This window comes from Janthinobacterium sp. UMAB-60, assembly GCF_900095235.1.
Lineage (GTDB): Bacteria > Pseudomonadota > Gammaproteobacteria > Burkholderiales > Burkholderiaceae_D > Janthinobacterium.
Genome location: NZ_LT607485.1, coordinates 18,075 through 129,626, shown reverse-complemented (window position 1 = coordinate 129,626; position 111,552 = coordinate 18,075). Strand labels below are relative to the sequence as shown.

Sequence of the window (111,552 nt, the reverse complement as noted above, 5' to 3'; positions counted from 1 at the left end):
TTAATCGATGTTCAAGCAACACACACGTGCCGCAGCCATCGGCATGGCGGTGGCGCTCGCCTGCAAGGCATCGTGACCGCTCGTTGACGACGCTCAAAAAGGAGACACACCGATATCTGGAATATCGATATTGAGTTAAAACTGATATCGATCATGATATGATTTATTCATGGATACCCTCAACCCCAACTGGTTCTTGCGAGCCCGCCTGAAGACGCGGCAATTGCTGCTGTTGATCGCCCTTGACGAGCAGCGCAACATCCATCGCGCGGCGGAAGAATTGCACATGACGCAGCCGGCCGCGTCCAAGCAAATCAAGGACCTGGAAGAGATGCTGGACGTGCGCCTGTTCGATAGGTTGCCGCGTGGCATGGAACCGACCATCTACGGCGAAACGATGATACGCCACGCGCGCATGGCCCTGACGAGCCTGTCCTTGGCGCATGACGACATCGTCGCGCTTAAATCTGGCCTGACGGGCCAGGTGGAAGTGGGCGTGATCATGACGCCGGCCATGGCCTTGCTGCCGCGCGCGATTGCCCGCATCAAGCAGCAGGCGCCGCTGATGCGCATCGGCGTGCATTTGGAGCACAGCAACACCCTGATGGACATGCTGCAGCATGGCACGCTCGATTTCATGATCGGGCGCATCCTGGAAAAGGAAAGCAGCGCCGGTCTCATCTACGAGGAATTGACGGAAGAGCCGGCCAGCGCCGTGGCGCGCAATGGTCACCCGCTGCTGTCGCGCAAGAATCTGCAATTGAAGGATCTGGCGGGCCAGCCGTGGATCCTGCCGCCGCAAGGCAGCATCCTGCGCCACCGCTTCGACATGATGTTCCGCCGCGCCAGCCTGGAACCGCCCGTCGACGTCGTCGACACCACCGCCTTGCTGCTGATCACGTCCCTGCTGCAGCAGACGGATTCGCTGCACGTGATGCCGACGGAAGTGGCCCATTACTATGAATCGTTGAACGTGCTGAGCATCCTGCCCATCGAACTGCCGTGCAAGATGGATGCGTTCGGCATCATCCGCCAGCAGGATCATCTGCTGTCGCCGGGGGCGGATATGCTGTTGAAAGCTGTACGCGCCACGGCTGCGGACATGTATTGACACGACGCGGTGGTGGTTGTGTCGGATTACGCCTTCCGCTAATCCGACCTACACATGGCACGGTGACAGGTAGGTCGGATTAGCCCGCAGGGCGTAATCCGACAATATCCGTGCAGCATGCTCAATCGGGCACTTCAAAGAAAAACAGCTGCACCAATCGGCCATTCTCCGGCGTGTCGCCAAACACATTGCTGATCGAGTGGAAGTAGTGGCCCTTGTACACGATCAATCGGTTGTGGCGCATGGGCACTTCCAGCAACGCTTGCCAACTGTCGCGCTGTTCCTGCAAGTCGTTGAATTTCTGCACTTTACTGTTCGGCAGCCAGCGTTTCTGGAAATCCTTGAAGCTGGCGTAGCCGCCCGCTTTCACGTCCGCCTCGGGCAGGCGCCGGTACCAGCCGCTGGGCTGGTGGCGCCAGAACGTGGTGCCGCCCTGGCACTGCTCGGGCGGATTCAGATACAGCACGCCCGCATAGAAATTGAAGTTATTCCCCGTCTCATTGTCCACGTGGATATCCGTGCGCGCCATCGCGTCCTCATAGCTGAGGCGATACGAGCCATTGTCGGGCGAAATGAAACGGATGGGGCGGCCCAGCGCCGTGGCGATGCGTTCCATGATGACCTGGCTGGGCTGGCCGGCCGTCTGGCTGCCCGGATAGTTCTGTCCCGCATAGCGCTGCTGCTCGAACGGTAAATTGAGCGCCTGGGCGCGCCAGGCGGCCGGATCGGGCAGGAAGTCGTCGAGGATGTGCAGGTCGGTTTCACGGATAAAATCGTGTATGTCTTCCGGCACATTGAGCGTCGTCAAAGTTTCGGCGTGTTCCGCTTGCGCACTGGCAAAGCCGATGCGGCAGGTTTGCGCCAGCGCCGGGTGCAGCGCCAGCGCTTGCGCATAGCGCGCCAAGGCTAGTTCCTGCTGTCCCGTGCGGTAATACAGCTCGGCCAGGCCCTGCAGGGTTTGCCAGCGCTGCGGGCGCAGGACGTGGGCCCGTTCCAGTTCCGCGATGGTCTCCATCAGCCGCTGTTTTCCCATCAGCAATTCGGCATGAAGAATCGCGAAATCGTGCTCGTGCGGGGCCAGCCGCGCCGCCGTGGCGTAGCTGGCCAGCGCCGCCTCGCTGTCCGTACCGCGCAGCACGTTGCCGAGGTTGTAGTGGAACAGGGCGTTCTCCGGCTGCTGCCTGAGCGACAGTTTTAACAGGCCCAGGCCGATGGTGCCCTGGCCCAGCTCCAGCATGGCCAGGCCCTGGAAATGCTGCGCTTCGGCCAGGGCCGGGTCCTGTTGATACGCGGCCTGGTAGGCGTTGATCGCTTCGATCAGCTTGCCTTGCTGCTGCAGTTGCCGGCCCTTGGCCAGCTGTTGTTCCGCCAGTGTCTGTTCGCCCATGTCTCACTCTCGATGTTGTTGGCAAATAGTGTAACTGCAAGTGGCGAGGTCGTGAACCCAAACGAAGGCTGGGGTCGGACCCTGCGGGGGAAAGCGCCCCAATGGGGCACTTTCCGATCGCGCAGCGACCGACCCCGGTACCTGCCCTTGGGTTTACAGCGCTTGCTGCACAGGAATTTCCTGCCCGTTCAGCTTGATCGCCACCTTGACGATCTGCGCCTTGACCTGGTTGCTGGCCATGTCCGCTTCCTGGGCGTAGGCATACACGACGATGGCAAAGTCCTTGTAGCCGCTGCGCGCCGCCTCGATCTTGCGCGCCGCCTCCTGGTCCACTTTCAGCAGCGAGTAGCCGTCGCCATTCGTGAACGCCAGCTTGTAGTCGCCATTGTCGTACATGTAGTAATACGTGCCCGCTTCGGCGAACTTGGCGGGAAATGCGGCCTTGTCCATGACGTACGGCGACAGCGCGCCCTGGCCATTGATCTGGTAGCGCAGGTAGCGCTTCGTTTTGGCTTCATTGACCTTGGCGTCGATCTGCGGTTTCAGCGCGTCGAGCACTTCCTGCTTGCGAAAGGCGTCGTTGCTGCCCGCATATTCGCGCGAGATGCGCTGCGCCACGGCCGCATAGTCGGGCGGCACGCCGGACAGGGCGATGTAGCTGTACATCAGCTGGTTGCCGCTGGTGATGTCGATATAGCTGGCGCTTGGCGTGGCAGCGTCCGCTTGCGGCAGGCTGGCGGCGGCCGCCTTGACTTGCGCCTTGGCGGCCATGTCGGCGACATTCGCGGCGACGGGGGCGGAGGCGGCCGGTGTGGCGGTGTCGGTCTTGCCGCAGGCGGACAGGATTACGGCGATGGCGAGCAGGGCGGGCAGGGTACGGTTCATGATATTTCCTTTAGTGAATGTGTGAGGTGACTTAGCCGATGGTTTTACGTTTGTATTCGCCGATGCCGTAAGCGGCCAGGACAATGCTGGCCGCCAGCACCAGGTAAAAGCCGATGCCGAACGAGAGTCCCTGCCACACTTGTCCCAGCATTTCGCTGGCCATCTGCTCGGCCATGCGGGCCGCGCGCGTACCCATGATGCCGCCCATGGCGTTGCCCGCATCGCTGACGGCGCCCTTGATCTTGATGAACAGCAAGCTGCTGTGGATGACGACGAACAGCAGCGGCGCGCACTTGCCCAGCGCCGCTTTCGGGTGGCTGCTGGCCATGGTGGCGCAGCAGGCGGCAATGGCCAGCAGGAAGAAAAATTGTGCGGAGGTAAAACCGCCGCCACCATCGCGGGCAAAGCTTTCCAGGCTGTCGGCGGACAGGCCCAGCAGCTGCCAATAGGTGCGCGAGACGGAGGCGAACAGGCGGATGCCGATGGTGTTGAAGATAAAGGCGCCGGCGATCAGCACGCCAAGCGCCCCCAGCACCTGGATGCCGAGCGCCGAGACGGCCTGGCCCCATAGTTGCTGGCCCTTGTCGCGCGCCAGCTTGGCCGCGCCGGCCATCTCTTCCTGTGCCAGTTGCTGCGTTGCCACGGCGCTGACGGTGGCGAGGCTGCCGGCGTCATCGAAGCGCACGTCGACGACGGCATTGATGGCGGGCGCCACGTCCGAGCGCCAGTGCGTGGCCACGTCGAAGGCATGTTGAATGCCGGCCACGCTGACGGAACCTTGTCCGCTCGGTTGGTAGGCGAGAATGCGGCCCCGTTGGCCGGTGGTAATGGTTGCTGCTGGGCTGGATGCTTGCATGGGATTTCCCTGGTCACTGTCATGCTGTATTGCATGTACCCACGGATAACGGGGGCAGTTCAGGGAAATCCAAAATTATTTCAAATTATTTTTTCGGCGGCTGTAATACATCCTTGGCGGCGCCCTGGTAATCCTTCATCAAGCCCATGAAGGCATCCTGCAAATGGCGGGCCGCATCCTGCGGCGGCGCGCCCGTGCGGCGGGCCAGGTCGAATTTGTAGGCGTGCGCGGCCGTATAGCCCGTCTGCGAGGCGGCGTCCAGCAGCACGCCGGCGCGTTTTAATGAGGCCGGGTCGCCCTTGACCATCAGCAATTCGGCCAGATAGGTCTGGGCAATCGGGAAATCCTTGGCGGCCGCCTTTTCCAGCCATTGCATGCCCGCCTTCGGCTGTTTCACACCAGCATCGCCGCCGCCGATACCGTAACCGAGGGCCGTCAGCGCCACCAGATCGCCGCCGCGCGCGCGCTTTTCCAGCTGCTGGCGGGGAAATGGCCGCGCCGCGATCTGCATGCGGATTTCATAGTTGATGTCTTGCAATACATTACCTGGCCACACCTTGGCGCCGGGGGCGGCCGGCTTTTCCACCGCTGGCGCAGGCGCGCGCGCGCCGCCCAGGCCTTGCGAGCCGGCCAGCACGCTGGCTGGAGGCTGGCTGACGCCCTTGCCGCTGCCCATGTTCAGCACCAGGCGCGCCGACGTTTCGCCGAACGAGACGCGCGGTTTTTGCACATCGTGCGTCATGGCGGCGACCCGCGCTGCCACTTGCGAAAAGACGTCGCTCATCGGCAAGCCCGGTGCATCGAGCGCGTCGAGCAGGGCGCTGGTATACGGGCTGTTGCGCGAATCGGGCGACCAGAAATCGCGCGCCAGGGCGCCCGGTCCCGCCGAATAGGCGATCACCACGCCGCGTGGCGCGTGCGTGTCGGCAAAACCGTGGCTGGCCGCACTGCCGCCGGGCACCATCACGGCGCCGCCGCGCGTATATTCCTGACGGCAAGCATCAAGGATCAGCACGGCGCCGCGCGCGCCCGTGCGCTGCAAGTCGCCCGCCAGGCTGGAGACGGACACGCCCTGGGCGGAGATGGCGGCAGCGCTGAGCGCATTCATGTTGGCGCCCAGCGGCAGCACGTAATTGGCTTCGCCCGCCTGCGCGCCGTGACCCGCGTAAAACACGAGGGCGATATCGGCGCCGCGTGCCTGCGTGGAAAACTCGGCCGACGCCTTTTGCAGCTGCGCCGCATTGATGTCCGTGCGCAATAGCACTTCAAAGCCCAGGCGGCGCAAGCGCTCGGCCATGGCGCGCGCATCGTTCACGGGATTCAATAGTGGTTGCGGATAGGCCGCGTTGCCGATCACCAGGGCGATGCGCTTGCCGGGAGCCGCCGGCACGGCGGCGTGCGCGATGTTGCTGCCCAGCAAAAAGAACAGGCTCATAAACAGGGGAATCAGGCGATGCATGGGCGTCTCGGGAATTGTCGTGAAAGTAACAAAAGTTAGCGATTTTCACTGTGATATGAGAAAATTGCTTAAATGCATTTTACCTTACTGACAAGTTTCTCTTGTCTGGCCGGCGCACGGCGCGTCGCCGCCGGCCAGTGGCGCGTGGCGCCCAACACACGATCGGACCGGCTGTGCAATCGGAACAATTTGAACGCATTCATGACTTCTGGACGCGCCGCCAGCGGCTGACACAAAGCGAACTGGGCGAGTTTTACCAGCGCGTCATCGCCGCGCTGACCCCATGCCGCCCGCGCGAAGCGGCCTCGCTCGGCGATTCGCTGGCCGATTTGCGCCACCAGTTTTTCATCGAAAAAGTCTTGCATAGCGACAGCGATGCGGCGCCCCACCACGTCGGTGCTTTGTTCCTGTACTTCAAGCGCTTCATCATCGACCAGCTGCGCAAGCAGCGCGATGACGAGGACGCCGATGCGCAAGAAGGCTGCGAGCTGCGCGCGCCCGACGCGTATGCGGAACCGCTGCGCGACTACCAGCTCACGCCGCAGCAAGTGCGCGACGCGGCCGACGTGTTCATCGCCACCTTGCCCCGCGATTTGATCTTGCTGCTGCGCCATTGCGGCTGTGGCGGCATGCCCGTCAGGGAATTGGCCGAGCAGATCGCTTCCGCGCATTACCACGGCGGCAAGCTGGGCCTGGTGCACAGGCAGAAGGGTGACGCGGACAGCGCCGGGCGCCAGATCGTCGAAGCGGCCCACCGTTCTACTCTGCTGGGCAGCTGGGTCTTGACCCTGCTCAAGCTGCGCGTGGGCGATGCCCTGACCGCGCGCGATATGCAGGCGGCGCAAATAGTTTTGGATATTTTGTGCGTGGCCGCGTTATCCCTGCACATGGATCCCGTGTCCACCTCCCCGAACCCTGATGAAAGGCCACCGGCATGACTGCATTGACGCCCTCGCTGGCCATCGTTGCCGCGCGCCTGCCATCGCCCCCAGCGTCCGCCGAATTGCTGGACGCGGAGGTGAGCGGCGATACCCCCGACTGGCGCGGCATTGCCGTACCGGAACATTTAATGGAACGCTTTGCGCGCCGCAGCGATGCCGTGCCCTTGGCCGCGCGGCCCATCGCGGGCGGACAGATCCACCTGCTGGCGCGCTGTCCCGGCTTTGGCGCCGTGCTGCTCGATGCCTGGGACAGCTCGCGGCAGCGCTGGCGCGGCTGGCTCGTTACGCCAGATGCTTCGTATGCGGATGCCTGCGGCCTGGTGGTCGAGCAGCGCGACGCGCCCGCCGACCCGCGCGCGGGCCTGGTGCTGTGCGACATGCCGGTGACCCTGGCCGTGACGGACCTGGGCGCCTGCCTGGGCGTGTTCAGCCAGGAGCGCCTGCAGGCGGCGCGCTGGCTGGAAACGCATGGCCGCGCCAATGCCGCCACGGCGGCGCCCGGCGTGATCGCCCGCGTGTCCTTGCCCGGCGACGATTACGCCTTGACGGGCACGCCGCTGTCGAGCGAGCTGGGCAAGGATGGCCGCGTGGCGTACCGGCAATTGCTGCGCCAAGGGCTGCAGCAGTTGCAGATCGCTTCGGCCGATGCCGGCGCGCCACAGATGACGCCAATCAAGCCGGCCAATGCCAGCCGCTGGCTGAAGATCGTCACGGCCGTGGCCGCCAGCGTGATGGTGGTGCAATCGGCCTGGCTGTTCCTGCCGAAAGAGAATGCTGTCGTCGGTAATGCCGAATTCCGCAACGGCGGCAGCGGCGTCGAGACGGGCGTGCGCACGCGCGTGCTGTTCCGTGCCGACGCAACGGAAGCGGAAATCCGCACGTGGCTGCAGCGCGAGCAGCTGGAAATCGTCGCCGGTCCCGATACGCTCGGCGCCTTTACCCTGCTGTCGCGCGACCGCCAGAAAGTCTTGCCGCCGCCAGGACCGGACAATCCCCTGGCCGTGATCAATCCCTGAATTGTGAAATAAGAGAAAGTTATCAAGCATGACAACGTATAAGAATTTTGCATCCGCGCACTGGCGCACACTGGCCCTGAGCGTGGCCGCCGGTATCCTGTTGACGGGCTGCGCCATGACGCCGAACGGCCGTGGCGGCGTGATGGTGGGCCTCGATACGGCCGAGCTGTTCGGCACGCCGCTGTCCACCTTCCGCTTGCGCGACGGTACGGAAGGCACCTTGCGCAAGGACCCGCAAGGCAAGTATTCGATCAAGCTGTCGCAGGCGTTTCGCGTCGTGCCGCTGGCCAATGCCATCACGGCCCGCGTGGCGCGCGTGGAAAACGTGGGCGAGCGCACCGTGGTGATCGTCGAAACGCAGGAGCGCGGCTGCGCCTACCGCTATGAAGTGCTGGCCTTCCAGGGCACGGATGTGCTGCAGTGGACGGTGGGCAATTGCAAGGACCGCCCCCGCGTGGAGCTGGCGGCGGACGCGAAATCGCTGAATATCGACTTCCCCAACTACAACCGCCTGGCGCGCATGATCTACACGGACAACCGCCTGCTCAACGCCAGCGTGGCCGTGCCGCCCGGCGTCGATACGCGCGCCCAGCCGTTTGCCGACGACGCCTTGCGCGCCACCGGCCCCGTCATCGCCACCGTGCCTGGCAGCGGCGGCGATAGCGGGCGCGTGATTCCCGCGCCGCCGGCAGCCGCTCCGGCCCCCGCCGCCACGCCGAAAGCGGGCAGCCGCGCCAGCGCCAGGCCGCGCCGCCAGGAGGCCCCGGCCAGGGCGGCGGCGCCTGCCATCAGCCTGCCTGCAGCACGCAGCGCGGCGGCTACCCCTGCGGCGCCGATGATCTTCCAGGCCGAAGAGATCAAGCCCGTCGTCATCGATCTGAGGAAATAAGATGGCCGCGAGTTTGCGCAGTCTGCAAATCCGGCAGACCTTGATCCTGATCGTCCTGACGATCATGTACCTGTGCTTCGAGCTGGGCTTCAATGCCCGTTTGCTCGACGTGGTGGGCGGCGACGTCAAGCCGCACGACGTGGAGGGCGTGGAATTCTATGGCCGCAGCCTGTCGGGCATCGCCGCCGCGCTGGTGGTGCTGCAACTGATGTGGCGCCGCCGGCTGAAGAACAATGGCAGCGGCCCCAGCTGGAAAAAGATCATCTTCTGCTGCGTCGCCACGGCGGCGGTCGTGTTCGGCATTTTGAAGACCACGGTCACGGTGCTGGTCGAAACGCGCGATGCGCAATTTCGCCGCCTGGCCTTCAACACCACCCTGATGCAGCGCTCGCTGGTGGGCGGCAGCCTGCAATTGCAGGGGCTGGTCGATGATCCCACCCTGTTTGCCAAGCCCGAAGGCAAGGCTTTCCTGGCCCTGTTCCCCTTCCTGGCCGTCTCGGTCGGCCACCTCGACGAGCGCATGGAGCCAGCCAAGGAGCAGTTGATCAATTTTAATGTCCGCAAGATCGCGGGCGGCGCGGCCGGTTACTACGACAAGTACCAGCAGGCGATAGGCGAAGTGCATGACAAGTGGAAATTGTATTCGGGCATCATTCCCGACGACGACGCGGGCTTGCGCCAGCAGCAGGAATCGGCCTGGAGCGATTACCGGCAAAGCCTGTCGCGCCACGGCTGGCAGCCGGAATCGGTGCCGGCGCGCCGGCGCGCGGCGGTGGTCAACAATGTGCGTAAAAAGGTGCCCGTGTCGGCCAACTGGCATCCTGCCGATCAATTGAGTTTCCGCGCCGCCGTCAAGCGCCGCTACGCGTCGGAAGCGGCCAACAAAGGCTTGAGCATCAAGGGCGAGCGCATTCCGCCTGGCTTGTCCTTCCCCGCCTTCGTGGCGCGCCCCGGCATCCAGGCCGTGCTGCGCGACGGACCGGACGGTGGCGACGGCAGCGAAACGAGCAAGGGCTTGCGCTTGCCCAAGGGCGCCGTGGTGCAGGACGCGTATGCGAGTCCGGCCGAGTTCAGCCGTCTGTTCGACCAGTTCGCCGCGCGCCAGACGGCGGAAAAGCTGGTGGAATACCGTGCCAGCCGCAGCGACTTCGAAGTGGGCGGCAAGTATTACGCAGAGGGCAAGGAAGCGGCGCGCGCGGCCATCGTGCCGCCCGTGGCCCTGTTTTTCTCCTTGCTGGGCGCCATCGGCCACTTTTCGAAACTGCTGTACCTGATCGCCACCGTGGGCTTGCTGGTGCTGGCGGCGCGCCGTGGCGAGCAGGCGGGCGCCGATGGCCAGCTGAGCCGCCGTTCCGCCTGGATCGCCACGGGCGTGCTGGCCGGCGCCTTCCTGGGAACCTGGGGCATCTTGTCCTTGCTCGACAACAACGTCACGCGCAGCGACTTGTTCCGCCAGATGCTGGATTGGAACCGCCAGGCGGCCGATGACAGCACGCGCTGGCAAATCGCCGGCAAGGGCTTGCTGGCCAATATCACGCACGTCGTGGCGGTGGGGCAGGGCTACAGCTACCCCGTCAACGAAGCGATCCGCATCCATGTTTTGCAAGGAATTCACTATGGCTATCATCCGCAACAAAAATAAGGCGGCCGCCCTGGCCTTGCTGCTCTGCATGGCCAGCACAGCCGTCCAGGCCGACTGCCTGGGCATGAAGGTGCACGCCCACCGGGGTGCCGGCAATGCGCCGGAAAACTCGCTGAGCGCGCTGCGCAACACGTATTTCGGCACCTGGGACGGTGTCGAGACGGATTTGCAACTGCTGGGCGACGGCAGCTGGGTGGTGCACCACGACCTGCTCACGGGCCGGGTCGTCGACACGGGATCGCCCCGCACCGTGAAACAACTGACGGCCGACGACTGGCGCGCCGCCAGCATGAAGAACCGCGGCGTGCCGACGGCGGAAACGCCGCCCTTCGTCAGCGATGTCGCCGACCTGGCGACGGCCTTCCCGAACAAGACCCTGAATGCGGAAATCAAGGATGTCGTGGCGTCGTGCGCGCCCATCGCGACCCTGGTGGGGCAGTTGCGCGCCAACATCAAGCACGGCAACTGGTTCCTCACGTCGGGCGTGCCTAACAACCTGGCGTGCGCGCGCCGCGCCGATCCGCAGGGCTATCTGGGCCTGCTCGTGTTTGACGCGCGCAATGCACAGGCGGCCGGCGCCAACCGGGTCAGCCGCTACATCGCGAAAAATGCCCGTCCGCCCAAGCTCGACAAGCCGTGGCTGCAGCGCGTGCAGCAGCAGATCGGCATGCCCGCCGGCGTGCACGTGGACGCGCGCAGTCTCGACGCCAATCCGAATTTACTCAGCGACGCCGCTGGCCTGAACATGCCCGTCTTCGTCTACGCCGTCGATGGCGACTCGGCCCTGGCCGCATCCTTGCTGCGCGCCCAGCAGCGCAGCCACCGCTGGCCCAGCGGCGTCATTCTTGACGGCAATCCCGAAACGTTTTGCGCGATGATGAAGTAAGTTATCCCTGATCTGCTGCACGGTGGTTTTGCCGTGCAGCAGAGCGCCTTGCAGCCCCAGAAATAGCAGCGTCCAACGGCCCGACCCGGGCCGGTTTTTGCACATCTTTTGCGCACCGCAGCATCGATAATGTTTGCATCGCGCGCGTGACTGGCCTATAAATGTAATCGATTACATTTATGTGAAAAGCCCCATGCCGCCAGCCGTCCCGTCTTCTTTGCCGACAGAAACCGTCTCCATCAGCGCCGTCGCCGCGCATGCGGGGGTGTCGGTGGCCACCGTCTCGCGCGTGATGAACGAGCAGGCCGGGGTACGGGCGCCCACGCGCGACAAGGTGCTCGCGTCCGTGGCGGCGCTCGGCTACCGCATGAATCACCTGGCGCGCAGCCTGCGCACGGCCGAGAGCCGCATGCTGCTCACCATGGTGCCCGATGTGGGCAACCCGTTTTATGCGCAGATCGTGCGCGGCATCGATACGGTGGCGCGCGAACATGGCTATTTCGTGCTGCTGTGCGACACGGGCGCCGATGCGGGCCGCGAGCGCTCCTATTTCGACTTGCTGCGCATGCACCGCGCCGACGGCGCCATCTGCCTCGACCCGGACACGGTGCAACATGCCCTGTCGCATGAATCCGTCAGCCTGCCGTGGGTGGCCTGCTGCGAATTCGATCCCGCCGTGGCCGTGCCCTATGTCGGCATCGACAACCACCGCGCCGCCTCCGACGCCGTCGCGCATCTGCTGTCGCGCGGCCATACGCGCATCGGCCTGATCAATTCCGATGAACGCTATCTGTACGCGCGGCAACGCCAGCAAGGCTATCTGGACACCCTGGCGGGCGCCGGCTTGCCCGTGCGGCCGCAGTGGGTGCACACGGTGCAAAGCCTCGATTACGAAGCGGGCACGGCCGCCACCTTGCGCATGATGGAGGGACCGGATGCGCCGACGGCCATCTTTGCCGTCTCCGACACCCTGGCCATCGGCGTCTTGAGCGCATTGCGCCAGCTGAAAAAACGCGTGCCGGAAGACGTGGCCGTGATCGGCTTCGACGATATCGCCATCGCCGCGCAGATCGATCCGGGATTGACCACCATCGCGCAGCCGATGCGCGAGCTGGGCGAGACGGCGGCACGCTTATTGCTGCAGCGGCTGGCCAACCCGGCGGCCAGCGTGCCTGGCGTGCTGCTGCAACACCGATTAATTCTGCGAGGGAGTGCATAGTGAGCGTTGCCGTCGGTTTCGAGGGGGTGTGCAAGGATTTCGGCTCCGTGCGCGTCTTGCATGGCGTCAGTTTTACCCTGTCGCCCGGGCGCGTGTATGGCTTGCTGGGCGAAAACGGCGCCGGCAAGTCGACCCTGATGAAAATCCTCGCCGGCTACGAGGGCGTGAGCGAAGGGCAGTTGCTGATCGATGGCCAGCCCCGGCGCTTTGCCAGTTCGCGCGCGGCGGAAAGCGCGGGCATCGTGCTGATCCACCAGGAATTCAACCTGGCCGAGCACCTGACGGTGGCGCAGAACATGTTCCTCGGCCATGAGAAAACGCGCGGCTGGCTGCTGGACGAGGCCGCCATGCGCGAAGAAGCGTCGCGCTACCTGAAGCAGGTGGGCCTGGACGTGTCGCCGGACACGAAAATCCGCGACCTGATCGTCGCCGAGAAACAGCTGGTGGAGATCGCCAAGGCCCTGTCGCGCCGCGCCCGCTTCCTGATCATGGACGAGCCGACGGCCACCCTGACGTCGTCGGAAACCCAGCGCCTGTTTGCCGTCATGGCGCAGTTGAAAAGCGATGGCGTCACCATCCTGTATATCTCCCACAAGCTCGACGAAGTGGAGCGCAACACGGACGAGGTCATCGTCATGCGCGACGGACGTTTCGTCACGCGCGAACCGACGGCCAGCCTCACGCGCCAGCAAATGGCGAACCTGATGGTGGGACGCGAATTGTCCGACATGTTCCCGGCGAAAGTGCCGCTGGCGCCGGATGCGCCCGTTCTCCTGAAAGTCGGGGGATTGTCTGTTCCCGGCTGGTCGAAAGACCTGTCGTTCGAGGTGCGCGCCGGCGAAGTGCTGGGCTTTGCGGGCCTGGTGGGCGCGGGGCGCACGGAATCGTTCGAAGCGGTGCTGGGCTTGCGCCCGCGCAGCGCGGGCAAGATCCATCTCAATGGCCAGCAGGTCGATATCCGCACGCCCAGGCAAGCCATGCAGCACGGCATGACGTATTTGAGCGAAGACCGCAAGGGCAAGGGCTTGCACGTCAACCTGGGCTTGCGCGAAAACCTCACCATGATGACGATGGAGCGCTATGCGCGGCCCTGGCTCGATGTGAAGGGCGAGAAGCAGGCGCTGGCCAGGGCGGTTGAAGACTTCAACATCCGCACGGGCGACCTGGACAGCCGCGCGCGCATGTTGTCCGGCGGCAACCAGCAAAAGCTGGCGCTGGCGAAATACCTGCATTCCGACCCCCGTGTCGTCGTGCTCGATGAGCCCAGCCGTGGCGTGGACGTGGGCGCCAAGCGCGACATTTACTTTTTGATCCACCGCCTGGCCGCCGAAGGGCGTGCCGTGATCGTGATTTCATCGGAATTGATCGAATTGATCGGCCTGTGCCACCGCGTTGCCGTGATGCGCGCCGGCACCTTGCAAGCCACCCTGTCTGCTGACCACCTGACCGAAGAGGAGTTGATTGCCCATGCAACCGGCACGCACTGACACCACCGTATCCCCGCTTGCCACCGCCGTTGCCCGCTTCGGCGCGCGCATCAAGGGCTTTGGCCCCGTGCTGGGCTTGTTATCGCTGTGCATCGCGGGCACCTTGCTCAACGGCGACTTCGCCACCCTGGATAACCTGATGAACGTGCTCACGCGCACGGCCTTCATCGGCATCATCGCCGTGGGCATGACTTTCGTCATCATCTCGGGGGGCATCGATTTATCGGTCGGCTCGATGGCGGCCCTGATCGCCGGCTGCATGATCTATTTCATGAATACGCTGGCGCAAGGCGCGGGGGGCAACTTGGCGCCCATCACCATGCTGGTGCTGGGCATCGCCATGGCCTTGATCCTCGGTGCCGGATTCGGCCTGATGCACGGTTTATTAATCAGCAAGGGCAATATCGAACCGTTCATTGTTACCCTGGGCACCCTCGGCATCTTCCGCGCCGTGCTGACCTACCTGGCCGATGGCGGCGCGCTGACCCTGGATGCCACCCTGTCCGAGCTGTACAGCCCTGTGTATTACACGAGCGTGCTGGGCGCGCCGATACCCATCTGGATCTTTCTGTTCGTCGCGGCGGCCGGCGCCATCATTCTCAATCGCACCACCTTTGGCCGCCACGTGCAGGCGATTGGTTCCAACGAGCAAGTGGCGCGCTATGCGGCCATCAACGTCGATAGAGTCAAGATCGCCACCTACATGCTGCTGGGCATCTGCGTGGGCATCGCCACGGTGCTGTACGTGCCGCGCCTGGGCTCGGCCACGCCGACCACGGGCTTGCTGTGGGAACTCGAAGCGATCGCCGCCGTCGTCGTGGGCGGCACGGCCCTCAAAGGGGGAGAAGGGCGCATCGTCGGCACCGTCATCGGCGCCATTTTGTTGTCCGTGATCAGCAATATCCTGAATTTGACCAGCATCATCAGTGTCTACCTGAATGCCGCAGTGCAAGGCGTGGTGATCATCGCCGTCGCCTTCCTGCAGCGAGGCCGCAAATAAAAACACAGCGGCGTTCTGAAAGGGCAGCCAACGGGCGCCCACAACCTTGGAGGAGAGCAGCATGAAGAGCTTTATACGGGTAGCAGGGATGGCAGTGCTGGTGATGCAGGCGTGGGCGCTGCCGATGGGGCCGGCGCAAGCGGCCGAGAAGCTGGTGGTCGGCGTCGCCATACCCACGGCCACGCACAGTTTCACGTCCGGCATCGTCTGGTGGGCGAACCAGGCCAAGGCGGAGCTGGAAAAAGCCCATCCAGGGCTGAAAATCATCGTCAAGACGGCCGCCACGGCGCCCGAGCAGGCGAACCAGTTGCAGGATATGTTGACGGTGAACAAGATCAACACCCTGGTCATCTTCCCCATCGAGTCGGCCTCGCTGACGCAGCCCGTGGCGCAAGTGAAAAACAAGGGCGTGTACGTGACGGTGGTGGACCGTGGCTTGACGAACACGCAGTCGCAGGATGCGTACATCGCCGGCGACAACACGGCGTTTGGCAAGCTGCCGGCCGAGTATCTGGCGAAAAGTCTGAATGGCAAGGGCAATATCGTCGTGCTGCGCGGCATGCCGACCACGCTCGATAACGAGCGCTACGACGCGTTTTCTGCTGTCATGAAAGGCCATCCCGAGATCAAGGTGCTCGATGCCAAGTACGGCAACTGGAACCGCGACGATGCCTTCAAGGTCATGCAGGATTACCTGACCCGCTTCAAGCACATCGACGCCGTCTGGGCCGCCGATGACGACATGGCCATCGGCGTGCAAAAAGCCATCGCGCAAGCCAAGCGCACGGACATCAAGCAAGTGTTCGGCGGTGCGGGCGCGAAGGGCGCCGTGAAAAAAATCATGGACGGTTCCGATCCGCTGATCGTCGCCGATGTGTCCTACTCGCCGAAGTTCATGTACGACGCCATCAAGCTGACGACGGAAGCGCGCCTGAAAGGTGATAAATTGCCGGCCAACACCATCATCCCCTCGGTGCTGATCACGCGCGAGAATGCCAAGCAGTTCTACTTTCCGAACTCGCCTTTTTAATTTAAGTCATACCCCGAAGGGCAAGAATCCGGGGTCGGACCCTAAGGGTCCGACCCCAGAACTTTGCCTCAAGGGTTAATTTTTACAGGATACCCATGAAAACCATCCAGGGCCCGGCCATTTTCCTGGCCCAGTTTCTCGGCGACGAGCCGCCGTTCGACTCGCTCGAGCACCTGGCGCAGTGGGCGGCCGGACTGGGCTACAAGGGCTTGCAGCTGCCCACGGCGCCACGCCTGTTTGATCTGGAACAAGCGGCCAATAGCCAGCAGTACTGCGACGACGTGAAAACCCTGCTGGCGCGCCACGGCTTGCAGGTGACGGAACTGTCGACGCATTTGCAGGGCCAGCTGATCGCCGTGCATCCCGCCTATGACGCGCTGTTCGACGGCTTTGCGCCCGAGCACGTGCGTGGCGACTCTGCCGCGCGCACGGCCTGGGCCACGCAGCAGCTGCTGTGGGCGGCCAGCGCCTCGCAGCGCCTGGGGCTGAAGGCGCACGTGACGTTTTCCGGCGCGCTGGCCTGGCCGTACCTGTATCCGTGGCCGCAGCGCCCGGCGGGCCTGGTGGAAACGGCATTTGCGGAACTGGCGAAACGCTGGCTGCCCATCCTCGATGCGTTCGATGCGGCTGGCGTGGACCTCTGCTATGAACTGCATCCGGGCGAGGATTTGCACGATGGCGTGACCTTCGAGCGTTTCCTGGCCGCCGTCCACGATCACCCGCGCGCGTCGATTCTGTACGACCCCAGCCACTTCGTGCTGCAGCAGCTCGATTACCTGGCCTTCATTGACATTTATCATGCGCGCATCAAGGCCTTCCACGTCAAGGACGCGGAATTCCGGCCCAACGGGCGCCAGGGCGTGTATGGCGGCTATGGCGACTGGCAAGACCGGGCCGGGCGCTTCCGTTCGCTGGGTGACGGGCAGATCGACTTCAAGGCGATCTTTTCGAAGCTGGCGCAGTACGACTTTCCAGGCTGGGCCGTGCTGGAGTGGGAATGCTGTTTGAAACACCCGGAGGACGGGGCGGCCGAAGGCGCGCGTTTCATCCGCGAACATATCATCCACGTGGCCGAACGCGCGTTCGACGATTTCGCGGGCAGCGCCGTGGATCAACATCAAATCAATCACTTGCTTGGCTTGAAATAAGGAAACGACATGCAGCGACGCTTACGGCTGGGCATGGTAGGGGGCGGGCAGGGCGCGTTCATTGGCGCCGTGCACCGCATCGCGGCGCGCATCGACGACCAGTATGAACTGGTGGCGGGCGCCCTGTCGTCCGACCCGCAGCGCGCGCGCGACAGCGGCGCCGCGCTGCATCTTTCTCCGGATCGCTGCTACAGCGATTACCGCGCCATGGCGCAGGCCGAAAGCACTCGCCCGGACGGCATCGAGGCCGTGGCCATCGTCACGCCGAATCACTTGCACGCACCCGTCGCCACGGCGTTCATGGAAGCGGGCATCCACGTGATCTGCGACAAGCCGCTAGGCATTTCTTTGGCGGAAGGCCAGGCGCTGGCGGCGCTGGCAGAGCAGAAAAACTTGCTGTTTGCGCTCACGCATACCTACAGCGGCTATCCCTTGCTGCGTCATGCGAAAGCCATGGTCGAGGCGGGCGACATCGGCGAATTGCGCCTCGTGCAGGTGGAATACTCGCAGGACTGGCTGGCCGATGCGATACACGCGGGTGGCATGAGCGAGGGCAACTGGCATAACGACCCGCACAAGGCCGGCCCTGGCGGCACCCTGCTCGACGTGGGCTTGCACGCGTATCACCTGGCGCAGTTCGTCAGCGGACTCACGCCGCACGCCGTGCTGGCGGAACTGTCGACTTTTGTTCCGCAGCGCACGCTGGACGACCACGTGCAGGTGATGCTGCGCTATGCGAATGGCGCCAAGGGCACCTTGTGGGCCAGCCAGGTGGCGACCGGTTGCGAAAACACGGTGCGCCTGCGCCTGTTCGGCAGCAAGGCGCAGCTCGATTTCGATCAGGAACAACCAAACGCGTTATGGTTCACGCCGCAGGGCGGCAACCGCCAGTTGCTGCGCCCGGGCCGGGTCGACAGTGCGGCCGCGCGCCACGCCACGCGCATGCCGGCCGGCCATCCGGAAGGCTACCTGGAAGCGTTCGCGCAGCTGTACCTGGATGCGGCCCTGGCCATCCGCGCCCTGCAAGCGGGCTTGCCCGTGCCCGAGGAAGCCAGCTGGCTGCCGACGGTGTTTGACGGCGTGGCGGGCCTGGCCTTTGCCGAAGCCGTGTTGCGCAGCCATGCGGCTGGCGCGAGCTGGACCACCTTGGCGGACTGTTAAACTGGGCGCATGAGCGCGCCCTTTACCATCACCACCTTTACTATTACCATCGTCCCGCAAGGCTGGCAATTCACGGCCGAGGCCGGCACCACCGTGCTGGCCGCCGCCGAGCTGGCCGGCATCCGCCTGCTCAGTTCCTGCCGCAACGGCACCTGCCGCACCTGCCTGTGCCACATGCCCGAAGGAAAAATACGCTACACGGTGGACTGGCCCGGCATCAGCCCCGATGAACGGCTCGACGGCTACATCCTGCCCTGCGTGGCCGTGGCCGAAAGCGATCTCACCGTGCAGGCGCGGGCCGTGCGCCACCCTTGACGTTACCCTGCGCTGGTGACAATGTGTGATATTTTGCACATTTTTTCATGTTAAAAGATTCGATGGGTTTTGCATCCTGCCATGGGGGCGGATGGGAAAACCCGGACATGGAAGATACATGACTATAACGATGCAAGGAGCGTATCGCGCCGCAGCATTGCCTGCCCTGATGCTGGCGTTGTTGTCCATCGCCGGCTGTGGTGGCGGGGGTGGATTTTTTGAACTCGAAGACCGTCGCGTGCTGCACCTGTCTGAAGTGAGCAGCAACTGCAACATGGCGCCGGGTGAAGCCTGTACCGACGTGAACGTGGTGGTGCGCAGCGATTTGGCCGAGCGTCCGCTGTGGAGCGCCACCGACGCGAACGGCGTGACTGTTTTCCAGTTATCGGATCATCAGAAACTGTCGGACAACAGCTGGCGCATCACCTTCAAGCCCGTGCCTGGCCTGGCGCCTGGCACCTATACGGGACGGATTACGCTGTCTCCCCTGAATTTGTTCGAACTTAAATATAAAAATCTGCCCGAAAGCATCCCGTACAAGGTGGTGGTGGCGCCACTCAAGGGCAATATGCCGGCCCTGGCCGCGTTGCCGGGTGCGGGCGACTGGGAAGGCACGAATGGCAATGCGGCACACACGGGTCTGGTGCCCGTCGATCTTGATGCGGGCAAATTTTCGCGCCGCTGGACGTGGGAATATGCTGGCGGAGAAAAAACTTATCGTATGAGCCCGCCAGTGGCCGCGAATGGTCTCGTGTATTTTTCGCTGGAGCAATCCGCGGCGGATAGCCAGGATGCGAAGAAAATCATCTATACCAATACCTTGATGGCCCTGTCCGAGCACGACAGCAGCGTGCAATGGCGCACGCCGCAGACGCTCGATGGCGCACTGAGCGCGCCTGGCGTGTCGGGCCCACGCCTGGCGATGGCGGGCTTGGCCAGCGTCCATACGTTTGACGCCGTGAGCGGCGTCAAACTGGCCACCGCCACGCAGCCGCAGACGAACGGCATCCTGACGGCGACCTCGCCGCTGACCGCTCCCACGCTGGCAGGCGCAAGCGTCTATGTCGGCGGCAACAACGACGTCATCAGCGCGGAGACCACGACGGCCGGGAATCTGTGGTCCGCCAGCCTGGGATTATCGAGGCTGGGCAATGTCGACGAGTGGACGCCGGCCGTGAATGCCAGCACGGTGTACAGCAATACGGCGGGTACCTTGCGCGCCTTCAATCGTGCCGATGGCGCGCAGCAATGGAGCGTGACCGTGCCGGGACAGGTGGTGGGTGGCTTGAGCAGGAGCAGCCTGTATCAGGCACCCGTGCTGGCCGATGCGCACAGCGTGCTGCTGCTGAACCAGCGTCTTCCTGCAGGTTTTGCCGTTGACAACAGCCTGACCCTGGTCGATACGGATAGCCGCCAGGTACGCTGGAGCGTCAACGGCCAGTTCACCACGCAGCCGGTAGCGGCGCAGGGCGTGTTGTATGTGGGCAATCATGCCACGGCATCGCTCGAAGCGCGCAGCCTGGCCACGGGCGCCGTACTGTGGAGCTGGCCGTTGTCGGCCGTCAAGGAAGAGCGCTTTGGCGGCGACCTGATCGCGACCAACAAGCTGCTGTTTGTCGCGGGTCAAAAGGGCACGTATGCGCTGGACCTGGCCAGCCAAAAAGCGGTCTGGAGTTTCCGGATTGCCGGCAAGCTGGCGTTGTCGCGCAATGGCGTACTCTACATCCGTTCGGTGAGTGACAACGGCAACGGCATGTCGCGCGTGACGGCCATCAACTTGCAGTAAACGAGGGCGCTGCTGCGGCAGGCTGTCAGGGCTTGCCGCCCTTCAGCCGCTGTAGCAGCGCGTCCACGCTGTCGCTCACGGGCAAGCCGTGGCGGCGCAGCAGCTGCACGTGCAGCACCAGGTTTTCCAGCACCAGCTTGGCCGCCACGGCCAGCAGGGCCAGGTTGCGGTCTTCCGGGCTGAAACTTTCCATGGCATCGGCCATCTCGCACAGGTGGTTGGCGATCAGTCCGCGCAATTCCTGCTCGTCGAAGGGCAGGTCGGCAAAATCGATGGGATCGGCCACTTCCACTTCCTGCATCAGCACCGCTAGTTCTTCCGGGGTAATCGTCATGCCTGACCTCCTTGTGTGCTTGCCGCTATTTTAATTGTATTGGCCGCAAAGCGGACTAGAATGAGTCGAGGCCGACGACGTCGAAGGGCAGCATGGCGCATCTGCATTTTACGCAACAACTGGCACGCTACCTGGACGTCCCCACCGTGGAGGTGGCCGCGCCACGCCTGCGCGCCGCTCTCGATGCCGCGTTTGTGCTGCAGCCACGCCTGCGCGGCTACGTGCTCGACGAGCAAGGGGCCTTGCGCCCCAACGTGGTGATCTTCATCGACGGCGCGCGCTGCCGCGAACGGCGCGTGCTGGACGACGTCTTGCGGCCCGACAGCCAGGTGTATATCTTGCAGGCACTTTCAGGAGGTTGACGCCATGACAGCAGTCCCGCAACGCGCGTATCTCGGCACCCGCAAGGGCTTGTTCCAGTTCGATGTCGATGCGGCCGGCACCTGGCAGCTGGCGCTGGTGCAGTTCGCCGGCGATCCCGTCTCCATGCTGCTGCACGATGGCCGCGACGGCACCCTGTACGCGGCCCTGAACCTCGGGCACTTCGCCGCCAAGCTGCACCGCCTCGACGCAGGCGCCAGCGCGTGGCAAGAAGTCGCCGTGCCCGCCTATCCCGCCAAGCCCGAGGACAGCACCGATACGTTGGACTGGACCTTGCGGCAGATCTGGTCGCTGGCGGCCGGTGGCGCGGACCAGCCCGGCGTGCTGTGGGCCGGGACTTTACCTGGCGGCCTGTTCCGCTCAAGCGACCGCGGCGACAGCTGGCAGCTGGTCGAGTCCTTGTGGCACGTGCCGCAGCGGGCGCAATGGTTTGGCGGCGGCTACGACGTGCCCGGCATCCACAGCATTTGCGTCGATCCGCGCGACAGCCATACCGTGCTGGTCGGCGTGTCCTGCGGCGGCGTCTGGCAAACGCTTGATGGCGGCGCCAGCTGGGCCTTGAGCGCGACGGGCATGCGCGCCGACTACATGCCGCCCGGGCTCGATGAAAACGAGGCCGTGCAAGACCCGCACCGCATCGTGCGCAGCGCCGGCACGCCCGAGGCGCTGTGGTGCCAGCACCATAACGGCATCTGGCGCTCGCAGGACGCGGGCTGGCACTGGCAGGAAGTGAGCACGGCGCCGCTGTCGCATTTCGGCTTTGCCGTGGCTGTGCATCCGCGCGATGGCGACACGGCCTGGTTCGTGCCCGCGCAGGCGGACGTGCTGCGCATACCCATCGATGGCGCGCTGGCCGTGACGCGCACGCGCGATGGTGGCAAGACGTTTGAGGTGTTGCGCGCGGGATTGCCGCAGCGGCATTGCTACGACCTCATCTACCGCCACGGGCTGGCGCTGGCCGACGATGGGCGTGGTTTATTGATGGCGTCGACGACGGGCGGCGCCTGGTATTCGAGCGACGAGGGCGAGCATTGGCAGAGCATCTCTGCCCACTTGCCGCCCGTTTATGCCGTCTGTTTTGCCACGCCGTAGTAGCACAGGAAGATATCGACGGCCAGTTCCGCCACTTCGCGCTGGCGTGCCGGGCCCAGCAGAGGCTCACCGAGGGTGATCTGTGGCCAGAAGGCAAAGGTTTTTAATGGCGACATCAGCAGGTGGGCCACTTCCACCGTCTCGCCCGCCTTGATGCGCCCATCTTGCTGTGCCGCGCGGATCCAGAGATACAGGCCCGTTTCCTTTTCATTCAGGCGCGCCACCATCGCTTGCGCGCGCGCGGGCGAGTGGATGGTTTCACCAAAGATCACGCGCGCCAGGTCGATGAAGGCCGGGTCGCACAGCAAGCCCATTTTCTGCTCGACCAGGGCCAGCACCTGCGGGCGCAGCGGCTGGTCCGCAAGATAGGGTACGGCGGGCTGGGCCACGCTGCTTTCCCACATGCGCCGCAGGATTTCCGCGAACAGTTCGTCCTTGCTGGGGAAATGGTTGTACACGGTGCGCTTGGAAACGGCGGCCGTGGCGGCGATCCTGTCCATGCTGGTCGCGTCAAAACCGTGCTCGCGGAACTCGGCGATGGCGGCATCGACGATGGCGACGCGCTTGCGGTCGGTGAGGCGTTGCGGTGCGGCCATGGCGGGAAATCTCCTTTGAAAACAATATTTTACACCTCCTGGTTTACTTTGCCAGAAATAGGAACTACACTGTGTAGTGTAATTTAATCCTTGTGTTTTATTGAGCGGATCGCATATGCATCGCATCTTATTCTTGGGAGTCCTGATCATCATGAGTTCTTGCACCTTGCGCGCCGCGCCTGTCGCGCCCGCTTCTTCCTCAACCTTGTCGCCACAACGCCACGACGGCAAGTTCCGCAATCCCGTGCAGATGCACAAGCTGGGCACGGCGGCCACGCTCAAGCTGATGTGGACCTTTTTCTTTGACAAGCCCGACAGCACAGTGCCGGCCGCTGCCGTGCCCGTGCAAGCCTTGAGCCAGGCGCAATTGCTGGCCGCACCGGACAACAGCCTGTTTCGCCTCGGCCACTCGACCCTGCTGTTGAAACTCAACAACGAATTCTTCCTCACCGATCCCGTGTTTTCCGAGCGTGCCTCGCCCGTGCAATGGGCAGGGCCGAAGCGTTTCCACCAGCCGCCCATCAGCATCGCTGACTTACCGCCGATCAAGGCCGTCATCCTGTCGCATGACCATTATGACCACCTCGACCATGCCGCCGTGCTGCAACTGGCCGCCAAGACCGAACATTTTGTTGCGCCGCTGGGCGTGGGCGATACCCTGGTTGCCTGGGGTGTGCCGAAGGAGAAGGTGCAGCAATTCGACTGGTGGCAGGGCACGACGATAGCCGGCGTGAAACTCGTCGCCACGCCCTCGCAGCATTTCTCGGGACGCGGCTTGTTTGATGGCAATCAAACCCTGTGGGCGTCGTGGGTCATCGACGCGCCGGACGTGCGCGTGTTTTTCAGTGGCGACTCCGGCTATTTCGGCGGTTTCAAACAGATCGGCGACAAGTACGGGCCGTTCGACGTGACCATGATCGAGACGGGTGCCTACGACAAGCTGTGGCCGGACGTGCACATGCAGCCGGAGGAAACCCTGCAAGCCCACCTGGACTTGCGCGGCAAGTGGCTGATGCCCGTGCATAACGGCACCTTTGACCTGGGGCTGCATGCCTGGCATGAACCGTTCGACCGCATCACGGGGCTGGCGGCCAAGCAGGGCGTGCACCTGGCCACGCCGCAAATGGGCGAGACGGTGGATTTACGGCAGCCGAAGCAGGGCGAGAAGTGGTGGTTGGCGATGCTGGAAGAAGAGATGCTTCGGTAATTTAGGCCGTCACGTCGATCAGGCGGCCCAGGGTCTGGCCATAGCTGTTCAGCTGGGGCGTGCTGTGCGGCGTGGCGGGGAGCGCTTGCCGCGGCACGGCCACCTTGATCGCCTGGTCCAGCTGCGGCGCCTTCACGGTGGCAGGGGCATCGGCCTGCGCTTGCTGGCTGCTGCGCTGCGTCTGGCTCAGCGACTCCTGTTCCCGCGCCAGCGACTGGCGGCTTTGCGCCAGCTGTTCGCTGTCGCGCTGTACCTGGTTCTGGCCTTGCTCGACCCGGCGCTGCGCCGTGGCCAGCGAGGCTTGCAGATTGTTGACGGACGTTAGCGTGACCACATTGTTCACCTTTGAAAGTATGTCCAGGCGTGCGCAGAAGAGGAAGAATGCGGGCCGGGGGGCGAGACATGTCTGCAGGTAATCTTTACCTGAATCAAGAGTAGGACAAATTCTCGCACAGTTCCAGTTAATTATGTTTTCTTGATAATTTTTTGTGCGCTCCCTGTGTTGCCGCACTGGCATGCCGAAGCTGGCGACGCTATGGTCAAAGTGAGTGCACGCTTCCTTTACTTTCCCTTGCCAGTCTGCCACGGACGATGGCCCGCGGCGAAGATGGCAGGGCTGGTCACATTTAAAACATTGCTTTTTAAATAGTTAATATGTTGTTGTTTTTCTACCATGTCGACGCACGGTAATGCGCGGCCTGCGTGGCGCTCTGGGCTATAATTGACGGTCAGAGTTGGTTTTTTTTGCCATACAGACAGGTAGTTAACACATGAATCTCAAGAGCCTCGCAATTGCCCTCGGCATGTCGAAAACGACAGTCAGCAGGGCGTTGAACGGCTATCCGGAAGTCAATTCCCGCACCCGTGAAATCGTCCTGGCCGCCGCCAAGAAAGTCGGCTATCGGCCCAACCCGCTGGCGCGCAGCCTGGCCGTCGGCCGTACCAATGTACTGGGCATGATCTATCCCCTGCTGCCCAGCGACCTGGGCGACAGCGTCTTCCTTTCCGTGGTGAATGGCATGTCGGACGCCGTGGAAGCGTCGAAGATGAGTCTCATCATCGCCCCCGTGTCGCCGCAGAACGAACAGCCCTCGTATGAAAACATGGTGCGCGGGCGCCAGGTCGATGGCCTGGTGGTGGGCCGCACCAAGGTGGTCGACGAGCGCATCGCCTACCTGACGAAGGTGGGCTTTCCCTTTGTCGCGAATGGCCGCACGCGCATCGACGCGCCGTATGCGTATTTTGATTACGATAACGACACGGGCATCGACCTGGCCGTGTCCTTTCTGGCGGCGCACGGCCACCAGCGCATCGCCCTGCTGAGCGCGCCGCTGGACTTGCATTTCGCCTATGAGCGCAAGGAAAGCTTTATCCGCTGCATGGCGCAAGCGGGCTTGCCGCAGGAGCCCGCCTATCTGCTCGACAACACCTTCGATCGCCGCAGCGGCTACCAGGCCATGCAGCAATTGCTGGCTTGCTCGCCCCGTCCCACGGCCGTCATCGTCGACAACCACCTGTCCGGCGTGGGCGTGGTGCGCGCGCTGATGGATGCGGGCATCGAAATCGGCAAGGAAATCTCCGTCATCGTCTGGGGCAATGTGGAAGATACCTTGATCGGCATCAACGTCACTACCATCGACCAGCCCGACCTGCGCCGCGCCGGCGCCAAGATGGTGGAAATGCTGCAATCGCTGCTGGCCGGCACGCCACCGGAACGGCTGCAGGAAATCTGGCAACCGGTGCTGTTGCCGGGGGCCACCGTGGGGCGCTGTCCAGAATAAAAAAAGCAGAGCCGAGGCTCTGCGTTGTCTTTTATGCCGCGTACTTGCTTCCATCCGCGAGCACCGCCAGCAACCTCGCCTTGTCCTTGCGGTAAGTATCGACAGCCGCTTCCTTGACGTGGCCGAAGCCGCGGATTTTTTCGGGCAAGGATGCCAGTTCCACGCAGGTGCCGAGGTTGTCCGCCGTCAGGTTCGCCAGCAGGCCGGCCAGCAGTTCGCGGTACTCGACGATCAGCGCGCGCTCCATCTTGCGTTCAGCTGTGTAGCCGAAGACGTCGAAGGTGCCGCCGCGTAAGCCTTTTGCTTTGGCCAGCAGCTGGAAGGCGCGCCACATCCAGGAACCGAACTCCGCTTTCACTAGGTGCCCCTTTGCATCTTTCTTGGCGAACAGCGGCGGCGCGAGGTTGAATTTGACGGAGAAATTCCCCTCGAACTGCTGCTGCAACTGCTCCACGAAACGGCCATCCGTGTACAAACGCGCCACTTCATACTCGTCCTTGTAGGCCAGCAATTTGAAGTAGTTTTTCGCCACGGCCGTCGACAGCTTCTGGTCCAGTCCCAGGGTGTTTTCCCGGTCGCGCACCTGTTTGACCAGGGTCAAATAACCGTCCGCATACGCGGCATTTTGATACGCGGTGAGGAACTCCACTCTTTTCTTGATGACGCTATCGAGGCTTTGCGGCATTTGCACGAGGATCGCCTGCGACGGCGTGGCGATCTGCGTGACACGGCGCACATCGACGGCGGCACGGCGGCCCCACAAAAAGCTCTTCTTGTTCGACTCGATGCCCACGCCATTGAGTTCAATGGCGCGCAGCAGCGCCGCTTCCGTCAAGGGGATGCGGCCCTTTTGCCAGGCGTAACCGAGCATGAACAGATTGGCGGCAATCGAGTCGCCCATCAGCGCGGTAGCCAGTTTCGTGGCGTCGATGAAGTCGGCCGCGTCCGCGCCGCCCACGGATTCCTCGATCAGCTGGCGCACCTCGGCCGTCGGATATTGCCAATCGGCATTTTGCGCAAACGTGCCCGGCGGCTGCTCGTGCAGGTTGACGACGGCCAGGCTTCTACCAGGACGCATTTTCGACACGGCATCCTGCGCGCCGGCCGTCAGCATGTCGCAGCCTAAAATCAGGTCCGCTTCGCCCGTGGCGATGCGCTGCGCGCGGATGTGCGCGGGCGACTTGGCGATTTTCACGTGCGAAGTGACGGAACCGTTCTTTTGCGACATGCCCGTCATGTCCAGCACGGAGGCGCCCTTGCCTTCCAGGTGCGCCGCCATGCCCATCAGCGCGCCCACGGTGATGACGCCCGTGCCGCCGATGCCATTGATGAGGATGTTGTACGGCGCGTCGCAGGCGGGTAATACAGGTTCCGGCAGCGGGCCGAAGTTGTCCGTCTCGCCCGGCTTGCTCGCGCCCGTTTTTGTCTTCTTCAGGCTGCCGCCTTCGACGGTGACGAAGCTGGGGCAAAAGCCCTTGGCGCACGAGTAATCCTTGTTGCACGAGGATTGGTCGATGGTGCGCTTGCGGCCAAATTCCGTTTCCTTCGGCAGGATCGATACGCAGTTCGACTGCACGCCGCAGTCGCCGCAGCCTTCGCAGACGGCGTCGTTGATGACCATGCGTTTGGCCACGTCAGGATACTCGCCTTTTTTTCTTCTCCGGCGTTTCTCTGCCGCACAGGTCTGGTCGTAGATCAGCACGGACACGCCTTGCACTTCGCGCAGTTCGCGCTGCACGGCATCCATGTCCTTGCGGTCGTGCAAGGTCACGTGGGCGGGCAGGTTGCTGCGGTCGCTGTAGCGTGATAAATCTTCCGTGACCAGCGCGATGCGGGCGATGCCTTCGGCGGCCACTTGCTGCGCCATCATCGGCACGGTGATGAGGCCGTCCACGGGCTGGCCGCCCGTCATGGCGACGGCGTCGTTGTACAGGATTTTGTAGGTGATGTTGACCTTGGCCGCCTGCGCGGCGCGGATGGCCAGATAGCCGGAATGGAAATACGTGCCGTCACCGAGGTTCTGGAACACGTGCGGCAGTTCCGAGAAGGCGGCCTGGCCGATCCACGGCGCGCCTTCGCCGCCCATGTGCGTGGTCAGCTTGTTCATTTCCGGGTAAATCGAGGTGGCCATCACGTGGCAGCCGATGCCGGCCAGCGCCAGGCTGCCGTCCGGCACCTTGGTCGAGGTGTTGTGCGGGCAGCCGGAGCAGTAGAACGCGGGACGGAACGGCGTGTTCACGGCCTTTTTCAATACCGCATCCTTGGCGTCGAGGAAACTGAGTCGAGCCTTGATCAGGTCGCAGGTGACGGGGTCGGAAATCAGGCGCGCGATGCGGCTGGCGATGACCCGTGCCACTTGCGAGACGGAAAAATCGGCCTTCGAGGTGAGCAGCCATTCGCCGCGCGGCGCCACCCATTCGCCCTTCTCGTCGAACTTGCCGATCACGCGGGGGCGCACGTCGTCGCGCCAGTTGTACAGCTGCTCTTTTAATTGGTATTCGACGATTTGCCGCTTCTCTTCGACCACGAGGATTTCATCGAGGCCTTGCGCGAATTCGCGCACGCTGTCCGGTTCCAGCGGCCACGGCATGGCCACCTTGAACAGCCGCATGCCGACATCGGCTGCCATCTGCTCGTCGATGCCCAGCTCTTCCAGCGCTTCGAGCACGTCCAGGTAGGACTTGCCGGACGCGATGATGCCCAGCTTGGCGTTCGGGCTGTCGATGGTGGTGTGGTTGAGCTTGTTTTCGCGCGCGTAAGCCAGCGCCGCATAGATCTTGTAGTCCTGCATCAGCGCTTCCTGGTTGCGCGCCTGCTGGCCCAGCGGGATGCTCGACAGGCGCGCGTTCAGGCCGCCTTCGGGCATGATGAAATCTTGCGGAATCTTGACTTCCACGCGGAACGGGTCGGCATCGATGGAGGCCGACGATTCGACCGTGTCGGCCAGGGCCTTGAAGGCCACCGTGCAGCCGGAAAAGCGCGACATGGCCCAGCCGTGGATGCCCAGGTCCAGGTATTCCTGCACATTGCACGGATACAGGACGGGGATCATCGAGGCGGAGAACAAATGGTCGGACTGGTGCGGCAGGGTCGACGAGTATGCGCCATGGTCATCGCCGGCCACCAGCAGCACGCCGCCCAGTTTCGATGTTCCCGCATGGTTCATGTGCTTGAAGACATCGCCGCAGCGGTCCACGCCCGGGCCCTTGCCGTACCACATGGCGAACACGCCGTCGTACTTGGCCGGGCCGATCAGGTCCACCTGCTGCGAACCCCAGACGGCCGTGGCAGCCAGGTCTTCGTTGACGCCGGGCACGAACTGCACGTGGTGCGCTTCCAGCTGCTTCTTGGCTTTCCACAGGTTTTCGTCGAGGCCGCCCAGGGGCGAGCCGCGGTAGCCGGAGATGAAACCGGCCGTGTTCAGTCCGGCGGCCTGGTCGCGCAGGCGCTGCATCATCGGCAGGCGCACGAGGGCCTGGATGCCGGACAGGAAGATGGCGCCGGAAGTGGCCGTGTATTTGTCGTCGAGGCTGACGCTGGTCAAACGGGAAGTGTCGGGGGGCGTAGATGGCGCGGCACCGGCGTTTCTAACGAACGCTGCGGAGCCGTTTTCCGTGGTCACGGACATGGCTGTCTCCAAAAGGGTGTTTCAGATAGCGGCTGTACAAGGGGCGCACCCGGTAAGGCGCGCGCTGTGCAGACGGGATGGCCGCGTGTGGGCGGCACATAACTATTTTAAATTTAAAATAGTTAATGTGGTCAGTGTAGAGCGACCGAGGGGAAGGGGCAAATACGCTTTGACGATGGGGGTATAAGAAATACTTATGCCATAGGCGAGAGCACGTGCGCCCCCACCCAGCGTCCGCTGCCGCACAGCTCTGCAGCCACTTGCAGCACGAGGTTTTTCACGGCGTTGCCCGCGTTCGTCAGGGGAATGTTCTTCGACGCACACAGGGCCACGGTGCGCGACAGCACGGGGCTGTGGATGGCATAGCTGCGCATGGCGCCGCTGTCCAGTTCGGCCAGCAGGGGGGCGGCCGGCAGGATGGTGGCGCCCATGCCGGCCAGGATGGCCGATTTCAGGATGGCGATCGAGTTGATCTCGATCACGTTCGCCGTCTCCAGGCCCAGTTCGCGGGCGCGGCTGTCGATGCGCGGCCGCACGCCATGCTGCAAGCCCGGCAGGATCAGGGTGGCGCTCAACGCTTGCGGGAACGACACGGCATGGCCGGCGGGCGCGAACGGCGAATCGCTGCGGCAAATGAAACGCATCTCTTCTTCCACCAGCGGGCAGCAGGAAAACGGCGTCAGCTGGCCATCGTCGAACAATACGGCCAGGTTGATGCGGCCCGATCTGAGCTGTTCATTGAGGTTGCCCGTGATTTCTTCCGTCAGCTGCAGGGTGATTTCGGGGTAGCGTTCGCGCGCGGCCAGCAGCAGGGGCAGGGCCAGCGCGCCGGAGATACTGTGCGGCAAGCCCAGGGTGACATTGCCGGACGGGCGCGTGGCGCTTTGCGTGACGGCCGAGCGGGCGTCGGCCACCTGTTTCAGGATCGCTTGCGCGTGTTCGTAAAATACCTTGCCCGCGTCTGTGCTGAGCACGCCCTGGGCCGAGCGGTGCAGCAGCTGCACCCCCAGTTCTTCTTCCAGCTGGCGCAGCTGCTGCGTCAGGGCCGGCTGCGCCACATGCAGCACCAGGGCCGCGCGCGACAGCGAGCCGTGGTCAACGATGGCAACAAAGTAACGTAATTGGCGCAGTTCCATGGGTCCCAAGAGCGGTGCGTTGCGGGTGCGGTGATCGGAAAAAACAGGATGTTGCGCCGCAGCGCCGAACGCGGCCAGCAGAATAACAATTTTGTTATACTCATTCTAGCGCCTTCGGTGCTCCAGACGCGTACTTGTGGGATGACAGCATGCTCAAGAAAGTTGATTCGTCTCAATTAAAAGTGGGCATGTATGTCCACGACCTCAGCTGCGACTGGATGACCCATCCGTTCGTGCGCAACCGTTTCCTGTTGCGCAGCGATGATGAAATCCGCAAGATCGTGCAAGCCGGCATCCACGACGTGGTGATCGACAGCGGCAAGGGCCTCGATGTGCAGGATGCGCCCACCGTGGCCCAGGCGCGGGCCGAGACGGAACGCGAACTGGTGCAGATCGCTGCGGCGGCGCCGCAGGTGGTCACGCGCGTGTCGCTGAGCATGGAACTGGCGCGCGCCACGCAGGTGCGGCGGCAGGCATCGAGCCTGGTGCGCACGGTGATGGCCGATGTACGCCTGGGCAAGGCCGTCGAGATCGACCGCGTGCAGCACACGGTGCAAGATATTACCGAATCGATTCTGCGCAATCCCGGCGCCCTTGTCGGCTTGTTGCGCATCAAGAACAAGGACGACTACACCTTCCTGCACTCCGTCAGCGTATGCGCGTTGCTGGTGGCGTTTTGCCGCTCGCGGGGCATCGATGGCGCCACCACGCACCAGGCGGGTCTGGGCGGCTTGCTGCACGACACAGGCAAGGCGCTGGTGCCCGATAGCGTGCTGAACAAACCCGGCCCCCTGACGCCGGAAGAATTTGCCCTGATCAAGCGCCATCCGCGCGATGGCTACGATATCCTGTGCCGCTCGCCCGAGCTGGGCGCCATTCCCCTCGACATCGCCTTGCACCACCATGAGCGGCGCGACGGCAGCGGCTACCCGGACAAGCTGGTCGGCGACGCCATCAGCGAGCTGGCGCAGATGGCCGCCATCGTCGACGTGTATGACGCGCTGACGTCGGACCGCAGCTACCACAAGGGCATCGCCGCCGCCGAAGCCTTGCGCAAGATTTATGAGTGGAGCAAATTCCATTTCAACCCCGTGTTTGCACAGGATTTCATGCGCTGCGTGGGCATCTATCCGGTGGGCACCATGGTGATGCTGGAATCGGGCCGCCTGGCCGTCGTCATCGAGGCGCACGAAAGCAACCTGCTGGCGCCGAAGGTGAATGTGTTTTTCAGTACGAAGAGCAATGCCTACATCAAGCCCGAGACAGTCGACCTGTCGCGCGGCTTCGGCTTCGGCGGCGGCGACAAGATCGTCGGCCATGAGTCGGCTGCCAAGTGGCAGGTCGATCCCATGCGCTTTTTATCGCTGGCGGATGCCTAGAAGAACTCTGCCGTATCGTTCGAGGCGATAGTCGTTAACAGGCCCTTGGCGACCAGTTCATCGTAGTGGCAAGCCAGGTTGCGGCCATGGCTTTTCGCGTAATACAGCGCCTGGTCGGCGCGCCCGAGGATGATGACGGGCGCCTCATAGGCGTTGATGCTGACGAAGCCCACGCTGACGGTGACTCTGCCCACTTGCGGGAAGTCGTGCGCTTCGACATTGGTGCGGAAGCGGTCGATGATTTTCTGCGCATTGTCCAGGGTGATCGAGCGCAGCAGCACGACGAATTCCTCGCCGCCGAAGCGGAAGATGCGGTCTTGCGAGCGGAACGACGATTGCAGCTGGTTGGCGATCAGGATCAGCACTTCATCGCCATACAGGTGGCCAAATTTATCGTTGACCAGTTTGAAATGATCGACGTCGATCACGGCCAGCCATTGCCGTTCCGTGTCCGTATGGTGGCGCCGTTCTTCATCGATGGGACGCGGCTTCTCCGCTTCCGGTTCGCCGCGGCTTTGCAGGATTTTCGCCAGCTGGTCGTCGAAGGTCTTGCGATTCAACAAGCCGGTGAGCGAATCGCGTTCGCTGTAGTCGAGCAGGTTCTGGAAATTGCGGTACACGCTGACGATGCCGCCAATCACCTGGATGGTGGCGCCCGTGTAGGGCGTGGGGTTGGTGATTTCCAGGCAAGTGGTGACCTGGTCGCCGATCCAGATGGGCAGCCACAGCAGGTGGCGGCCGTCGGCGCACAGGGTATCGGCGCTCGCTTCATGGCGCGCGATGCAGGTGGCCAGCGCCGGATAGTCGGACAGCGGTTCGCCTGGCAGGGTAGGGTCGTTATGCTCTTCCATGCGGGCCACGCTGCCTGCCACGATGATGGCCCGCGACCGCACGAACACCTGGCCACGCACGCTGGTCAGGGCCAGCACACGGGTCTGCGACGCGGCAGCGAGCTCCTGCACCGCCGAGATCACGGAGATGTCGAGCATCGTGTGGTCGCGGTGCCCGGTCATGTCCACCATGTGTTTCAGTAGGGAATCCATTGTCGATCTCTGGAAAGTAGTCACACAAGTGTCGTCATAGCAGCATTGCATCAAGCAAGAGCATGTTCGCGTCCGTCTACAAGAAGCCAAGATTTATTTGGTGGCATGACGCTCTTTACCGCAGGGCGAGAGGCCTTTCCAAAGAAGAGCTAAGCAGGATAATGTCTTTTTGCCTAATAGGCAATTAACGTATGCAATATTTCATGTAAATACATGAGATTCATGCATGGCGTTGCAAAAAACTTGCCTTGACGCAGACTTTCAATCCTGATCGCAACATTTGTTTGCGTCAGCCGTCATTTCAACAAGGTTTGATAATTTCCATATGGAAACTTGTGGCGCGTCAATTTGCCAAACCGTGGACGCTTTATAGTCAATGCAATGGCGCAGAAATTTACGGCAGGAAACATATTAGCAGGAATGGGCAATGTTTCACACCCGATTGCGCCAGGGACTTGTGATTCACTTTTGGGAGCTTGTCATGCATACCTTCCTGTCGGCAGTACAGCAGTTTGTCCAAGATGAGGACGGGATTACGGCAATCGAATACGGCTTGATTGCGGCCTTGATGGCGACCGCCATCACGGCCGGTTTCTTGCTGATCAAGACCAACCTGCTGAACGTCCTCACCGAAATTTCGTCGAACCTGGTGTTGACGCCCTAAGCGGGTGCCCGCCGCTGGCCGGCCGGTGGCGGGTTTTTTTTCAGGAGGTATGCCATGCCTGCAACTGCCTTGTGCGACCTGCTGTTGTTGTGTTTTGTGACGGGGGCCGCCGTCAGTGATTTGATCCGCCGCAAGATACCGAATGGTTTGGTACTGTCCGGCATCCTCGCCGCGCTGGCCTTGCACCTGTGGCTGTGGCCGCACAGCGTGCCGTCGTTGTGGCTGGGCGGCATGGCGACGGGTTTCTTCCTGTTTCTTCCTTTATATGTGCTGCGCGGCATGGCCGCCGGCGACGTCAAGCTGATCGCCATGGTGGGCGCCTTTGCCGGCCCGTGGCCCGTGCTGCAGATCTGTTTCGCCACCTTTGTGCTGGGCGGCCTGATGGCCGTGCTGATGATCACGTACCAGGGCAAGTGGCGCGCCTGCCTGGGCAATCTGCGCCAGCTGCTGTGGCCGATGATCGCGCGCATGGCCGGCATTCCGCTGGCGCCCGCCGCATTAGGCAGCGGCACCAGCGTGGGCAACATGCCGTACGGACTGGCCATTGCCCTGGGTTGCCTGGTGGTGCAAGGGCGGCATTATTTCTGATTGTTATTCATTGCTCTGAATCAATGGGCGCCAGTCCCCGCTGGCTAGAATGAATTCTGTTCAATGCAGTCTTAACCGGCTTGGAGACACAGGATGAGCGAGGTCGACTATTCCATGAGCACCGAGAGTGCGCCGCGCCCCGCCGACGCGAACCTGATGCCGCCCTTGCCGCCGCAGCCGAAGAGCTTGCGCGAAACGGGCCTGGAGCGGCCGCTCGTGGTTGAACTGATCGCCAAGCTGATGTTTGTGAGCGGCAAGACGCACCTGTCCGCCATGACGACGCGCTTGCGCCTGTCGATCAATGTCTTGCGCGAAGTGCTCGATTTCATGGTGGCCGAGCAGATGGCCGAAGTGGCCTGGCGCGGCGAATCCGAGATTGACGTGCAGTACCAGCTGACGGGCGCCGGCAAGCAGCGCGCCAGCGCCTTCCTTGAGCGCTGCGCGTATATCGGCGCCGCCCCCGTCACCCTGGAAGCGTACCGCGCCATGGTGGCGCGCCAGTCGTGGCTGGCACAGGAACAGCGCGTCGGCAGCGATGACCTGGCCGCCGTGCTGGGTAGCGCCCATGCGGGGCCGGGCATGCTCGACGTGGTCGGCGCGGCCCTGCATTCGGGGCGCTCGCTGCTGCTGTACGGTCCGCCCGGCAGCGGCAAGTCGACCCTGGCGCTGCAACTGGGCCAATTGCTGCACGGTCTCGTCGCCGTGCCCTACGCCATCGTCGTCGGCCAGGACATCATTCAATTGTACGATCCGGCGCAGCACCTGCCGCCCGCGCCGCAGCATGTCAGCCATGCGCGCCAGGCGCTCGAGCGGCGCAGCACCGATATTCGCTGGGTGTTGTGCCAGCGTCCCGTGATTCACGTGGGCGCCGAGCTCGACGCGGGCATGCTGGAGCTGCGCCATGACGCCAGCGGCGGCTGCTACCAGGCGCCGCCCCATGTGCGGGCGAATAACGGCATGCTGATCATCGACGACCTGGGTTGCCAGCGCCTGGGCGCGCAAGAACTGCTGACGCGGCTGATGCAGCCGCTGGCACGGGGCAGCGACCAGCTGGGCCTGCCCGGCGGCGTGCAGATCAGCGTGCCGTTCGACAATGCCCTGGTGCTGGCCACGAACGTGCCGCCGGGCGAACTGTTCGATCCTGCCTTGCTGCGCCGCATCGGCTACAAGGTGCAGGTGGGGCCGCTGGCCGAGAGCGCCTATCGCGCCCTGTTCCGCCAGCAATGCCGTCTGGCCGGCATGGCCATCGACGAGCTGGTCCTGAATCACCTGCTGCAGCTGCATGGCGCGCAGGGACGGCCCTTGCTGGCCAGCTATCCTGGTGAATTGCTGGCGCGCATAGGCGACTTTGCGGGCTTTGCCGGTTGCGAAGCGCGCCTGACGGTGGCCGCCCTGGAACAGGCCTGGAGCAGCCTGTTTGCCAGCTGCGACATGCCGGCCGCCAGCCTGTGCGAGCGTATCGCATGAAAAACCGGCGCGCCCTCCTGATGATGGGTCTGGCTGTGGTGCTGGGCCTGCTGGCCGTGTTGCTGGCCTCGCACTGGCTGCTGCGCCAGACGCCGGCCGGCAAGGGCAAGATCGTCGTCGCCGCCAGCGATGTCAACCTGGGCCAGCGCCTGACGCCCGAGATGCTGCGCCTGGCCGAATGGCCTGCGGAAAGCTTGCCGCAAGGCGCGCTGCAAGACCCGGCGCCACTGGCGGGACGGGTGCTGAAAACCAGCGTGCTGCGCGGCGAACCGCTGAGCGAAGCCAAGCTGGCACCGGTGGGCACCCTGGGCGGCCTGTCGGCCCTGATCACGGAAGGGCGGCGCGCCATCACCGTGCGCGTCAACGACGTGATCGGCGTGGCCGGCTTCGCCTTGCCGGGCAACTATGTCGACATCATCGTGAGCACCCAGCAGGATGCGGGCGACCGCGCGTTTCCGCAAAGCCGCAACATTTCCAAGATCGTGCTCGAACGCATCCTGGTGCTGGCCGTGGCGCAGGAGGTGGGGCGTGACGAGACCAAGCCGCGCGTGGTCAATGCGGTGACCCTGGAAGTGACGCCGGAACAGGCTGAAAACCTGGACCTGGCGCGCAGCGTGGGCAGCCTGTCGCTGGTGCTGCGCAACCAGGTCGACCCGCAGCCGGGTGTGACGGCGGGCGCCACCAAGCTGACCCTGCTGGGTGGGCCGCACGAAGCCGAGCCCGCTCCTGCCGCTGCCCCCGTGCTGGCCGTGCCACCACGCCCGGTGCGCGTGGCGAAGGCGCCGGCGGAGCCACAGCGCCAGTGCAGCGGCGTCATCGACGGGACGCGCCAGTCACGCGAATGTTTTTAGCCAACCATGGACACGCTCATGAACCGCGCCCTGCTGACACTGTGCTGCCTGTTGTTGCCGCTTGCCGGCGCGGCGGCCGATCCTGGCCCGCGCTGCGGCGGCAAAGCGGCTACCCCCGGCAACTTGCAGCTGCAGGTGGGCAAGTCGAGCATGCTGCGTCTGCCTGAAGCGGTACAACAGCGCAGCGTCGGCAATCCGGCCGTGCTGCAAGCCATGCTGGTGGCGCCCGACACTTTATATGTGGTCGGCGTCGATGTGGGCAGCACCAACATGATCATCCAGGGCAAGAGCGGCGTGTGCAGCGTGGTGAATGTCAGCGTCAGCATGGACCCGGCCGGCTTGCAAGCGACCCTGGCGGCCCTGATGCCGGAAGAAAAAGCCATCCGTGTGACAGCCGTGGCCGATACCCTGGTGCTGTCGGGCACGGTGCAGGATGCGGGTGCCGTGCTGCGCGCCGTCGAGCTGGCGCACGCGTATGTGCGCCGCGCTACGCATCCGCTGGCGTTGCCCAAGCCCGCCGATGGCGCCGCCTTGCCTGTCGCCGCAGCGGCGCCCGGTGGCGGCACGGGCGGCGCGAGCAGCCGCATCATCAATATGCTCGACGTCAGTGCGCCGCAGCAGGTGATGCTGGCCGTGCAGATCGCCGAAGTGTCGAAGTCGCTGCTGGAACGGCTGGAAGTGGGCGCCACCCTGCGCTTCGCCTCCGGCAGCTGGGCCACCACCTTGCTGTCGAATTTCCTCAGCGGCACGGCCAATGGCTTGCTCGACGTGCGCAAGTCGAATGGCCAGCAGCTGACCATCGAGGCGCAGAAACAGGATGGCCTGGTGCGCATCCTGGCCGAGCCGACGGTGATGGCGATCAGCGGGCAGGAAGGCAGTTTTTTGGCTGGCGGCAAGATCTTCATTCCCGTCGGCCAGGACAACAACAAGATTACGCTGGAAGAGCGCGAATATGGCGTCGGCTTGCGTTTTACGCCCACTGTGCTGTCGGGCGGGCGCATCAACCTGAAGGTGGCGCCGGAAGTGTCGGAACTGTCGCGCGAGGGGGTGGGCATTTCCGCCGCCGGCGTCAGCGGGCGCTCGATTTTGCCCGTCATCACCACGCGGCGCGCCTCGACCACGGTGCAGCTGTACGACGGCCAGAGCTACGCCATCGGCGGCTTGATCAAGAACAACCAGGTGAGCAACATCACGGGCGTGCCCTGGCTCAGCGAAGTGCCCATCCTCGGCGCGCTGTTTCGCAGCACGGATTTCCAGCATGACCGCACGGAATTGCTGTTCGTCATTACCGCGCACCTGGTCAAGCCCTTGCCGGCGGAGGCCGTGCTGCCGACGGCGCAGCTGGCGCCCCCTTCGCGCACGGACTTGATGTTGGGCGGCAAGATGGAAGGGGCGCTGGCGCCGCCGTCCGTGCCGCCGCCCGTGCCGCCACTGCGCGCGGCCAACGGTTTTGAGCTGAAATGAGACGGGGAGACATGCCATGCCGAACTCGCTTTTGATGTCGCTGCGGCGCCTGGCGGCACTGCTGCTGGTACTGCAGCTGGCCGCCTGCGCGCACGGCAGCACGCCGCAGCTGGACGGGCGCTTTGGCGACGCCGTGCGCCTGGCCATGGCGCAGCAGGTGCGCGATCCGGCCAGCGCCGGCAATCGCACCCCGGCCGATGGCCTCGATGGCCCCAGCGCGCACGCCGTCATGCAGCGCTACCGCGCCTCGTTTGCCGAACCGAACGGCCAGGCGTCGCAGCCGGTGCAATTCATGCTGGGAGGCGGCAATGGCAAATAGACGCCAGCGCGGGGCGATGCTGATCGCTTTTTCCATCCTGCTCATCGTGGTGCTGGGCTTTATCGGCCTGGCGCTCGACGTGGGGCAAGTCATCGGCCGCAAGACGGAACTGCAGAACCTGGCCGACAACGCGGCGCTGGCCGCGGCGGCGGAACTGGCGGGCACGCCTGAAGGCTTGCTCGCTGCCGTGGACAAAGCCAAGCACAGTGCGGCCGACAAGAGCGCCTGGCGGCGCCGCATGCAGGGCGCCGTCCTGTCGGACGCCAGCATCCGTTTCGCGGCAGCGCCCGACGCGTCCGCCAGCGAGTGGCATGTGGCGGGCGCCGTGCCCGATGCCGCCAGGGCGCTGTTCGTGCGCATCGATACGCAGGCCAACGAACCGGCGCTGGGGCGGGTGGCGACGGCGTTCCTGGGCGCCTGGTCGCCGGCCCTGCGCACGCTCGACACGGGTGCGCGCGCCGTCGCCGGGCGTACCGGCCTGAACCTGACGCCGCTGGCCATTTGCGCGCTGTCGTCCAGCGCGGCCAGTCCGCGCACGAATGCGGCGCTGCTGCCGGCCGTCGAACTGCTCGAATATGGCTTTCGCCGCGGCGTGGCGTATAACTTGTTGAAGCTCAATCCGCAGGGCGCCACGGCCGAGCATTTCGTGCTCAATCCGCTGGGCCAGCCGGGGACGGTGGGCGCGTCGGCGCAGGTCAGCGATGCCGCCATCCTGCCCTTCGTCTGCTCGGGCAGCGTGCTGTTCCCGCGCATCGGCAGCGCGCAAGTGCACGTGCACCGGCCCTTTCCCGCGGCGCTGTGGCCAGCTTTCAATGCGCGCTTCAACCAGCATGCGGGCAGCGGCTGCCATGCCGTCACGGCGCCGCCCGACGCGAGCATCCGCCCCTTTCCGAACGCGGCCGCGAACTGGTGGATGACGAATACGCCCGACGCTCCCAGCGCGCTGAGCACCGGCAACCCGCTGCTGTCCGTGGCCGACCCGGAATCGAACGCGACGCCGCCCGCCGTCGGCAGCTACGGGCCGCTGTGGTCGTTCGCCCGGGCGGCGAAGTACAGCAGCGTCAAGCCGGCCGGCGGCTATCTGCCGTTTGCCACCAGCGACTGGCCCAAGCTGTATCCGGCTAGCCCGGCCGCGCCGGCCGCCAAGTCCGTCTACCCCGCCAGCAGCACTCCCTACCTGACGCTGGGTTTCCAGACTGCGCCGAGCGGCAACACGGGCGTGGCGCAGCGGCGCCTGTTGCATATCGCCTTATTGGCCTGTCCTGTGCCGGCCGGCAGCGACGTGCTGGCCCAGGTGCGCGGCATCGGCCGCTTCTTCATGACGGCGCCGGCCAGCAATGGCGTGCTGAGCGCTGAATTTGCCGGCATCGTGCCGGAGCAGGCGCTGGGCAGTCCCGTGGAGCTGCTGCAATGAGGCCGCCTTGCCGCACGCCACGTCGCCAGGACGGCGTGGCCGCCATCGAGTTGGCGCTGATCATGGTGTTCTTCATGGGACTGCTGCCCGTCGTGCTGCTGTTCGGCCGCGCGCTGCTGGTGTACACGGCCCTGCAAAAAAGTACGCACGATGCGGCGCGCTACCTGGCCACCATGCCGCTGTCGCAGATGGCCAAGGGCGACACGGCGAACCAGGGTGCCGTGTTTGTCCGGCAGATGGTGGTCGATGCGATGGCGGAAAGCTGGCCGGCCATGCAGCCATACCTGATCAGCGTGGAATGCGTGTATGCCGACGATTCCTACAGCTGCGGCAGCTACGCGACGGCGCCGCTGCAGGTGCGCATCAAGGTGACCGTTGACATGCCCGTCACCTTCCTGCCCGACCTGGCGCGCGCGTGGCTGCCGCAGCTGGCGCCGATCCCGTTGCGTGCGAATGCGACATTGCGCTATGTTAATTAACCTGCGCCGGCACCTCCAGCGGCAGCGCCAGGGCGGCGTTTTTGCCGTCGAGTTCGCCATGCTGGCATTGCTGTTCTTCCTGTTCCTGTTCGCCATGCTGGAAGTGGCGCGCGCCGTGTATCTGTGGAACATGGTGCACGAGATCACCCGGCGCGCCGCGCGCGGCGCGGCCGTCACCGATTTCACCAATGCCGGCGCGCTGCAGGCCGTGCGGACGCAAGCCGTGTTGCGCGCCGCACCGGGCGCGCTGCCGCTCGGCGGCGGCATCAGCGACGCGTATGTGCGCATCGATTATCTGTCGCTGTCCGACAGCGGCGCGGCGCTGGCGGCGCTGCCGGTCAGCGTGATGCCAGGCTGTCCGCAGCGCAACCGCATCAATTGCATCGACAACCCGCATGGCGCCAGCTGCATCCGCTTCGTGCGCGCGCGCCTGTGCGTGCCCGGTGATGGCGCGCGCTGCGAAAGCGTGCCGTACCGGCCCGTCCTGCCCCTGCTTGGGATGATGTTTCCCTCCGGTGCAAGGGCCGTGCGTTTGCCCAGCGGGAGCACCATGGCGGTGGCCGAGTCGCTGGGCTATCCGGGCAATCCGAATTCCTGTCCCTGAGCGCCGCGTGGCGGTGCAGCCGACTGTGTAGACCTGAAAGAAGCGAGGAAGTGCGATGAAAGCCTTGATGATTAGCCGCGACGCCAGCTTGCACGAAGAAATCGCCGCGCAAGGCGCGGCCCGCATGCCGGTGCTGCGTCTGCTGGAGCGGCGCAGCGGCCTGCGCGACGCCGTCGAACGCATGCTGCCCGAAGCGCCCGAGCTGGTGATCGTCGACGCCAGCGGCCTTGACGCCGAGGAGGCGGACTTGCTGGAGCGGCTGGCGCGCCAGTATCCGCTGGCCGTGCTGATGCTGCTCACGCGTGGCCAGCAACAGGATGTGCTGATCCGCGCCATGCGCGCCGGCATGCGCGAAGTGCTGCAGCTGCCGCTGGTGCACAAGGCCTTTCACGAGGCGATGGACCGGGTCGACATCCAGGCCGGCGTGACGCAGATGCGCGACGGCAAAGTGCTCGCCTTCATCTCTTGCAAGGGTGGCAGCGGCGCCACCTTCCTGTCGACGAATTTTTCCTACGCGCTGGCCAGCCTGGCCGGCTGCAAGGTGCTGCTGATCGACCTGCACGGCCAGTTCGGCGACGCCACGTTGTACGTGTCGGACCAGAAGCCGGCCATGACCCTGTCCGACATCTGCGCCCAGATCGCGCGCATGGATGGCGCCTTTCTCGCCTCGTGCCTGGTGCACGTGACGCCGAACTTCGGCGTGCTGGCGGCGGCCGACGACCCCGCGCACAAGGTCGACATGCAGCCCGAGCACATGGACCGCATCCTGGCCGTGGCGCGCCAGCACTACGACTACATCGTGCTCGACGTGGGGCGCCAGATCGATGCGCTGTCGCTGCGCGCGCTCGACAACGCCGACGCCATCTATCCGGTGCTGCAACTGGCCCTGCCCGACATCCGCGACGGCCGGCGCCTGCTCGACATCTTTCGCTCGCTCGGCTATCCGGGCGAGCGCCTGCGCCTGATCGTCAACCGCTATGAAAAGGGCGGGCGCCTGCGCCTGGCGGACCTGGAGCAGGCGCTGGGCGCGGAAGTGGTGCACACGGTGCCCAACGATTACATCGCCGCCACCGATTCCGTCAACCAGGGCATTCCGCTGCTGCAGCTATCGCGTACCAGCGCCGTGGCGCGCAGCCTGGCCGAGCTGGTGGAGCTGGTGACGGCGCGCCGCGTGACGGAAAGCCGCGGCCTGTTCGACCGCCTGTTCAGCCGCAGCGAGGCTTGACGGGGCGGCAGCTGAATTGTGTCAAGGCTCCCGCCGGGAGCCATCATGGGAGCCGAGATGACTTTACGCGAACGCCTGGCGGCGAATGAAACGGTGCGCCCCGCCACGAATGGACAAGGCGCGCTGGCGCTGCACGCCTACCAGGAACTGAAAAAGACCATGCACCAGACGATACTCGACCGTATCGACCTGGAGCGGTTAAAGCGCCTGACGGCGGAGCAGTTCAAGCACGAGTTGGCGCTGCTGGTGCAGCGCGTGATCGAGGAAGAGCGCATCGTGCTGAACCAGCACGAGCGGCATAGCCTGGTGCTCGATATCCAGCACGAGATGCTGGGCTTTGGCCCGCTCGAACCCTTGCTGGCCGACGCCAGCGTGTCCGACATCCTCGTCAATACCTGCGACAAGGTGTATGTCGAGCGGGGTGGGCGGCTGCAGCTGACGGACGTGACGTTCCACGACAATGCGCACCTGATGAAGATCATCGAAAAGATCGTCTCGCGCGTGGGACGGCGCGTCGATGAATCGAGCCCGATGGTCGACGCGCGCCTGCCGGACGGATCGCGCGTGAATGCCATCATTCCGCCGCTGGCCGTCGATGGCCCGATATTGTCGATCCGGCGCTTCGCCGTGCAGCCTTTGAGCATCGCCAACCTGCTCGACTACAAGAGCCTGACGCCGCCCATGGTGCAGGTTCTGCAGGCGCTGGGCCAGGCCAAGGTCAACATCCTGATCTCGGGCGGCACGGGCAGCGGCAAGACGACCCTGCTCAACGTGCTGTCCGGCTTCATTCCCGGCAGCGAACGCATCGTCACCATCGAGGATGCGGCCGAACTGGCGCTGCGCCAGCCGCACGTGGTGCGCCTGGAAACGCGCCCGCCGAACATCGAGGGCAAGGGCGAAGTGAGCCAGCGCGCGCTGGTGCGCAATGCGCTGCGCATGCGCCCCGACCGCATCATCCTGGGCGAGGTGCGCGGCGCCGAGGCGCTCGACATGCTGCAGGCGATGAACACGGGCCATGAAGGTTCGCTGGCGACCATCCACTCGAACACGGCGCGCGACGCGCTGGCGCGGCTGGAAAACATGGTCGGCATGGCCAGCGTGAACCTGACGCCACGCGCCACGCGCCAGCAGATCTGTTCGGCCGTGACGGTGGTGATGCAGGTGTCGCGCCTGACGGATGGCGCGCGCAAGCTGGTCAGCCTGCAGGAGGTGACGGGCATGGAAGGCGACATCATCGCCATGCATGAAATCTTCCGCTTCGAGCAGACGGGCGTCGATGCCGAGGGCAAGGTGCAGGGCCACTTCTGCGCCACGGGCGTGCGGCCCCGCTTCACGGAGCGCTTGCGCATGTTTGGCGCGCCCGTGCCTGATAGCGTGTTCGACCCCGACCGCATTTACGAGTAAGGGAGAGGGATCATGGACCTGGTGTTCTACGGCTTTGCCGTGCTGCTGTTTGCCGCCTGCATCCTGATGGTGGAAGGTGCCTGGCTGTGGTGGTCGGGCACGCACGGCAGCGCGGCGCGGCGCATCAACCGGCGCTTGCGGCTGATGGCGGCGCGCGGCGAGGCGGGCGGCGAGCGGGTCTCCATCCTCAAGCAGCGCCGCTATGCGCGTGCGCCCGGGCTGGAGCGCTTGCTGCGGCGCGCGCCGCGGGCGGCGCAGCTGGACCACCTGCTGTTGCAATCGGGCCTGTCCTGGTCGGTGGCGCAATTCCTCGGCGTCACGGGTGCCCTGTTGCTGGCGGCCTTGCTGCTGCTGGCGGCCTGGTCCATGCCTTTTCCCGGTGCCTTGCTGCTGCTGGCCAGCGCCATGAGCGGACCGTGCCTGTTCGTGCTGCGCGCGCGCGCGGCGCGGCTGAAAAAGATCGAGGCGCAACTGCCGGAAGCGGCCGATTTCCTGGCCCGCGCGCTGCGCGCCGGGCACTCGTTTTCGAATGTGCTGCAGATGGTGGGCGATGAACTCAATGAACCGATCAGCGGCGAATTCAAAATGGCGCACGAGGAAATCAATTACGGCGTGCCGATGAACGAGGCGCTGCAAAACCTGGCCGCGCGCATTCCGCTGACGGACTTGCGCTACCTCGTCATCGCCGTGCTGGTGCAGCGCGAATCGGGGGGGAACTTGGCCGAAGTGCTGGTCAGCATCGCGCGCATCATCCGCGCCCGTTTGAAACTGCTGGGGCAGGTGCGCGTGCTGTCGGCCGAGGGGCGCATGTCGGCCTGGGTGCTGGGACTGATGCCGGTGGTGATGATCGGCGTCATGGCGCTGGTCAACCCGCAATACATCCGCCTGCTGTGGACCGATCCCAGCGGCATCAAATTGCTGTGGTACGCGGCCGGCATGGTGGCCTTGGGTGTCGTCTGGATGCGCAATGTGATCCGCATCCGTATCTAACGTGGAGAAAACGCCATGACTGGCCCGCAACTGCTGTTCCTGTTGATCGTCTTTGCCGTGGTGGTGGCACTGGCCCTGCTGGCGTGGCTGATCTTCTTTCCCGGCACCTTGCGCCAGCGCCTGTTCGGCGCCACGGCGCCTGCGACCAGCGATGCGGTGGCCGACTCTGGCTGGGTGGAGCGCGTGGCGCGCGTGGCGCAGCCGTTCAGCAAGCTGTCGCTGCCGGAAGAGGGCTGGGAGCGCTCGCCGCTGCGCACGCGCTTCATGAATGCGGGCTGGCGGCAAGCGAGCGCGCCCGCCCTGTACTTCGCGGCGAAAACCGTGCTGGCCCTGCTGTTTCCCACCGTGCTGGGGCTGTACGCGGCCAGCGCCATGGCGGCACAGCTGCGCAGCGTGCTGCTGTTGCTGCTGTGCGTCAGCGCCACCATCGGCTATTACCTGCCGAACCTGGTGCTGGCCAGCACGGCCAAGCGGCGCCAGCGCGACATCTTTGAAAATATCCCCGATGCGCTCGACTTGCTGACCGTGTGCGTGGAAGCGGGCCTGAGCCTGGAGCGCGCGCTGGTCAAGGTATCGGGTGAGATCCACATCAAAAGCGTGGTGCTGGCGCAGGAATTGCAACTGGTGCTGATGGAAATGCGCGCCGGCTTTTCCAAGGAAAAGGCGCTGCGCAACCTGGCCCTGCGCAGCGGCGTGGAAGATGTCGACACCCTGGTCGCCATGCTGATTCAATCGGAACGTTTCGGCACCAGCATGGGCGATTCATTGCGCGTGCATTCGGAAAACCTGCGCGGCAAGCGCAGCCTGCTGGCCGAGGAGGCGGCGGCGAAGATCGCGTTAAAACTGCTGTTCCCGCTGATCTTTTGCGTCTTTCCCACCCTGATGCTGGTGCTCATGGGGCCGGCCGTGATCGAAGTCTATCGCGTGCTCGTGCCGGCCATGGCCAGCCGCTGAAAGGAGTCACCATGCGCTTGACGCTCTCCCGCCTGGCCGCCGCCTGTGCCTGCCTTGGACTGGCCGCCTGTACCACGCAACTGGCCCAGGCACCGGTGCCGGCGTGGCCTGACGCCGATGCCGCCTATGTCGCGGGGCGCCAGCATTTCGAGCGGGGCGACCTGCCCGCCGCGCAGGCGGCCTATGAACAGGCGCTGCGCCATGCGCCGCGCCACGTGAATGCGCGCAACGGCCTGGCCGTGCTGCATGCGCAGCGGGGCGAGCACGCCGCCGCCATCGCCCAGTGGCAGGCACTGACGCAGGAAACGGGTATGGCGCTGCCGCAGCAGGCCTATCTGTTCAGCAATCTGGGCCATGCCTATTATCTGAGCGGGCGCGACGCGCAAGCGTTGACTGCGCTGGAACAGGCGTGCCTGCTCGATCCGTTCAATGCGCTGGCCTGGCAGCATCTGGCGCAGGTGCTGGAGCGCCTGGGACAGCACGAGCGCGCCGCCCTCATGCGGCGCCAGGCGCTGAGCCTGCAGGAACATGACTTGCGGCGCGACCTGGCGGTCTTGCGCGGCGAGGCGGCGCCGAAGGTTGTGCCCGTGCCCGCGCCGCTGCCGGAGGCGCCCGCCATGGCGCGCGTGGAGATCACGCAGAGCGATGGCATGGCCCAGCTGCAGCGTGTGCCAGCGACGGCGACGGCGCGCAGCGTACCCGCCGCAGTGCCCGAGCGGCCCATGCCGGCGGCGGTCGCGCCGCGCCCGCGCCTGGAAATTGTGAATGGCAACGGCGTGCCGGGCATGGCCGCCGCGCTGGCGCGCAGCCTGGCCGTCGCTCCCGTGCAAGTGGTGCGCCTGGCCAATGAAACCAGCTTCCAGGTGGCGCGCACGCGCGTCGAATACCGGCCCGCGCAAGAGCAGGCGGCGCGTCAGCTAGCCCGCCAGCTTGGGACGCAGGTGCAGACCCAGGCCGCCGACTGCCCGGCCAGCGAGCTGCGCCTGGTACTGGGGCGCGACCTGAGCGATCCGGCCATGCTGCACCGCTATTATCTGCAGCAGTTGCAACTGGCGCGCCAGGCACTGGCGCGGCTCGGTTAAAACGCCGCTGTGGAGGCAAAAAAAACGGCGCCCATGAGGCGCCGCGTGTTTTGCATGCTGCTGATTACTTCGACTGGCGCCGGCGCGTGAACGCCAGGGCCGCCAGTCCCGTGCCCAACAGGAACAGCGTGCCTGGCTCAGGGACGACCAGGGGATCGATGACGACGATATCGGTGCGCGTGGACTTGGAGAAATTCAAGGTATAGCTGCCGGCGGGCATGGCGAAATTCGAGGTCAGGGAAAACATCGCAAAGCCATTCGTGAAGGCGCGCCCGGTGGCCGGGTCGTTGGTGCCGGCCGTCATGTTCAGGCTGAACGGGTCGAGGCTGCCGGCGCCATGGTTGCCGTTGATATCGCTGCCATTGTTCGGGTTGCCGTCGGGAGCGAACTGGAAGATCACGCCATCGACGTTCGCGTTCGACAGGCAGCCGGCGGGGCTGGCGGCATTGCACGAGATATTGAAGATATCCATGATCGACACGTTCGACTTGTCGCCCATGGTCGTCACGCTGGTGCGCAAGTCGCGCCGTCCCATGAAGCTGAAGGTGATGAAGCCGGCGCTCGACAGGGTCAGATTGATGGAACCGGTGAGCGTGTCGCCGGCCGTGGCCGTGGCGGCACCGACCGTGTTGCGCTGTGCTTCCGCAACAGCGCTCACGGTGGAGCCGGTGGCCGTGAGCATATTGCCGAAGGAGTGCGCATCGCCGCGCGCGAATTCCAGGGTGGAGCTGGGACTGGGTGCGTAGCGGTTTTGCGGCAAGCCGCTGCAGCCGCTCCCCGAACACACTTGCAGCACGTCGGCGTTGGCGGCCGGCCCCGTATTGACGGCGCGCGGATTGACGGCCGCGCCACCTTCGAAGAAGGCGCTGTCGCTGGCATTGCGGTTGGCGCCGGCCAGCGACAAGCTGCCGGCACTGGTGGTGATGCGGAAATTGTTCAACTCATTGACGGCCAGGCCGTACGCGCCGGCCTGCGCCTGGCCGCTGGCCAGCAGGCTTGCCGCCGCCAGTGCGCCTAGCCAGCCCAGGGTCTTGCTTCGTGTGTGATCGACGTTCATCGCAGCCTCTTATCGTAGTCAGTCTCGGAAAATCCGGGGGACAAAGAATCCAGAATGACTTGCCTGGATTCATCTCGTAGACAGGGATAAGCAGCTTGCGTGCCATATAAAAAAAGCTTATTTAATCAAATACTTGCCTAAAGCGGGCTGAGCTGGAAGAGGTCAACTGTAAGAAAGGCCGACGCCGCTTGGCGGGCGGCGTCGGCCAGCCTCAGGTACCACGGTGATAGCCCAGGTGGCCACCCGAATTGCTTGCGCAACCGCAACCGATGCGCGCCACTTCCTCGCCTTCCGTCAATTTCCAGTTGGTAATGGTCGTGTGCTGCCAATCGATGTCGCTTTTCTTGACAGGTTTGACCGTCAAGGTGCGTTGCGCCACATCCGTGTATTCCATCAGCTCTTCGTCGTCGGCGATGTCGAAATGGCGGTGGATCAGGGAAATGCCGAAGCGGTCGAGTGCGCCATAGCGCTGCAGCACGTCGCGCAATTCACGAAAGCAGGCCAGATCCGCGGGCAGCAGCGGGTCGACGGCGGAAATATCGGCAACGGGTTGCCATTGCATGGCATGGATGTTCAGGCTGTGCATGATAGGCTCCTGTGCCCCGTGATGAGTGGCCCAGGCTGCCGGAGGGGCGCCGGCACGCCTGGCGAAATACCCATCGTGGCCGCAAAGCCGGTGCGGCGCTTGCGCCAGATCAAAGGTGCGGCACATCGCGCCACGCCCGGTAAAATAGGCCATGGCAAACAAAACTCCCACTTTCCCCGGCGCACGCACGGGCCGCGGCCAGGTCCTGGCCGTGCTGCTGTCGAACCGCGACCAGTCCGGCGCCGAACCGCTGCAAGGCCGCGTCTCCCTGGCCGCCATCGTGAAAGCGCTGAAACGCAAGTACCACTGGCCCATCGAGACGCACAGTTTCCCCGCGAATACGCAGGATGGCCGCGCCAGTTGGGCAACGGTATATAGCTTGCCGGAAAAGGTGATCGAGGCCGCGCTGGAGGCCGGCGGCCGTGAGTGGCTGGAGAGCCGGGCAGTGGCCGGGCGGCGGTGATGAACGCGCCGCTTTGCGTTATTCCAGTCGGAAGCCGACCTTCAGCGTGACCTGGAAGTGCGCCACCTTGCCATCGACGATATGGCCGCGCGATTCCGTCACTTCATACCAGTCCATATGCTTGACCGTCAGCGCCGCCTTGGCAATGGCATCGCGTATCGCCTGATCGCTGCTCTCGGTCGATGTGCCGACCAGCTCGATCAGCTTGTAAGTGTGTGCGGACATGATGTTTCCCCAGTAGGCAAGCCAGACATCGGGAGCCTGCTTTGCGCAGGCATGTGCTCATCTTGCGCCTAAACGTGCTGATAGTCATTGCGCGGTGCAGCAATGCGATTGCGAATCTGGCGAAGGCTGCCATCATGCTGGCAACATTGCTGTCGGTTAAAACCGGGACTTCAGTTGGTCTTGTCGGCGTGTGGGTGGAGATAGTCCGCGTTGCGTCCCACGCTATGCGCTCACTTCGGGTCGCGATGAGCGTCAATGGCGCCAGGAGCATCCTGCAGGCGCCTGGGAAGAAAAAAGGTTAGCTACACAACTAAATTGGTAGTCGTTTGAAGGCACCCTTCGTGAACTTCGATGCATTCAGCCCGGCTTTGATCTCTGAAAAAGGCGGGTCTCCGCAAGGACGGTGCACACGAAACACCCCGCTCTCCACCAATTGCGACAATGTTGCCGCAGGCTCCAGTCGAGTATGCTTGTAGGCGATGTGACTGCGATGCTCTACGAAAGGATGGCTTCCGACCTGAAGCTCACAAGTTGCATCGAACGGGACGTTCGGATAGGTCGAACAAACGCATACCAGCGCACACATGTTGTCAGGATAGCCATTGATGAGCGCCGGGTCATTTAGTACTATAAATAAATGAAACATACCACCAGGACCAGATGGTATGAGGAGTGTTTCCTTGGCTCGCGGTAACCAACCGGACATCATGCCGCCGATATAAAAGCGGCGTTGATCGCCTGCTGCTCGCGCAATTGTTTTTTCAGTAACCGTGTCTGTTCATTATTAAATTTAAGTACTTCGAACAATTTTTCTAACGTGATGGGTACTGATGAGCCTTCAGGATCTTCCCACTCAGGGCAAATTTTGTGAGTGAGGTCGCGAATCTGATATTTGCTCAAGTGACCAAAATCTTTCCAAGTTTCTGCGAGAACTTCAAACTCGGCTTCAGATAATTCCAGAAGGTCTTGCTCTGGTGAGCGAATCCGACTTCCGTCACGCAAAGCCACAGCATGATCCTCACGATCCGCGATCCACGCATCCCACCCATTATCTTCAGATGAGGACATTCCGTTAATGCGATTCAATGTTTGAGACAGAACAGGTCCGTGATCCATAGAAACAAGCTTGTCGCCAATGATCGGATCGCCGTACATCTCATATGAGCGCCGCTCTGCTAGATAAAGCAACTTCATCAGCTTAAGTACAGGAAGGCGGCCTTGGGCTTGAAATAGGAAGTAAGCGGCAACCTGCGCGGCTTTCTTTTCGGAATATAAGTTTGGCATAATTTTGAGCCTCCATCGCATCAATTTTGAGCAATTTGGATAGCTATTCGAGATCAATCTACGCACAAAGTACATCGCTGTCAACATATTGCCGTGCATGATGCTCTGGCCCATGCAACATGTGCGGAAAGTGGATGAAATCAGTTTAACTGTATAAATGTACAGTAGTTTTGATAATTGTCAAACGAAATCGATAAGCGCCAGCGTATCGGCTGGATGGTTTTGCCGCTAGACGGCGAGGTCGGCCAACGTGCTTCTGTATGTCGTTATGCGGCAAAAAGGGTTCCACCTTGCACCAGCCTGGAAACCACACTGATTTATGCCTATCTTTGCCGGGAACGTCGACAAGAAGCCACGCTGGAAAGTAGTACGTGAGGTGTGATTGCTTGTAATCAAGAGAGGCGCAACTATAAGTTGGCGTTGTCACTTGCTTGCTACTGATCCAAAAGAAAAGGGCTTACATTTCTGTAAGCCCTTGATATTCTGGTGCCGACTGCCGGTTTCGAACTGGCCACCTGATGATTACAAATCAACTGCTCTACCAAATGAGCTAAGTCGGCAAAAACTGTGCGTTGCGAATTATACGCTATTTAATGCGTGTCAGGGTCGGGCGGCCGCCTTTTTTTGGTGGCTCGTCGTCGCCGGGCGTGGCGTTGTCGCGTTGTTCGGGGGAACTGGTCGGCACGGACGACAGGGTCGGGGCGCTGGAGACCGGGGCCAGCGCTGGCGGCGGCAGGTCGGCCGAGGCCGGGCTGTCCGTCGGTTGCGCGTCCGGATCATCGTTGCCCAGCACGGGCTCGAAAGCCATGCCCTGGCCGTTTTCGTTGGCGTAGATGGCCATCACGTTGTCGACCGGTACGTAGATTTCGCGCGAGACGCCGCCAAAGCGGGCGTGGAAGCGGACGGCGTCGTTGTCCATCTTCAGGCCGCTGGTGGCGCCGAAGCTGATGTTGAGCACGATTTCGCCCTTTTTCACGTATTCCATCGGTACCGTGGTGCGCGAATCGACTTTGACCGCGAGATAAGGCGTGTAGCCGCTATCGGTGCACCACTCATAGATGGCGCGCAGCATATAAGGTTTGGTTGAGATTTCAGACATGGTAGGCACTGTGAGGCGGGAGCGCCCCCATCAAGCATGAGGCGGGCGCACCGGTAGTTCAAAAGACTGGGACAGCGCAAAAAACAACTTTAACACATGGCCCAAGATGTCCCGGCAAGCGTGGCTTGCCGGGCCTATCTTTTAGCGGCGCATCACTTTCTCGGATGGCGTCAGCGCTTCGATGTACGCAGGACGCGAGAAGATGCGTTCGGCGTATTTCATCAGCGGCGCGGCCGTCTTCGACAGTTCGATGCCGTAGTGGTCCAGGCGCCACAGCAGCGGCGCGACAGCCACGTCGAGCATCGAGAATTCGTCGCCCAGCATGTACTTGTTTTTCAGGAACAGCGGCGCCAGGGTCGTCAGGCGGTCGCGGATTTCCGCGCGTGCCTTGTCGTGGGCCTTGTCGTTGCTCTTGGCGCGTTCGCTTTCCAGCACGTGCACGTGCACGAACAGTTCTTTTTCGAAATTGAACAGCATCAGGCGCGCGCGGGCACGCATCAGCGGATCGGCCGGCATCAGTTGCGGATGCGGGAAGCGCTCATCGATGTACTCGTTGATGATGTTCGATTCATACAGGATCAGTTCGCGCTCGACCAGGATAGGCACCTGGCCATACGGGTTCATGGTCGAGATGTCTTCCGGTTTGTTGAACAGGTCGACGTCGCGCACTTCGAAGTCCATGCCTTTTTCAAACAGGACCAGGCGGCAGCGTTGCGAAAATGGGCAGGTTGTACCCGAATAGAGAACCATCATTTTTTATAGTTCCTTAGAAACAAAGGGGGTGAAGCCGCGAACGGCTCACCCCAGGTCGCTTGTCCACTCATGCGGACAACGCAGAAACAGGCATAAACCGGCCTATGGCCGGCGCCTCACTTATTTGACTTCCTTCCAGAACGACGCGTTAAGGCGCCATGCCAGCAGAGCAAAGACCGACAGGAACAGCAGCACCCACACGCCCAGGCGTTTGCGTGTTTGCTGTGCCGGTTCGGCCATCCACTCCATGTAGCCGACCAGGTCGGCCACCGCATTGTCATACTCGATCTTGTTCAACGTGCCGGGCTTGACCTGCTCGAAGCCGGCAAATTTGTGGATCTTCTTGCTGGGCTCGTGGGGATCCGTCTCTTCCACGAACTTGGCAGTCTGGATACCTTGCAATTCCCATAATACATGCGGCATGGCAACATTCGGCACGACCATGTTGTTCCAGCCGGTCGGCCGAGTGTCGTCTTTATAGAACGTACGCAGGTAAGTATACAGGTAGTCGCCGCCAGTGCCAGCGGAAGATGATTTCGCACGCGAAATTACCGACAAATCCGGCGGTACGACGCCAAAGAAGGCCTTGGCGTCCTGCGGTGCCAGGCTGGTCGTCATCAAGTCACCGACTTTATCGCCTGAGAACAACAGATTCTGCTTGATCTGGTCTTCCGTCAAACCCAGGTCGCGCAGGCGGTTGTAGCGCATCGACACGGCGGCGTGGCAATTCAAGCAATAGTTGACGAACAATTTGGCGCCGTGTTGCAGCGCCGCCATGTTGGTCTGGCGGTCAGGTGCCTTGTCCAGCGGAAAGCCGCCTTCGCTGGCGAGAGCCATGGCGGGCACGAGTGCCAGGATGGCGAGCAGTTTTTTTGCAATCTTCATATGATGTATGTCCTTTGAGCGTGGCGTGAGAGCGGCTTAGTGCGGGTGAAACGTCACACGCGACGGCACGGTCTTGAACTTGCCCATGGCACTCCACCATGGCATCAGCAGGAAGAAGCTGAAGTAAATCAGGGTGCACACTTGCGACACGATGGTTTTCGCATCCGTTGGCGCCTGGGTACCGAGGTAGCCCAGGATCAGGAACGACAGGCCGAAGATGGCGTACACATATTTGTGCCAGCTTGGACGGTAGCGGATCGATTTCACGGGCGAATGGTCGAGCCATGGCAGGAAGGCCAGGATCACGACGGAACCGCCGAAGAACACCACGCCCCAGAATTTCGCATCGAGCACCTGCGGCAGCATGCCGATGATGGCGACGATGGCGATGCCGGCGATGGCCGACTTGACGGTCGTCGACAGGCGCGACTTGAGCCAGATGAACACCACGTAGGCCGCCACGGCACCCATCAGCACGTACATGAAGTCGGCCGTGGTGGCACGCAGCACCGAGTAGAACGGCGTGAAGTACCAGGTTGGCGCGATGTGCAGCGGGGTCTTCAGCGAATCGCCGGGCAGGAAGTTGTTGTATTCCAGGAAGTAACCGCCCATTTCCGGCGCGAAGAACACGACGGCGCTGAAAATCACGAGGAAGATCGATACGCCGAACAGGTCGTGCACGGTGTAGTACGGATGCGAAGGGATCGAATCGACCGGGTGGCCGTCGGCGCCCAGGTTTTCCTTCACTTCGATGCCGTCCGGATTGCTCGAACCGACTTCATGCAGGGCGATCAAGTGCGCTGCAACCAAGCCCAGCAGTACCAGCGGGATGGCGATCACGTGGAAGGCGAAGAAGCGGTTCAGGGTCGCGTCGGAAACAACGTAGTCGCCGCGGATCCACAACGACAGGTCAGGGCCGATGAACGGGATGGCGCCAAACAGGTTGACGATCACTTGCGCGCCCCAGTACGACATCTGGCCCCATGGCAGCAGGTAGCCGAAGAACGCTTCGGCCATCAGGCACAGGAAGATGGCGAAACCGAACAGCCAGATCAGCTCACGCGGCTTGCGGTACGAACCGTACAGCAGGGCGCGCGTCATGTGCAGGTAGACGATGATGAAGAAGGCCGAGGCGCCCGTCGAGTGCATGTAGCGCACCAGCCAGCCCCACGGTACTTCGCGCATGATGTACTCGACGGAATTGAAGGCCAGGGCCGCATCCGGTTTGTAATGCATGGTCAGGAAGATGCCGGTGACGATCTGCAAGACCAGCACCAGCATGGCCAGCGAGCCGAAGATGTACCAGAAATTGAAGTTTTTCGGGGCGTAGTATTTGCCCCATTGGTCGTTCCACAGCTTGGTCAGGGGAAAGCGGTCATCGACCCAGCCCAGCGCTTTTTCGGCGACGGGAGCGTCTGCCGGGAACTTCGTTTCTTTGAAAGCAGCCATGATCAAGCCTCGCCTTTCTCGTCTTTACCTATCAGCAATTTGGTGTCGCTCAGGTACATATGGCGCGGCACTTGCAGGTTGTCCGGCGCCGGCTTGTTCTTGAACACGCGGCCTGCCATGTCGAAGGTGGAGCCGTGGCAAGGGCACAGGAAGCCGCCTTCCCAGTCATCGGGCAGCGACGGTTGCGGGCCGGGGGCAAATTTCGAGGAAGGGGAGCAGCCCAGATGGGTGCAGATGCCGACGGCGACGAGAATTTCAGGCTTGATCGAGCGTGCCTCGTTCATGCAGTATTCAGGCGTGAATTCGGCGGGGTTGCGTTGCGAATTGGCATCGGCGACTTTGCCATCGGTCTTTTTCAGGGACGCGATCATTTCCGGCGTGCGCTTCAGGATCCAGACCGGCTTGCCGCGCCATTCGACGGTGCGCATTTCGCCGGGTTGCAAGGTGGTGATGTCTACTTCGACCGGCGCGCCAGCCGCTTTCGCGCGCTCCGACGGCTGGAAGGTGCTTACCAAGGCTCCCGCGGTTGCCAATCCAACTACACTGCCCGCCGCGCACGTGGCGACGAGCAAGCCGCGACGGCCTGAATCGACCTGCTTTTCGTTACTCATGCAAACCCCAATCAGTCAAAATGCGAATCTTTATTATGAGTGGCAGCCGCGAAAAACCCGTCGCCGAAGCTCTTTCCCACTGATTGCCGCAACCCGCGTCTTTGCGCGGTAAAGTGGCAACATCCCTGCGGAACTTCGGCCAATGGCGCAGCCCGTGCCAGTTTCTTGTTGATTATCCGGAAGTGAAAAATCCACTTCTGGCAACCGCAAATTATAAGTGAAGCAAACAACGAATAGAACAAAAACGTTGCTTGTACCATAATTTATATACTTTTGCAGGAGGTGGCTAGTTCTTTCGAACTAGATGCGTCGGCTGTGCACGAATTGGTCTCGCCGACAACCACAAGTTGGTGGCACTGGGAATCAATAGTATGATCGGCATGTTTTTTATACATATCCGAAGGAGAAATTCATGGCAATGATGAAAGAATTTAAAGAATTTGCAATGAAAGGCAACGTCGTCGATCTGGCGGTCGGTGTCATCATCGGCGGCGCCTTCGGCAAGATTGTCGATTCCCTGGTGCAAGACGTGATCATGCCGCCCATCGGCCGCATTTTCGGCGGCCTCGATTTCGCCAATTACTACCTGCCCCTGAACGGGCAAGCCACGACGATGACCCTGGTGGAAGCGAAAAAGGCGGGCGCCGTGCTGGCCTACGGTAACTTTCTGACCATTTTGCTCAACTTTATCATTCTTGCCTTCATCATCTTCCAGATGGTGCGCCTGATGAACAAGGCCCGCCGCAGCGAACCGGTCGCGCCGGCACCGGCGCCGGCCACGCCGGAAGACATCGTGCTGCTGCGCGAAATCCGCGACTCCCTGCAGCAGAACGCACGCAACAGCAACAATCTGGCAAAATAAGTCGTTCCGGCACCGGCCGGCTGACCTGGGCAGAGAACTATGCGACGATTCTGGTTATTGTTTGCGCAAACCGTGACGATCGCGTTGGCGCTGTACTTTGTGTACGGCGCGCTGCGCCCGGCCAGCCGGGTACAGCAACTGGGCTCTCCCGCCAAGCCGGTGCCCGTGGTGGAAACGGCGTCGAGCAGCCTGGCGCCCGGTTCCTACCGCGACGCGGCGGCGCGCGCCATGCCCGCCGTCGTCAACATCCTCACCCTGCAAGTGCCTAAGCGCGGCGCCCATCCGCTGGCGCGCGATCCCTTCTTCAAACGTTTCTTCGGCGACCGCGACCCGGACGGGGAGGATGGCGAGGACTTGAAAAACAGCCTCGGCTCGGGCGTCATCGTCAGCCATGAAGGCTATGTGCTGACCAACAACCATGTGGTCGAAGGCGCCGACGAAATCGAAGTGGTGCTCACCGATGGCCGCAAGGCGCCGGCCAAGGTGGTGGGCCTGGACCCGGAAACGGACCTGGCCGTCATCAAGATCAACCTCGACAAGCTGCCCGTCATCGTGCTGGGCCAGTCGGAACTGGCGCGCGTGGGCGATGTGGTGCTGGCCATCGGCAACCCGTTCGGCGTGGGCCAGACGGTGACCATGGGCATCATCTCCGCCCTGGGCCGCAACAACCTGCACATCAACAGCTTTGAAAACTTCATCCAGACGGATGCGGCCATCAACTTCGGCAACTCGGGCGGCGCCCTGGTCGATACGCGCGGCAACTTGATCGGCATCAATACGGCGATTTACTCGCAAAGCGGCGGTTCCGTCGGCATCGGCTTCGCCATTCCCGTCTCGACGGCCAAGACGGTGATGGAAGCCATTATCAAGGACGGCCACGTGGTGCGCGGCTGGATCGGCGTGGAAACGCAGGACATCACGCCCGAGCTGGCGCAAAGCTTCAACCTGCAGCGCACCAGCGGCGCCATCATCGCCGGCGTGGTGCGCAACGGCCCGGCCGACAAGGCGGGCATCGTGCCCGGCGACATCCTGCTGACGGTGGAAGGCAAGCCCGTCGGCGACACGACGGAAATGCTGAACCTGATCGCCCAACTGCCGCCCGGCGGAAAAGCTAAAATGACGGTGCTGCGCAAGAATCGCGAAGCGGCGCTCGACGTGCTGGTGGGCAAGCGCCCCCTCCCGAAAGAGCTTTCCAAATAGTTGCTGATCGGAATTTGACACATGCATGTGCGTGATTTGACCCAATTTTTACGTGAACTGAGCGACAACAACAACCGTCCCTGGTTTGTCATGAACAAGCCCCGCTACGACATCCTGCGCGAGGAATTCCTCGCCTTGGTGACTTCACTCATTGCTGAACTCGGCAAGTTCGATCCGGCCGTGAAGTACTGCAATCCGAAGAAGGCCTTGTTCCGCATCAACCGCGACGTGCGTTTCGCGCATGACAAGAGCCCGTATAAAACGCGTTTTTCGGCCGCCATCGCGCCGAACGACATGCGCCGCCCCAGCAAGGCGGGCGGTCCCACGTATTATCTGCAGATCGATGGCCAGGGACATTTACTGTTCGGGGCCGGCGAATACATGCCGCCGCCGGGTCGCCTGAAGGCGCTGCGCGAGCATATGCTCAACGACGCGCCAGGTTTTTCCAAAGTGCTGAAAAATAAGCGTTTAAAGGCCCGTTTTGGCACCATCCAGAACGAGGGCAAGTTGCAGCGCCCGCCCAAGGGGTTTGACGCGGATGCTGAACATATCGAATTCATCAAGCTGAAGAGTTTTTTTGTCTGGACCGAAATACCGCTGCCCGTCAACGAACCGGAAAAACTGCTGCCGACCCTGGCGGAAGGCTTGCAGGATGCGTGGCCGCTGGTCGAGTGGATGCGCGGCGCGAAAGAGCCGGAGGAAGTCACCGAGTAATTGCTGAAGGAGCAGATGATGGCACTGGAGCACGCAAGTTCAGGGCAGGTGATCGAGGTGCTGCGCAGGGACGGCGACGACCTGTCGCAGTTTTCCGCTATTGCGCTGGCCAAAACGGATGAACTGGAATTGATCCGTATGTGCATGCCCAAGGGCAAGACCATGCCCGAGCATCATGTGCTCGGTGAAATCACCCTGCTGTGCCTGCAAGGGCAGGTGGCGGTGCAAGCGCATGGCGGCGTGCACCTGCTGGGGCCGGGGCAGATGCTGTATCTGCACGGCGGCCAGGCGCACGCGCTGGAAGCGCGCGAAGACAGTTTATTGCTGCTGACGATCTTGATGGCCAAGGCGGGGCGCTAGGCTCCGCCCGCTTTATTCTCAGGCCGCCTCGGCGCGCGGATCGCGCGACAGCAGTTGCTGCACCATCACGTGCGGCAAATCGCCATCGAACAGCACGCCGGCCACCGCGTTGGTGATCGGCATGTCGACGCCCATGCGGCGCGCCAGTTCGCGCACAGCCTTGGCGCACGGCACACCTTCGGCCACGTGACCGAGTTCGGCCACGATGGTGGCCAGCGCCTTGCCTTGTGCCAGGCCCAGGCCGACCCGGCGGTTGCGCGACAGGTCGCCCGTGCAGGTCAAAATCAGGTCGCCCATGCCCGTCAGCCCCATGAACGTTTCCGTTTGGCCACCCAGGGCCGTGCCCAGGCGCGTGATTTCCGCCAGGCCACGCGTGATCAGCGCGGCGCGCGCATTCAAGCCCAGGCCCAGGCCGTCGGCCACGCCGGTGGCGATCGCCAGCACATTCTTGACGGCGCCGCCCACTTCCACGCCCACCAGGTCTTCGCTCGCATACACGCGGATGGTGCCGCCATGCAAGGCCGAGACCACGGCGCCGCGTAAGGCGGCGCTGTGCGAGGCGATGGTCAGCGCGCACGGCAGGCCGCGCGCCACTTCCTGCGCGAACGAGGGGCCGGACAGGGCGCCGCCGGGGATCTTGTCGCCCAGCACTTCCTGCACGATCTGGTGCGGCAGCAGGCCCGTGCCGCCTTCAAAGCCTTTACAGAGCCACACCAGGTTGCCGGTGGCCTTGTCTTTCAGTTGATGCAGCATCGGCCGCAGGCCCGCCACGGGGCAGGCGGCGATCAGGAGGCCCTGTTCCCCGCTGGCATGCGCGACGGCGGCGTCGAAATCGGCGCTGATGCGCAGTTGCGGCGGTAAGGTAAAACCGGGCAAATAACTGTTTTCGCCGCTGGCGGCCATGGCGGCCATGGCCTCGCCATTGCGGCCCCACAGCAGCACGTCGTGGCGGCCGGCCAGGGCCATGGCCACGGCCGTGCCCCAAGCGCCGGCACCCAGGATGGTGATCTTGCGAACGGCGGGAATACTATCGGGAGTGACTTCAGGGGAAACTTGCATGCAACCTCAACGGGGCAGGGGAAACGGGCGCGGTGCTTACAAGCCCCACACTTCGCTGGTCTTGACGTAGCCGCTCTGGCCATCCTTGTGGCGCACCTTGACCCAGCCGGAACTCGGCTGCTCGCTCATTTCCAGCAGCACGCCCTTGTCGACGAGGAGGATGGCGGAGGCGGTGTCATCGGGGCTGGCGCGAACCTTGAGGTTCGCGGCACGCGCCACGACGTTGCGCTTGGCCGACAGGCCCTTGGCTTCCGTCCAGGCCATTTCGCCGCTGGCGTCGCGGACCTTGACCCATTCGCCATAGCTGAGCACGACTTCCAGCGGCATGCCGCGTGGCGCTACGTACAGCTTGCCGCCCTTGGAGGACGGCGCGTCATACAGGATCACGGGATTTGCTCCCACCGTTTTGAAATCGACGGCGTGGCTGGCGGCGGTGGCCAGCAGCAGCACGGCGCCGGCGACCCAGCGGAACTTGCTCAAGAGCGCACTTTTCAACATGATATTTTGAACCTTAACGAAACACGGCGGCCAGGCCGCCGTTTCTTACCTGCAGTATAGAACACTCACAAAACCGTCGCGAGCGGCAGTGCATTGTGGCCGAGAAGCGCAGCTGTGCTAGAGCACAGCGAGCATCGCAGGCCGCAATGCGCGCCGCGCAGCAGGTTTGGTGAGATGTTCTTAGTGCGTTTCGCTGGCTGCTGGCGCTGCGGCAGCGGCGTCAGCAATAGCTTGCAGACGTTGTTGGTAGAACACTTCGAAGTTGATCTCGGCCAGGTGCACTGGCGGGAAGCCGGCACGGGTGATCACGTCGGCGATGTTGGCGCGCAGGTAAGGGTAGATGATGTTCGGGCAGCCGATTCCCAGCAGCGGATCGAGTTGATCTGCAGGAATGTTGCGAGCTTCGAAGATACCGGCTTGCTTGCCTTCAACCAGGAAAGCGACTTTATCGCCGACTTTGGCGGTGACGGTGATGGTCACGGTGGCTTCGAAGATGCCGTCGGCCAGAGGCGCGGCGCCCACGTCCAGAGCGACTTCGATCGCTGGTGCTTCTTGTTCCAGGAAAATAGCTGGGGAATTTGGTTGTTCCAGCGACATGTCTTTCAGGTAGACGCGTTGGATTTGGAAGACTGGTTGCAGATTTTCGTCAGACATGGAACGCTTTCGTTGTAAGGGACAAGAACGGCACACCGTTCAAATATGGTACTTGCGGTATTCAAACCGCGCCGGGTAGGCGCGGCCAGATCAGGTGCGAGGGCAATTGTATCAAAACAATACGACAAAAAACCAAGCAATTTCTCGAACCCGCTTTATATCAGGCTGCCGTGCCATTTAACAAGGGGTCCAGCTTGCCGGCTTGATCGAGCGCATACAAATCGTCGAAACCACCCACGTGGGTATCGCCCACATAGATCTGCGGCACCGTGCGGCGGCCCGTGCGTTCCATCATCTTGATGCGCTCTTCCGGGTCGAGGTCAACGCGGATCTTTTGCACGGTCACGCCCTTGGCTTCCAACAGGCGCTCGGCGCGCACGCAATACGGGCACACGGCGGTGCTATACACAATTACGGGGACGGTCATGATGATTCCTTCTAGTTAAATGCCGGCTTACTTCGCCAGCGACAGGGTTTTCAAGGGCAAACCCTGCTTTTTCCATTCGTCGATACCGCCTTCCAGGCTCGTTGCCTCGGCGAAACCGGCTTTGCCCAGCAGGCCAACGGCCGTTGCCGAACGCGAACCTTTCTGGCAAACCACTACAATGGGGCGCGTTTTGAATTTTTCCAGCTCGCCCAGGCGTTTTGTCAGTTCCGGCAGCGGCATATTTTTTGCGTCAGGCAAGTGGCCCGTGGCGAACTCTTCCGCGCTGCGCACGTCGACAATGATGGTCTTGCCGCGGTTGATCAGCTGCGTGACTTCCAGTACGGTCGCGCGCTTGCCGCGCATCGACAGCAGTGGCCAGAGGAGGGCGCCGCCGGAAATAATGACGATGGCAAACAGAAAAATGTGGTCGATAATGAATTTCACGTAGGGTCCAATGGTTTAAGTCAATCCGCGCATTATAAAATAGAAGCTGGACGAGGTCTTTTTACGTTTTGCTTTTTTGATTTGAACCCCTTGAGAAGATAGAACTATGTACAAAATCGTTTTCATGCGTCACGGCGAGTCCACCTGGAACCTCGATAACCGCTTCACCGGCTGGACCGACGTCGATCTGACGGAAAAGGGCGTCAACGAAGCCAGGGCCGCCGGCCAGATCCTCAAGCAGGAAGGTTTTACGTTCGACGTGGCCTACACTTCCGTCCTGAAGCGCGCCATCCGCACCCTGTGGCTGGCGCTCGACGAGATGGACATGATGTATTTGCCCATCAAGAACGACTGGCGCTTGAACGAACGCCACTACGGCGCCCTGCAAGGCCTGGACAAGGGCGAGACGGCCGCCAAGTATGGCGACGAGCAAGTATTGGTGTGGCGCCGCAGCTACGACACGCCGCCGCCGCCGCTGGCGGAAGACGACGACCGCGCCTCGTTCAACGACCCGCGCTACGCCGGCTTGCCGAAAGCGGCTATCCCGCTGACCGAATGCCTGAAAGACACTGTGGCGCGCGTGATGCCGTCCTGGGATGAAGAAATCGCTCCGGCCATCCGCGCCGGCAAGAAAATCATCATTTCGGCCCACGGCAACAGCCTGCGCGCGCTGATCAAGATGCTCGATGGCATCAGCGACAGCGATATCGTCGGCCTGAACATCCCGAACGGCCAGCCGCTCGTGTATGAGCTGGACGCCGACCTGAAACCGATCCGTCATTACTACCTGGGCGACCCGGCAGCGATTGCGGCAGCGCAAGCGGCCGTGGCGAACCAAGGGAAGGCCAAGTAACTTGTTGTCTTTCTTCCGCGGCACAGCGATCGCCCCCTCTGCTGAACGACCCCTGCCGGCGTGGCGCGCCGGCGCCATGCTGTGCGCAGCGCTGCTGTTCTCCAGCGGTGCCGCACAGGGTGCCAAGCCCACCGAACGCAGCAAGCAGAAAGCGGCCGCGGAAGCACAACGTGCTGGATTGCAACAAAAGCTGACGGCGCTCAAGCGCGACATCAGCCGCACGGAAACTGCCAAGGATGACGCGGCCGATACCCTGGCCGAGTCGGAAGAGGCCATTTCCAACGCCAACCGTGCCTTGCGCGACCTGGCGCAGGAGCAAAGCGAGACGGGCGTGAAACTCAATGCGCTGGGGCAAGAGCACCGGCAACTGACGGCCACGGTCGACAAGCAGAAGGCGCAGCTGTCAAAGTTGCTGCGTGAACAATATGTCGCCGGTAACGAAGACCGCATCAAGCTGCTCCTGTCGGGCGACAATCCGAACCGCATCAACCGCGACTTGCAATTGATGGCGTATGTGTCGCAGGCGCAGGCGCGCCTGCTCGATGCCTTGCGCGCCAACTTGCTTGCCGTGGAGAAAAACCAGGCGGACGTGCAGAACGCCAAGGACGAGCTGGAAGAAATCGCGCAGGAAGAGCGCGACCAGAAGGCCCTGCTGGTACAGGAAAAGGCGCGCCGCGCCGCCTTGCTGACGAGCTTGTCGCAGCGCCTGGTGGCGCAGCGCAAGGAAGTGGGCAATGTCGAGCGCGACGAACAGCGCATGGGTAGCCTGGTCGATAAGCTGGCGAAACTGATCGAAGAGCAGGCCGCCGCCGCTGCGGCCGAAAAGAAACGCCAGCAATTGCTGGCCGAGCAGCGCGCCGCCGCGAAAGCGGCCGCCGACGCCAGGATCGCCGCGGAAAAACGCGAACGCTTGCTGGCCGCGCGCGCCAAGTCCGCCCAGGTGCAGGCCGAACGCGAACGCCTGGCGAAAGAGCAACAAAACAAATCGGGCAAGATCAAGCCGCAAACGCCGCCACCGCCGCCCGTGAAGCTGGAACCGATCGACGACGACGAGCCGCCGCAGGTGGCCAAGGTGACGCCCAAGCCCGAGCCCAAGCCGGAACCGGAGCCGGAACGCCCGAGCCTGGGCCCGGCCGCGCCGGCCGGCGCCTTTGCCAGCATGAAAGGGCAGCTGCGCGCCCCCGTGGCGGGCAAGATCGCCGCCCGCTTCGGCAGCAAGCGCGGTGACGGCCCCAGCTGGAAGGGCGTGTTCATCCGCACGGGCGAAGGCAGCGAAATCCACGCCATCGCCGGCGGCCGGGTCGTGTTTTCCGACTGGCTGCGCGGTTTCGGCAATTTGATCATCGTCGACCATGGCGGCCAGTACATGAGTATTTATGGCAATAACCAATCCTTGCTGAAACGCGTGGGCGACGCCGTCAAGGGCGGCGAGGCCATTGCCAGCGCGGGCAACAGCGGCGGCAACGAGGAATCAGGGCTATACTTTGAATTGCGTCATCAGGGCCGCGCCTTCGATCCAGCCACCTGGGTGAAGTTTTAAGTTCCCCAGCGAATTTGTAGATTGCGAAGAATACATGCGTATCAAAGTTAAAAGTATCGGCCTGATCGGTCTGGGCGTCATGGCAGGCATCGGCATGTCGCTGCAGTTCCCGGCCGTGGCGCAGAAAATCACGAATGCCCCGCTGCCGCTCGACGAGCTGCGCCAGTTGTCCGACGTCTTCGGCCTGATCAAGACCGATTACGTCGAGAAGGTGGAAGACAAGAAACTCTTGACGGAAGCCATTTCCGGCATGGTCTCGTCGCTCGATCCGCACTCCGTGTATCTCGACAAGAATGCCTTCAAGGAAATGCGCGAAAGCGTGCAAGGCAAGTTTGTCGGCATCGGCATCGAAGTGAGCATGGAAGACGGCTACGTGAAAGTCGTCTCGCCCATCGAGGACAGCCCGGCCGCCAAGGCCGGCATCCTGGCGGGCGACCTGATCACCCGCCTCGACAACATCCCGCTGAAGGGCTTGCAGCTGGAGGACGTCATCAAGAAGATGCGCGGCCAGCCCGGCAGCAAGCTGGTGCTGACGATGTCGCGCAAGGGCGAAAGCAAGCCGCTGGTGTTTCCCATCGTGCGCGAGGAAATCCGCGTGCAGAGCGTGAAGGCCAAGATGGTCGCGCCCGGCTATGCCTGGCTGCGCATCGCCCAGTTCCAGGAACCGACCGTCGATGACATGGTCAAAAAGATCAACGCGCTGTATGCGCAAGACCCCAAGCTCAAGGGCTTGGTGCTGGACTTGCGCAACGACCCCGGTGGCGTCGTGCCGGGCGCCATCGGCGTGGCGACGGCATTTCTGCCAGGCAACTCCATCATCGTCTCGACCAAGGGCCAGTTGCCGGAGTCGAAGCAAGTGTTTTATGGCCGCCGCGAATTCTATGCGCCGCCGGGCGCCAAGGCCGATCCGCTGGCCAAGCTGCCGGCCGCGCTGAAAACCGTGCCGCTGGTGGTGCTGGTCAATGCGGGCTCCGCTTCCGCCTCGGAAATCGTCGCCGGCGCCTTGCAGGATTACCAGCGCGCCACCGTCATCGGCACGCAAACGTTCGGCAAGGGTTCCGTGCAAACCTTGCGCCAGATCACGGCCGATACGGCCGTCAAGCTGACGACGGCCCGCTACTACACGCCGAAAGGCCGGGCCATCCAGGCGCGCGGCATCGTGCCCGACTTGCTGGTCGATGAAACGGCCGAAGGCGATGGCTGGAACAGCCTGCGCGTGCGCGAGGCGGACCTGGAAAAACACCTGAGCAGCGACGATGGCAAGCCGGAAGCGGCCAAGCCGACCATGGAAGGCATGCAAGATCAATTGGAAGAAGAGCAACGCCTGATCGCCACGGCGAAAAAGCGCAAGCCGCTCGAATACGGCGCCAAGGATGATTTCCAGCTGCAGCAAGCCTTGAACCACTTCCAGGGCTTGCCGGTGCAGCTGGCCAAGGTGGACCCGAAAGCGGAGAAGATCGGCGCCAAGCCGGAAATCGCTTCCGACATCAAGGCCGATGACAAGAAGATTCCGGTGCGCAAACCGTAGTCGCCGCCATGAACGACGCCCAACTGCTGCGCTATTCGCGCCACATCCTGCTTGATCAGATCGGTATCGAAGGCCAGCAAGCCTTGCTCGATGCGCATGTGCTGGTGATCGGCGCGGGTGGGCTCGGCTCGCCGGCCGCCATGTATCTGGCCGCCAGCGGCGTCGGCAAGCTGACCCTCGTCGATGACGATACAGTCGACCTGACCAATCTGCAGCGCCAGATCGCCCACACCACGCAGCGCGTGGGCCAGTCGAAAGTGCTGTCGGCGCGTGAAACCTTGACCGGCATCAATCCCGAGATTGAAATAATTGCTTTGCAGGAGCGCCTCGATGGCGCGCGCCTGGCCGAACTGGTCTGCTCCGCCACGGTGGTGCTCGATTGCACCGACAACTTCGCCACGCGCCACGCCGTCAACCGCGCCTGCGTGGCAGGCAAGGTGCCGCTGGTGTCGGGCGCCGTGATCCGTTTCGACGGGCAAGTGAGCGTGTTCGACCCGCGCACGGGCACGCAACCGTGTTATTCCTGTCTGTTTCCGCAGGAACAGCAGTTCACGGACGAGGCGTGCTCGAGCATGGGCGTGTTCGCGCCGCTGGTCGGCGTGGTGGGCGCCATGCAGGCGGCCGAGGCGCTGAAACTCATCATGGGCGTGGGCGAATCGCTGGCCGGACGGCTGCTGCTGCTCGACGGTTTGCACATGGAATGGAGCAGCATGCGCGTCGCGCGCGACCCCGGCTGCGCCGTTTGCGGTGTAGTGGTCTTGCCGCTCTGAGTCGCCCCGCACAAATTTTTCCCCATATGACAGGCTTTGTCATATTTCCGCTTTATACTCTGCTCTCATTACTCACCTTCTTCTCTCTTTCATATGCAAAACGCAGCAAACCATCCGATACGCCAGCGCCGCGCGCGCGGCTTCACTTTGATCGAAATCATGGTCGTGGTGGTGATCATGGGCATCCTCGCCTCGCTGGTGGTGCCCAAGCTGATCGCCCGCACGGGCGAGTCGAAAGTGGCGGCGGCGAAAGTCGACATCGCCACCGTGATGCAAGCCTTGAAACTGTACCGCCTGGATAACCAGCGCTACCCGACCACCGAGCAGGGCTTGCATGCGCTGATCGAAAAACCGACTACGGGTCCGGCCGCGAATGGCTGGAAGGCGGGCGGCTACCTGGAAAAGATGCCGAAGGATCCATGGGGCAACCCGTACCAGTTCCTGTCGCCGGGCGTGAAGGGCGAAGTCGACATCATTTCGCTGGGCGCCGATGGCCAGCCTGGCGGTAGCGGCGACGACGCCGATATCGGCTCCTGGGAACTGTAAGTTTTCCATTGCATGCCTGCCATGACCACCGGTCGCGCACTGCCCCGGCCACGCGCCAGCGGCTTCACGCTGATCGAATTGCTGGTGGTGATGGTCATCATCGGGGTGACCCTGGGCCTGGTGTCGCTGAACGCCATGCCGAATGGCCAGCAAGCCTTGCAAAAGGAAGCCGAGCGCATCGCCCTGCTGCTGCAGCTGGCGCGCGATGAAGCCATCGTGCGCAGCCGGCAAGTGGCGTTCGAGGCGGACGAAAATCAATACCGTTTCCTGGTCCTCAATGAAAAGCTGTGGCAACCCGTGACGCAGGATGATTTGCTGCGCGAGCGCGCGTTTGCCAACACGCCCATGCTGCTCAGCGTGCAGCCGTCGAACAGCGTGGCCCAGCCGCTGCGCATCATCTTCGGCCGCGAACCGGTCGACAAGCCTTTCGTGCTGACCCTGGCCAGCGGCGAGCGCAGCGTGGCCATCCGCGCCGACGGCATCGGCCATTTTACGGTCGAGCAATGATGCGGCGCTCATTTCGCCGCCACCCGCGCGGCTTCACTTTGCTGGAAGTACTGGTCGCCCTCGTCATCGTCGGCACGGCCCTGGGCGCCTCGCTGCGCGCCGTCGGCAGCCTGACGCAGAACAGCGACGGCTTGCGCAGCGCCATGATGGCCACCTGGTCGGCGGAAAACCACCTGGTGCGGCTGCGCCTGGCGAAAACCTTTCCGCAGACGGGCAAGCGCACGGTCGACTGCCCGCAGGGCGATTTGAAACTGATCTGCGAGGAGGAAGTGGTGGCCACGCCGAATCCCCGCATCCGCCAAGTGCGCGTGAACGTATATGACATGCAATACCCGGCCCGGCGCATCGTGCGCCTGGTGTTATTGGCGTTCAACGACTGATGGCGCGCCGCAATCACTCCGCTGCCGGTTTCACCTTGATCGAGCTGCTCGTGGCGATCGGCATCCTGGCCATGGTCGCCGTGCTGGGCTGGCGCGGCCTGGACAGCATCATGCGTTCGCGTGAAGTGCTGACCAGCCAGCTGGAGCAGGCGCGTGGCATGCAGCTGGCGTTTGCCCAGATGCAGAGCGATTGCGACCATCTGGCCGGTGCCGGCCAGAACAACAACCTGCTGAATGGTCGCCTGAACCTGACGGCGGAAAATGACCGCCTGACCCTGGTGCGCCTGGCCGCCTCGGAGCAGGAGCCGCAACAGTTGCAAGTGGTCACTTACCGCCTGCGCGGCGGCGTGCTGACGCGGCGCGAGTCGAACGGCACGCGCGACCTGGCCGTGCTCGACACCCTGTGGCAGGCGGCGCGCGACGATACCGATACCTCCAATGCCGACGTGGCCCTGATGCATGGCGTCGACAGCATGGTCATGCGCGGCTGGAGCAATGGCGCCTGGAACGTGCTGACGGCGGGCGCCACCATCTCCACGCAAGTGCCGGGCCTGGAAGTGACCTTGCAAATGCCGGGCCAGGACGCGGGCCTGTCCAAAGTCTTCTTGTTGGGGCCGGGATGAAGCCGTTTATTCGCCCTGCGCGCCAGCGCGGCGTGGCCGTCATCACGGCCCTGCTGCTGACGGCGCTGGCCATCACCGTCGTCGCCAGCCTGTTCTGGCAGCAGCAAGTGCAGGTGCGCTCGATGGAAAACCAGCGCCTGCGCCTGCAGACGCAGTGGGCCATGCGCGGCATGGTCGACTTCGCCCGCTTCTGGCTGCGCCAGGACAATCCCACGCAGACGGCGCTGGACGGCGTGTGGGCCACGCCCATCGAGGAAGCGCGGCTCGATGATTACGTCGACCGCGAAAAGGTCGACACGGAAAAATTCGACGCCACCGTCTCGGGCCGCGCGCTCGATGCGCAGGCGCGGTTTAACATTACCAACCTGGTCGCCGCCACGGGTGGCATCAATCCGCAGCAGGTGCTCGCTTACCAGCGTTTGCTGGCCAACCTGCGGCTCGACAGCGGCCTGGCGCAGGCGACGGCCGATGCCGTGCTGCGCGCGACGCCGAAACTGCGCGCCATGGACAGCGGCAGCGATGGCAAGACGCCCGCCGCCAGGCCCCCATCGGACGGCGGCAGCGAGCCGGTGGCGTTCACGCAGGTCGAGGATTTGCTGGCCGTGCCCGGCTACACGCCGCAGATGATCGAGAAGTTGCGCGATTTCGTCATCATCTTGCCGGAACTCACGCCGGTCAACGTGAATACGGCACCGGCCGAGGTGCTGGCGGCCGTGACGATGATGTCCTTATCCGAGGCCAGCGCCCTGACCCTGAGCAATCCGCGCAAAAAGTTTGTTGATTTGGCAAACTTCAAGAATAATATTAATGCCGAGCTGATTGCTACCGTGGAACTCGACGTGAAGAGCCGCTACTTCCTGACTGTCATCCGCGTGCGGCTGGATCGCGCCGCCCTCGATGCCGTGGCGCTTGTCAATCGAAAAACGGATCCGCAGCGCACCACCAGCCTCGTCTGGTTGCGGGAAAATTAACCCCTGAAAGCGAGTCACTTTGACAATATTGTATATCCGTCACCCGGCCAGGGCGTCCATCGACAGCGCGCCAGCCTGCTCCTTCGTGCTGGCCGGCGACGGCGGCGCCATGCTGCAGCAGGGCAGCGCGCCGCTGGGCAGCCTGGGGCAGCTGATTGCCGGCGCCAAGCAGGTGGTCTTGCTGCTGGCGGCGGCCGACGTGACCCTGCTGCGCCTGAAAACCCCGCCGCTGGCCGGCGCCCGTTTGCGCGCGGCCTTGCCGGGCCTGGTGGAAGAACACATCCTCGGTGACACGCAGGATTGCCTGCTGGCCGCTGGTGCGCCCGACGCTGCCGGCATGCGCACGGTCGCCGTGGCGCAGCGCGCCTGGGCCGGGGTACTCGTGCAAGCGTTGCTGGCGCAGGGCGCGCGCAAGGTGGTGCTGCTGCCATCGCAGCTGTGCCTGCCCTTGCAGCCAGGCAGCGTGACGGCATCCTTGCAGGCCAGCGGCGACGGCCTGGAACTGGCCTTGCGCCAGGCGCCGCAGGAGGGGCTGGGCCTGGTCTTGCCGGCCCAGCCGCAGCAGGCGCTGCTGACGACGCGCGCGTTTGCCGGCGACGTGCCGCTGACGGTCTACGTGGCGCAGGCCGAGCTGGCGCAATATCAGCAACTGGCCGCCGGCATGGAGGGCGTGACGGTGGAACCCGACCATTGGGCGCACTGGATCGCCGGCGCCAAGGGCGCTGGGCTGGACCTGGCGCCCGCGCTGGGCACGGCCACGGGGTCGGCCACCGAGTGGCGCCGCTGGCGCTGGCCACTGCGCCTGGCGCTGCTGGCCGTGATCGTCAACCTGGCCGGCATGAATATCGAATGGATGCGCCTGAAGCGCGAGGCCGCCACCGTGCGCACCTCGATGCAGCAAACCTTCAAGGCCGCGTATCCGAATGAAGCGCCCGTGTATGGCCTGGAAGCGGAGCAGATGCGGCGCAATATCGCTGCCGCGCGCCTGCAAAGCGGGCAGGCCAGCATGGATGATTTCACCAGCATGAGCGCGGCGCTGGGCGAGGCCTTGGGCGGGCTGGCCGGACGCGGCGTGGTGGCCTCGCTGGAATACCGCGAGCGCAGCCTGATCGTCACGCTGAAACCGGACATGGTCGACGCCAGCGCCCAGGCGCAGGTGCGCGACGGCCTGGCTGCGCGCAAGCTGGCCTTGAATGAAACGGCGCCGGGCGTGTGGAAGATCACGCCGGCCACAGGAGCAAAAACATGAGTACGGCAGTGAACAAGATCCGCGCCGCCCTGACGGGGCAGCAGCAGAACCTGCAAACGTTCTGGGCCGAGCGCACGCCGCAGGAGCGCAAGCTCTTGACCATCGGTGGCGTGGTGGCGGGGCTGGCCTTCGTCTACGCGGTGTTCTTCGAGCCGGCGTGGACGGGCCGCATCGCCTTGCAAAAGAGCTTGCCCGAGCTGCGCCAGAACGCGGCCCAGCTGCAGGCGCTGGCGCGTGAAGCGGGCGAACTGGCGCGCCAGGCGCCCGTGCAGGTCGCTCCCATGAGCCGTGACAGCATAGACTCTTCGCTGAAAGCGCGCGGCCTGGCGCCGCAATCGCTGTCGCTGACGGGAGAGTACGCGCGCGTGCAGTTGAACGGCGTGCCGTTTGCCAGCGTCATGCTGTGGCTGGACGGCTTGCGCCGCGAAGGCCGCGTGGCGGTGCAGGACGCGAAGATCACGGCGCAGGGCAAGGCGGGGCTGGTCGATGCCAGCCTGACCCTGCACCAGAGCCCGGGCGCGACGCGATGAGGCGCTTGCTTGGCTGGCTGCTGGCCATCATCGTCAGCGTCTGCGTCACCCTGCTGGTATTTTTCCCGGCCGGCTGGGTCGCCGGCATCGTGGAAAAGCAGACGGGCGGACGTTTGACCTTGGGCGACGCGCAAGGTACCCTGTGGCGCGGCTCGGCCTTTATCGGCGGGGCGGCCAGCGCGAACGGCGCCGTGACGCCGTTGCTGCCGGGGCGTTTCAGCTGGCGCATTTCGCCCTCGGTGCTGTGGGGATCGGCGGACGTGGAATTGCAAAACCCGCAGGCGCTGTCGCAGCCGGTGAACCTGCGCGGCTCGTGGTCGCACTGGCAAGTCAGCCCGGCGGCCCTGCTGCTGCCGGCCGATGGCCTGGGCGGCCTCGGCGCGCCGCTCAATACCGTGGCGCCGACGGGCAGCATGCGCCTGTCGTGGAGCACCCTGCAGCTGGCCTTGGAGCAGCGGCAGTTTTCCGCCGTCGGCCGCACCACCTTGCAGATGACGGACATGGCGTCGCGCCTGTCGTCCCTGCGCCCGCTGGGCAGTTACGAGCTCGATTTCGATTGGCAGGGGCAGCAGGCGACGTTGACCTTGCGCTCCATCAAAGGACCGCTGCTGCTCGACGGCAGCGGCAGCCTGCAACAGGGGCGCATGCAGTTTTCCGGCCAGGCCCAGGCCGCAGCAGGATATGAAGAGACCTTGGCGAGTTTGTTGAATTTGCTGGGACAGCGCCGTAGCAATAGCGAAAAAAACATCATCGCCTTAGAGTTCAGACAATGAAAAAACCATCCGTGAGCACCCATACCTCCACCTTCTCGCTGCGCCGCCTGTCGGCCGCCGCCTTGCTGTGCTGTTCCGTGGCCGGCATGCCGGCGCCCGTCTGGGCCGCGCCCGGCGATGAGGCGGCGCTCAATTTCGTCGGCGCCGACATCGAGTCGGTGATCAAGGCCGTGGGCCATTACACCAACATCAATTTCGTCATCGACCCGCGCGTCAAGGGCACGATCACGCTGGTGTCGGAAAAGTCGATCAGCAAGACGCAAGCGTTCGGGCTGCTGGCCTCCGCGCTGCGCCTGCAGGGCTATGCGGTGGTCTCCGGCGACGGCTACGCGAAAGTGGTGCCGGAAGCGGACGCCAAGCTGCAATCCGTGCCGACCCAGGTGGGCAACGGCGCCAGCCAGGTGAAGGGCGACCAGATCGCCACCCAGGTGTTTTACCTGAACTATGAATCGTCGGCCAACCTGCTGGCCGTGCTGCGGCCCCTGATTTCGCCGAACAACACGATCAACGCCAACCCGGGCAACAACTCGCTGGTGATCACCGATTACGCGGATAACCTCAAGCGCCTGGCGAAGATCATCGCCGCGCTCGACGTGCCCGCCTCGACGGACCTGGACGTGATCCCCGTGCGTTATGCCATCGCCTCCGACCTGGCATCGATGGTCAACAAATTGATGGAAGGCGGGAATGCGGGCGCCGCCGCAGGGGCCGACGCTGGCAAGGTCTCCGTGCTGGCCGACCCGCGCACCAATTCGCTGGTGCTGCGCGCACCGTCGGCGGCGCGCGCCAACCTGGCCAAGTCGCTGATCTCGAAGCTGGACCAGCCCACCACGCAGCTGGGCAATGTGCACGTGGTGTACCTCAAAAATGCGGACGCCACCAAGCTGGCGCAGACCTTGCGCTCGGTGGTGACGTCGGACGGCACGGCCGCCACGGCGCAGCAGGGCGTCGGCAACCAGAACACGAACAACCAGATCAACCAGAACAACAGCGGCATGAACAGCACTGGCCTGGGCGGCAATACGCAAAGCGGCAGCACGGGCGGCGCTTCGCTGAACAACGCGCCGCAGCAGCTGTCGTCGGGCGGCGCGGCCGGTTTCATCCAGGCCGATGCATCGACGAATACGCTGATTTTGACCTGCAACGAAGCCGTCTACCGCAACTTGCGCGCCGTGATCGACCAGCTCGACGTGCGCCGCGCCCAGGTCTACATCGAGGCGCTGATCGTCGAAGTGACGTCGGCCAAGGCGTCTGAATTCGGCGTGCAGTGGCTGGGTTTGTCGGGCGACAGCACCAGCAACTACCGCGTGGGCGCCTTGCAGTCGTTCGCCGGCGGCACCACCAACAACATCGGCGCCATCGCCACGGGCGGCGGCAAGGTATTGCCGACGGGCGGCCTGACCCTGGGCATCTTCAAGCAGATCAACGGCGCGCTGGGCCTGGGCGCCGTGGCGCATGCGCTGGAATCGGACGGCAACGCGAATATCCTGTCGACGCCGAACCTGATCACCCTGGACAATGAACTGGCGACCATCAAGGTGGGCCAGAACGTGCCTATCCTGACGGGGCAGTACACCAGCACGGCCGGCACCAATACGAACCCGTTCCAGACCATCGACCGCAAGGAAGTGGGCCTGACCCTGAAGGTGCGCCCGCAGATTTCCGAGGGCGGCACCATCAAGCTGGGCATCTATCACGAGACGTCGAGCGTGGACAAATCCACCGCGTCGGCCGTCAGCGGCATCACCATCAACAACCGCGTGATCGAAAACAATGTACTGGCCGACGATGGCCAGATCATCGTGCTCGGCGGCCTGATCGAGGACACCACGGGCGACAACGCGGAGAAAGTGCGCGGCCTGGGCGACATTCCCCTGATCGGCAACCTGTTCAAGTACCAGACGCGCGAGCGCAAGAAAACCAACCTGATGATCTTCCTGCGTCCGGTCATCGTGCGCAACAAGGAGCAGAGCGGCAGCCTGGCGGCAGACCGCTACGACTACATGCGCTCGGCCGAGACGGCCGCCGTGCCGGCCACGGGCAACCTGATGCTGAAAGACCTGGGCACGCCCGTCTTGCCGGCGCTGCAGGATGGCCAGCCGGTGGGCGGCAACATGGTGACGCGCCCCGTGCCGCCGGCGCCGACGCCGCCGCCAGGCGCGCCGGCCAACGCGGCCACGCAGCCGCAGAAGTGATGGGATAGCCATGAGTAATCTGCTTCCCTACGCCTACGCGCGCGATTTCGGCTTGCTGGCCCGGCCCGGTGCCGTCGACGGCGCCCCCGTCGAAGTGCTGGTGGCCGCATCGACGGCGCCGGCGGCGATTGCCGAAGTGTCGCGCCGTTTCGGCCGGATTCAATTGATGGTGCTGCCGCGCGGCGAACTCGATGCGGCCATTGCCAGTGCCTACGCGGGCGGCGGCGGCGACGCCTCGCAGATGGCCGATGAATTCGATGCCGACCTGGATTTGACCAAGCTGCTGCAGGACGTGCCGGCCATCGAGGACTTGCTCGAATCGTCCGACGACGCGCCCGTCATCCGCATGATCAACGCCTTGCTCACGCAGGCGCTGCGCGAAGGCGCGTCCGACATCCATATCGAGCCGTTCGAGCAGACGTCTGTCGTGCGCTTTCGCATCGACGGCAGCCTGCGCGACGTGGTGCGCCCCCGCAAGGCCATCCACGGCTCGCTGATTTCACGCATCAAGATCATGGCGCAGCTCGACATCGCCGAAAAACGCTTGCCGCAGGACGGCCGCATCACCCTGCGCGTGGGCGGCAAGCCCGTCGACGTGCGCGTTTCGACCCTGCCCACCGGGCATGGCGAACGGGCCGTGTTGCGCTTGCTGGACAAGGAAGCGGGCCGCCTCGACCTGCAGCACCTGGGCATGAGCGCGCCCATGCTGAAGCAATTCGATGGCCTGATCACGCAGCCGCACGGCATCGTGCTCGTCACGGGCCCCACCGGCTCGGGCAAGACGACGACCCTGTACGCGGCGCTGTCGATGCTCAACGCCACCACCACGAACATCCTGACGGTGGAAGACCCGATCGAGTACGACCTGGCCGGCGTGGGCCAGACGCAGGTCAATCCGCGCATCGACATGACGTTTGCCAAGGCGCTGCGGGCGATTTTGCGGCAGGATCCCGATGTCATCATGATCGGCGAGATCCGCGACCTGGAAACGGCGCAGATCGCCGTGCAGGCATCCTTGACGGGCCATCTGGTGCTGGCGACCCTGCACACGAATGACGCGTCGGCGGCCGTCACGCGCCTGCTCGACATGGGCATCGAGCCCTTCCTGCTGTCATCGTCCTTGCTTGGCGTGCTGGCGCAGCGCCTGGTGCGCAAATTGTGCGGTTCCTGCAAGACCTTCGATGGCCAGTACTGGCAGGCGGTCGGCTGCGAGCAGTGCGGCCAGACGGGCTACCAGGGCCGCGTGGGTGTCTATGAACTGCTGCGCACGACGGAGCAGATCCGCGCGCAGATCCACAACCGCGCCTCGGAAGCGGAAGTGCGCGCCGTCGCCCTGCAGGACGGCATGACGAGCATGCGCGACGACGGCGAACGCTGGCTGCGCGACGGCACCACCACGCAGGCCGAGTTGCTGCGCGTGACCAAAGACTAGGCCCGCCACCATGCCCGCATTCCGTTATGAAGCCGTCGACGCCCAGGGCGCCACCCGCAAGGGCGTGCTCAATGCCGACAGTCCCCGTTCCGCGCGCGCCGAGCTGCGCGTGCAAGGCCTGGTGCCGCTGGCCGTCGAACCGATCACCGCGCAGGTCGATGCCGCCGGCGTGACCAAGCGGCGCGGCTTTGGTGAGCGCCTGTCCAGCACAGAGCTGGCCCTGTTTACGCGCCAGCTGGCCAGTTTGCTCGAAGCGGGCCTGCCGCTGGAGCAGGCGTTTTCCGCATTGCTGGAACAGGCCGAGCGGCCGTATCTGCGCGACCTGATCGCCTCGATCCGTTCGGAAGTGATTGGCGGCGCCGCGTTTTCCGACGTGCTGGCGCGCCATCCGCGCGATTTCGCGGAAATCTACCGGGCACTGGTGGCCTCGGGCGAGCAGATCGGCCATTTGTCGCGCGTGCTGTCGCGCCTGGCCGACTACATCGAGCGGCGCAACGCGCTGGTGCAGAAGGTCAAGCTGGCGTTTACCTATCCGGCCATCGTCACGGTGGTGGCGTTTTCCATCGTCATCTTCCTGCTCACCTACGTGGTGCCGCAGATCGTTTCCGTGTTCGCCAATACCAAGCAGAAGCTGCCGCTGCTGACGGTGATCATGCTGGCGCTGTCGGACTTCGTGCGCCACTATGGCATCGTGGTGGGCATCGTCCTGATTGGCGCCTGGTTCGCCTGGCGCCGCGCGCTGCAGCAGCCGGCCCTGAAGCGGCGCTGGCATACCTGGCTGCTGACGGCGCCTTTGTACGGCAAGTTCGAGCGCAGCCTGAATACGGCGCGTTTCGCCAGCACCCTGGCCATCACCACGGGCTCCGGCGTGCCGATCCTGCGCGCGCTCGACACCAGCCGCGATACCTTGACCAATGTGGCGATGCAGGAACTGGTGGAAGAAGCCAGCGGCGCCGTGCGCGAGGGTGTCAGCCTGGCGCGCGCGCTGTCGGCGCAAAAGCATTTTCCGCCCATGCTGATCCACATGATACGCGCGGGCGAAATCACGGGCGAGCTGCCGGCCATGCTGGAACGCGCCGCCAGCGCGCAGGAGCAGGACCTGGAACGCCGCACGCTCACCATCGCGGGCTTGCTGGAACCGGCCCTGATCCTGGCCATGGGCGTGGTGGTGCTGCTGATCGTGCTGGCCGTGCTGATGCCGATTATCGAAATCAATCAGCTCGTCAGATAAGAAACTCAAGGAAGCCATGAAGCGTTTGCCTCAATTTACAAGTTTGCTCGCCGTCGTTGCGTTGTCCGTGTCGCTGGCCTACTGGGCCATGCAGCTGTTCAAGGCGCCGCAGCGCCCCATCAATCCACCCGCCGTGCCGGTGGTGCAGGATGCCAGCGTGGAGGCGGGCGCTTCGCTGTTCGGCGGCCAGGTCAGCGTGGCCACGGCCAGCAATTACCAGCTCAAAGGCGTGGTCGCCGCCGGCAATGGCCGTGGCAGCGTGGCCATCATCGCCACCGACGGCAAGCCGTCCGTGGCCCTGCCCGAGGGCGCCGAGGTGGCGCCCGGCGTGACGGTGCTGGAAGTGCATGCGCGCCATGTGCTGCTGCGCGATGGCGGCGTGAGCAAGCGCATCGACCTGGTGGCCGACGACAAGGCGCTGGCCTTGCCGGCGCAAGTGTCTGCCAGCCCTGCGCCGGTCTCGAACCTGGTGCCGCCGCCGCTGCCGATGGAGCAGCAGCGGCCGGCGACCATGATGCCGGCGCCGCAAGTGAGCAGCAGCGTGCCGCCGCCGTCAAACTAACGCTGTTTTTATCGTATTTTGCCGATGGCGCCGTCCCGCCATCGCCACAGGAGTCTTCATGTTCTCGATCCGTGCCGTCCTGGCGGGCTGCGTGGCGGCGCTGTGCGCCTTGCCGCAAGCCGGCGCCGCAGCCGACGTCCCCGTTGCCACGCCTTCCCCTGTTTCCAGCGTGACCGTTCCAGCGCCCGCGCGCCCGCGCATCGCGCTGGTGCTGTCGGGCGGCGGCGCGCGCGGTTTCGCGCATATCGGTGTATTGAAAGTGCTGCAGGAACTGCATGTGCCGATCGACATGGTGGTCGGCACCAGCATGGGTGGCGTGGTGGGCGGCGCGTATGCGGCCGGCGCTTCCGTGGCGGACCTGGAAAAGATGGCGCGCGAGACCAATTGGGCGCGCGTGGTGGCCGACCGGCCGCCGCGCGACGAACTGGCGTTCCGCCGCCGCGAGGAAGATTTATTGCTGCCGTCGCGCATCGAGTTTGGCATCAGCCGCAACGGCATTTCCACGCCGCCGGCCGCGGCCAGCAATGCGGCGCTGGAAATGGCGCTGAACCGGCTGTTGCCGGCCGGCATGCGCGACCGCCCCGCCAGCCAGCTGCCGCTGCCCTTTCGCTCGGTGGCGTCCGACCTGGTCAATGGCGAACTGGTGGAACTGGTCGACACGCCGCTGTTCCTGTCGATGCGCGCCTCGCTGGCCGTGCCTGGCGTGTTTGCCCCCGTGCGCGTGAATAACCGCCTGGTCGTGGACGGGGGGCTGGTGCGCAACCTGCCCGTCGATATGGCGCGCGCCATGGGCGCCGACATCATCATCGCCGTCAACGTGGGCACGCCGCTGGCGCCGGAAAAAGAGCTGGGCAGCGCCATCGGCGTGGCGCAGCAGATGCTGCAGATCCTCACGGAGCAGAACGTCCAGCGCTCGCTCAAGGAATTGCGTGCGCAGGATATCCTGGTGGCGCCGGATCTGACGGGTGTCAGTTTCCTCGACTTCGAAAACTATGCGCGCGCCATGCGCGCCGGCGAACAGGCGGCGCAGGCGCTGGCCGCCCGCCTGGCGCCGCTGGCCCTGCCGCCGGAACAGTATGCGGCGCGCGAGCAGCTGCGCCTGGCGGCGCCGGCCTTGCTGGACGTGGCCCTGCCGCTCACGCGCCTGGCCGTGGAGAGCGAAGGCGACATCAATCCGCGCATCCTGCAGGCGCAATCGGGCCTGGTGGAAGGGCAGGCCGTCAGCCAGGAAGATGTGCTCAAGGCGGCGGCCAAGCTGTATGGCCGCGGCGACGTGGCGCGCGTGGAGACGGACGTGGTCGATGCCGGCGAGCAGCGCACAGTCACCATCAAGGCGGTCGAAGCGCCATGGGCCAGCAACCGCCTGCGCGTGGGCCTGGAGCTGTCCAGCGATTTCAGAGACAGCAACAGCTTCGCCCTGAAGCTGCTGCATGTGCATTCGAACCTGAACAGCTGGGGCGGCGAGTTGCGCAGCACGGCGCAGATCGGCAATGCGCGCGGCTATGGCGTGCAGTTCTGGCAGCCGCTGGGCGCAGGCAACCCGTGGTATATCGCGCCGCAGCTGCAGTACACCTCGTCGGCGATGGATGTCTTCGACAAGGGCCGACGCAGCGCGCGCGTGACGTATAACGGCCAGACGGCGGCGCTGGTGCTGGGACGCGAGTTCGGTACCTGGGGCGATTTGCAGTTCGGCGTCACGCGCACGGAGATCAAGGGCAAGCTGGCGATACCAGCCGATCCCACGCAGCCCGAGTCGCGTGGGCTGGGCACCACCCAGTTTGTCCAGTTCCGCGTCGATACGCTCGATTCGCCGGGTTTCCCCACGCGCGGCGCGCTGCTCGACGCTACCTGGACGCGCGCCTCGACCACGGGTTCGGGCGAAGCGCCGCTGGGCCGCTCTTCGCTGACGGCATTGAAGGCTTTCGGTTACGGCAACTGGGCCGGCCACGTGTATGGCGAATGGGCGCGCGCGCAGCGCGGCGAGGCGCCGCTCAGCCTGGGCGGCTTCCTGCGCCTGTCCGGCACGGATTTTCAATCGGTGAGCGGGCGCAGCATCGCCCTGGCGCGCGTGGTGATGGCGCGCCGCATCGGTTCCCTGCCCAGTACCCTGGGCGGCGCCGTGCGGGCCGGCTTTTCGCTGGAAATGGGCGGCGGCTTTGACCAGAACGAGCGCTGGAAAGCCAGCAAGTTCACGCAGGCCAGCAGCGCCTTCATCTCCGTCGATACGCGTTTCGGCCCCGTGTACGTGGCCTCGGGCGCATCGAAGGGCGGCGAGAGCACCTTCTATCTGTTCCTGGGACCCGTTTGGTAGCTGGCCGCCGCCGCGCTGCGGCGCAGGGCCGTGAAGGCGGAAAATTCCCATGAGCGAAATCCCAGCAGCAGGGTAAAGCCATCGCGCTCGGCGGGCGCGAGGCGGCGGTCGTTCTGGTGCAGGCGCGCCAGTTCCTCGGCCAGCTGGCGGATCTTTTGCACCAGTTCCTGCGCGCTCGACAGCGACAGGCGGGCCGGAATGCACATCAGCGTTTCGCCGGCGCCGTCAAAGTGGCCGCTGAAATAATCGGCCACCACGTGTTCGCGGAAGTACTGCTGCACCGGGCCGTCGGCCAGCCAGTGGAAGGCGTTCGAGACACGCAGGCTGTAGCGGTTCAGCGGCTTGAGTTCGATCAAGCCCAGGCGGTCCAGCTCGGCCAGGCAGCCGATGCATTCGGCCTGCGTCAGCGCATACGTTTCCACCACCTGCTCCAGGCTCCAGTGGCCGAGGCAGCAGATCGCCACCAGCAGCAGGCGCGGATGCGCCACCAGCGACTTTTCCTGCACCAGCGTGAGCGTGTCGGCATGCGGCGTGATGTCGGCCGCGCCGCGCAGCACATCTTCCATGGCGATGCCCGAGGCCTTGCAGATCAGGGCCAGGCGCGACAGCGACATGTCGTGCTGGCCAAACATGCGCTTGACGCTCGATTCGCTCATGGCGATGCGCTCGGCCAATACCTTGTACGTGATGCCGGCGGCGCGCAATTGGGTGCGCAGCACGCGCAAAACCAGTTCAGGTGAACTCACGAGATATCCTTTTTTACAAGTTTGGTAGCGGGTAACGGTACCGAATGTAGCCCTTAATGACACTTTGCACAAGGTGATAGTACTTTTTGGCAAAAGAGATGACACTCCCGCTTGTGGCTCGCGCAGCGCGCTACAACCAGGCAATCCATCCACTTGTAGAGGTTATCCATGTTCCCATCTTTCCGTTTCCCCGCAGCGCTGCTGGCGCTGGCCACCATCGCTCCCCTGCATGCCGCGGCTGCCGATCCTGCACCGGGTCCCGTCTATGCGGGCGCCAGCTACGGCTTTCGCGCCAATAGCGGCCTCGATTGCCTGCCAGGACAAGGCGATTGCGACAAAAGCAGCAAGCGCAATGGCAAGGCCTACCTGGGTTACAGTTTCGACGCGCTGCCGTTTCAGGGCGGCGTGGCCCTGCCTTCGGTTGAACTGGTGGGGTACACAGGCGGCGAGGTCAAGTCCGGCTTCGACACGGGCGCCGGCAAGCGCGCTGGTCGCGGCAAATTCACCGGCCTCGGCGTGCAGGGCGTGCTCGGCTACCAGTTCGATGCCTTTACCCTGAGCGGGCGCGCCGGCGTGGCCTACACGCAGGGCAAGGTCGATTATCTGGGCGGCGGTTCGGCCAAGCAGAACAAGGCAGGCCTGACCTACGGCATCGGCACGGCATATGCGCTGAATCAGAACTGGTCGCTGCACCTCGACTGGGACCGCGTGCCCGTCAAGTACAACAGCAAGCAGACGAGCAAGGTCGACATGTTTTCGCTGGGTGCGTCCTACCGCTTCTAAGGGGATGCTGCTGCGGCAGAGAGTGGCCTGATGGCGGACGCCCTATGCAAAGGGCGTCCGCGGGCGGCCTATTTGTCCGTTTCTACCTTCAGCAGCAATTTCGCCAGCAGGCGTTTTTCCTGCTGGCGCTGGCCTGAGACGGTCTTCACGTGCGCCCCGGCGGCGCGCTGCAGAGCGGCCGTGGCGACCGGGTTGCGCGGTTTTTGCGAGGGTTCGACGCGGAACTGCATTTTCTGCCGCGTCGCCAATGCCTTGTTTGCCATCGGTTTTCCCCTCCCTGATTACAGCACGTAGCGCGACAGGTCCTCGTTGACCGACAGCGCTTCCAGGCGTTCATTCACGTACGCGGCATCGATCACCAGCAGGTTTTCCGTGCTGCTGCTGTTTTCGCTGGCCGTAAACGACACTTCTTCCAGCAGCTTTTCCATCACCGTGTGCAGACGGCGCGCGCCGATGTTTTCCGTGCGCTCGTTGACTGCATAGGCGATTTCCGCCAGGCGCGTGATGCCTTCCGGGGCGAATTTCAAGGTCAGGTTTTCCGTCGCCAGCAAGGCTTCGTACTGCATCGTCAGGCAGGCGTCGGTGCTGGTCAGAATGCGCTCGAAGTCCGAGATCGACAGCGATTCCAGTTCCACGCGGATGGGGAAGCGCCCCTGCAATTCCGGGATCAGGTCCGACGGTTTCGACAGGTGGAACGCGCCCGAGGCGATGAACAGGATGTGGTCCGTGCGGATCATGCCGTACTTGGTGTTGACGGTCGTGCCCTCGACCAGCGGCAGCAGGTCGCGCTGCACGCCCGCGCGCGAGATGTCGGCGCCGCCGGATTCCGAGCGCGAGGCGATCTTGTCGATTTCATCGAGGAAGACGATGCCGTTCTGCTCGACGTTCTGGATGGCTTTCTGTTTCAGTTCATCCTCGTTGACCAGCTTGGCCGCTTCCTCCTCGACCAGCAATTTGAGCGCTTCGCGGATCTTGACCTTGCGCGCCTTCTTGCGCTGCCCGCTCACGCCCGAGAACATGGACTTGATCTGCTCCGTCATTTCTTCCATGCCCGGCGGCGCCATGATTTCCATCTGCGGACCCGCTTCGGCCAGCTCGATCTCGATTTCCTTGTCATCGAGCTCGCCCTGGCGCAAGCGCTTGCGGAAGGTCTGGCGCGTGCTGTCGCCGCTGCCGCTGCCGCTACCGCTGTCCACGGCCGCTGGCGTATTCGGCGTGAAGCCGAAGTCGCGCGCCGGCGGCACGAGGATGTCGATGACGCGGTCTTCGGCCGCATCTTCGGCGCGTGCGCGCACTTTCTTCATTTCCAGCGCGCGCGTCTGCTTGATGCCGATGTCGATCAGGTCGCGGATGATGGTGTCGACGTCGCGCCCCACATAGCCCACTTCCGTGAACTTGGTCGCTTCGATCTTGATGAACGGCGCCTCGGCCAGCTTGGCCAGGCGGCGCGCGATTTCCGTCTTGCCGACGCCTGTGGGGCCGATCATGAGGATGTTCTTGGGCGTGATTTCATGGCGCAGGGGCTCGGCCACCTGCTGGCGGCGCCAGCGGTTGCGCAGGGCGATGGCGACGGCGCGCTTGGCCTTGGCCTGGCCCACCACGTGCTTGTCGAGTTCGGTGACGATTTCCGCCGGGGTCATGTTCATGATCATAGTTGGCTTTCTATTCTTTGCTCGGGTGCTTGGACTCAGTCCAAGGTCTCGATGATGTGCGACATGTTCGTGTAAATACAGAGTTCCGCGGCGATGGTCAGCGATTTCTTGACCACTTCGGCCGGCGACAAGTCCGTGTTTTCCTGCAGCGCCTTGGCGGCGGACTGGGCATAGGTGCCGCCCGAGCCGATGGCACCGATGCCGTCTTCCGGTTCCAGCACGTCGCCATTGCCCGTGATGACCAGGGTCGACTCGCTGTCGGCCACCAGCAGCATCGCTTCCAGGCGGCGCAGCACGCGGTCGGTGCGCCAGTCCTTGGCCAGTTCGACGGAGGCGCGCAGCAAATTGCCCTGGTGTTTTTCCAGCTTGCCCTCAAAACGGTCGAGCAGGGTGAAGGCGTCGGCGGTGCCGCCGGCAAAGCCGACCAGGACTTTGCCCTGATACAACTTACGCACTTTGCGGGCCGTGCCCTTCATGACGATGTTGCCGAGCGTGACCTGGCCGTCGCCGCCCAGGGCGACTTGCTTGCCGCGCCGGACGCAGAGGATGGTGGTGCCGTGAAATTGTTCCATAGTGACCTCAAAAGATTCGTGCCGATGCGTGCAAGGTCATGCGGTTGCGCGCCCATGGCACAAAAGTGGGGATGGAAAAGGCAATTGCAAGCGACACTTGCCACTGCCGTGCTTGCTTCAGTGTAGTCGGCGCGGGACGAAAAAAAAGCACGCAACCGGGGTTGTGTGCTTTTTTTCTGCCGCCACGCAGCCGCCGGGGCGGCCGCGCAAGGGGAAGGGCGATCAGTCGCCGTACAGTTTTTGCTTCAGTTCGCGCCGTTGCTGGGCTTCCAGCGACAGGGTGGCGGTCGGACGGGCGATCAGGCGCGGGATGCCGATAGGCTCGCCCGTTTCTTCGCACCAGCCATAGTCGCCGGCGTCGATGCTGGCGATCGATTGCTGCACTTTCTTCAGCAATTTGCGCTCGCGGTCGCGCGTGCGCAGTTCCAGCGCATGCTCTTCCTCGATGGTGGCGCGGTCGGCAGGGTCCGGTACGAGCACGGTTTCACGCAAGTGTTCCGTGGTTTCGCCGGCGTTTTTCAGCAAGTCTTTTTCGAGCTGCTGCAGGCGCGCCTTGAAGAATGCCAGTTGTGCCGGATTCATGTAGTCATCTTCGCTCATGGCGCGAATTTGGTCTTCGCTGATGAGAGGGATGTCTTGGCTGGCGGCCGGGGTCGATTTATTAGTTTTGGTCATAACTTCGCTTACCTTCGATACGACAGAGTTTTCAAATTGATCAGTTGATGCGGCGATACCGAGCAACTGTACAGGTTCCGCTTGGCATTGCTGTCCCGCTGTACTGCGTGCGACCTTGGCTTGCCGGCGAAAGCCAGGACTACCGGCAGGCTATGGTGCCATGTTGATAACTTTTTACCGCTCTATGCCAGTCGCGCTATGCGCACGACAACGGGTGTGTTGGGTGGATCGCTTGCATGCCTGGCATGCGGCCAGCGGCAGTTTGCCAGCATTTCATGACAGGCGAACGACATGGGCCGTTTTCGTCGCTGATTTTGGCACGCTTTGCCTTATATTGCCATCCCGATTTGTTGCCTAGCCGATCAGCGGCGGCCACTTGTTGATTTATACCAGCAAGACGGGGGGCGGCCAGCGGGAAAGCGTGCTTAACTTTCCCTTTTGTTTCTGCTTTGCAACGGGTATTTTGCAAAACCCGGCTAGTTTATACCAAACATTGTTCGAGTCCGCGAATAAAAATGTCTTTTGGTAGATTCTTGCCAATAAACACCATTTTGCTGCCGCGCACTTCGTTTTCGCCCCATTTGGCGCCCAGGTCGCTGCCCATCAGCTGGTGCACGCCCTGGAAGACCACCTTGCGTTCAGCGCCCTGCATCAGCAGCACACCCTTGTAGCGCAACATGCGCGGACCATACACTTGCACCAGGCCGCCGAGGAACTCATCGAGCTTGGCGCTGTCGAACGGTTGCGTGCTCTTGAAAACAAAGGCGGCGATATCGTCGCTGTGCTGCGCATGGTGGTGGTCGGCATGGCCGCAATCGGTGGCGCAGGCGTCGCTGTGCTCGTGCGCATGCTTGTGCTCGTGGCCGTGCTCATCTGCATGCGCATGGTCATGCGCTTTGTCGTGCGCTTTGTCATGATCGTGCACGTGCGCCGTCTCTGTCTCCAGGAAATCCGGGTCCAGTTCCAGCTTTTCGTTCAAGTTGAAACCGCGGATGTCGAGCACTTCGGCCAGCGGCGCGCGGCCGAAATCGACCTTGGCGATGGGCGCGCGGGGATTGATGCGCTTCAGGCGGCGCGTCAGCGTGGCCACGTCGTCTTCACTGACGAGGTCGGTTTTCGACAGCAGCAGCTTGTCGGCAAAGCCCACTTGCCGCTGGGCTTCCTCGTATTCGTCGAGTTGCTTCATGGCATGGCGGGCATCGACCACCGTGATGATGGCGTCGAGCATGTAGTGGCTGCCCACCTCTTCATCGACAAAGAAGGTTTGCGCCACAGGGCCGGGATTGGCCAGGCCCGTCGTTTCGATGACGACGCGGTCGAACGTCAGCAGGCCGGCGTCGCGCTTGCGCGCCAGTTCCGTCAAGCCCACGATCAGGTCGCCGCGCACGGTGCAGCAGATGCAGCCGTTGTTCATCTCGATGATGTGCTCGTTGCTATCCTGCACCAGTATTTCATTGTCGATGTTTTCCTGGCCAAACTCGTTTTCGATCACGGCGATGCGCATGCCATGGTCTTCCTGCAGTATGCGGTTGAGCAAGGTGGTTTTGCCGGCACCGAGGAAACCGGTGAGGATGGTGGTTGGAATCAGTGCCATGAGAGATGCCTATGCTGTAATCGATGGTGCCGCCGCGCAAGCGGAAGAATGCGGACGATTATGCCGGAATTTTGCAAAAGCTTGCAAATGCGCGCCCATCCGCTTGATATGGATCAGGCTGGCCAACGGGCGCGGCAGTCTACTTGAGCTTGGCGCGCGGGTGTGCCTGGTCGTACACGTGCGCCAGATGCTGGAAATCGAGGGCCGTGTAGACCTGGGTCGAGGTGATGCTGGAATGGCCCAGCATTTCCTGCACGGCACGCAAGTCGCCCGACGATTGCAGCACGTGCGAGGCAAACGAGTGGCGCAGCACGTGCGGGTGCACGTTCGCGGGAATCTCGGCGGCCAGCGCGTGCGCCTTCAGGCGCAGCTGCAGCACGCGCGGCGAAATGCGCGTGCCGCGCGTGCTTAAAAACAAGGCAGCGCTGCCATCGTTTGCCGGCGGACGCACGGCCAGCCAGCTGGCCAGCGCCACGAGGGCTGCCTTGCCGACGGGCACTTTGCGCATCTTGCTGCCCTTGCCCGTGACGATGACTTCGAAGCTGGCCATGTCGAGCCAGCCCAGCGAGGCGGGCCGGCCGCCCTCGGCCTTGCAGTAATGGGTGTCCAGGCTGGTCAGTTCGGAGACGCGCAAGCCGCTCGAATACAGCAGCTCGAACATGGCGCGGTTGCACAGTTGTTCCGGCTCGGCGGCGCCCTGCTGGTGTTGCACGGGGGCCACGAGGCGCACGGCGTCGTCCACCGACAGGGCTTTGGGCAAGGTCTTGGCCCGCTTGGGGGCGCGGATGCCGTCGACGGGGTTGGCGTCGAGCTGGGTCTCGCCGCTGAGCCAGTTGTAAAAGCCCCGCCACGACGACAGCTTGCGGGCGATCGAGCGCGGGTCCAGGCCGCCACTGTGCAGCTTGGCCGTGTAGCGGCGTATTTCGTTGTGCGCCAGCGCCGTCCACGGCGTATTGCCGCTCAGTTCCAGCAAGGCGCGCAAGTCGCGCCCGTAGGCGTCCAAGGTGTGGGGCGACAGCTTGCGCTGCGTGGCCAGCTGCGCCAGGTAGCTGGCCAGCCATTCGGCCTTGCCGCGCGCCTCGTCCACGGGGTTCTCAGGCAGGCGAGCCGGCGCGCAGCGCGGCCAGGGCGGCGCTGGCCGTGGCGCCGATGTGCACGAGGAAGTCCGTGCCCATGCTCGACGTAAAGCGTTCGCTGTCGGGCGAACCGAGCACCAGCAAGCCGAAGGTGCCCGTGGTGTTCGGGGCGCGCAGGGCGATCATGACGGTCGATTCGATTTTATCCGCCTGCAACCAGTGCACGGCTTCGAAATCGCGGTTGCTGCCGCAGTACGGCGCTTGCAGGCTGTTGGCGAACATGCGCACGTCGGCCGTGACCTCTTCCGTGAACCAGCCATTGGCGTGTTCCGGCAGCACTTGCCACAGGCGCAGGCTGACGTAGGGCACGTCGAAATTGCTTTGCAGGGCGTCGACCAGCACGCGCGGCATGGCCGCATCGCTGCGCACTTGCAGCATGGCCTGGTTCCAGCCGTGGAATTTGCTGGCGATGTCGCCATTTTCCTCGGCCAGGCGGCTCAGCTTGGACATGCGCAGTTCCAGCGCCTTGTATTTGTCACGCATCACTTCCATCTGCCGCTCCTGCAGCGAGATGGTGCGTCCCGTCAGCGGGCTGCTCAGCTTGACCTCGCCGAGCAGTGCGGTATGCTCTTCGAAGAAAGTCGGATGCTCGCTCAGGTACTGGGCGACGGTGCTGGAATCGAGTGTGGCGGTCATTGAGAATATCTGTCAGTGAAAGTTGAACGCTTCATTCTAACCGAGAGTGCGGCGGCATAGGCGCAAAGGGCCGGGTGCCGATACATTTTCCGCGCGCACATGAAAAAAGCGGCATGGTTAACCATGCCGCCTTGCATTTCTTGCTCAGCAATCACCCGTGACGGGTGACGTGCGGGACATTAGAAATTGTGGTGTACGCCCAGACCGATGTAGTTGGTGGTGACCGATGCATTGTAATTGTTCAGGTTAGCCGCTTTTTTGTTCGAGATGTCTGCGTAGACATACGTGCGTTTCGACAAATTGTAGTCATAGCCCAACGAAGCTTGCTTCGATTTGACGGTGCCATCTGGCGTTTTCTGACCGTAGCCAGCACGGATCTTGCCTGGGCCGACGTCATAGTTGGCGCCGATCAGCCATGCCTTGGTATCGGTATTGATGATCTTGAAGTTGCTGTCATCCTGATGCTGGTACGACGCCATCAGTTTCAATTCCTTGATCGGATTGAACGATGCGGCAACCGACCACAGCTTGGCTTGCACGCCATTGCGCTCGTAGGCGGCCATGGCGGCGAACTGTTCGTTGGTATAGGTAGCCGACATCGAGTACGGACTCGACGCTGGTGCAGCGTTTGCCGCCACGGCGTAGTTGCCGCTTGGATTGGCACGCACTGCTACGTTAGCGGGCGTTGGTGCATTGAAGCCGATGCCGCCGAAGTTATTGGCTTCTTTCGCAGCGACAGTGGCGTTGAACTGGAAGCCGTTGATGACTGGCGAGTTGTAGAACACGGCGTTCGAGAAGCGGTTACGCGAATTGCCGGCTGCGCTCAGCGGATCGCTGGTGTAACCGGCGACCGTGATATCGGTCTGGAAACCGGCGGTCGTAGGCATGCCCGACCATGGTTCGAACGCGGTGCTCGATTCCTGGAAGGCGGTCAGGCCACGGCCCAGGCGCACGGTACCGAAGTCGCCTTGCAGGCCGACGCGGCTTTGGCCCTGGAACAGCGGACGGGAGTTGCTTTCCAGCGTACCCGTATCGGATTCATAGCGAATTTCCAGTTGGAAAATAGCTTTCAAGCCATTGCCCAGATCTTCCGTGCCCTTGAAACCCAGCTTGTTGTTGTCGCGCTTGGTGACGACGGTGGTCGAACCAGTCGCTTTGCCCAGACCAGCATCGACCGTGCCGTAGATTTGGACGGACGACTGCGCTTGTGCGGTTGCGGCAAAGGCGCCGAAGAGTGCGAGGGCAACGAGTGATTTTTTCATGTCTTATTCCCTATTAAAAGTGAGTTCCGTCCGAGATCCGAGCAGATTGAAATGCGCCAATTACCGCGTTTCGATGAATGAACCTTAATTCGTTGGCGCGCAAGACGTGCGGGATTGGTCAAATGTGCGTGAAAAGATTGGTGAAAAGCGTCATAAATCCATGGCCCTGTTGTATTTTTGTAACGCGCGTTTTTTGCCGATCCTGCGCCGATGGCCGGCATTCTCCCATCGCCACCGTATCGGCGCCTTGCCATATTGGCGTGTCCTGGCCAGGACATTGTTGCGTTGAATCAAGTTCTTAAGCCGGCTTAGTCGGATTTACGACACAAGGACGTTACACTAAGGGACGGCCTGCACTGATGGGTCCGGAGACGGTGCACTATTCTTAGAATCATTGACTCAATATCGAGAATCGATGGCAAATCGCGAAACATTAGGATTGATCAAGGGCGCACGCGCGGGCGATGTGGCTTGCCAGCTGGCGTTGGGACGGCTGTATCTGTTCGGACAGGGTGTGCCGCAGAGCTTGCCGACCGCCTTGCACTGGCTGGCGCGGGCGGCCCAGGAGGATAGCCAGGAAGCCTGCCTGCTGATCGGTACGCACGTGCCGTTTGAAGTGGCGCAACCGGCAGCCAGGACGCTGATTCCGTATTACGCGCAGGCGTTCGATGCGGGCCTGGTGCAGGCGGGCCTGGTACTGGCGCAACTGGTGCTGGGCAATGCCGCCAGCAGTTGTGAAACCTTGCGCGCCAAGGCACGCGTGGCGCTGGACGCTGCCGTGTGCGCCGGCTTGCCCGATGCGCAATGGTTGTTATCCATGCAAGAAGGAGCGTCCGCAGCCTGTGTGCCGGATGCCGGCGTCGCTGGCAAGCACGCCCTCGATGGCGATACGCCCCTGTACGCCTGGCTGGAGCAGGCCTGGAGCCAGGGCAACCATGCGGGCTTCCTGTCGCAAGGCTTGCCGCTGGCGCGCGAGCTGTTGCAGCGCCAGGCGGCGGCCGGTGCGCGTACGATCGCACTGGACGCGCAGCAGGTGCAGTTGCTGTCGCGTTGCGCCCAGGCACTGGCACCAGGCGGCGATGCCGAGGGATGGCAATGTTGTGAGCTGGCCGCGCATGGTGGCGACCGCACGGCGCAGCTGGAGCTGGGACTCGGCTATGCGCGCATGGATGCGCATGGACAGCGGCTGGCCACGCGCAACGGCGCGGCCAATTTCAAGCGGGCCGTGCGCTGGCTGACGCAAGCGGGCGAGCAGGGCCTGGCCGAAGCCTGGTTCGTGCTGTCGCGCATCTATACAAAACCGGAATTTTCCCAGCGCAATGTGGTCGAAGCCCATTCCTGTCTGGAGCGTGCCGCCGACCTGGGGCATGGCCCGGCTCAGCTCGAGTGCGGCATGCATGCCTGGCGCAATCGCCGCGACGGTGTCAACAACGATGTGCGTGCCACCTATTGGCTGCTGCAGGCGCAGGCGCAAGGCAGCAATGAAGCGGAGGCGGCGCTGGTGAAGATCGCGCCACGCGGCGAGTCCGGCGACTGGGGCCAGTATGCCGCCCTGCACGCCGATGGACAACTGCGCCAGCTGGGCCTGAGCCACCCTTTGCTGGCGGCACGGCTGGAGCTGGCGCGCTGCTTTCACCTGTCGCGTGCCGAGTCCTTGCTGCTCGATCTCCATGCGGCCGACCAGGGACATTGCCTGCTGATCGATATCAGCGCCACACATGGGCGCGGCAAGCGGCGGCTGGTATTGATCCGCACGGCGCAGGAGCGCCAGCTGCTCGATCAGGTGGTGCGCCTGTTCGAGCGCGTCGATTGCGGCGTGACGGGGCCGGAAGGCAATTACCGCCAACGCCTGTACCGCCTGAAGTGCTACCTGGCCGAACTGGATGTCGCGCAGGAACAGCAGTTCCTGGCCGCCTGACTTTTACTCCTGTTTTTTACCTGTTTACAGCTCGATCACGCCTTCGAACACGGTCACGGCCGGGCCCGTCATCAGGACAGGCTGGCCCGGGCCTTGCCAGGCGATCGACAGTTCTCCGCCGCGCGCGCTGATGCGCACGGGCGAGTCCAGCAAGCCGCGCCGGATGCCGGCCACGGCGGCGGCGCAGGCGCCCGTGCCGCAAGCCAATGTTTCGCCAGCGCCCCGTTCATACACGCGCAGTTTCACGTGATGGCGGTCGACGATCTGCATGTAGCCGGCGTTGACCCTGCGGGGAAAGCGCGGATGGTGCTCGATCAGCGGGCCCGATTGTTCCAGTTCTTGCGCGTCGACATCCTCGACCACTTGCACGGCATGCGGATTGCCCATCGAGACGACGGACACCAGCACGGGAGAGGTTTGGCCCGGCAGTGCCAGGTCCAGCGGCCACAGGGTGTCAGTTCCCTGCGCTACGCCAGCCAGGCCGCTGGCGTCGAACGGCACCAGTGCCGGTTCCAGCACGGGCGCGCCCATGTCGACCGTGATGCTGCCATCGCGCTCCAGGCGGGGAGAAATGACACCGGCCATGGTTTCCACGCGGATGCTGGCCTTGTCGGATAACCCTTTTTCGCTGACGAACTTGACGAAGGCGCGCGCGCCGTTGCCGCATTGCTCGACTTCGCCGCCATCGTTGTTATAGATACGGTAGCGGAAGTCGCAGCCGGGCAGGCGCGGCTTTTCCACCACGAGGATCTGGTCGGCGCCGATGCCGAAACGGCGGTCGGCCAGGCGCTGCCACTGGGCCGGCGTGAAGTCGATATCTTGATTGATGGCATCGATGACGATGAAGTCATTGCCGGCGCCGTGCATCTTGGTAAAGTGGAGTTTCATGTTTTGCCGTATCACTTGTGCTGGTTATAGAACGAGGCTTCGCCTTGCGGACGCGTCTTGAAGCGTTTATGCGTCCAGAAGTATTCGGCTGGCGCTTCGCGCACCCGCTCTTCGATGAATTCGTTCATGCGGCGCGTGGCGGCCGTGATGTCGTCGCCCGGATAATCGTCCCACGCCGGGTAATACGTCACTTTCCAGCCCTGGTAATTGGGCAAAAAGGTGGCGATGACGGGAATCACTTGCGCCTTGGCGGCCAGTGCCAGGCGCGCCGTGGCCGTCAGGGTGGCGGCGGGCACGCCGAAGAAGGGCACGAATTCCGCATCCTTTTCGCCGAAATCCATGTCCGGCAGCATGAAATACGGCAAGCCGTCGCGCAGCGCGCGCAGAATCGTCTTGATGCCGTCCTGGCGCGTAAACAGCTTGGGCGGCTTGAAGCGCGAACGGCCGGCGCGCAGGGCCTGGTCGAAGGCGGCGTTCTTTTGCTGCACATACATCGAGGAAGCGGAAATTTCCATCGCCGTGGCGGCGCCGGCCACGTCGAGGCAGACGAAGTGCGGGCACAGCAGGATGGTGGGCTTGGCCGCGATCTGCTGGCCCGGAAAGGCGGGCACTTTTTTGATCAGGCGGTTCAGGCGTTCTTCCGATGCCCACCACAGGATGCTGCGCTCCCACACGCTGCGCGAATACGCCTGAAAATGCTGGCGCGCCAGGGCCACGCGTTGCGCTTCCGACAATTGCGGCATGCACAGGCGCAAGTTCGTCAGAGCGATATCGCGCCGTTTGCGCATGACAAGGAACAACACGCTGCCAACGCCGACGCCGAAGCGGCCCAGGATGGGCAGGGGCAACCAGTGCAGCAGCCACATGAAGGCGATCAGCAGTCTCATGCCTGCTCCTTGGCGGCATCGGGGCTGGCCGGCGTGGGCGGCGGCGCGCCGCGCGGTACCTTGTAGCGGTTGTAGCTCCACAGGTATTGCGCCGGGCTGCGCGCGATCAATTGTTCCATGGCCGCGTTGATGGTGCGCGCCTGCTCGGCCGAAGTGCTGTCCAGCGATGCGGTAAATGGCACGAAATGCACGACATAGCCGCGTCCGCCCGGCAGGCGTTCGGCGTAGGTGATGATGACTTCGGCGCCGCCCATCTGCGCCAGCTTGGCCGGCAGGGTCATGGTATAGGCGGGACGGCCGAAGAAATCGGCCCACACGCCTTCGCCCTCTTGCGGCACCTGGTCCGGCAGCAGGCCGATGGGTTGTCCCTTTTTCAGGCATTTGGCAAAGATGCGTACGCCCGACATGTTGGCCGGCGCCAGCATCAGGTTTTCGCGCGCGCGGGCGCCCTCGATCAGCGGTTTCAGGGCGGCGCGCTTGGGCGGGCGGTACATCACGGTGAGCGGCGTGCGCAGGGCGATCTGTTGCGCGACAATCTCGAAGCAGCCCAGGTGCGGCGTCAGGAAGACGATGCCGCGGCCGTGTTGCAACGCTTTTTCCACCAGGTCCCAGTTTTCCACCGTGGCATGGCGCGCTACACGCTCGGCTGGCGCGCACCAGATGAAGGGCAATTCCAGCACGCTCTTGCCCGCTTCGGCCACGGCCGTGTGCAAGTGTTGCGAAAACCCCGCACCCTGCATGTTCTCGCGCATGCGGCGCCGGTAGGAAGGGGAAATGGCGTAAATCACCCAGCCGAGCGCAGCGCCCAGGCCATGCAGGACGGGCAGGGGAAAGAGGGATAAAAAGCGGAAAATTGGGACTAACATGAATAAGCTGTTTCCAGGAATGGCGTGTTGCTGTGCCAAAATTTTTTAAGAAGCGTAAAATACCACGTATGTAGTACCCGCTGAGTTAATAGACAACTTGCGAAGCGGAATATAAATATCGCTAAAGCGTCGCAGGCAAAATCCTCTTTACTGCGACAGAACATTCACATAGTAAACAGGAGCTTGCAATGTCAAACGACTATCTCTTCACTTCCGAATCCGTCTCGGAAGGCCATCCCGACAAGGTTGCCGATCAAATTTCCGACGCCATCCTTGACGCCATCCTGGCCCAGGATCCGACCGCCCGCGTGGCTGCCGAAACCCTGTGCAACACGGGCCTGGTGGTGCTGGCTGGCGAGATTACTACGCATGCCAATGTGGATTATATTCAAGTTGCGCGCGAAACCATCAAACGCATCGGTTACGACAATACGGAATACGGCATCGACTACAAGGGTTGCGCCGTGCTGGTGGCTTACGACAAGCAGTCGCCCGACATCGCGCAAGGCGTCGATGAAGGTGCGGGTATTGACCTGGATCAAGGCGCTGGCGATCAGGGCCTGATGTTCGGCTACGCCTGCGATGAAACGGCCGAGCTGATGCCCGCCGCCATCCACTACGCGCACCGCCTGGTCGAGCGCCAGTCGCAGCTGCGCAAGGATGGCCGCTTGCCATGGCTGCGTCCGGATGCGAAATCGCAAGTGACCCTGCGCTACGTCGATGGCCGCCCCGTCGGCGTGCACACGGTCGTGCTGTCGACCCAGCATGCGCCAGAAATTTCGCACAAGCAGATCGAAGAAGCCGTCATCGAAGAAATCATCAAGCCGATCCTGCCGCGCGAATGGCTGACGGAGACCAAATTCCTCGTCAACCCGACGGGCCGTTTCGTCATCGGCGGTCCGCAAGGCGATTGTGGCTTGACCGGGCGCAAGATCATCGTCGACACCTACGGTGGCGCAGCCCCGCACGGCGGCGGCGCGTTCTCGGGCAAGGACCCGTCGAAAGTCGACCGTTCGGCAGCCTACGCGGCCCGTTACGTGGCGAAAAACATCGTCGCGGCCGGTCTGGCGCGCCAATGCCAGGTGCAGGTCAGCTACGCCATCGGCGTGGCCAAGCCGATCAACATCACCGTCTACACGGAAGGCACGGGCGTGATTCCTGACGCGGAAATCGCCAAGCTGGTACTGGCGCACTTCGATTTGCGTCCAAAAGGCATCGTGCAAATGCTCGACCTGCTGCGCCCGATCTATCAAAAGAGCGCCGCCTACGGCCACTTCGGCCGCGAAGAGCCGGAATTCACGTGGGAACGCACGGACAAGGTCGCCCTGCTGCGCGACGCTGCCGGCCTGAAGTAATCTAGTCAGATTTGCAAGAAAAGCGCCCCGGCCTTCTGGCCGCGGGCGCTTTTTTCATGGGCGCGCACGCGACGGCGCGTACGGAACGGCGTTGCCGTAGGGATACGCTACAATTTATTGCAAATAAACCAATTTGAGAATTCCATGACCTTGTTGCGCGCACGCTCCTTGTTTGTTGTTCTGGTGGCTACATTCGGCCTGTCCGTTGCGGTGGCGGCGCCGGCCACGCTGACGGTGGGGCAATGGCTGGACAAGGCGGAGGCGGGCGACGGCCATGCCGTGCTGATCCTGGCGGCGGGCGGCAAATTTATTTTCCCCGAGGGTTCGCTGGCAACGCCGGTGCAGATGCGGCCCGAACTCACCGAGTTGATGGGGCAAATGTCGGCACGCCAGGCCTTGCATGTGCTCACCATCTATGCGGACAGTGGTTTTCTCGCCACGGATCCCGATGCCTGGCGCTCGAATATCAAGCCAGATCCCGTGATCACCTGCAAATGGGCCATGCGCGCCGCGAATTATCCGACCGACGGCAGCAAGGCCGATAAAGACATGCTGCCCATCCTGCGCGACCTGGCCGATGAAATAACGCGGCGCCTCGATGCTGACGAGCGCGCCAGCTGTCTCAGCCAGGGCAAGAACTGGCCGCCGCAGAAACCATAGCGCGCCAGCGCGCGTCGCGGACCTGCCAGGCGGCCGGCCCGCTTGACTAATGGTTGCCGCCGGCGCATGGCCAATGTTATGATGCAGTGTCCGAGGAGCGTTGCGACGAAGAAATTCGCCAGGCTCGGAATATCCTGCAACTGCGCTCACGTACCTTTTTCAACTGAAAGGAGGGCGTGATGAACGCCGTACTCAAATCGCAACACGACTACACCATCGCCGATATCACTCTGGCCGCATGGGGCAACAAAGAAATCAAGATTGCTGAAACGGAAATGCCTGGCCTGATGGCCATCCGCGAAGAATTCGCGGCAGCGCAGCCTTTGAAAGGCGCGCGCATCACCGGTTCCATCCACATGACCATCCAGACCGCCGTGCTGATCCAGACGCTGGAAGCACTGGGCGCGCAAGTGCGTTGGGCATCGTGCAACATTTACTCCACGCAAGATCACGCTGCCGCCGCCATCGCTGCCGCCGGCACGCCAGTGTTCGCCGTCAAGGGCGAGTCGCTGGACGACTACTGGGAATACACGCACCGCATCTTCGAATGGCCGGATGCGGACGGCAAGGCTGTCTATTCGAACATGATCCTCGACGATGGCGGCGACGCGACCCTGCTGCTGCATCTGGGCGTGCGCGCGGAAACCGACCTGTCGGTGCTGGCCAATCCCGGTTCGGAAGAAGAAATCTGCATGTTCAACTCGATCAAGCAACACTTGCTGGCCGACCCGACCTGGTACTCGAAGCGTCTGCCGGAAATCCTCGGCGTGACGGAAGAAACGACGACCGGCGTGCACCGCTTGTATCAAATGCACAAGGAAGGCAAGCTGGCTTTCCCTGCGATCAACGTCAACGATTCCGTCACGAAATCGAAGTTCGACAACCTGTATGGCTGCCGTGAATCGCTGGTCGACGGCATCAAGCGCGCCACCGACGTGATGATCGCCGGTAAAGTGGCCGTCATCGCCGGTTACGGTGACGTCGGTAAAGGTTCGGCCCAAGCCATGCGCGCCCTGTCGGCGCAAGTATGGGTGACGGAAGTCGACCCGATCTGCGCACTGCAGGCGGCGATGGAAGGCTACCGCGTGGTGACCATGGATTACGCCTGCGAACACGGCGACATCTTTGTCACCTGCACCGGCAACTATCACATCCTCACGCACGATCACCTGACGCGCATGAAAGACCAGGCTATCGTCTGCAACATTGGTCACTTTGACAATGAAATCGACGTTGCTTCGTTGAAGCAATACGAGTGGGAAAACATCAAGCCGCAAGTCGACCACATCATCTTCCCGTCGGGCCGCCGCATCATCCTGCTGGCCGAAGGCCGCCTGGTCAACCTCGGTTGCGGCACGGGCCACCCGTCGTACGTGATGAGCTCGTCGTTCGCCAACCAGACGATCGCCCAGATCGAGCTGTACGCGAACACGGCCAACTACCCGGTCGGCGTGTACACCTTGCCAAAACACCTCGATGAAAAAGTCGCCCGTTTGCAACTCAAAAAGTTGAATGCGCAGCTGACGGAACTGACGCAAGAGCAAGCCGACTACATCGGCGTGCGTCAAGAAGGCCCCTACAAGCCAGAGCACTACCGCTATTAAGATGGTTGCCTCATGAACCTACTGCGCGGCGCGGGGCGCGGCCGGCGATGCTCACTGTGCTAAAGCACAGCTGCGCTTCTCGGCCACGCCGCGCATCCGCTCGCTACGGTTCCTGAGGCAACAAGACTGATCGGTGTATCGTTAGAGACAGCCGTTACTGTGCTGTCTCAATATCTTTTTTGACAGGCTAGAGAAATGCGCTTGCTACTGATTTGGTTTATCAATGCGGCAGCCCTGTTTGCCGTTCCTTACCTGATGCACTCGGTGACGATGAGCAGCGGCTGGACGGCGCTGCTGGCGGCTGCCGTGCTGGGGCTGGTCAATGCGCTGATCCGTCCCTTGCTGATCCTCTTGACCCTGCCCGTGACGTTTTTGTCGCTGGGTCTGTTCATTTTGATCATCAACGGCTTCCTGTTCTGGCTGGTGGCGCAGGTGATCGATGGTTTCCATGTCGCCAGTTTCTGGTCTGCCGTGGGTGGTGCCATTCTGTACAGCATCATTTCCTGGGCCTTGTCGACCTTACTTTTGAGTAATGACGATGGAAAAGCATAATTTCAGTATTGAGTTTTTCCCGCCGAAAACCCCGGAAGGGGCGGAAAAGCTGCGCGCCACGCGGATCAAGTTGTCTGAATTGCAGCCGAAGTATTTCTCGGTGACCTTCGGCGCCGGTGGCACCACGCAGCAGGGCACGCTCGATACCGTGCGCGAGATCCTGGCGGCCGGCGAACAAGCCGCGCCCCATCTGTCTTGCGTGGGCGGTTCGCGCGCATCGATCCGCGCCGTGCTGGCCGATTTCAAGGCGGCCGGCGTGAGCCGTATCGTCGCCTTGCGCGGTGACTTGCCCAGCGGCTACGGCGCCTCGGGCGAGTTCCGCTACGCCAACGAGCTGGTGGAATTCATCCGCGCCGAGACGGGTGACCATTTTCATATCGAAGTGGCCGCCTATCCGGAAGTGCATCCGCAAGCCCGTTCGCCGCAGGACGACTTGAACGCGTTTGCGCGCAAGGTGCAGGCGGGTGCCGATGCGGCCATCACCCAGTACTTCTACAATGCCGACGCGTATTTCCAGTTTGTCGAGCAGACGCAGAAGATGGGCATCAACGTGCCCATCGTGGCCGGCATCATGCCGATCACGAACTACACGCAATTGATGCGCTTTTCGGACATGTGCGGCGCGGAAATTCCACGCTGGGTGCGTCTGAAACTGGCCAGCTTCGGCGACGACAGCGCGTCCATCAAGGCTTTTGGCCTGGACGTGGTGACGGGCTTGTGCGAACGCTTGCTGGAAGGCGGCGCGCCAGGCTTGCATTTCTATAGCATGAACCAGGCGGCGCCCACGACCGCACTGTGGCAGCGCCTGGTCAAATAATCGCTGTTTGATTCGTCAGAAAAAGTCGCCCTCGGTCACGATGTGATCGAGGGCGATGTCGTATTCGCCGTTAGGGAAACTTGCCGCCAGGCAGGCATAGGCGATGCCCAAGGTGCGCGGACGGGGCGTTTGCGCCAGCGTGCGGTCATAGTAGCCGCCGCCATAGCCGAGGCGAAATCGTTCGTGGTTAAAACCCAGGCAGGGCACGAGCAGGGTGGCGGGCGCCGGACGCAGGCGCAACCGGGCCGGCACGGCCACGCCCATGCCATCCTTGACCATGGGCTCGCCCGGTGTCCAGTCGGAAAATGCCAGCGGCGCATGCTTTTCCAGCACCACGGGTAAACTTAATTGCACGCCGCGCGCGGCCAGCTGGGCATACGCGCCGTGCAAGTCCGGCTCGCCGTGCAGGGGCCAGTACACGCCCAGTTCCTCGACTTTTTCCTGCGCGCACCAGTCCAGCAGGCGTTGCGCGATGGCCGCATCCCACGTTAGTCGCGTGGCCTCGGGCAGGGCGCGGCGGGTCGCCAGCAGGGCCTTGCGCAAGCCGGCTTTGTCCTGTGGCGCAATGGGTGGCCGTGTAGCCGGATCGCATGTTATTCTAGGGTCGCTATTCATATCACCATCAAGTTAAGATTGAGAGTCGTACATTGATTTCCCCACTGAAATGGATTGCCGGCACGATGCTGTGTGTTGCATCGGCCTTGTCCCCCCTGGCCGCCCTGGCCCAGGTGTCCGCCACCGTCTCTCCTGCCGCCCCCGACACGCGCAGCGAGGACGATGCCTTCCTGCTGCTGCGCGACGCCGCGCGCAAGGATGACGCCGAAAAAGCCGACTTTTATGCGGGGCGCCTGACGAATTACCAGATTCCATCGTATGTTGACTATTATCGGCTGAAACCGCGCATCAAACTGCTGACCGAGGCGCAATTTCGCGATTACCTGAACCGCTACAAGGGCAGCGCCATCGCCGACCGTTTCCGCAACGACTGGCTGCTGGAACTGGGCCGCAAGCGCGACTGGGTCGTGTTTGACGAGCAATATCCGCAATTCGCGCTCGACGACGATACCCAGCTCAAGTGCTACGCGCTGATGTCGCGCGCGGCCAAGGGGCAGAATGTGGCGCCCGAAGCGCGCAATCTGTTGGTGTCGCCGCCCGGCTATGGTGAAGCGTGCGGCAGCCTGATCGCGGTCTTGGCGCAAAATGGCCAGTTCGACACGAACGACCTGTGGGCGCAAATCCGCCTGGCGGGCCAGACCAACGCCACGGGCCCGGCGCGCCGCATCGCGCTGCTGCTGGGCGCGTCCGACGCGAAGATGGCGCAAGCGATCGATTTGCCGGCGCTGATGCTGGCCAAGGGACCTGGACCCAGCCGCGCCGACCATGAAATGTACCTGGTGGCCATCGGCCGCATGGCGAAAAGTACCCTGAAACTGGGCGTGGTGGCCTTGCAAAAAGCCAGCGCGCAACTGACCGCGCAGGAACAGGCCATCGGCTGGGCCAACCTGGCCCTGCAGGCGTCGTATTCGCTGGTGCCGGAAGCGTTTGAATATTGGCAAAAATCTAATGGCGCACCGTTGACCCAGGAGCAGATGCAGTGGAAAGCGCGCATTGCCTTGCGCGAAGGCAACTGGCCTGTGGTGAAGTCGTCGATCCAGGCCATGCCGGCCTCGCTGCGCACGGATCCCACCTGGGTCTACTGGCTGGCGCGCGCGCAGCAGGCGGAAACGCCGGGCCGCCCGAATGCGCAAGCCGACACCCTGTACCGCACGATTGCCGACCAGTCGAATTTCTACGGCTTGCTGGCCAATGAAGAGCTGGGCAACCATCTGGTGCTGCCGCCGCCGGGCCAGCCCGTCACGCCGACGGAAATCGCCGCCATGGCCGCCAATCCGGGCTTGCAGCGCGCCTTGAAATTTTTCAACATGCGCTTGCGCTTCGAAGGCACGCGCGAGTGGAACTGGGAATTGCGTTCGATGACGGATCGCCAGCATCTGGCGGCCGCGGAATTTGCGCGCCAGAACAATGTGCTCGACCGCATGGTCAATACGTCCGACCGCACGCGCCTGGAAGTCGATTACACGCAACGCTACCCGACGCCGCACGACGACGTCATGCACCCGGCCACGCAAACCCTGGGCCTGGATAAAGCCTGGGTGTATGGCTTGATCCGCCAGGAATCGCGCTTCATCATGGATGCGCAGTCGCATGTGGGCGCGTCCGGGTTGATGCAGGTGATGCCTTCGACGGCCCGTTATGTCGCCAAGAAGATCGGCCTCACCGATTTCGTCACGGAAACCTTGAGCGACGTGCGCACCAACGTCTTGCTGGGCACGAATTACCTGAACATGGTGCTCGGCGGCCTCGACGGTTCGCAAGTGCTGGCCAGCGCCGCCTACAACGCGGGGCCGGGGCGCTTGCGCATCTGGCGCGCCACCATGACGCGGCCGCTGGAAGGCGCCGTCTTCGCCGAAACGATTCCGTACACGGAAACGCGCGGCTACGTGAAAAACGTGATGGCCAACGCCACGTATTACGCGGCCCTGTTCGAGAAGCGCCCGCAGTCGCTGAAAGCGCGGCTGGGTACCGTGGGACCGAAAAACAGCGCCATCGCGGCCGATTTGCCGTAACTCAATGAATTGATATCCGACCATGCAAACGACCATCCTTGATCCCAGCCTGACGCAAACCCTGGCTGCCGCGCGCGAGCCGGGCCTGACCCTCATCATTGGCAACAAGAATTATTCGTCGTGGTCGATGCGCCCGTGGGTGGCCATGACGGCGTTCGGCATCCCGTTCCAGGAAGTGCGCGTGCTGCTCGACCAGAGCGACACGGCCACCAAAATCGCCGCCTATTCGGCCTGCGGCCGCGTGCCCGTGTTGCTGGCGGGCGAGATCACGATCTGGGACAGCCTGGCCATCTGCGAATATCTGGCCGAGCAGTTTCCTGATAAACACCTGTGGCCGCAAGACGTGGCCGCGCGCGCGATGGCGCGCTGTGTCTGCGCGGAAATGCATTCGGGCTTTACCGGCTTGCGCACGGACATGTCGATGAATATCAAGGCGAAGTTGCCGGGCCGTGGCCGCACGGCCGCCGCGCAGGCCGACATTGGCCGCATCAGCGAAATCTGGGAAGAGTGTTTATCGCGCTTTGGCCACCACCAATTCCTGTTTGGCGAGTTTTCCATCGCCGATGCGTATTTCGCCCCCGTCGTCATGCGTTTCCGCACGTATGGCGTGAGTCTGGCACCGGCGCTGAACGCGTATTGCGAGCGCGTGCAGGCGCACCCGGCCGTGGCGCGCTGGATCTCGGCAGCGCTGGCGGAGACGGAAGTCGCGGCCAAGCACGACGCGGAACTGCCTGATTAAGAAAAGAGTGTTATGAAGATATACACGGTCGGTGGCGCGGTGCGCGACCAACTGCTGGGCTTGCCCGTGAAAGACCACGACCACGTTGTCGTGGGCGCCACGCCGGAAGACATGCTGCGCCAGGGCTTCCGCCCCGTCGGCAAGGATTTCCCCGTGTTTTTGCACCCGAAGACGCAGGAAGAATACGCGCTGGCCCGCACGGAGCGCAAGACTGCCCCCGGCTACCGGGGCTTTGTCTTCCACACGGCGCCCGACGTCACCCTGGAAGACGACCTGGTGCGGCGCGATCTGACCATCAACGCCATTGCGCAAGCCGAGGACGGGACGTTGACCGACCCGTTCGGCGGCATTCAGGATATCGAGAACAAAATCTTCCGCCACGTGTCCGACGCGTTCGGCGAAGACCCCGTGCGCATCTTGCGCCTGGCCCGCTTCGCCGCCCGTTTCGACGGTTTTACTGTCGCACCGGCCACCATGGAACTGATGCGCCGCATGGTGCTTGATGGCGAAGTCGATGCCCTGGTGGCCGAGCGCGTGTGGCAGGAAGTGGCGAAAGGATTGATGGAAGCGCGGCCGTCGCGCATGCTGGCGGTGCTGCACGAGTGCGGCGCGCTGGCGCGCATCATGGGGGAAATCACGCTCAGCGAGCGCTTGCTGCAGGTCATCGACCATGCGGCCGCGCAAGGCCTTGACTTGCCCGTGCGTTTCGCCGCCCTGATGCTGCATGTGAGCAAGGATGCCATCGAGCAGCTGAGCGAGCGCCTGCGCGTGCCCAACGAGTGCCGCGAGCTGGCCGTCATGGCGGCGCGCGAGCTGGAGCAGATCAACGGCGCGCTGGCGTTGACCGCCGAAGCCGTGGTGAGCCTGTGCGAACGCTGCGACGGCTTGCGCAAGCCGCAGCGCTTTGCGCAACTGCTGCAAGCGGTGGCGTGCGATGGGCTGGTCGCGGGCGACTTTCCCCAGGCGACGCGGTTGCAGGGCGGCCTCGACGCGGCGCGCGCCGTCAACGCGGGCGCGCTGGCGCAGGGCTGCGCGGAGCCGAAACGCATTCCCGAAGTCATCCATGCGGCGCGGGTTGCCGCCGTGCAAGCATTCCTGGCCCAGGCTTGAATGGCGGGAATAGGCTACAATGGTGCCATAATGTTGCACTGCACAATACCGGCCTGACGTGCCGCAGCACCGCCCCAGGAGTCGTCGTGACCTTACCCAAGCTGTTTCAAAATCCGTTTCGCCGCTGGCTCAGTCGTAGCGGCGGCGGGCGTCCGAGCGTACTCGTCAAGCAGCTGCACGAGCGCGACCGGCGCCGCATGATGAAGCATTTTCTGTCGCTGGAGAAAAGCGACCGCCTGCTGCGCTTCGGCAGCACCTTGCCTGATGAGCTCGTGGCGCAGTACGTGCAGAAGATGGATTTCTCGCGCGACATGATTTATGGTGTCTACAACAGCCTGTTCAAGCTGGTGGGCGTGGGGCATCTGGCGTTTGCGCCGAAGGACCAGTCGCCGGCGAAAAGTGTCGTCACGGACAAGGAGCAGGTGGCCGAGTTTGGCGTGTCCGTGTCGAAATCGATGCGCGGCATGGGCGTCGGTTCGAAACTGTTCGAGCGGGCGGCGATACACTGCCGCAACAACGATGTCGATACCCTGTACATGCATTGCTTGTCGTCCAACAAGACGATGATGCATATCGCCAAGAAGGCGGGCATGGAAATCCAGCGCGACTATGGCGAAGCGGATGCTTATTTGAAACTATTGCCGCCGAACCCGACGAGCATGCTGCAGGAAGCCGTGCAGGAGCAGTTTGCCATGTTCGACTACACGTTCAAGGCGAATGCGCGCGCCGCCAGCAAACTGTGGGAGCGCTTACCGGGGCGCAAGAAGCAGCCCGGGCCGCCATCACAATAAGGGCAGTGCCGTCGTATCCTTGATGCGCTGCAAGGCAAAGCTTGATTTGACGTCCAGCACGGCCGGGTGGCGCAACAGGGTTGCCATCATGAAGCGCGAGAAATGCTCCATGTCTTCCACGTGCACGCGCAATAAATAATCCATTTCGCCCGTCATCGCGTAGCAGGCCACCACTTCCGGCCAATGCGCCACGGCCACGGCGAAGTCGGCGCGCGGCGAGGTATTCGTCACCAGATTCGGCGCCAGCACGCGCGCCGTGCTGTGCGCGGTGGCGTCGCTGTGCTTTTCCAGGCGTACATTCACGTAAGCGAGCAAGCCCAGGCCGATCTTTTCCGGGTCCAGCAGGGCCACGTACTGGCGGATCACGCCCGCTTCTTCCAGCCGTTTGACGCGGCGCAAGCATGGCGACGGCGACAGGCTGACCTGTTCGGCCACGTCCTGATTCGACAGGCGGCCATCGGCCTGCAGGACGGCAAGGATCTTGCGGTCCGTTTTATCCAGCGTAATTTTGCTCATGCTCCCTCCGGTGGTTCTCGTTTCACGCAATATTATTGCGCAAATCATGATTGTTCGGGAGATCTTTGGCATTTAATGCCCGTGACCCACGCCTATACTGTGCGCTACTTCTTGGAGGAGACATCATGCAATTTCAGCCTTGGGATAACCCGATGGGTACCGATGGTTTCGAGTTCGTCGAGTATGCAGCACCAGACCCAAAAGCATTGGGCAAGCTGTTCGAGAACATGGGCTTCACGGCCATCGCGCGCCACCGCCATAAAGATGTCACCCTGTATCGTCAGGGCGACATCAATTTCATCATCAATGCCGAACAAGATTCGTTCGCGCAGCGTTTTGCCCGCCATCACGGCCCGTCCGTGTGCGCCATCGCCATCCGCGTCGACGACGCGGCCTTCGTGTACCGCCGCGCGCTGGAACTGGGCGCCTGGGGTTTCGACAATAAAACGGGTCCGATGGAGCTGAATATCCCCGCCATCAAGGGCGTGGGCGATTCCCTGCTGTACTTCGTCGACCGCTGGCGCGGCAAGGGCGCCGACAAGGAAGGCGCGGCCGCACCGGGCGGCATCGGCGACATCAGCATCTATGACGTCGATTTCGTCGCCATTCCCGGCGCCGTCGCCAACCCCGTCGGCCACGGCCTGACCTACATCGACCACCTGACGCACAATGTGCACCGTGGCCGCATGAAGGAATGGGCGAGCTTCTATGAAAGCCTGTTCAACTTCCGCGAAGTGCGCTATTTCGACATCGAAGGCAAGCTGACGGGCCTCAAATCAAAGGCCATGACTTCGCCGTGCGGCAAGATCCGCATCCCGATCAATGAATCGTCGGACGACAAGTCGCAGATCGCCGAATACCTGGACCAGTACCATGGCGAAGGCATCCAGCACATCGCGCTGGGCACGGACAATATCTACGCCTCCGTGCAAGGCATGCGCGATACGGGTATCGATTTCCAGGACACGATTGAAACATACTATGAACTGGTCAACCGCCGCCTGCCGAACCACGGCGAGCAGCTGGAAGAACTGCGCCGCCTGCGCATCCTGATCGATGGCCACAGCACGGAAACGGAACGCGAACTGCTGCTGCAGATCTTCACGCAGACGGTGATCGGCCCGATCTTCTTCGAGATCATCCAGCGCAAGGGCGACCAGGGCTTCGGCGAAGGCAATTTCCGCGCGCTGTTCGAATCGATCGAGCTGGACCAGATCAAGCGCGGCGTGCTGAAAGATACGAGCGCGGCGTAAGCCGAGGGCTGTTTGTCGGCTTACGCCGTTCCGGCTAAGCCGACCTACAGCTGGGGTCAGTAGGTCGGGTTAGCCAGAATGGCGTAACCCGACATGCCCGCAAAAAGAAGCACTAAAAAGCAGCAAAAAGGTAAGAACACGAGAGTGCAGCGCAGCAAAGAACTGCGCGCCTTCCTGTGGTAGTCTACGACAAACAAGTCATTTTTCCGCACCGGCATTGCTCACAAAGCGAGGCCGGTACGTGTGAGTTCAACCGACCTGCACGCGTAGCACAGAGAATAATGGAGACAAGTAATGAATGCACCAATCAAGGGCTCGAGTCTTGAGCCGGGCGCGCACGCGTCTGAAATTTCCCTGAACGACAAATACACCTTGGAGCGTGGCCGCGCCTTCATGACGGGCACGCAAGCGCTGATCCGCCTGCCCATGCTGCAGCGCGAGCGCGACCTCAAGGCTGGCCTGAATACGGCCGGCTACATCACCGGTTATCGCGGTTCGCCTGTGACGTCCGTCGACATGACGGCGATCAAGGCCAAGAAATACCTCGATGAACACCACGTCAAATTCCACCCGGGCCTGAACGAAGACCTGGCCGCCACGGCCGTCTGGGGCACGCAGCAAACGAATCTGTTCGAAGACGCGAAATACGACGGCGTGTTCGGCATGTGGTACGGCAAGGGCCCCGGCGTCGACCGCTGCGGCGACGTCTTCAAGCACGCGAATAACGCCGGTTCCGCCAAGCACGGCGGCGTGCTGGTGCTGGCCGGCGACGACCATGCGGCGAAATCCTCGTCCACGGCGCACCAGTCCGACCACATCCTGAACGCTTGCGGCATTCCCGTGCTGTACCCGTCGTCGGTGCAGGAATACATCGACTACGGCTTGCACGCCTGGGCCATGAGCCGCTACACGGGCCTGTGGGTCTCGATGAAATGCGTGACCGACATCATCGAGTCGGGCGCCGCCGTCGATTTCGACCCGGACCGCGTGCAGATCGTGCTGCCGACCGACTTCGAGATGCCGGCCGGTGGCCTGAACATCCGCTGGCCCGACACGGTGCTGGAGCAAGAAGTACGCATGAACAGCTACAAATGGTATGCGGCGCTGGCGTATGCGCGTGCCAACAAGCTCAATAAAATCATCTGGGACAGCCCGAAGGCGCGCATCGGCATCATCACGGCTGGCAAATCCTACCTCGACACGCGCCAGGCGCTGGCCGACCTGGGCATCGACGAGCAGACGGCATCCGACATCGGCATCCGCCTGTACAAGATCGGCATGACCTGGCCGCTGGAAGCGGATGGCGTGCACGAATTCGCCAAGGGTCTCGACGAGATCCTCGTGGTGGAAGAAAAGCGCCAAATCCTCGAATACGCGCTGAAGGAAGAACTGTACAACCTCAAAGACGGCGAACGTCCGCGCGTGGTCGGCAAGTTCGACGACACGGGCGAGTGGAGCAACCAGAAGGGCACGGGTCACGGCGACTGGCTGCTGCCGGCCACGTATGAACTGAACCCGGCCATGATCGCGCGGGCGATCGCCAGCCGCATTTCGCGCTACTACGCGGGTCACCCGGTCGAGCAGCGCGTGAAGGAACGCATCGCCTACCTGGAAGCGAAGGAAAACGTCCTCAAGGCCATCAGCGCGAAACCCGATCCGCAAAAGGACCGCACGCCGTTCTTCTGCTCCGGCTGCCCGCACAATACCTCGACCAAGGTGCCGGAAGGCTCGCGCGCGCTGGCCGGCATCGGCTGCCATTACATGGTGCTGTGGATGGACCGCGAAACGTCGACATTTACCCATATGGGCGCCGAAGGCGTCACCTGGGTGGGGCAGGCGCCGTTCACGAATGAAAAGCACGTGTTTACCAACCTCGGCGATGGCACGTATTTCCACTCGGGCATCCTGGCCATCCGCGCCGCCGTCTCGGCCAAGGTGAACATCACCTATAAAATTCTGTTCAACGACGCGGTGGCCATGACGGGCGGCCAGGAGTTCGATGGCCCATTATCTCCGGCCATCATTTCGCGTCAGATCGCCGCCGAAGGCGTCGGTCCCATCATCGTCGTCACCGATGAGCCGGAAAAATACCCGTCCGATTACGCCTGGGCCGAAGGCGTGACCGTGCGCCACCGTTCGGAACTGATGGACGTGCAGCGCGAACTGCGCGACATGCCGGGCGTGTCGGCCATGATCTACGACCAGACCTGCGCTTCGGAAAAACGTCGCCGCCGGAAACGCAATGAATACCCGGACCCGGCCAAGCGCGCCGTCATCAACGAAGCCGTCTGCGAAGGCTGCGGCGACTGCTCCGTGCAATCGAACTGCCTGTCGGTGGAACCGCTGGAAACGGAACTGGGGCGCAAGCGCCAGATCAACCAGTCGTCCTGCAACAAGGATTTCTCGTGCACGACGGGTTTCTGCCCAAGTTTTGTCACGGTAGAAGGCGGCGGCTTGAAAAAGCCGAAAAAAGCGGCTGCCGCCGACAAGGATGCGCCGGCCGCGCCAGCCTTGCCGACACCCGCCATTCCCTCGACGGCCGAGCCTTTCGGCATTTTAGTCACCGGCATCGGCGGCACGGGCGTGGTCACCGTCGGCCAGATCCTGGCCATGGCGGCGCACGTGGAAGGCAAGGGCTGTTCCGTGCTGGACATGAGCGGCCTGGCGCAAAAGGGCGGCCCCGTGATGTCGCACGTGCGCCTGGCGGACCGCCAGGAAGACATCCACTCGACGCGTGTCGGCACCGGTGCGGCCGACCTGGTGATCGGCTGCGATTTGATCGTCACGGCCAGCCGCGACGCCCTGTCGCGCATGGGAGAGGGACGCAGCTGGGCCATGATCAACTCGACCAGCTCGTCGACGGCCGCGTTCGTGAAAAACCCGGACTGGCAATTCCCCGGTGCATCCGCGCGCATGGAAATCGAAAAGGCCTGCGGTACGGATCACGTCGATTTCATCGACGCGGGCCAGATCGCCACGGCGCTGATGGGCGACTCCATCGCGACGAATATGTTCATGCTCGGTTATGCCTGGCAAAAGGGCAAGGTGCCGCTCACCGAAGCGTCGATCATGAAGGCCATCGACTTGAACAACGTCTCGGTGGCGTTCAACAAGGCCGCCTTCAACTGGGGCCGCGCCGGCGCCCACGATACGGCCAGCCTGGTGCGCATGACGACGCCAGCGAAAGTGGTGGAATTCAAGCGCATCGACACGCTCGACGACATCATCGAAAAACGGGTCGCCTTGCTGACGGCCTACCAGGACCGCGCGTATGCGCAGCAATACCTGGACTTCGTCGGACAGGTGCGCGCCGCCGAAAGCGCCCTGAACGGCCCGCACTTGCGCCTGACGGAAGCCGTGGCCCGCTACTTCTACAAGCTGATGGCCTACAAGGACGAGTACGAAGTGGCGCGCCTGTACACGGACGGCGCCTTCCAGGCGAAGATTGCGTCCATGTTCGAGGGCGACATCAAGCTCAAGTTCCACCTGGCGCCGCCGATCATGGCGAAAACGGACGCGCAGGGCCATCTGATCAAGAAGGAATATGGCCCGTGGATGCTGAAGGCATTTGGCGTGCTGGCCAAGTTCAAGGGCTTGCGCGGCACGGCCTTCGACGTGTTCGGCCATACGGCCGAGCGCAAGACGGAGCGCGCGCTGATTCTTGAATACCGCACGACGGTGGGCGGCTTGCTGCCGAAACTGACGACGGCCAGGCTGGCGCAAGCGGTGGCCATTGCCAGCATCCCGGAAGACATCCGCGGCTATGGTCACGTGAAGGAGCGTCATTTGAAGGCGGCGAAAGAGAAGGAAGCCAGTTTGCTGATCGCCTTCAACGCGCCGACGCCGCTGCCGCCCGTCGTGGCAGCGCCCGTGGCGGCCAGCGTCGCATGATGCGGTGACTACTCGGCTGTAGCAATGGCGCCTGCGGGCGCCATTTTTCTGTGTCAAAGAAAACAACGCTTGCTTGCAAAACGCATTATAATTTTTCGATAATTTCTTTTTGGAAAGTTTTGCCATGCATGCCCTGCGTTTTTCCTCCTTGTCTGTGCCCCTCGCTCGTCCTGTTGTCCTTTGCATTGCGCTGTTGTTGAGTGCCTGCGGCGGTGGCGGTGGCGGCAGCGACAGCGCGGCCGTCGTCCCGCCCGTCACGCCGACGGATCCTGCGGCGCTGGTCGCTTCCTCGACGGTGGCGAACCGCTGCGAGGCACCGCGCAGCGGCAGCAGCATCGACAAGCCGGGCACCTTGCTCGATGAACTGACGTGGGTGCGCAGCTGGATCGATGAAACGTATCTGTGGTACCGCGAAGTGCCGACCACGTACCAGCCGCAAAGCTTCACTACGCCCATCGCGTATTTCGACGTACTGAAAACAACGGCCATGACGGCCTCCGGCAAGCCCAAGGACCAGTTCCATTTCACGTATTCAACGGCGGAGTGGGAGAAGGCGCAGAATGGCATCGAACTGGGCTACGGCATGCTGCTGGCGCTGACGCGTAACACGCCACCGCGCAAGGCGGTGATCTCGATCGTCGAACCAGGTTCGCCGGCGGCCCTGGCGGGCTTGCAGCGGGGCGACCTGCTGCAAACCATCGATGGCGTCGATTTCATCAATGCCGCGGACGCGGCCAGCGTGAAGATCATCAACACGGGCCTGTTCCCCGAGGCGCAAGGCACGCATGCGCTCAGTTTCAGCCGTGACGGAACGGTGCGAAACGCCACCCTGCTGGCGGTCGAGGTCAGCACCAGCGCCGTGCAGAACGAGCGCATCATCGACACGCCCACGGGCAAGGTGGGTTATCTGACCTTCAACACCCACAATAATGTCGCCGAGCGCCAGCTGGTCGAGACCATGCGCCGCTTCCAGGCGGCCGGCATCAGCGACCTGGTGCTCGACGTGCGCTACAACGGCGGCGGCTATCTCGATGTCGCCAGCGAGCTCGCTTACATGATTGCCGGCCCGCAAGTCACCACCGGCAAGACCTTCGAGCAAGTGCTTTTCAATGACAAGACGCGGCCGAAAGCGCCCGTGCCCTTCCATGCGCAAAGCCAGGGTTTTCCCGGCCCGAATCCCCTTCCCAAGGGCACGCCCTTGCCCTCGCTGGGGCTGACGCGGGTGACCTTGCTGACGACGGGTAATACCTGCTCGGCCAGCGAAGCCATCATCAACGGCTTGCGCGGCGTGAATGTGCAAGTCAACCTGATCGGCGGCACGACGTGCGGCAAGCCCTACGGTTTTTACCCTGCACCGAATTGCGGCACCACCTATTTCGCCGTGCAGTTTCAGGGCGTCAACGCCAAGGGCTTTGGCGACTTTGCCGATGGCATGGCGCCGACCTGCGACGTGACGGATGATTATCAGCACCAGCTGGGCGACGCGGCGGAAGGCATGCTGGCGGCGGCGCTGCGCTACCGCAGCAGCGGCAGCTGCGTCCCGGCCACAGGCGCGACCAGGCTGTTGAGTTCGATGCAGAGTCCGGCCGATACGACGGCGCGGCTGCTGCGCCCGGCCTACAAGGAAATTGCTGTATTGAAATGATAAAACCCCATTTCCCCCCCCTTCCAAGGTGAAGGAGGGGCAGAATTTTTCTCAGAAATATTTCTATATAACAATTTTGGTATATGGAAGAACGAATCCATTCGTTCTGTAATTGCTGGCATCTTGATATCTTTTGCCTTCTCCCTAACCTTGAGAAGCGCAAAGATGCCTATACAATTCAAGTTACCACCGCTCACCGTAGCCGTACTGGCCATCCTTGGCGGTTCCGCATGGCAGGCGCACGCGCAGACGCAAGCGCCCGCAGCGGATCAGCAGCCGGCGGCTACCCCGCCAGCCGTCGTGGTCACCGGTTCGCGGATTCCCCGCGCCAGCCTGGAGGGACCATCGTCCGTCACCATCCTGACCGGCGATGAAATCACCAAGCAAGGGTACAAGAACGTCTTCGATGCGCTGACCAACCAGGTACAGAACAGCGGCTTTACGCAAGGCGAGGACTTCGGCAACACCTTCACGCCGTCGGCCAATACCATCAGCCTGCGCGGCCTCGGTCCGAACCACACCCTGATCCTGCTCAATGGCCGCCGCCTGGCCGACTTCCCCGTCGCCTACGAAGGCACGGTCAACTTCACCAACCTGGCGAATATCCCGTCGAGCATTGTCGACCGCATCGAGATCCTCAACGGCGGCGCCTCGGCCATCTATGGCTCGGACGCGATCGCCGGCGTGGTCAACGTGATCCTGAAAAAGCAGACGGAAGGTTTCGATATCAACGTCAAGGCGGGCGGCACCACGCGTGGCGGCGCCGGCAACCAGCGCGTGCAGCTGACGGGCGGCGGCAATTTCGACAAGCTGCATACCCTGTTCAGCGTGGAGCTGAGCCAGCGCGATCCGCTGTCGAGCCTGCAGCGCGACTTCATGGCCACCCGCTCGGGAACGCCGACGAATATCGCCTCGCGTCGCGTGGTAAAGGCGGGCACTTCCGGCACCTACGTGGACCTGGGCGACACCTGCACGCAGTTCGGCGACCTGTTCGGTGGCAGTACCGTCAAGTACCAGGCGAAGAACGGCAGCTATTGCGCCAGCCCGAAAGTGGGTCCCACTTACTGGACCACGCAAACCAAGAACCGCAGCCAGAACGTGTTCGGCAGCGCCAACTATGAGCTGTCGCCGGAAACGACCTTGTTCGCCGACTTCCTGATCGGCAAGAACTCGACCGAGAACAACACGCGCGGGCCGTCGTGGACGTCGTCGTCGACGGGCAGCAGCTATTTCCGCAACCAGAATACCAATCGCTACGAAGCGTGGACGCGCTATATCTCGCCCGAGGAAATGGGCGGCGTGGACCGCTATAACCGCAAATGGGATGACCTGGCCACGGCCATCTCGCTGGGCGCCAAGGGCCGCATTCCCGGTACGTCATCCTGGCAGTATGAGGCGAATTACAACGCCTCGGTGTACAAGAGCGAAAGCCACACGCCGCGCGCG

The 111,552-nt window shown here is 63.1% G+C and carries 109 protein-coding genes, 1 tRNA gene and 1 riboswitch (1 of these 111 cut by a window edge); of the genes, 71 read left to right on the top strand and 39 right to left on the bottom strand.

Going from position 1 to position 111,552, the window contains the following annotated elements; translation table 11 throughout:
• Positions 1-4, top strand: partial view of a galactofuranose ABC transporter, permease protein YjfF gene (gene yjfF / locus K0F86_RS08585; protein ID WP_219134014.1) — the 3' end only. The gene continues 971 nt to the left of window position 1, outside the view; 4 of the gene's 975 nt are visible here — the last part of the coding sequence; the start codon falls outside the window, past its left edge; the stop codon is at positions 2-4.
• A gap of 165 nt (positions 5-169) precedes the next feature.
• Positions 170-1,111, top strand: a complete 942-nt coding sequence (locus K0F86_RS08580) for a LysR family transcriptional regulator (RefSeq protein ID WP_035823672.1) — start codon at positions 170-172, stop codon at positions 1,109-1,111.
• A 121-nt stretch (positions 1,112-1,232) separates the two neighbouring features.
• Here the strand turns inward: K0F86_RS08580 and K0F86_RS08575 are convergent, their stop codons facing one another.
• The 4 genes from K0F86_RS08575 to K0F86_RS08560 all read right to left on the bottom strand — a co-directional run bounded on the left by K0F86_RS08575 (position 1,233) and on the right by K0F86_RS08560 (position 5,698).
• Positions 1,233-2,498 (bottom strand): DUF6445 family protein, encoded by a 1,266-nt coding sequence (locus K0F86_RS08575; RefSeq protein ID WP_219134013.1) that lies wholly within the window; start codon positions 2,496-2,498, stop codon positions 1,233-1,235.
• A gap of 153 nt (positions 2,499-2,651) precedes the next feature.
• Positions 2,652-3,383 carry a hypothetical protein gene (locus tag K0F86_RS08570; protein WP_219134012.1) on the bottom strand — a complete coding sequence of 244 codons (732 nt, stop codon included), beginning with the start codon at positions 3,381-3,383 and terminating at the stop codon, positions 2,652-2,654.
• 31 nt (positions 3,384-3,414) lie between these two features.
• Positions 3,415-4,239 (bottom strand): hypothetical protein, encoded by an 825-nt coding sequence (locus tag K0F86_RS08565; RefSeq protein ID WP_219134011.1) that lies wholly within the window; start codon positions 4,237-4,239, stop codon positions 3,415-3,417.
• An 85-nt stretch (positions 4,240-4,324) separates the two neighbouring features.
• The gene (locus tag K0F86_RS08560; RefSeq protein ID WP_219134010.1) at positions 4,325-5,698 is read right to left on the bottom strand and encodes a caspase family protein; all 1,374 of its coding nucleotides are present in this window, start codon (positions 5,696-5,698) and stop codon (positions 4,325-4,327) included.
• A gap of 173 nt (positions 5,699-5,871) precedes the next feature.
• Between K0F86_RS08560 and K0F86_RS08555 the strand changes: the two genes are divergently transcribed.
• The 13 genes from K0F86_RS08555 to K0F86_RS08495 all read left to right on the top strand — a co-directional run bounded on the left by K0F86_RS08555 (position 5,872) and on the right by K0F86_RS08495 (position 20,218).
• Positions 5,872-6,636, top strand: coding sequence for a hypothetical protein (locus tag K0F86_RS08555; RefSeq protein ID WP_219134009.1), 765 nt, complete (start codon positions 5,872-5,874; stop codon positions 6,634-6,636).
• Complete coding sequence (locus K0F86_RS08550; RefSeq protein ID WP_219134008.1) at positions 6,633-7,655, top strand: hypothetical protein; 1,023 nt, start codon at positions 6,633-6,635, stop codon at positions 7,653-7,655. Before K0F86_RS08555 ends, K0F86_RS08550 begins: the two co-directional genes overlap by 4 nt.
• A 28-nt stretch (positions 7,656-7,683) precedes the next feature.
• Positions 7,684-8,544, top strand: a complete 861-nt coding sequence (locus K0F86_RS08545) for a hypothetical protein (RefSeq protein WP_219134007.1) — start codon at positions 7,684-7,686, stop codon at positions 8,542-8,544.
• Position 8,545: 1 nt separating this feature from the next.
• Positions 8,546-10,186 (top strand): hypothetical protein, encoded by a 1,641-nt coding sequence (locus tag K0F86_RS08540; protein ID WP_257572054.1) that lies wholly within the window; start codon positions 8,546-8,548, stop codon positions 10,184-10,186.
• On the top strand, positions 10,161-11,072 hold the full coding sequence (locus K0F86_RS08535; RefSeq protein ID WP_219134006.1) for a glycerophosphodiester phosphodiesterase: 912 nt from the start codon (positions 10,161-10,163) through the stop codon (positions 11,070-11,072). Before K0F86_RS08540 ends, K0F86_RS08535 begins: the two co-directional genes overlap by 26 nt.
• A 193-nt stretch (positions 11,073-11,265) precedes the next feature.
• Positions 11,266-12,291 carry a LacI family DNA-binding transcriptional regulator gene (locus tag K0F86_RS08530; protein ID WP_219134005.1) on the top strand — a complete coding sequence of 342 codons (1,026 nt, stop codon included), beginning with the start codon at positions 11,266-11,268 and terminating at the stop codon, positions 12,289-12,291.
• Positions 12,291-13,778, top strand: coding sequence for a sugar ABC transporter ATP-binding protein (locus K0F86_RS08525; RefSeq protein WP_219134004.1), 1,488 nt, complete (start codon positions 12,291-12,293; stop codon positions 13,776-13,778). The genes K0F86_RS08530 and K0F86_RS08525 overlap by 1 nt, the downstream gene beginning before the upstream one ends.
• Positions 13,759-14,778, top strand: coding sequence for an ABC transporter permease (locus K0F86_RS08520; RefSeq protein ID WP_219134003.1), 1,020 nt, complete (start codon positions 13,759-13,761; stop codon positions 14,776-14,778). The genes K0F86_RS08525 and K0F86_RS08520 overlap by 20 nt, the downstream gene beginning before the upstream one ends.
• Before the next feature lie 103 nt (positions 14,779-14,881).
• Positions 14,882-15,808, top strand: a complete 927-nt coding sequence (locus K0F86_RS08515; protein ID WP_370452836.1) for a substrate-binding domain-containing protein — start codon at positions 14,882-14,884, stop codon at positions 15,806-15,808.
• 95 nt (positions 15,809-15,903) lie between these two features.
• Positions 15,904-16,956, top strand: a complete 1,053-nt coding sequence (locus tag K0F86_RS08510; RefSeq protein WP_219134002.1) for a sugar phosphate isomerase/epimerase — start codon at positions 15,904-15,906, stop codon at positions 16,954-16,956.
• A gap of 9 nt (positions 16,957-16,965) precedes the next feature.
• Complete coding sequence (locus tag K0F86_RS08505; protein ID WP_257572053.1) at positions 16,966-18,117, top strand: Gfo/Idh/MocA family protein; 1,152 nt, start codon at positions 16,966-16,968, stop codon at positions 18,115-18,117.
• Positions 18,118-18,126: 9 nt separating this feature from the next.
• Positions 18,127-18,432: a 2Fe-2S iron-sulfur cluster-binding protein gene (locus K0F86_RS08500; RefSeq protein ID WP_219134001.1), complete on the top strand. Its 306-nt coding sequence runs from the start codon at positions 18,127-18,129 to the stop codon at positions 18,430-18,432.
• A gap of 118 nt (positions 18,433-18,550) precedes the next feature.
• Positions 18,551-20,218, top strand: coding sequence for a PQQ-binding-like beta-propeller repeat protein (locus K0F86_RS08495; protein WP_219134000.1), 1,668 nt, complete (start codon positions 18,551-18,553; stop codon positions 20,216-20,218).
• A 25-nt stretch (positions 20,219-20,243) separates the two neighbouring features.
• Here K0F86_RS08495 and K0F86_RS08490 read toward each other — a convergent pair whose 3' ends face one another.
• Positions 20,244-20,552, bottom strand: a complete 309-nt coding sequence (locus K0F86_RS08490) for a hypothetical protein (protein WP_141171364.1) — start codon at positions 20,550-20,552, stop codon at positions 20,244-20,246.
• A gap of 92 nt (positions 20,553-20,644) precedes the next feature.
• Here K0F86_RS08490 and K0F86_RS08485 point away from each other — a divergent pair, with 92 nt between their 5' ends.
• Together K0F86_RS08485 and K0F86_RS08480 are read left to right on the top strand one after the other, a co-directional pair.
• Positions 20,645-20,914 (top strand): MoaD/ThiS family protein, encoded by a 270-nt coding sequence (locus tag K0F86_RS08485; protein WP_219133999.1) that lies wholly within the window; start codon positions 20,645-20,647, stop codon positions 20,912-20,914.
• Positions 20,915-20,918: 4 nt separating this feature from the next.
• Positions 20,919-22,025 (top strand): exo-alpha-sialidase, encoded by a 1,107-nt coding sequence (locus tag K0F86_RS08480; protein ID WP_219133998.1) that lies wholly within the window; start codon positions 20,919-20,921, stop codon positions 22,023-22,025.
• Here the strand turns inward: K0F86_RS08480 and K0F86_RS08475 are convergent.
• On the bottom strand, positions 21,998-22,621 hold the full coding sequence (locus K0F86_RS08475) for a TetR/AcrR family transcriptional regulator (RefSeq protein WP_219133997.1): 624 nt from the start codon (positions 22,619-22,621) through the stop codon (positions 21,998-22,000). The two genes, K0F86_RS08480 and K0F86_RS08475, sit on opposite strands and share 28 nt — an antisense overlap.
• 151 nt (positions 22,622-22,772) lie before the next feature.
• On the opposite strand from K0F86_RS08475, the gene K0F86_RS08470 reads away from it, so the two are divergent.
• The gene (locus K0F86_RS08470; protein WP_219133996.1) at positions 22,773-23,828 is read left to right on the top strand and encodes an MBL fold metallo-hydrolase; all 1,056 of its coding nucleotides are present in this window, start codon (positions 22,773-22,775) and stop codon (positions 23,826-23,828) included.
• A 1-nt stretch (position 23,829) separates the two neighbouring features.
• On the opposite strand, the gene K0F86_RS08465 is transcribed toward K0F86_RS08470, so the two are convergent.
• On the bottom strand, positions 23,830-24,162 hold the full coding sequence (locus tag K0F86_RS08465; RefSeq protein WP_219133995.1) for a hypothetical protein: 333 nt from the start codon (positions 24,160-24,162) through the stop codon (positions 23,830-23,832).
• Positions 24,163-24,598: 436 nt separating this feature from the next.
• Between K0F86_RS08465 and K0F86_RS08460 the strand changes: the two genes are divergently transcribed.
• Complete coding sequence (locus K0F86_RS08460; RefSeq protein WP_219133994.1) at positions 24,599-25,609, top strand: substrate-binding domain-containing protein; 1,011 nt, start codon at positions 24,599-24,601, stop codon at positions 25,607-25,609.
• Positions 25,610-25,640: 31 nt separating this feature from the next.
• Here the strand turns inward: K0F86_RS08460 and K0F86_RS08455 are convergent, their stop codons facing one another.
• Together K0F86_RS08455 and K0F86_RS08450 are read right to left on the bottom strand one after the other, a co-directional pair.
• The gene (locus K0F86_RS08455) at positions 25,641-29,237 is read right to left on the bottom strand and encodes an indolepyruvate ferredoxin oxidoreductase family protein (RefSeq protein WP_219133993.1); all 3,597 of its coding nucleotides are present in this window, start codon (positions 29,235-29,237) and stop codon (positions 25,641-25,643) included.
• A gap of 194 nt (positions 29,238-29,431) precedes the next feature.
• A complete protein-coding gene (locus tag K0F86_RS08450) occupies positions 29,432-30,373 on the bottom strand; it encodes a LysR substrate-binding domain-containing protein (RefSeq protein ID WP_219133992.1) in 942 nt (313 codons plus the stop codon).
• A gap of 149 nt (positions 30,374-30,522) precedes the next feature.
• Here K0F86_RS08450 and K0F86_RS08445 point away from each other — a divergent pair, with 149 nt between their 5' ends.
• Complete coding sequence (locus tag K0F86_RS08445) at positions 30,523-31,752, top strand: HD-GYP domain-containing protein (protein ID WP_219133991.1); 1,230 nt, start codon at positions 30,523-30,525, stop codon at positions 31,750-31,752.
• Here the strand turns inward: K0F86_RS08445 and K0F86_RS08440 are convergent.
• Positions 31,749-32,795 carry a GGDEF domain-containing protein gene (locus K0F86_RS08440; RefSeq protein ID WP_219133990.1) on the bottom strand — a complete coding sequence of 349 codons (1,047 nt, stop codon included), beginning with the start codon at positions 32,793-32,795 and terminating at the stop codon, positions 31,749-31,751. The two genes, K0F86_RS08445 and K0F86_RS08440, sit on opposite strands and share 4 nt — an antisense overlap.
• 481 nt (positions 32,796-33,276) lie before the next feature.
• Between K0F86_RS08440 and K0F86_RS08435 the strand changes: the two genes are divergently transcribed.
• The 14 genes from K0F86_RS08435 to K0F86_RS08370 all read left to right on the top strand — a co-directional run bounded on the left by K0F86_RS08435 (position 33,277) and on the right by K0F86_RS08370 (position 46,300).
• Positions 33,277-33,459, top strand: a complete 183-nt coding sequence (locus K0F86_RS08435; RefSeq protein WP_100876789.1) for a Flp family type IVb pilin — start codon at positions 33,277-33,279, stop codon at positions 33,457-33,459.
• Between the two features lie 54 nt (positions 33,460-33,513).
• Positions 33,514-34,047, top strand: a complete 534-nt coding sequence (locus K0F86_RS08430; protein WP_219133989.1) for a prepilin peptidase — start codon at positions 33,514-33,516, stop codon at positions 34,045-34,047.
• Between the two features lie 93 nt (positions 34,048-34,140).
• Positions 34,141-35,514: an ATP-binding protein gene (locus K0F86_RS08425; RefSeq protein WP_219133988.1), complete on the top strand. Its 1,374-nt coding sequence runs from the start codon at positions 34,141-34,143 to the stop codon at positions 35,512-35,514.
• Positions 35,511-36,365, top strand: coding sequence for a Flp pilus assembly protein CpaB (gene cpaB, locus K0F86_RS08420; protein ID WP_219133987.1), 855 nt, complete (start codon positions 35,511-35,513; stop codon positions 36,363-36,365). Before K0F86_RS08425 ends, cpaB begins: the two co-directional genes overlap by 4 nt.
• Positions 36,366-36,383: 18 nt before the next feature.
• A complete protein-coding gene (locus K0F86_RS08415) occupies positions 36,384-37,829 on the top strand; it encodes a type II and III secretion system protein family protein (RefSeq protein ID WP_219133986.1) in 1,446 nt (481 codons plus the stop codon).
• 16 nt (positions 37,830-37,845) lie between these two features.
• Positions 37,846-38,148: a hypothetical protein gene (locus K0F86_RS08410; protein WP_219133985.1), complete on the top strand. Its 303-nt coding sequence runs from the start codon at positions 37,846-37,848 to the stop codon at positions 38,146-38,148.
• Positions 38,138-39,562 carry a pilus assembly protein TadG-related protein gene (locus K0F86_RS08405; protein WP_219133984.1) on the top strand — a complete coding sequence of 475 codons (1,425 nt, stop codon included), beginning with the start codon at positions 38,138-38,140 and terminating at the stop codon, positions 39,560-39,562. Before K0F86_RS08410 ends, K0F86_RS08405 begins: the two co-directional genes overlap by 11 nt.
• On the top strand, positions 39,559-40,041 hold the full coding sequence (locus K0F86_RS08400; RefSeq protein ID WP_219133983.1) for a TadE/TadG family type IV pilus assembly protein: 483 nt from the start codon (positions 39,559-39,561) through the stop codon (positions 40,039-40,041). The genes K0F86_RS08405 and K0F86_RS08400 overlap by 4 nt, the downstream gene beginning before the upstream one ends.
• Positions 40,031-40,645, top strand: a complete 615-nt coding sequence (locus K0F86_RS08395; RefSeq protein WP_219133982.1) for a TadE/TadG family type IV pilus assembly protein — start codon at positions 40,031-40,033, stop codon at positions 40,643-40,645. Before K0F86_RS08400 ends, K0F86_RS08395 begins: the two co-directional genes overlap by 11 nt.
• Positions 40,646-40,700: 55 nt before the next feature.
• Positions 40,701-41,870 carry an AAA family ATPase gene (locus tag K0F86_RS08390; protein ID WP_099761020.1) on the top strand — a complete coding sequence of 390 codons (1,170 nt, stop codon included), beginning with the start codon at positions 40,701-40,703 and terminating at the stop codon, positions 41,868-41,870.
• A gap of 57 nt (positions 41,871-41,927) precedes the next feature.
• Positions 41,928-43,274, top strand: coding sequence for a CpaF family protein (locus K0F86_RS08385; RefSeq protein ID WP_219133981.1), 1,347 nt, complete (start codon positions 41,928-41,930; stop codon positions 43,272-43,274).
• A gap of 12 nt (positions 43,275-43,286) precedes the next feature.
• The gene (locus K0F86_RS08380) at positions 43,287-44,264 is read left to right on the top strand and encodes a type II secretion system F family protein (RefSeq protein ID WP_219133980.1); all 978 of its coding nucleotides are present in this window, start codon (positions 43,287-43,289) and stop codon (positions 44,262-44,264) included.
• Positions 44,265-44,279: 15 nt separating this feature from the next.
• Positions 44,280-45,218 (top strand): type II secretion system F family protein, encoded by a 939-nt coding sequence (locus K0F86_RS08375; protein ID WP_219133979.1) that lies wholly within the window; start codon positions 44,280-44,282, stop codon positions 45,216-45,218.
• Between the two features lie 11 nt (positions 45,219-45,229).
• On the top strand, positions 45,230-46,300 hold the full coding sequence (locus K0F86_RS08370) for a tetratricopeptide repeat protein (protein ID WP_219133978.1): 1,071 nt from the start codon (positions 45,230-45,232) through the stop codon (positions 46,298-46,300).
• Positions 46,301-46,364: 64 nt separating this feature from the next.
• Here K0F86_RS08370 and K0F86_RS08365 read toward each other — a convergent pair whose 3' ends face one another.
• Complete coding sequence (locus tag K0F86_RS08365) at positions 46,365-47,357, bottom strand: EDSAP-1 family PEP-CTERM protein (protein WP_219133977.1); 993 nt, start codon at positions 47,355-47,357, stop codon at positions 46,365-46,367.
• A 211-nt stretch (positions 47,358-47,568) separates the two neighbouring features.
• Positions 47,569-47,943 (bottom strand): hypothetical protein, encoded by a 375-nt coding sequence (locus K0F86_RS08360; protein WP_219133976.1) that lies wholly within the window; start codon positions 47,941-47,943, stop codon positions 47,569-47,571.
• Between the two features lie 151 nt (positions 47,944-48,094).
• On the opposite strand from K0F86_RS08360, the gene K0F86_RS08355 reads away from it, so the two are divergent.
• The gene (locus K0F86_RS08355) at positions 48,095-48,406 is read left to right on the top strand and encodes a hypothetical protein (RefSeq protein ID WP_070289468.1); all 312 of its coding nucleotides are present in this window, start codon (positions 48,095-48,097) and stop codon (positions 48,404-48,406) included.
• An 18-nt stretch (positions 48,407-48,424) separates the two neighbouring features.
• Here the strand turns inward: K0F86_RS08355 and K0F86_RS08350 are convergent, their stop codons facing one another.
• The 8 genes from K0F86_RS08350 to petA form a co-directional block, all read right to left on the bottom strand.
• Positions 48,425-48,631 carry a dodecin gene (locus K0F86_RS08350; RefSeq protein ID WP_034753599.1) on the bottom strand — a complete coding sequence of 69 codons (207 nt, stop codon included), beginning with the start codon at positions 48,629-48,631 and terminating at the stop codon, positions 48,425-48,427.
• Between the two features lie 705 nt (positions 48,632-49,336).
• Positions 49,337-50,029, bottom strand: a complete 693-nt coding sequence (locus K0F86_RS08345; protein WP_219133975.1) for a Panacea domain-containing protein — start codon at positions 50,027-50,029, stop codon at positions 49,337-49,339.
• Positions 50,030-50,399: 370 nt separating this feature from the next.
• Positions 50,400-50,475 (bottom strand) — tRNA-Thr (locus K0F86_RS08340).
• Between the two features lie 26 nt (positions 50,476-50,501).
• On the bottom strand, positions 50,502-51,014 hold the full coding sequence (locus tag K0F86_RS08335) for a ClpXP protease specificity-enhancing factor (RefSeq protein WP_071079859.1): 513 nt from the start codon (positions 51,012-51,014) through the stop codon (positions 50,502-50,504).
• Positions 51,015-51,155: 141 nt separating this feature from the next.
• A complete protein-coding gene (locus K0F86_RS08330) occupies positions 51,156-51,767 on the bottom strand; it encodes a glutathione S-transferase N-terminal domain-containing protein (RefSeq protein ID WP_010394154.1) in 612 nt (203 codons plus the stop codon).
• 120 nt (positions 51,768-51,887) lie between these two features.
• Entirely contained in the window at positions 51,888-52,652 is a 765-nt protein-coding gene (locus K0F86_RS08325) for a cytochrome c1 (protein WP_219133974.1), read from the bottom strand.
• Positions 52,653-52,688: 36 nt separating this feature from the next.
• The gene (locus tag K0F86_RS08320; RefSeq protein WP_219133973.1) at positions 52,689-54,101 is read right to left on the bottom strand and encodes a cytochrome bc complex cytochrome b subunit; all 1,413 of its coding nucleotides are present in this window, start codon (positions 54,099-54,101) and stop codon (positions 52,689-52,691) included.
• Between the two features lie 2 nt (positions 54,102-54,103).
• Positions 54,104-54,712 carry a ubiquinol-cytochrome c reductase iron-sulfur subunit gene (petA, locus tag K0F86_RS08315; RefSeq protein WP_034753009.1) on the bottom strand — a complete coding sequence of 203 codons (609 nt, stop codon included), beginning with the start codon at positions 54,710-54,712 and terminating at the stop codon, positions 54,104-54,106.
• A 412-nt stretch (positions 54,713-55,124) separates the two neighbouring features.
• Here petA and mscL point away from each other — a divergent pair, with 412 nt between their 5' ends.
• The 4 genes from mscL to K0F86_RS08295 are packed head-to-tail and all read left to right on the top strand — an operon-like array spanning position 55,125 to position 57,848.
• Positions 55,125-55,574, top strand: coding sequence for a large conductance mechanosensitive channel protein MscL (mscL, locus tag K0F86_RS08310; RefSeq protein WP_070223752.1), 450 nt, complete (start codon positions 55,125-55,127; stop codon positions 55,572-55,574).
• Between the two features lie 39 nt (positions 55,575-55,613).
• A complete protein-coding gene (locus tag K0F86_RS08305; RefSeq protein ID WP_219133972.1) occupies positions 55,614-56,774 on the top strand; it encodes a Do family serine endopeptidase in 1,161 nt (386 codons plus the stop codon).
• A 21-nt stretch (positions 56,775-56,795) separates the two neighbouring features.
• Entirely contained in the window at positions 56,796-57,488 is a 693-nt protein-coding gene (locus tag K0F86_RS08300; protein WP_219133971.1) for a DUF2461 domain-containing protein, read from the top strand.
• A gap of 18 nt (positions 57,489-57,506) precedes the next feature.
• Positions 57,507-57,848: a cupin domain-containing protein gene (locus K0F86_RS08295; RefSeq protein ID WP_219133970.1), complete on the top strand. Its 342-nt coding sequence runs from the start codon at positions 57,507-57,509 to the stop codon at positions 57,846-57,848.
• Between the two features lie 18 nt (positions 57,849-57,866).
• On the opposite strand, the gene K0F86_RS08290 is transcribed toward K0F86_RS08295, so the two are convergent.
• The 5 genes from K0F86_RS08290 to K0F86_RS08270 form a co-directional block, all read right to left on the bottom strand.
• The gene (locus K0F86_RS08290) at positions 57,867-58,907 is read right to left on the bottom strand and encodes an NAD(P)H-dependent glycerol-3-phosphate dehydrogenase (protein ID WP_219133969.1); all 1,041 of its coding nucleotides are present in this window, start codon (positions 58,905-58,907) and stop codon (positions 57,867-57,869) included.
• A 36-nt stretch (positions 58,908-58,943) separates the two neighbouring features.
• Positions 58,944-59,405, bottom strand: coding sequence for an SH3 domain-containing protein (locus K0F86_RS08285; protein WP_219133968.1), 462 nt, complete (start codon positions 59,403-59,405; stop codon positions 58,944-58,946).
• Between the two features lie 180 nt (positions 59,406-59,585).
• Positions 59,586-60,059, bottom strand: coding sequence for a protein-export chaperone SecB (gene secB / locus K0F86_RS08280; protein ID WP_010394167.1), 474 nt, complete (start codon positions 60,057-60,059; stop codon positions 59,586-59,588).
• 160 nt (positions 60,060-60,219) lie between these two features.
• On the bottom strand, positions 60,220-60,486 hold the full coding sequence (gene grxC, locus K0F86_RS08275; RefSeq protein WP_034783579.1) for a glutaredoxin 3: 267 nt from the start codon (positions 60,484-60,486) through the stop codon (positions 60,220-60,222).
• Positions 60,487-60,513: 27 nt separating this feature from the next.
• The gene (locus K0F86_RS08270) at positions 60,514-60,930 is read right to left on the bottom strand and encodes a rhodanese-like domain-containing protein (protein ID WP_219133967.1); all 417 of its coding nucleotides are present in this window, start codon (positions 60,928-60,930) and stop codon (positions 60,514-60,516) included.
• A gap of 106 nt (positions 60,931-61,036) precedes the next feature.
• On the opposite strand from K0F86_RS08270, the gene gpmA reads away from it, so the two are divergent.
• The 17 genes from gpmA to K0F86_RS08185 all read left to right on the top strand — a co-directional run bounded on the left by gpmA (position 61,037) and on the right by K0F86_RS08185 (position 78,931).
• Entirely contained in the window at positions 61,037-61,783 is a 747-nt protein-coding gene (gene gpmA / locus K0F86_RS08265; protein WP_219133966.1) for a 2,3-diphosphoglycerate-dependent phosphoglycerate mutase, read from the top strand.
• A gap of 76 nt (positions 61,784-61,859) precedes the next feature.
• On the top strand, positions 61,860-63,323 hold the full coding sequence (locus tag K0F86_RS08260) for a murein hydrolase activator EnvC (RefSeq protein ID WP_219134223.1): 1,464 nt from the start codon (positions 61,860-61,862) through the stop codon (positions 63,321-63,323).
• Positions 63,324-63,357: 34 nt separating this feature from the next.
• Positions 63,358-64,851 carry a S41 family peptidase gene (locus tag K0F86_RS08255; RefSeq protein WP_219133965.1) on the top strand — a complete coding sequence of 498 codons (1,494 nt, stop codon included), beginning with the start codon at positions 63,358-63,360 and terminating at the stop codon, positions 64,849-64,851.
• An 8-nt stretch (positions 64,852-64,859) separates the two neighbouring features.
• Positions 64,860-65,621, top strand: a complete 762-nt coding sequence (locus K0F86_RS08250; RefSeq protein WP_219133964.1) for a molybdopterin-synthase adenylyltransferase MoeB — start codon at positions 64,860-64,862, stop codon at positions 65,619-65,621.
• A 93-nt stretch (positions 65,622-65,714) separates the two neighbouring features.
• A complete protein-coding gene (gene gspG / locus K0F86_RS08245; protein WP_219133963.1) occupies positions 65,715-66,167 on the top strand; it encodes a type II secretion system major pseudopilin GspG in 453 nt (150 codons plus the stop codon).
• 12 nt (positions 66,168-66,179) lie between these two features.
• Complete coding sequence (locus tag K0F86_RS08240) at positions 66,180-66,674, top strand: GspH/FimT family pseudopilin (protein WP_046681998.1); 495 nt, start codon at positions 66,180-66,182, stop codon at positions 66,672-66,674.
• On the top strand, positions 66,674-67,054 hold the full coding sequence (gene gspI, locus K0F86_RS08235; RefSeq protein ID WP_257572052.1) for a type II secretion system minor pseudopilin GspI: 381 nt from the start codon (positions 66,674-66,676) through the stop codon (positions 67,052-67,054). Before K0F86_RS08240 ends, gspI begins: the two co-directional genes overlap by 1 nt.
• Entirely contained in the window at positions 67,054-67,677 is a 624-nt protein-coding gene (locus K0F86_RS08230; protein ID WP_219133961.1) for a type II secretion system protein J, read from the top strand. The genes gspI and K0F86_RS08230 overlap by 1 nt, the downstream gene beginning before the upstream one ends.
• Positions 67,674-68,648 (top strand): type II secretion system minor pseudopilin GspK, encoded by a 975-nt coding sequence (gspK, locus tag K0F86_RS08225; protein ID WP_219133960.1) that lies wholly within the window; start codon positions 67,674-67,676, stop codon positions 68,646-68,648. Before K0F86_RS08230 ends, gspK begins: the two co-directional genes overlap by 4 nt.
• Positions 68,649-68,667: 19 nt before the next feature.
• A complete protein-coding gene (gspL, locus tag K0F86_RS08220; protein ID WP_257572051.1) occupies positions 68,668-69,897 on the top strand; it encodes a type II secretion system protein GspL in 1,230 nt (409 codons plus the stop codon).
• Positions 69,894-70,427, top strand: a complete 534-nt coding sequence (gene gspM / locus K0F86_RS08215) for a type II secretion system protein GspM (RefSeq protein ID WP_219133959.1) — start codon at positions 69,894-69,896, stop codon at positions 70,425-70,427. Before gspL ends, gspM begins: the two co-directional genes overlap by 4 nt.
• Complete coding sequence (locus tag K0F86_RS08210) at positions 70,424-71,200, top strand: type II secretion system protein N (RefSeq protein WP_099760994.1); 777 nt, start codon at positions 70,424-70,426, stop codon at positions 71,198-71,200. The genes gspM and K0F86_RS08210 overlap by 4 nt, the downstream gene beginning before the upstream one ends.
• Complete coding sequence (gene gspD / locus K0F86_RS08205; RefSeq protein ID WP_219133958.1) at positions 71,197-73,395, top strand: type II secretion system secretin GspD; 2,199 nt, start codon at positions 71,197-71,199, stop codon at positions 73,393-73,395. Before K0F86_RS08210 ends, gspD begins: the two co-directional genes overlap by 4 nt.
• A gap of 10 nt (positions 73,396-73,405) precedes the next feature.
• The gene (gene gspE, locus K0F86_RS08200) at positions 73,406-74,827 is read left to right on the top strand and encodes a type II secretion system ATPase GspE (protein WP_219133957.1); all 1,422 of its coding nucleotides are present in this window, start codon (positions 73,406-73,408) and stop codon (positions 74,825-74,827) included.
• 10 nt (positions 74,828-74,837) lie between these two features.
• Positions 74,838-76,058, top strand: coding sequence for a type II secretion system inner membrane protein GspF (gspF, locus tag K0F86_RS08195; RefSeq protein ID WP_219133956.1), 1,221 nt, complete (start codon positions 74,838-74,840; stop codon positions 76,056-76,058).
• A 16-nt stretch (positions 76,059-76,074) separates the two neighbouring features.
• Complete coding sequence (locus K0F86_RS08190; RefSeq protein ID WP_219133955.1) at positions 76,075-76,620, top strand: type II secretion system protein N; 546 nt, start codon at positions 76,075-76,077, stop codon at positions 76,618-76,620.
• Between the two features lie 58 nt (positions 76,621-76,678).
• Positions 76,679-78,931: a patatin-like phospholipase family protein gene (locus K0F86_RS08185; RefSeq protein WP_219133954.1), complete on the top strand. Its 2,253-nt coding sequence runs from the start codon at positions 76,679-76,681 to the stop codon at positions 78,929-78,931.
• On the opposite strand, the gene K0F86_RS08180 is transcribed toward K0F86_RS08185, so the two are convergent.
• Positions 78,904-79,677, bottom strand: a complete 774-nt coding sequence (locus K0F86_RS08180; RefSeq protein WP_257572050.1) for a helix-turn-helix transcriptional regulator — start codon at positions 79,675-79,677, stop codon at positions 78,904-78,906. The genes K0F86_RS08185 and K0F86_RS08180 overlap by 28 nt on opposite strands.
• A gap of 168 nt (positions 79,678-79,845) precedes the next feature.
• Between K0F86_RS08180 and K0F86_RS08175 the strand changes: the two genes are divergently transcribed.
• Positions 79,846-80,460, top strand: coding sequence for an outer membrane protein (locus K0F86_RS08175; protein ID WP_219133953.1), 615 nt, complete (start codon positions 79,846-79,848; stop codon positions 80,458-80,460).
• Positions 80,461-80,528: 68 nt separating this feature from the next.
• Here K0F86_RS08175 and K0F86_RS08170 read toward each other — a convergent pair whose 3' ends face one another.
• The 8 genes from K0F86_RS08170 to K0F86_RS08135 form a co-directional block, all read right to left on the bottom strand.
• Positions 80,529-80,723: a hypothetical protein gene (locus K0F86_RS08170; protein WP_034753063.1), complete on the bottom strand. Its 195-nt coding sequence runs from the start codon at positions 80,721-80,723 to the stop codon at positions 80,529-80,531.
• Between the two features lie 18 nt (positions 80,724-80,741).
• Positions 80,742-82,106 carry an ATP-dependent protease ATPase subunit HslU gene (hslU, locus tag K0F86_RS08165; protein ID WP_306823189.1) on the bottom strand — a complete coding sequence of 455 codons (1,365 nt, stop codon included), beginning with the start codon at positions 82,104-82,106 and terminating at the stop codon, positions 80,742-80,744.
• A 41-nt stretch (positions 82,107-82,147) separates the two neighbouring features.
• Positions 82,148-82,684 (bottom strand): ATP-dependent protease subunit HslV, encoded by a 537-nt coding sequence (hslV, locus tag K0F86_RS08160; protein ID WP_010394217.1) that lies wholly within the window; start codon positions 82,682-82,684, stop codon positions 82,148-82,150.
• Positions 82,685-82,906: 222 nt separating this feature from the next.
• A complete protein-coding gene (gene dksA, locus K0F86_RS08155; protein ID WP_071079830.1) occupies positions 82,907-83,359 on the bottom strand; it encodes an RNA polymerase-binding protein DksA in 453 nt (150 codons plus the stop codon).
• Between the two features lie 481 nt (positions 83,360-83,840).
• Positions 83,841-84,953 carry a GTP-binding protein gene (locus K0F86_RS08150; RefSeq protein ID WP_219133951.1) on the bottom strand — a complete coding sequence of 371 codons (1,113 nt, stop codon included), beginning with the start codon at positions 84,951-84,953 and terminating at the stop codon, positions 83,841-83,843.
• A 139-nt stretch (positions 84,954-85,092) separates the two neighbouring features.
• Positions 85,093-86,040 carry a tyrosine recombinase XerC gene (locus tag K0F86_RS08145; RefSeq protein WP_219133950.1) on the bottom strand — a complete coding sequence of 316 codons (948 nt, stop codon included), beginning with the start codon at positions 86,038-86,040 and terminating at the stop codon, positions 85,093-85,095.
• A 7-nt stretch (positions 86,041-86,047) separates the two neighbouring features.
• Positions 86,048-86,725, bottom strand: coding sequence for a DUF484 family protein (locus tag K0F86_RS08140; protein WP_219133949.1), 678 nt, complete (start codon positions 86,723-86,725; stop codon positions 86,048-86,050).
• A 179-nt stretch (positions 86,726-86,904) separates the two neighbouring features.
• Positions 86,905-87,987 carry a porin gene (locus K0F86_RS08135; protein ID WP_219133948.1) on the bottom strand — a complete coding sequence of 361 codons (1,083 nt, stop codon included), beginning with the start codon at positions 87,985-87,987 and terminating at the stop codon, positions 86,905-86,907.
• Positions 87,988-88,402: 415 nt separating this feature from the next.
• Between K0F86_RS08135 and K0F86_RS08130 the strand changes: the two genes are divergently transcribed.
• Positions 88,403-89,905: an SEL1-like repeat protein gene (locus K0F86_RS08130; RefSeq protein ID WP_219133947.1), complete on the top strand. Its 1,503-nt coding sequence runs from the start codon at positions 88,403-88,405 to the stop codon at positions 89,903-89,905.
• 24 nt (positions 89,906-89,929) lie between these two features.
• Here the strand turns inward: K0F86_RS08130 and dapF are convergent, their stop codons facing one another.
• The 3 genes from dapF to K0F86_RS08115 are packed head-to-tail and all read right to left on the bottom strand — an operon-like array spanning position 89,930 to position 92,546.
• Positions 89,930-90,793, bottom strand: coding sequence for a diaminopimelate epimerase (gene dapF, locus K0F86_RS08125; RefSeq protein ID WP_219133946.1), 864 nt, complete (start codon positions 90,791-90,793; stop codon positions 89,930-89,932).
• 11 nt (positions 90,794-90,804) lie between these two features.
• The gene (locus K0F86_RS08120; RefSeq protein ID WP_219133945.1) at positions 90,805-91,680 is read right to left on the bottom strand and encodes a lipid A biosynthesis acyltransferase; all 876 of its coding nucleotides are present in this window, start codon (positions 91,678-91,680) and stop codon (positions 90,805-90,807) included.
• Entirely contained in the window at positions 91,677-92,546 is an 870-nt protein-coding gene (locus tag K0F86_RS08115; RefSeq protein WP_219133944.1) for a lysophospholipid acyltransferase family protein, read from the bottom strand. The genes K0F86_RS08120 and K0F86_RS08115 overlap by 4 nt, the downstream gene beginning before the upstream one ends.
• A gap of 188 nt (positions 92,547-92,734) precedes the next feature.
• On the opposite strand from K0F86_RS08115, the gene metK reads away from it, so the two are divergent.
• The 5 genes from metK (at position 92,735) to metF (ending at position 97,534) form a co-directional block, all read left to right on the top strand.
• Entirely contained in the window at positions 92,735-93,901 is a 1,167-nt protein-coding gene (gene metK / locus K0F86_RS08110; RefSeq protein WP_219133943.1) for a methionine adenosyltransferase, read from the top strand.
• A 144-nt stretch (positions 93,902-94,045) separates the two neighbouring features.
• Positions 94,046-94,561 carry a hypothetical protein gene (locus K0F86_RS08105; RefSeq protein ID WP_219133942.1) on the top strand — a complete coding sequence of 172 codons (516 nt, stop codon included), beginning with the start codon at positions 94,046-94,048 and terminating at the stop codon, positions 94,559-94,561.
• 86 nt (positions 94,562-94,647) lie between these two features.
• Positions 94,648-94,716, top strand: a riboswitch (S-adenosyl-L-homocysteine riboswitch).
• Between the two features lie 24 nt (positions 94,717-94,740).
• The gene (gene ahcY / locus K0F86_RS08100; protein WP_219133941.1) at positions 94,741-96,165 is read left to right on the top strand and encodes an adenosylhomocysteinase; all 1,425 of its coding nucleotides are present in this window, start codon (positions 94,741-94,743) and stop codon (positions 96,163-96,165) included.
• 195 nt (positions 96,166-96,360) lie between these two features.
• Positions 96,361-96,717, top strand: coding sequence for a phage holin family protein (locus K0F86_RS08095; RefSeq protein ID WP_034783534.1), 357 nt, complete (start codon positions 96,361-96,363; stop codon positions 96,715-96,717).
• Positions 96,704-97,534, top strand: a complete 831-nt coding sequence (gene metF / locus K0F86_RS08090; protein WP_219133940.1) for a methylenetetrahydrofolate reductase [NAD(P)H] — start codon at positions 96,704-96,706, stop codon at positions 97,532-97,534. Before K0F86_RS08095 ends, metF begins: the two co-directional genes overlap by 14 nt.
• Before the next feature lie 15 nt (positions 97,535-97,549).
• Here the strand turns inward: metF and K0F86_RS08085 are convergent, their stop codons facing one another.
• The gene (locus tag K0F86_RS08085; RefSeq protein ID WP_257572049.1) at positions 97,550-98,077 is read right to left on the bottom strand and encodes a 5-formyltetrahydrofolate cyclo-ligase; all 528 of its coding nucleotides are present in this window, start codon (positions 98,075-98,077) and stop codon (positions 97,550-97,552) included.
• A 137-nt stretch (positions 98,078-98,214) separates the two neighbouring features.
• Here K0F86_RS08085 and K0F86_RS08080 point away from each other — a divergent pair, with 137 nt between their 5' ends.
• The 4 genes from K0F86_RS08080 to K0F86_RS08065 all read left to right on the top strand — a co-directional run bounded on the left by K0F86_RS08080 (position 98,215) and on the right by K0F86_RS08065 (position 102,801).
• Positions 98,215-100,161, top strand: coding sequence for a lytic transglycosylase domain-containing protein (locus K0F86_RS08080; protein ID WP_257572048.1), 1,947 nt, complete (start codon positions 98,215-98,217; stop codon positions 100,159-100,161).
• 22 nt (positions 100,162-100,183) lie between these two features.
• Positions 100,184-100,900 (top strand): glutathione S-transferase family protein, encoded by a 717-nt coding sequence (locus K0F86_RS08075; protein WP_219133937.1) that lies wholly within the window; start codon positions 100,184-100,186, stop codon positions 100,898-100,900.
• Positions 100,901-100,912: 12 nt separating this feature from the next.
• Positions 100,913-102,010: a multifunctional CCA tRNA nucleotidyl transferase/2'3'-cyclic phosphodiesterase/2'nucleotidase/phosphatase gene (locus K0F86_RS08070; protein WP_219133936.1), complete on the top strand. Its 1,098-nt coding sequence runs from the start codon at positions 100,913-100,915 to the stop codon at positions 102,008-102,010.
• An 86-nt stretch (positions 102,011-102,096) separates the two neighbouring features.
• Positions 102,097-102,801 carry a GNAT family N-acetyltransferase gene (locus K0F86_RS08065; RefSeq protein WP_219133935.1) on the top strand — a complete coding sequence of 235 codons (705 nt, stop codon included), beginning with the start codon at positions 102,097-102,099 and terminating at the stop codon, positions 102,799-102,801.
• Here the strand turns inward: K0F86_RS08065 and K0F86_RS08060 are convergent.
• Entirely contained in the window at positions 102,793-103,317 is a 525-nt protein-coding gene (locus K0F86_RS08060; RefSeq protein ID WP_070220829.1) for an Lrp/AsnC family transcriptional regulator, read from the bottom strand. The two genes, K0F86_RS08065 and K0F86_RS08060, sit on opposite strands and share 9 nt — an antisense overlap.
• 125 nt (positions 103,318-103,442) lie before the next feature.
• Here K0F86_RS08060 and hppD point away from each other — a divergent pair, with 125 nt between their 5' ends.
• The 4 genes from hppD to K0F86_RS27420 form a co-directional block, all read left to right on the top strand.
• A complete protein-coding gene (gene hppD, locus K0F86_RS08055) occupies positions 103,443-104,570 on the top strand; it encodes a 4-hydroxyphenylpyruvate dioxygenase (RefSeq protein WP_219133934.1) in 1,128 nt (375 codons plus the stop codon).
• A 294-nt stretch (positions 104,571-104,864) separates the two neighbouring features.
• Positions 104,865-108,461, top strand: coding sequence for an indolepyruvate ferredoxin oxidoreductase family protein (locus tag K0F86_RS08050; RefSeq protein WP_219133933.1), 3,597 nt, complete (start codon positions 104,865-104,867; stop codon positions 108,459-108,461).
• Positions 108,462-108,654: 193 nt separating this feature from the next.
• Entirely contained in the window at positions 108,655-110,106 is a 1,452-nt protein-coding gene (locus K0F86_RS08045; RefSeq protein ID WP_257572046.1) for a S41 family peptidase, read from the top strand.
• Positions 110,107-110,271: 165 nt separating this feature from the next.
• The coding region (locus K0F86_RS27420; RefSeq protein WP_257572045.1) for a TonB-dependent siderophore receptor at positions 110,272-111,552 on the top strand (1,281 nt) is incomplete at its 3' end.

What these genes read in the sequence shown, in the direction of transcription:
- K0F86_RS08580 (WP_035823672.1), top strand. Translation starts at nt 170, where the DNA reads ATGGATACCCTCAACCCCAACTGGTTCTTGCGAGCCCGCCTGAAGACG.
- K0F86_RS08575 (WP_219134013.1), bottom strand. Translation starts at nt 2,498, where the DNA reads ATGGGCGAACAGACACTGGCGGAACAACAGCTGGCCAAGGGCCGGCAA.
- K0F86_RS08570 (WP_219134012.1), bottom strand. Translation starts at nt 3,383, where the DNA reads ATGAACCGTACCCTGCCCGCCCTGCTCGCCATCGCCGTAATCCTGTCC.
- K0F86_RS08565 (WP_219134011.1), bottom strand. Translation starts at nt 4,239, where the DNA reads ATGCAAGCATCCAGCCCAGCAGCAACCATTACCACCGGCCAACGGGGC.
- K0F86_RS08560 (WP_219134010.1), bottom strand. Translation starts at nt 5,698, where the DNA reads ATGCATCGCCTGATTCCCCTGTTTATGAGCCTGTTCTTTTTGCTGGGC.
- K0F86_RS08550 (WP_219134008.1), top strand. Translation starts at nt 6,633, where the DNA reads ATGACTGCATTGACGCCCTCGCTGGCCATCGTTGCCGCGCGCCTGCCA.
- K0F86_RS08545 (WP_219134007.1), top strand. Translation starts at nt 7,684, where the DNA reads ATGACAACGTATAAGAATTTTGCATCCGCGCACTGGCGCACACTGGCC.
- K0F86_RS08540 (WP_257572054.1), top strand. Translation starts at nt 8,546, where the DNA reads ATGGCCGCGAGTTTGCGCAGTCTGCAAATCCGGCAGACCTTGATCCTG.
- K0F86_RS08535 (WP_219134006.1), top strand. Translation starts at nt 10,161, where the DNA reads ATGGCTATCATCCGCAACAAAAATAAGGCGGCCGCCCTGGCCTTGCTG.
- K0F86_RS08530 (WP_219134005.1), top strand. Translation starts at nt 11,266, where the DNA reads ATGCCGCCAGCCGTCCCGTCTTCTTTGCCGACAGAAACCGTCTCCATC.
- K0F86_RS08520 (WP_219134003.1), top strand. Translation starts at nt 13,759, where the DNA reads ATGCAACCGGCACGCACTGACACCACCGTATCCCCGCTTGCCACCGCC.
- K0F86_RS08515 (WP_370452836.1), top strand. Translation starts at nt 14,882, where the DNA reads ATGCAGGCGTGGGCGCTGCCGATGGGGCCGGCGCAAGCGGCCGAGAAG.
- K0F86_RS08510 (WP_219134002.1), top strand. Translation starts at nt 15,904, where the DNA reads ATGAAAACCATCCAGGGCCCGGCCATTTTCCTGGCCCAGTTTCTCGGC.
- K0F86_RS08505 (WP_257572053.1), top strand. Translation starts at nt 16,966, where the DNA reads ATGCAGCGACGCTTACGGCTGGGCATGGTAGGGGGCGGGCAGGGCGCG.
- K0F86_RS08500 (WP_219134001.1), top strand. Translation starts at nt 18,127, where the DNA reads ATGAGCGCGCCCTTTACCATCACCACCTTTACTATTACCATCGTCCCG.
- K0F86_RS08495 (WP_219134000.1), top strand. Translation starts at nt 18,551, where the DNA reads ATGACTATAACGATGCAAGGAGCGTATCGCGCCGCAGCATTGCCTGCC.
- K0F86_RS08490 (WP_141171364.1), bottom strand. Translation starts at nt 20,552, where the DNA reads ATGACGATTACCCCGGAAGAACTAGCGGTGCTGATGCAGGAAGTGGAA.
- K0F86_RS08485 (WP_219133999.1), top strand. Translation starts at nt 20,645, where the DNA reads ATGGCGCATCTGCATTTTACGCAACAACTGGCACGCTACCTGGACGTC.
- K0F86_RS08480 (WP_219133998.1), top strand. Translation starts at nt 20,919, where the DNA reads ATGACAGCAGTCCCGCAACGCGCGTATCTCGGCACCCGCAAGGGCTTG.
- K0F86_RS08475 (WP_219133997.1), bottom strand. Translation starts at nt 22,621, where the DNA reads ATGGCCGCACCGCAACGCCTCACCGACCGCAAGCGCGTCGCCATCGTC.
- K0F86_RS08470 (WP_219133996.1), top strand. Translation starts at nt 22,773, where the DNA reads ATGAGTTCTTGCACCTTGCGCGCCGCGCCTGTCGCGCCCGCTTCTTCC.
- K0F86_RS08460 (WP_219133994.1), top strand. Translation starts at nt 24,599, where the DNA reads ATGAATCTCAAGAGCCTCGCAATTGCCCTCGGCATGTCGAAAACGACA.
- K0F86_RS08455 (WP_219133993.1), bottom strand. Translation starts at nt 29,237, where the DNA reads ATGTCCGTGACCACGGAAAACGGCTCCGCAGCGTTCGTTAGAAACGCC.
- K0F86_RS08450 (WP_219133992.1), bottom strand. Translation starts at nt 30,373, where the DNA reads ATGGAACTGCGCCAATTACGTTACTTTGTTGCCATCGTTGACCACGGC.
- K0F86_RS08445 (WP_219133991.1), top strand. Translation starts at nt 30,523, where the DNA reads ATGCTCAAGAAAGTTGATTCGTCTCAATTAAAAGTGGGCATGTATGTC.
- K0F86_RS08440 (WP_219133990.1), bottom strand. Translation starts at nt 32,795, where the DNA reads ATGGATTCCCTACTGAAACACATGGTGGACATGACCGGGCACCGCGAC.
- K0F86_RS08435 (WP_100876789.1), top strand. Translation starts at nt 33,277, where the DNA reads ATGCATACCTTCCTGTCGGCAGTACAGCAGTTTGTCCAAGATGAGGAC.
- K0F86_RS08430 (WP_219133989.1), top strand. Translation starts at nt 33,514, where the DNA reads ATGCCTGCAACTGCCTTGTGCGACCTGCTGTTGTTGTGTTTTGTGACG.
- K0F86_RS08425 (WP_219133988.1), top strand. Translation starts at nt 34,141, where the DNA reads ATGAGCGAGGTCGACTATTCCATGAGCACCGAGAGTGCGCCGCGCCCC.
- cpaB (WP_219133987.1), top strand. Translation starts at nt 35,511, where the DNA reads ATGAAAAACCGGCGCGCCCTCCTGATGATGGGTCTGGCTGTGGTGCTG.
- K0F86_RS08415 (WP_219133986.1), top strand. Translation starts at nt 36,384, where the DNA reads ATGAACCGCGCCCTGCTGACACTGTGCTGCCTGTTGTTGCCGCTTGCC.
- K0F86_RS08410 (WP_219133985.1), top strand. Translation starts at nt 37,846, where the DNA reads ATGCCGAACTCGCTTTTGATGTCGCTGCGGCGCCTGGCGGCACTGCTG.
- K0F86_RS08405 (WP_219133984.1), top strand. Translation starts at nt 38,138, where the DNA reads ATGGCAAATAGACGCCAGCGCGGGGCGATGCTGATCGCTTTTTCCATC.
- K0F86_RS08400 (WP_219133983.1), top strand. Translation starts at nt 39,559, where the DNA reads ATGAGGCCGCCTTGCCGCACGCCACGTCGCCAGGACGGCGTGGCCGCC.
- K0F86_RS08395 (WP_219133982.1), top strand. Translation starts at nt 40,031, where the DNA reads ATGTTAATTAACCTGCGCCGGCACCTCCAGCGGCAGCGCCAGGGCGGC.
- K0F86_RS08390 (WP_099761020.1), top strand. Translation starts at nt 40,701, where the DNA reads ATGAAAGCCTTGATGATTAGCCGCGACGCCAGCTTGCACGAAGAAATC.
- K0F86_RS08385 (WP_219133981.1), top strand. Translation starts at nt 41,928, where the DNA reads ATGACTTTACGCGAACGCCTGGCGGCGAATGAAACGGTGCGCCCCGCC.
- K0F86_RS08380 (WP_219133980.1), top strand. Translation starts at nt 43,287, where the DNA reads ATGGACCTGGTGTTCTACGGCTTTGCCGTGCTGCTGTTTGCCGCCTGC.
- K0F86_RS08375 (WP_219133979.1), top strand. Translation starts at nt 44,280, where the DNA reads ATGACTGGCCCGCAACTGCTGTTCCTGTTGATCGTCTTTGCCGTGGTG.
- K0F86_RS08370 (WP_219133978.1), top strand. Translation starts at nt 45,230, where the DNA reads ATGCGCTTGACGCTCTCCCGCCTGGCCGCCGCCTGTGCCTGCCTTGGA.
- K0F86_RS08365 (WP_219133977.1), bottom strand. Translation starts at nt 47,357, where the DNA reads ATGAACGTCGATCACACACGAAGCAAGACCCTGGGCTGGCTAGGCGCA.
- K0F86_RS08360 (WP_219133976.1), bottom strand. Translation starts at nt 47,943, where the DNA reads ATGCACAGCCTGAACATCCATGCCATGCAATGGCAACCCGTTGCCGAT.
- K0F86_RS08355 (WP_070289468.1), top strand. Translation starts at nt 48,095, where the DNA reads ATGGCAAACAAAACTCCCACTTTCCCCGGCGCACGCACGGGCCGCGGC.
- K0F86_RS08350 (WP_034753599.1), bottom strand. Translation starts at nt 48,631, where the DNA reads ATGTCCGCACACACTTACAAGCTGATCGAGCTGGTCGGCACATCGACC.
- K0F86_RS08345 (WP_219133975.1), bottom strand. Translation starts at nt 50,029, where the DNA reads ATGGGCCAGAGCATCATGCACGGCAATATGTTGACAGCGATGTACTTT.
- K0F86_RS08335 (WP_071079859.1), bottom strand. Translation starts at nt 51,014, where the DNA reads ATGTCTGAAATCTCAACCAAACCTTATATGCTGCGCGCCATCTATGAG.
- K0F86_RS08330 (WP_010394154.1), bottom strand. Translation starts at nt 51,767, where the DNA reads ATGATGGTTCTCTATTCGGGTACAACCTGCCCATTTTCGCAACGCTGC.
- K0F86_RS08325 (WP_219133974.1), bottom strand. Translation starts at nt 52,652, where the DNA reads ATGAAGATTGCAAAAAAACTGCTCGCCATCCTGGCACTCGTGCCCGCC.
- K0F86_RS08320 (WP_219133973.1), bottom strand. Translation starts at nt 54,101, where the DNA reads ATGGCTGCTTTCAAAGAAACGAAGTTCCCGGCAGACGCTCCCGTCGCC.
- petA (WP_034753009.1), bottom strand. Translation starts at nt 54,712, where the DNA reads ATGAGTAACGAAAAGCAGGTCGATTCAGGCCGTCGCGGCTTGCTCGTC.
- mscL (WP_070223752.1), top strand. Translation starts at nt 55,125, where the DNA reads ATGGCAATGATGAAAGAATTTAAAGAATTTGCAATGAAAGGCAACGTC.
- K0F86_RS08305 (WP_219133972.1), top strand. Translation starts at nt 55,614, where the DNA reads ATGCGACGATTCTGGTTATTGTTTGCGCAAACCGTGACGATCGCGTTG.
- K0F86_RS08300 (WP_219133971.1), top strand. Translation starts at nt 56,796, where the DNA reads ATGCATGTGCGTGATTTGACCCAATTTTTACGTGAACTGAGCGACAAC.
- K0F86_RS08295 (WP_219133970.1), top strand. Translation starts at nt 57,507, where the DNA reads ATGGCACTGGAGCACGCAAGTTCAGGGCAGGTGATCGAGGTGCTGCGC.
- K0F86_RS08290 (WP_219133969.1), bottom strand. Translation starts at nt 58,907, where the DNA reads ATGCAAGTTTCCCCTGAAGTCACTCCCGATAGTATTCCCGCCGTTCGC.
- K0F86_RS08285 (WP_219133968.1), bottom strand. Translation starts at nt 59,405, where the DNA reads ATGTTGAAAAGTGCGCTCTTGAGCAAGTTCCGCTGGGTCGCCGGCGCC.
- secB (WP_010394167.1), bottom strand. Translation starts at nt 60,059, where the DNA reads ATGTCTGACGAAAATCTGCAACCAGTCTTCCAAATCCAACGCGTCTAC.
- grxC (WP_034783579.1), bottom strand. Translation starts at nt 60,486, where the DNA reads ATGACCGTCCCCGTAATTGTGTATAGCACCGCCGTGTGCCCGTATTGC.
- gpmA (WP_219133966.1), top strand. Translation starts at nt 61,037, where the DNA reads ATGTACAAAATCGTTTTCATGCGTCACGGCGAGTCCACCTGGAACCTC.
- K0F86_RS08260 (WP_219134223.1), top strand. Translation starts at nt 61,860, where the DNA reads ATGCTGTGCGCAGCGCTGCTGTTCTCCAGCGGTGCCGCACAGGGTGCC.
- K0F86_RS08255 (WP_219133965.1), top strand. Translation starts at nt 63,358, where the DNA reads ATGCGTATCAAAGTTAAAAGTATCGGCCTGATCGGTCTGGGCGTCATG.
- K0F86_RS08250 (WP_219133964.1), top strand. Translation starts at nt 64,860, where the DNA reads ATGAACGACGCCCAACTGCTGCGCTATTCGCGCCACATCCTGCTTGAT.
- gspG (WP_219133963.1), top strand. Translation starts at nt 65,715, where the DNA reads ATGCAAAACGCAGCAAACCATCCGATACGCCAGCGCCGCGCGCGCGGC.
- K0F86_RS08240 (WP_046681998.1), top strand. Translation starts at nt 66,180, where the DNA reads ATGCCTGCCATGACCACCGGTCGCGCACTGCCCCGGCCACGCGCCAGC.
- gspI (WP_257572052.1), top strand. Translation starts at nt 66,674, where the DNA reads ATGCGGCGCTCATTTCGCCGCCACCCGCGCGGCTTCACTTTGCTGGAA.
- K0F86_RS08230 (WP_219133961.1), top strand. Translation starts at nt 67,054, where the DNA reads ATGGCGCGCCGCAATCACTCCGCTGCCGGTTTCACCTTGATCGAGCTG.
- gspK (WP_219133960.1), top strand. Translation starts at nt 67,674, where the DNA reads ATGAAGCCGTTTATTCGCCCTGCGCGCCAGCGCGGCGTGGCCGTCATC.
- gspM (WP_219133959.1), top strand. Translation starts at nt 69,894, where the DNA reads ATGAGTACGGCAGTGAACAAGATCCGCGCCGCCCTGACGGGGCAGCAG.
- K0F86_RS08210 (WP_099760994.1), top strand. Translation starts at nt 70,424, where the DNA reads ATGAGGCGCTTGCTTGGCTGGCTGCTGGCCATCATCGTCAGCGTCTGC.
- gspD (WP_219133958.1), top strand. Translation starts at nt 71,197, where the DNA reads ATGAAAAAACCATCCGTGAGCACCCATACCTCCACCTTCTCGCTGCGC.
- gspE (WP_219133957.1), top strand. Translation starts at nt 73,406, where the DNA reads ATGAGTAATCTGCTTCCCTACGCCTACGCGCGCGATTTCGGCTTGCTG.
- gspF (WP_219133956.1), top strand. Translation starts at nt 74,838, where the DNA reads ATGCCCGCATTCCGTTATGAAGCCGTCGACGCCCAGGGCGCCACCCGC.
- K0F86_RS08190 (WP_219133955.1), top strand. Translation starts at nt 76,075, where the DNA reads ATGAAGCGTTTGCCTCAATTTACAAGTTTGCTCGCCGTCGTTGCGTTG.
- K0F86_RS08185 (WP_219133954.1), top strand. Translation starts at nt 76,679, where the DNA reads ATGTTCTCGATCCGTGCCGTCCTGGCGGGCTGCGTGGCGGCGCTGTGC.
- K0F86_RS08175 (WP_219133953.1), top strand. Translation starts at nt 79,846, where the DNA reads ATGTTCCCATCTTTCCGTTTCCCCGCAGCGCTGCTGGCGCTGGCCACC.
- K0F86_RS08170 (WP_034753063.1), bottom strand. Translation starts at nt 80,723, where the DNA reads ATGGCAAACAAGGCATTGGCGACGCGGCAGAAAATGCAGTTCCGCGTC.
- hslU (WP_306823189.1), bottom strand. Translation starts at nt 82,106, where the DNA reads ATGAACATGACCCCGGCGGAAATCGTCACCGAACTCGACAAGCACGTG.
- hslV (WP_010394217.1), bottom strand. Translation starts at nt 82,684, where the DNA reads ATGGAACAATTTCACGGCACCACCATCCTCTGCGTCCGGCGCGGCAAG.
- dksA (WP_071079830.1), bottom strand. Translation starts at nt 83,359, where the DNA reads ATGACCAAAACTAATAAATCGACCCCGGCCGCCAGCCAAGACATCCCT.
- K0F86_RS08150 (WP_219133951.1), bottom strand. Translation starts at nt 84,953, where the DNA reads ATGGCACTGATTCCAACCACCATCCTCACCGGTTTCCTCGGTGCCGGC.
- K0F86_RS08140 (WP_219133949.1), bottom strand. Translation starts at nt 86,725, where the DNA reads ATGACCGCCACACTCGATTCCAGCACCGTCGCCCAGTACCTGAGCGAG.
- K0F86_RS08135 (WP_219133948.1), bottom strand. Translation starts at nt 87,987, where the DNA reads ATGAAAAAATCACTCGTTGCCCTCGCACTCTTCGGCGCCTTTGCCGCA.
- K0F86_RS08130 (WP_219133947.1), top strand. Translation starts at nt 88,403, where the DNA reads ATGGCAAATCGCGAAACATTAGGATTGATCAAGGGCGCACGCGCGGGC.
- dapF (WP_219133946.1), bottom strand. Translation starts at nt 90,793, where the DNA reads ATGAAACTCCACTTTACCAAGATGCACGGCGCCGGCAATGACTTCATC.
- K0F86_RS08120 (WP_219133945.1), bottom strand. Translation starts at nt 91,680, where the DNA reads ATGAGACTGCTGATCGCCTTCATGTGGCTGCTGCACTGGTTGCCCCTG.
- K0F86_RS08115 (WP_219133944.1), bottom strand. Translation starts at nt 92,546, where the DNA reads ATGTTAGTCCCAATTTTCCGCTTTTTATCCCTCTTTCCCCTGCCCGTC.
- metK (WP_219133943.1), top strand. Translation starts at nt 92,735, where the DNA reads ATGTCAAACGACTATCTCTTCACTTCCGAATCCGTCTCGGAAGGCCAT.
- K0F86_RS08105 (WP_219133942.1), top strand. Translation starts at nt 94,046, where the DNA reads ATGACCTTGTTGCGCGCACGCTCCTTGTTTGTTGTTCTGGTGGCTACA.
- ahcY (WP_219133941.1), top strand. Translation starts at nt 94,741, where the DNA reads ATGAACGCCGTACTCAAATCGCAACACGACTACACCATCGCCGATATC.
- K0F86_RS08095 (WP_034783534.1), top strand. Translation starts at nt 96,361, where the DNA reads ATGCGCTTGCTACTGATTTGGTTTATCAATGCGGCAGCCCTGTTTGCC.
- metF (WP_219133940.1), top strand. Translation starts at nt 96,704, where the DNA reads ATGGAAAAGCATAATTTCAGTATTGAGTTTTTCCCGCCGAAAACCCCG.
- K0F86_RS08080 (WP_257572048.1), top strand. Translation starts at nt 98,215, where the DNA reads ATGCTGTGTGTTGCATCGGCCTTGTCCCCCCTGGCCGCCCTGGCCCAG.
- K0F86_RS08075 (WP_219133937.1), top strand. Translation starts at nt 100,184, where the DNA reads ATGCAAACGACCATCCTTGATCCCAGCCTGACGCAAACCCTGGCTGCC.
- K0F86_RS08070 (WP_219133936.1), top strand. Translation starts at nt 100,913, where the DNA reads ATGAAGATATACACGGTCGGTGGCGCGGTGCGCGACCAACTGCTGGGC.
- K0F86_RS08060 (WP_070220829.1), bottom strand. Translation starts at nt 103,317, where the DNA reads ATGAGCAAAATTACGCTGGATAAAACGGACCGCAAGATCCTTGCCGTC.
- hppD (WP_219133934.1), top strand. Translation starts at nt 103,443, where the DNA reads ATGCAATTTCAGCCTTGGGATAACCCGATGGGTACCGATGGTTTCGAG.
- K0F86_RS08050 (WP_219133933.1), top strand. Translation starts at nt 104,865, where the DNA reads ATGAATGCACCAATCAAGGGCTCGAGTCTTGAGCCGGGCGCGCACGCG.